The 115,343-nt window shown below is 64.4% G+C and carries 79 protein-coding genes and 3 tRNA genes (2 of these 82 cut by a window edge); 42 read left to right on the top strand and 40 right to left on the bottom strand.

Features of this window, described 5'->3' with window-relative positions; genetic code table 11:
* Window positions 1–317, top strand: the end of a protein-coding gene (locus tag B552_RS0107885; RefSeq protein ID WP_019448457.1) for a peptidylprolyl isomerase. 478 nt of this gene lie to the left of the window's left edge; 317 of the gene's 795 nt are visible here — the last part of the coding sequence; the start codon falls outside the window, past its left edge; the stop codon is at window positions 315–317.
* Window positions 318–515: 198 nt separating this feature from the next.
* Window positions 516–863 carry a hypothetical protein gene (locus B552_RS0107880; protein ID WP_019448456.1) on the top strand — a complete coding sequence of 116 codons (348 nt, stop codon included), beginning with the start codon at window positions 516–518 and terminating at the stop codon, window positions 861–863.
* Between the two features lie 86 nt (window positions 864–949).
* Here the strand turns inward: B552_RS0107880 and purL are convergent, their stop codons facing one another.
* Both purL and B552_RS0107870 read right to left on the bottom strand, forming a co-directional pair.
* The gene (purL, locus tag B552_RS0107875; protein ID WP_026035439.1) at window positions 950–4,996 is read right to left on the bottom strand and encodes a phosphoribosylformylglycinamidine synthase; all 4,047 of its coding nucleotides are present in this window, start codon (window positions 4,994–4,996) and stop codon (window positions 950–952) included.
* Between the two features lie 228 nt (window positions 4,997–5,224).
* The gene (locus tag B552_RS0107870) at window positions 5,225–5,812 is read right to left on the bottom strand and encodes a winged helix DNA-binding protein (RefSeq protein ID WP_019448454.1); all 588 of its coding nucleotides are present in this window, start codon (window positions 5,810–5,812) and stop codon (window positions 5,225–5,227) included.
* 231 nt (window positions 5,813–6,043) lie between these two features.
* Between B552_RS0107870 and B552_RS0107865 the strand changes: the two genes are divergently transcribed.
* Window positions 6,044–6,886 carry a class I SAM-dependent methyltransferase gene (locus B552_RS0107865; protein ID WP_019448453.1) on the top strand — a complete coding sequence of 281 codons (843 nt, stop codon included), beginning with the start codon at window positions 6,044–6,046 and terminating at the stop codon, window positions 6,884–6,886.
* A gap of 41 nt (window positions 6,887–6,927) precedes the next feature.
* Here B552_RS0107865 and B552_RS28100 read toward each other — a convergent pair whose 3' ends face one another.
* The gene (locus B552_RS28100; RefSeq protein WP_083860253.1) at window positions 6,928–7,929 is read right to left on the bottom strand and encodes an AraC family transcriptional regulator; all 1,002 of its coding nucleotides are present in this window, start codon (window positions 7,927–7,929) and stop codon (window positions 6,928–6,930) included.
* A 101-nt stretch (window positions 7,930–8,030) separates the two neighbouring features.
* Between B552_RS28100 and B552_RS27295 the strand changes: the two genes are divergently transcribed.
* The 9 genes from B552_RS27295 to B552_RS0107815 all read left to right on the top strand — a co-directional run bounded on the left by B552_RS27295 (window position 8,031) and on the right by B552_RS0107815 (window position 35,676).
* On the top strand, window positions 8,031–10,082 hold the full coding sequence (locus B552_RS27295; RefSeq protein ID WP_083860252.1) for a TonB-dependent siderophore receptor: 2,052 nt from the start codon (window positions 8,031–8,033) through the stop codon (window positions 10,080–10,082).
* 68 nt (window positions 10,083–10,150) lie between these two features.
* Window positions 10,151–11,851 (top strand): ABC transporter ATP-binding protein, encoded by a 1,701-nt coding sequence (locus B552_RS0107850; protein WP_083860254.1) that lies wholly within the window; start codon window positions 10,151–10,153, stop codon window positions 11,849–11,851.
* Window positions 11,848–13,665 carry an ABC transporter ATP-binding protein gene (locus B552_RS27290; protein WP_051003540.1) on the top strand — a complete coding sequence of 606 codons (1,818 nt, stop codon included), beginning with the start codon at window positions 11,848–11,850 and terminating at the stop codon, window positions 13,663–13,665. The genes B552_RS0107850 and B552_RS27290 overlap by 4 nt, the downstream gene beginning before the upstream one ends.
* A complete protein-coding gene (locus B552_RS27285) occupies window positions 13,662–19,802 on the top strand; it encodes a non-ribosomal peptide synthetase (protein ID WP_157160206.1) in 6,141 nt (2,046 codons plus the stop codon). The genes B552_RS27290 and B552_RS27285 overlap by 4 nt, the downstream gene beginning before the upstream one ends.
* Window positions 19,799–21,040, top strand: coding sequence for a hypothetical protein (locus tag B552_RS0107835; RefSeq protein WP_019448447.1), 1,242 nt, complete (start codon window positions 19,799–19,801; stop codon window positions 21,038–21,040). Before B552_RS27285 ends, B552_RS0107835 begins: the two co-directional genes overlap by 4 nt.
* A 57-nt stretch (window positions 21,041–21,097) precedes the next feature.
* Complete coding sequence (locus tag B552_RS0107830; protein ID WP_019448446.1) at window positions 21,098–30,811, top strand: type I polyketide synthase; 9,714 nt, start codon at window positions 21,098–21,100, stop codon at window positions 30,809–30,811.
* Window positions 30,808–31,959 carry a Gfo/Idh/MocA family oxidoreductase gene (locus tag B552_RS0107825; RefSeq protein WP_019448445.1) on the top strand — a complete coding sequence of 384 codons (1,152 nt, stop codon included), beginning with the start codon at window positions 30,808–30,810 and terminating at the stop codon, window positions 31,957–31,959. Before B552_RS0107830 ends, B552_RS0107825 begins: the two co-directional genes overlap by 4 nt.
* The gene (locus tag B552_RS0107820; protein WP_019448444.1) at window positions 31,953–32,735 is read left to right on the top strand and encodes an alpha/beta fold hydrolase; all 783 of its coding nucleotides are present in this window, start codon (window positions 31,953–31,955) and stop codon (window positions 32,733–32,735) included. The genes B552_RS0107825 and B552_RS0107820 overlap by 7 nt, the downstream gene beginning before the upstream one ends.
* A 7-nt stretch (window positions 32,736–32,742) precedes the next feature.
* On the top strand, window positions 32,743–35,676 hold the full coding sequence (locus B552_RS0107815; protein WP_019448443.1) for a salicylate synthase: 2,934 nt from the start codon (window positions 32,743–32,745) through the stop codon (window positions 35,674–35,676).
* A gap of 24 nt (window positions 35,677–35,700) precedes the next feature.
* On the opposite strand, the gene B552_RS28095 is transcribed toward B552_RS0107815, so the two are convergent.
* Entirely contained in the window at window positions 35,701–36,408 is a 708-nt protein-coding gene (locus tag B552_RS28095; RefSeq protein WP_019448442.1) for a 4'-phosphopantetheinyl transferase superfamily protein, read from the bottom strand.
* Window positions 36,409–36,689: 281 nt separating this feature from the next.
* Here B552_RS28095 and B552_RS0107805 point away from each other — a divergent pair, with 281 nt between their 5' ends.
* The 4 genes from B552_RS0107805 (at window position 36,690) to pgi (ending at window position 42,798) form a co-directional block, all read left to right on the top strand.
* Entirely contained in the window at window positions 36,690–38,042 is a 1,353-nt protein-coding gene (locus tag B552_RS0107805; protein WP_019448441.1) for an amidase, read from the top strand.
* Between the two features lie 128 nt (window positions 38,043–38,170).
* Entirely contained in the window at window positions 38,171–39,160 is a 990-nt protein-coding gene (locus tag B552_RS0107800) for a TRAP transporter substrate-binding protein (protein WP_019448440.1), read from the top strand.
* A gap of 144 nt (window positions 39,161–39,304) precedes the next feature.
* On the top strand, window positions 39,305–40,912 hold the full coding sequence (locus B552_RS0107795) for a bifunctional ADP-dependent NAD(P)H-hydrate dehydratase/NAD(P)H-hydrate epimerase (protein WP_026035438.1): 1,608 nt from the start codon (window positions 39,305–39,307) through the stop codon (window positions 40,910–40,912).
* Window positions 40,913–41,169: 257 nt separating this feature from the next.
* Complete coding sequence (gene pgi, locus B552_RS0107790; RefSeq protein ID WP_019448438.1) at window positions 41,170–42,798, top strand: glucose-6-phosphate isomerase; 1,629 nt, start codon at window positions 41,170–41,172, stop codon at window positions 42,796–42,798.
* Window positions 42,799–42,836: 38 nt separating this feature from the next.
* Here the strand turns inward: pgi and B552_RS0107785 are convergent, their stop codons facing one another.
* The gene (locus B552_RS0107785; protein WP_026035437.1) at window positions 42,837–43,535 is read right to left on the bottom strand and encodes an ABC transporter ATP-binding protein; all 699 of its coding nucleotides are present in this window, start codon (window positions 43,533–43,535) and stop codon (window positions 42,837–42,839) included.
* Window positions 43,536–43,587: 52 nt separating this feature from the next.
* Here B552_RS0107785 and B552_RS0107775 point away from each other — a divergent pair, with 52 nt between their 5' ends.
* Entirely contained in the window at window positions 43,588–44,193 is a 606-nt protein-coding gene (locus B552_RS0107775; RefSeq protein ID WP_019448436.1) for an arylesterase, read from the top strand.
* A 105-nt stretch (window positions 44,194–44,298) separates the two neighbouring features.
* Here B552_RS0107775 and B552_RS0107770 read toward each other — a convergent pair whose 3' ends face one another.
* The 8 genes from B552_RS0107770 to mnmC all read right to left on the bottom strand — a co-directional run bounded on the left by B552_RS0107770 (window position 44,299) and on the right by mnmC (window position 55,393).
* Window positions 44,299–46,245 (bottom strand): SurA N-terminal domain-containing protein, encoded by a 1,947-nt coding sequence (locus B552_RS0107770; RefSeq protein ID WP_019448435.1) that lies wholly within the window; start codon window positions 46,243–46,245, stop codon window positions 44,299–44,301.
* A 226-nt stretch (window positions 46,246–46,471) separates the two neighbouring features.
* Window positions 46,472–46,548 (bottom strand) — tRNA-Asp (locus B552_RS0107765).
* Between the two features lie 39 nt (window positions 46,549–46,587).
* Window positions 46,588–46,663 (bottom strand) — tRNA-Val (locus tag B552_RS0107760).
* Window positions 46,664–46,906: 243 nt separating this feature from the next.
* Complete coding sequence (gene lon / locus B552_RS0107755; protein ID WP_026035435.1) at window positions 46,907–49,318, bottom strand: endopeptidase La; 2,412 nt, start codon at window positions 49,316–49,318, stop codon at window positions 46,907–46,909.
* A 247-nt stretch (window positions 49,319–49,565) separates the two neighbouring features.
* Window positions 49,566–50,843: an ATP-dependent Clp protease ATP-binding subunit ClpX gene (clpX, locus tag B552_RS0107750; RefSeq protein ID WP_019448433.1), complete on the bottom strand. Its 1,278-nt coding sequence runs from the start codon at window positions 50,841–50,843 to the stop codon at window positions 49,566–49,568.
* A 280-nt stretch (window positions 50,844–51,123) separates the two neighbouring features.
* On the bottom strand, window positions 51,124–51,774 hold the full coding sequence (clpP, locus tag B552_RS0107745; protein ID WP_019448432.1) for an ATP-dependent Clp endopeptidase proteolytic subunit ClpP: 651 nt from the start codon (window positions 51,772–51,774) through the stop codon (window positions 51,124–51,126).
* 107 nt (window positions 51,775–51,881) lie between these two features.
* Window positions 51,882–53,231 carry a trigger factor gene (gene tig / locus B552_RS0107740; protein WP_019448431.1) on the bottom strand — a complete coding sequence of 450 codons (1,350 nt, stop codon included), beginning with the start codon at window positions 53,229–53,231 and terminating at the stop codon, window positions 51,882–51,884.
* 149 nt (window positions 53,232–53,380) lie between these two features.
* Window positions 53,381–55,393, bottom strand: a complete 2,013-nt coding sequence (gene mnmC, locus B552_RS0107735) for a bifunctional tRNA (5-methylaminomethyl-2-thiouridine)(34)-methyltransferase MnmD/FAD-dependent 5-carboxymethylaminomethyl-2-thiouridine(34) oxidoreductase MnmC (RefSeq protein ID WP_019448430.1) — start codon at window positions 55,391–55,393, stop codon at window positions 53,381–53,383.
* Window positions 55,394–55,505: 112 nt separating this feature from the next.
* On the opposite strand from mnmC, the gene B552_RS0107730 reads away from it, so the two are divergent.
* Window positions 55,506–56,363, top strand: coding sequence for a 23S rRNA (adenine(2030)-N(6))-methyltransferase RlmJ (locus tag B552_RS0107730; protein WP_019448429.1), 858 nt, complete (start codon window positions 55,506–55,508; stop codon window positions 56,361–56,363).
* Window positions 56,364–56,402: 39 nt separating this feature from the next.
* On the opposite strand, the gene B552_RS0107725 is transcribed toward B552_RS0107730, so the two are convergent.
* The 3 genes from B552_RS0107725 to pedF all read right to left on the bottom strand — a co-directional run bounded on the left by B552_RS0107725 (window position 56,403) and on the right by pedF (window position 60,750).
* A complete protein-coding gene (locus B552_RS0107725; protein ID WP_019448428.1) occupies window positions 56,403–59,171 on the bottom strand; it encodes a UPF0182 family protein in 2,769 nt (922 codons plus the stop codon).
* 146 nt (window positions 59,172–59,317) lie between these two features.
* Entirely contained in the window at window positions 59,318–60,181 is an 864-nt protein-coding gene (locus B552_RS0107720; protein WP_019448427.1) for a transporter substrate-binding domain-containing protein, read from the bottom strand.
* 83 nt (window positions 60,182–60,264) lie between these two features.
* Window positions 60,265–60,750: a cytochrome c-550 PedF gene (gene pedF, locus B552_RS0107715; RefSeq protein WP_026035434.1), complete on the bottom strand. Its 486-nt coding sequence runs from the start codon at window positions 60,748–60,750 to the stop codon at window positions 60,265–60,267.
* A 257-nt stretch (window positions 60,751–61,007) separates the two neighbouring features.
* On the opposite strand from pedF, the gene B552_RS0107710 reads away from it, so the two are divergent.
* Window positions 61,008–63,035 carry a sigma-54-dependent Fis family transcriptional regulator gene (locus tag B552_RS0107710; protein WP_019448425.1) on the top strand — a complete coding sequence of 676 codons (2,028 nt, stop codon included), beginning with the start codon at window positions 61,008–61,010 and terminating at the stop codon, window positions 63,033–63,035.
* On the opposite strand, the gene B552_RS27275 is transcribed toward B552_RS0107710, so the two are convergent.
* Entirely contained in the window at window positions 62,973–63,965 is a 993-nt protein-coding gene (locus tag B552_RS27275; RefSeq protein ID WP_019448424.1) for an alpha/beta fold hydrolase, read from the bottom strand. The two genes, B552_RS0107710 and B552_RS27275, sit on opposite strands and share 63 nt — an antisense overlap.
* A gap of 103 nt (window positions 63,966–64,068) precedes the next feature.
* Between B552_RS27275 and pqqA the strand changes: the two genes are divergently transcribed.
* The 5 genes from pqqA to pqqE all read left to right on the top strand — a co-directional run bounded on the left by pqqA (window position 64,069) and on the right by pqqE (window position 67,309).
* Window positions 64,069–64,143, top strand: coding sequence for a pyrroloquinoline quinone precursor peptide PqqA (gene pqqA, locus B552_RS28325; RefSeq protein WP_009277446.1), 75 nt, complete (start codon window positions 64,069–64,071; stop codon window positions 64,141–64,143).
* 134 nt (window positions 64,144–64,277) lie between these two features.
* Window positions 64,278–65,195: a pyrroloquinoline quinone biosynthesis protein PqqB gene (gene pqqB / locus B552_RS0107700; protein ID WP_026035433.1), complete on the top strand. Its 918-nt coding sequence runs from the start codon at window positions 64,278–64,280 to the stop codon at window positions 65,193–65,195.
* Window positions 65,192–65,884 (top strand): pyrroloquinoline-quinone synthase PqqC, encoded by a 693-nt coding sequence (gene pqqC, locus B552_RS0107695; RefSeq protein ID WP_019448422.1) that lies wholly within the window; start codon window positions 65,192–65,194, stop codon window positions 65,882–65,884. The genes pqqB and pqqC overlap by 4 nt, the downstream gene beginning before the upstream one ends.
* Entirely contained in the window at window positions 65,881–66,153 is a 273-nt protein-coding gene (pqqD, locus tag B552_RS0107690; RefSeq protein WP_026035432.1) for a pyrroloquinoline quinone biosynthesis peptide chaperone PqqD, read from the top strand. The genes pqqC and pqqD overlap by 4 nt, the downstream gene beginning before the upstream one ends.
* On the top strand, window positions 66,110–67,309 hold the full coding sequence (gene pqqE, locus B552_RS0107685) for a pyrroloquinoline quinone biosynthesis protein PqqE (protein WP_157160205.1): 1,200 nt from the start codon (window positions 66,110–66,112) through the stop codon (window positions 67,307–67,309). Before pqqD ends, pqqE begins: the two co-directional genes overlap by 44 nt.
* Window positions 67,310–67,402: 93 nt before the next feature.
* Here pqqE and B552_RS0107680 read toward each other — a convergent pair whose 3' ends face one another.
* The 6 genes from B552_RS0107680 to yddG all read right to left on the bottom strand — a co-directional run bounded on the left by B552_RS0107680 (window position 67,403) and on the right by yddG (window position 75,604).
* Window positions 67,403–67,735 carry a c-type cytochrome gene (locus B552_RS0107680; protein ID WP_026035431.1) on the bottom strand — a complete coding sequence of 111 codons (333 nt, stop codon included), beginning with the start codon at window positions 67,733–67,735 and terminating at the stop codon, window positions 67,403–67,405.
* Window positions 67,736–67,810: 75 nt separating this feature from the next.
* On the bottom strand, window positions 67,811–69,574 hold the full coding sequence (locus B552_RS0107675; protein ID WP_026035430.1) for a PQQ-dependent methanol/ethanol family dehydrogenase: 1,764 nt from the start codon (window positions 69,572–69,574) through the stop codon (window positions 67,811–67,813).
* Between the two features lie 235 nt (window positions 69,575–69,809).
* Window positions 69,810–72,098, bottom strand: a complete 2,289-nt coding sequence (locus tag B552_RS0107665) for a TonB-dependent receptor (RefSeq protein WP_019448417.1) — start codon at window positions 72,096–72,098, stop codon at window positions 69,810–69,812.
* Window positions 72,099–72,212: 114 nt separating this feature from the next.
* Window positions 72,213–73,733, bottom strand: a complete 1,521-nt coding sequence (locus B552_RS0107660; RefSeq protein ID WP_019448416.1) for an aldehyde dehydrogenase family protein — start codon at window positions 73,731–73,733, stop codon at window positions 72,213–72,215.
* Window positions 73,734–74,079: 346 nt separating this feature from the next.
* Complete coding sequence (locus B552_RS0107655; protein WP_026035428.1) at window positions 74,080–74,424, bottom strand: hypothetical protein; 345 nt, start codon at window positions 74,422–74,424, stop codon at window positions 74,080–74,082.
* Window positions 74,425–74,689: 265 nt separating this feature from the next.
* Window positions 74,690–75,604: an aromatic amino acid DMT transporter YddG gene (gene yddG / locus B552_RS0107650; RefSeq protein ID WP_026035427.1), complete on the bottom strand. Its 915-nt coding sequence runs from the start codon at window positions 75,602–75,604 to the stop codon at window positions 74,690–74,692.
* Between the two features lie 181 nt (window positions 75,605–75,785).
* Between yddG and B552_RS0107645 the strand changes: the two genes are divergently transcribed.
* A complete protein-coding gene (locus tag B552_RS0107645) occupies window positions 75,786–76,658 on the top strand; it encodes a crotonase/enoyl-CoA hydratase family protein (RefSeq protein ID WP_026035426.1) in 873 nt (290 codons plus the stop codon).
* 103 nt (window positions 76,659–76,761) lie between these two features.
* Here the strand turns inward: B552_RS0107645 and B552_RS0107640 are convergent, their stop codons facing one another.
* Window positions 76,762–77,352 (bottom strand): 2-hydroxychromene-2-carboxylate isomerase, encoded by a 591-nt coding sequence (locus B552_RS0107640; protein WP_019448412.1) that lies wholly within the window; start codon window positions 77,350–77,352, stop codon window positions 76,762–76,764.
* Window positions 77,353–77,434: 82 nt separating this feature from the next.
* On the opposite strand from B552_RS0107640, the gene B552_RS0107635 reads away from it, so the two are divergent.
* The 3 genes from B552_RS0107635 (at window position 77,435) to B552_RS0107625 (ending at window position 79,594) form a co-directional block, all read left to right on the top strand.
* Window positions 77,435–78,010 carry a TetR/AcrR family transcriptional regulator gene (locus tag B552_RS0107635; RefSeq protein WP_019448411.1) on the top strand — a complete coding sequence of 192 codons (576 nt, stop codon included), beginning with the start codon at window positions 77,435–77,437 and terminating at the stop codon, window positions 78,008–78,010.
* An 87-nt stretch (window positions 78,011–78,097) separates the two neighbouring features.
* On the top strand, window positions 78,098–78,838 hold the full coding sequence (locus B552_RS0107630) for an SDR family oxidoreductase (protein WP_019448410.1): 741 nt from the start codon (window positions 78,098–78,100) through the stop codon (window positions 78,836–78,838).
* 213 nt (window positions 78,839–79,051) lie between these two features.
* On the top strand, window positions 79,052–79,594 hold the full coding sequence (locus B552_RS0107625) for a ProQ/FinO family protein (RefSeq protein WP_019448409.1): 543 nt from the start codon (window positions 79,052–79,054) through the stop codon (window positions 79,592–79,594).
* A gap of 51 nt (window positions 79,595–79,645) precedes the next feature.
* Here the strand turns inward: B552_RS0107625 and B552_RS0107620 are convergent, their stop codons facing one another.
* The 3 genes from B552_RS0107620 to B552_RS0107610 form a co-directional block, all read right to left on the bottom strand.
* The gene (locus B552_RS0107620; protein ID WP_019448408.1) at window positions 79,646–80,308 is read right to left on the bottom strand and encodes a dihydrofolate reductase family protein; all 663 of its coding nucleotides are present in this window, start codon (window positions 80,306–80,308) and stop codon (window positions 79,646–79,648) included.
* A gap of 350 nt (window positions 80,309–80,658) precedes the next feature.
* A tRNA-Leu gene (locus tag B552_RS0107615) sits at window positions 80,659–80,745 on the bottom strand.
* Window positions 80,746–80,920: 175 nt separating this feature from the next.
* Window positions 80,921–81,811, bottom strand: coding sequence for a LysR family transcriptional regulator (locus B552_RS0107610; RefSeq protein WP_019448407.1), 891 nt, complete (start codon window positions 81,809–81,811; stop codon window positions 80,921–80,923).
* Between the two features lie 203 nt (window positions 81,812–82,014).
* Between B552_RS0107610 and B552_RS0107605 the strand changes: the two genes are divergently transcribed.
* Both B552_RS0107605 and B552_RS0107600 read left to right on the top strand, forming a co-directional pair.
* A complete protein-coding gene (locus B552_RS0107605; protein ID WP_019448406.1) occupies window positions 82,015–82,776 on the top strand; it encodes a sulfite exporter TauE/SafE family protein in 762 nt (253 codons plus the stop codon).
* A gap of 61 nt (window positions 82,777–82,837) precedes the next feature.
* Window positions 82,838–83,074, top strand: coding sequence for a hypothetical protein (locus tag B552_RS0107600; RefSeq protein WP_019448405.1), 237 nt, complete (start codon window positions 82,838–82,840; stop codon window positions 83,072–83,074).
* A 42-nt stretch (window positions 83,075–83,116) separates the two neighbouring features.
* Here the strand turns inward: B552_RS0107600 and B552_RS0107595 are convergent, their stop codons facing one another.
* Window positions 83,117–86,233, bottom strand: a complete 3,117-nt coding sequence (locus B552_RS0107595; RefSeq protein ID WP_019448404.1) for an efflux RND transporter permease subunit — start codon at window positions 86,231–86,233, stop codon at window positions 83,117–83,119.
* Between the two features lie 9 nt (window positions 86,234–86,242).
* Window positions 86,243–87,499, bottom strand: coding sequence for an efflux RND transporter periplasmic adaptor subunit (locus tag B552_RS0107590; RefSeq protein ID WP_019448403.1), 1,257 nt, complete (start codon window positions 87,497–87,499; stop codon window positions 86,243–86,245).
* 340 nt (window positions 87,500–87,839) lie between these two features.
* Between B552_RS0107590 and hpnD the strand changes: the two genes are divergently transcribed.
* Together hpnD and B552_RS0107580 are read left to right on the top strand one after the other, a co-directional pair.
* Window positions 87,840–88,670, top strand: a complete 831-nt coding sequence (hpnD, locus tag B552_RS0107585) for a presqualene diphosphate synthase HpnD (RefSeq protein ID WP_019448402.1) — start codon at window positions 87,840–87,842, stop codon at window positions 88,668–88,670.
* Window positions 88,671–88,698: 28 nt separating this feature from the next.
* Entirely contained in the window at window positions 88,699–89,985 is a 1,287-nt protein-coding gene (locus tag B552_RS0107580) for a Zn-dependent hydrolase (RefSeq protein ID WP_019448401.1), read from the top strand.
* 43 nt (window positions 89,986–90,028) lie between these two features.
* Here the strand turns inward: B552_RS0107580 and B552_RS0107575 are convergent, their stop codons facing one another.
* Window positions 90,029–90,406 carry a hypothetical protein gene (locus B552_RS0107575; RefSeq protein ID WP_019448400.1) on the bottom strand — a complete coding sequence of 126 codons (378 nt, stop codon included), beginning with the start codon at window positions 90,404–90,406 and terminating at the stop codon, window positions 90,029–90,031.
* Window positions 90,407–90,675: 269 nt separating this feature from the next.
* Here B552_RS0107575 and ompR point away from each other — a divergent pair, with 269 nt between their 5' ends.
* From ompR to B552_RS0107545, 6 genes are all read left to right on the top strand, one after another.
* Window positions 90,676–91,398 (top strand): two-component system response regulator OmpR, encoded by a 723-nt coding sequence (gene ompR, locus B552_RS0107570; RefSeq protein WP_006576352.1) that lies wholly within the window; start codon window positions 90,676–90,678, stop codon window positions 91,396–91,398.
* Window positions 91,399–91,420: 22 nt separating this feature from the next.
* A complete protein-coding gene (locus B552_RS0107565) occupies window positions 91,421–92,770 on the top strand; it encodes an ATP-binding protein (RefSeq protein ID WP_035879537.1) in 1,350 nt (449 codons plus the stop codon).
* A gap of 259 nt (window positions 92,771–93,029) precedes the next feature.
* Complete coding sequence (locus B552_RS0107560; protein ID WP_026035423.1) at window positions 93,030–94,322, top strand: MFS transporter; 1,293 nt, start codon at window positions 93,030–93,032, stop codon at window positions 94,320–94,322.
* A 342-nt stretch (window positions 94,323–94,664) separates the two neighbouring features.
* Window positions 94,665–95,213 carry a peroxiredoxin gene (locus tag B552_RS0107555; protein WP_019448397.1) on the top strand — a complete coding sequence of 183 codons (549 nt, stop codon included), beginning with the start codon at window positions 94,665–94,667 and terminating at the stop codon, window positions 95,211–95,213.
* 122 nt (window positions 95,214–95,335) lie between these two features.
* Window positions 95,336–95,857 (top strand): carboxymuconolactone decarboxylase family protein, encoded by a 522-nt coding sequence (locus tag B552_RS0107550; protein WP_019448396.1) that lies wholly within the window; start codon window positions 95,336–95,338, stop codon window positions 95,855–95,857.
* 173 nt (window positions 95,858–96,030) lie between these two features.
* Window positions 96,031–96,612, top strand: coding sequence for a GNAT family N-acetyltransferase (locus tag B552_RS0107545; protein WP_026035422.1), 582 nt, complete (start codon window positions 96,031–96,033; stop codon window positions 96,610–96,612).
* A 38-nt stretch (window positions 96,613–96,650) separates the two neighbouring features.
* Here B552_RS0107545 and ispF read toward each other — a convergent pair whose 3' ends face one another.
* Window positions 96,651–97,157, bottom strand: a complete 507-nt coding sequence (ispF, locus tag B552_RS0107540; protein WP_019448394.1) for a 2-C-methyl-D-erythritol 2,4-cyclodiphosphate synthase — start codon at window positions 97,155–97,157, stop codon at window positions 96,651–96,653.
* A gap of 40 nt (window positions 97,158–97,197) precedes the next feature.
* On the bottom strand, window positions 97,198–98,049 hold the full coding sequence (gene ispD, locus B552_RS0107535) for a 2-C-methyl-D-erythritol 4-phosphate cytidylyltransferase (RefSeq protein WP_237718174.1): 852 nt from the start codon (window positions 98,047–98,049) through the stop codon (window positions 97,198–97,200).
* A 74-nt stretch (window positions 98,050–98,123) separates the two neighbouring features.
* Here ispD and mfd point away from each other — a divergent pair, with 74 nt between their 5' ends.
* Window positions 98,124–101,576 carry a transcription-repair coupling factor gene (mfd, locus tag B552_RS0107530; protein WP_019448392.1) on the top strand — a complete coding sequence of 1,151 codons (3,453 nt, stop codon included), beginning with the start codon at window positions 98,124–98,126 and terminating at the stop codon, window positions 101,574–101,576.
* Between the two features lie 54 nt (window positions 101,577–101,630).
* Entirely contained in the window at window positions 101,631–102,842 is a 1,212-nt protein-coding gene (gene argE / locus B552_RS0107525) for an acetylornithine deacetylase (RefSeq protein ID WP_019448391.1), read from the top strand.
* A 278-nt stretch (window positions 102,843–103,120) separates the two neighbouring features.
* On the opposite strand, the gene B552_RS0107520 is transcribed toward argE, so the two are convergent.
* Window positions 103,121–103,591, bottom strand: a complete 471-nt coding sequence (locus tag B552_RS0107520) for an OsmC family protein (protein ID WP_019448390.1) — start codon at window positions 103,589–103,591, stop codon at window positions 103,121–103,123.
* Between the two features lie 156 nt (window positions 103,592–103,747).
* Window positions 103,748–104,809, bottom strand: coding sequence for a calcium/proton exchanger (gene cax / locus B552_RS0107515; protein WP_019448389.1), 1,062 nt, complete (start codon window positions 104,807–104,809; stop codon window positions 103,748–103,750).
* Between the two features lie 418 nt (window positions 104,810–105,227).
* On the opposite strand from cax, the gene B552_RS0107510 reads away from it, so the two are divergent.
* On the top strand, window positions 105,228–106,175 hold the full coding sequence (locus B552_RS0107510) for a lactate dehydrogenase (protein WP_019448388.1): 948 nt from the start codon (window positions 105,228–105,230) through the stop codon (window positions 106,173–106,175).
* Between the two features lie 58 nt (window positions 106,176–106,233).
* The gene (locus tag B552_RS0107505) at window positions 106,234–107,706 is read left to right on the top strand and encodes a DASS family sodium-coupled anion symporter (RefSeq protein WP_035879535.1); all 1,473 of its coding nucleotides are present in this window, start codon (window positions 106,234–106,236) and stop codon (window positions 107,704–107,706) included.
* A gap of 144 nt (window positions 107,707–107,850) precedes the next feature.
* Here the strand turns inward: B552_RS0107505 and clpB are convergent, their stop codons facing one another.
* The 6 genes from clpB to glp all read right to left on the bottom strand — a co-directional run.
* On the bottom strand, window positions 107,851–110,439 hold the full coding sequence (gene clpB / locus B552_RS0107500) for an ATP-dependent chaperone ClpB (RefSeq protein ID WP_019448386.1): 2,589 nt from the start codon (window positions 110,437–110,439) through the stop codon (window positions 107,851–107,853).
* A 260-nt stretch (window positions 110,440–110,699) separates the two neighbouring features.
* Complete coding sequence (locus tag B552_RS0107495; protein ID WP_237718176.1) at window positions 110,700–112,778, bottom strand: D-(-)-3-hydroxybutyrate oligomer hydrolase; 2,079 nt, start codon at window positions 112,776–112,778, stop codon at window positions 110,700–110,702.
* Between the two features lie 396 nt (window positions 112,779–113,174).
* A complete protein-coding gene (gene crcB / locus B552_RS0107490; protein ID WP_019448384.1) occupies window positions 113,175–113,555 on the bottom strand; it encodes a fluoride efflux transporter CrcB in 381 nt (126 codons plus the stop codon).
* Entirely contained in the window at window positions 113,556–114,047 is a 492-nt protein-coding gene (gene moaE / locus B552_RS0107485; protein WP_019448383.1) for a molybdopterin synthase catalytic subunit MoaE, read from the bottom strand.
* A gap of 1 nt (window position 114,048) precedes the next feature.
* Window positions 114,049–114,306, bottom strand: a complete 258-nt coding sequence (moaD, locus tag B552_RS0107480) for a molybdopterin converting factor subunit 1 (RefSeq protein WP_019448382.1) — start codon at window positions 114,304–114,306, stop codon at window positions 114,049–114,051.
* Window positions 114,307–114,308: 2 nt separating this feature from the next.
* A protein-coding gene (glp, locus tag B552_RS0107475; protein ID WP_019448381.1) for a gephyrin-like molybdotransferase Glp crosses the window boundary here: on the bottom strand, window positions 114,309–115,343 show its 3' portion. It continues 201 nt past the right edge of the window; only the last 1,035 of its 1,236 coding nucleotides appear in the window; the start codon falls outside the window, past its right edge; its stop codon occupies window positions 114,309–114,311.

Genomic DNA, 115,343 nt, shown 5'->3' with positions numbered 1-115,343 from the left:
TGGCCAAGGCTTCGTCGAAGGACACCGGCTCCGCAGCCAATGGCGGCGACCTCGATTGGGCCAACAGCAGCAGCTATGTGCCCGAGTTCTCGGCCGCGATGGTCAACCTGAAAAAGGGCCAGATGACCGATACGCCGGTCAAGACCCAATTCGGCTGGCACATCATCGAACTGGTTGACACGCGCGACGCCAAGATCCCGTCGTTCGAGGAAGTGAAGCCTCAGCTTCAGCAAATGCTGATGGGCGACCAGGGCTGGCAGCGTGAGCAGTTCCAGGCGATGATGAAGTCGCTCAAGGACAAGGCAAAGATCCAGTAATTTGCTGGTAGTCCGCTGTCTGCAACAAAAAACCGGCGCCTGTGCGCCGGTTTTTTTATCTGGTGTGCGTGGATAGGCGCGCTGGCACATCTTGATACGATCTGCCGGTTCCCACACGCCGCTGCCCTCAGTAATATCTGAACCAATGCGTTGCGCCCTCGCGCAACCAAGACTCAGGATTCAAAGGGTATCTAGACAATGGGTGTGACCAGCGGTTACTGGCACATGTGGCATCTTTTCTCCAGCGGCGTCGTGTATTGCGCGCTGGGGATGCCCAATATCGAATGCACTGGCGGGCGGTGGCGCAGTTTGCATCCTCACCTCCCCGTGCGTGACCGTTACGCGCAATCCAAGCTGCTTCAGGCAACCATCGCCTACATGGAGATCCGCGGCGAAATCGCCGTGCCGCCTGGGTCGGATCGCATGCGCCTGCTCTATTCGCGCTACCTGCCATGGAGTGCTCGCCTGCAGACGGCCCAGCCCGCCGAGCCTGCCGAACCTGCAGCGGAGCCATCGGCCACAGCTACCAATCCGGTCGTGGCCTGAGACGTCTGGCCGTTCGCAATCGTCAACACCAGTCGTCAATAAAAAAGCGCCCAAAACGGGCGCCTTTCTTTTTGAAGTGAGCCGTATCAGCCCACCCACTTGCGTGCATTGCGGAACATGCGCATCCACGGGCTGCCGCCATCGGCGATCTGCTTCCACGCGTCCGGCGCCCAGCTCATCGTCGCGGTGCGGAACACGCGCTCCGGGTGCGGCATCAGCACGGTGAAGCGGCCATCAACGGTGGTCACCGACGTAATGCCTTGCGGCGAACCGTTCGGATTCAGCGGATACGTCTGCGTTGCCGCGCCATGGTTGTCGACGAAGCGCAGCGCCACGTTGGTCTTGGCGATATCGCCTTGCTGCGAGAAGTCCGCAAAGCCTTCGCCGTGGGCGACGACGATCGGGATGCGGCTGCCTTCCATGCCGGCGAAGAAGATCGACGGCGACTGCTGCACCTCAACGGTCACGAAGCGCGCTTCGTACTGTTCCGACTGGTTGCGCGTGAACTTCGGCCAGGCACCGGCACCCGGAATGATCGGGGCCAGGTTGCTCATCATCTGGCAACCGTTGCACACGCCCAGCGCGAACGTGTCCTGGCGATTGAAGAACGCCGCGAACTGCTCGGCCATCTGGCCGTTGAACAGGATCGTCTTGGCCCAGCCTTCACCGGCGCCCAGCACGTCGCCATAGCTGAAGCCACCGCACGCGACGAAACCCTTGAAGTCGGCCAGGTTGGCGCGGCCGGCGATCAGGTCGCTCATGTGGACGTCGTGCGTATCGAAGCCAGCCAGATCCATGCTGTAGGCCATTTCGATCTGCGAGTTCACGCCTTGCTCGCGCAGGATCGCCACACGCGGACGCTTGCCCGTGACGACGAACGGCGCGGCGATGTCCTCGGCCGGATCGAACGTCAGCACCGGGCTGATACCCGGGTCCTGAGCGTCCAGCACGCGGTCGTATTCGCTATCGGCACACGCCGGGTTGTCGCGCAGACGCGCGATGCGCCAGCTGACTTCGCTCCAGGTACGTTGCAGATCCGAGCGAGCCGCGCCGAACACCTTCTTGGCATCGCGATAGACCTCGATCTGGTCATTCGCGTTCGGCTTGCCGATCACGTGGCTGCATGCCGACAGGCCCGCCTCACGCAGCACGCCAAACACGGCGTCGCGCTCGTCCAGGCGTACCTGGATCACCGCACCGAGTTCTTCCGAGAACAGTGCGCGCAGCGTCTGGTCATTGCGGCGTTCCGCAATCTGCTGCGCCCAGTTCTTGGCGTCGCCGTAGTCCTGCTCCTGGTTCGGATCAAGCGCGAGCATATCCACGTTCAGCGAGACGCCGCAGTGGCCCGCAAACGCCATTTCCGCCACGGTGGCCATGAAGCCGCCGTCCGAACGGTCGTGGTAGGCCAGCAGCTTGCCGTCACGGTTCAGGCGCTGGATCACGTTGAAGAAGTTCTTGAGGTCCTCGGCGCTATCGACGTCAGGCGCGCTGTCGCCCACCTGCTGGGTCACTTGCGCGAGGATGCTGCCGCCCATGCGGTTCTTCGCACGACCCAGGTCGACTGCGATCAGCACACTTTCACCAAGGTCCGTGCGCAGCTGGGGCGTCAGCGTCTGGTTCACGTCATCGACAGCAGCAAAGGCCGAGATGATCAGCGACACCGGCGCCACGACTTCCTTGTCGCCATCCGCGTCGGACCACTTGGTGCGCATCGACAGCGAATCCTTGCCGACCGGGATGCTGATACCAAGCGCCGGGCACAGTTCCATGCCAACGGCATGCACGGTGTCATAGAGCTTGGCGTCTTCGCCGGCCACGCCGCAGGCCGCCATCCAGTTGGCCGACAGCTTGACCTTGCCCAGATCCTTGACCGGCGCGGCGGCCAGATTGGTCAGAGCCTCGCCGATTGCCATGCGGCCCGATGCAGGCGCATCGATTACGGCCAGCGGGGTGCGCTCGCCCATCGTCATCGCCTCACCTGCCACGCCCTTGTAGTCGAGCGTGGTCACGGCCACGTCGGCCACCGGCACCTGCCACGGGCCAACCATCTGGTCGCGCGCATTCATGCCGCCCACGGTACGGTCGCCGATCGAGATCAGGAACGACTTGTTCGCGACGGTCGGGTGACGCAGCACATCGCGTACGACCTGCTCCAGCGCGATGCCGGTCACATCGACGGCCGGCAGATCCTGCTCCACGCGCTTTACATCGCGATGCATGCGCGGCGGCTTGCCCAGCAGCACGTCCATCGGCATGTTCACCGCATGGTGTTCCTTCAGCGCGGCATCCACATCGGCGTCGACGAGCTGGAGTTGCTTCTCTTCCGTGGCGATACCCACCACGGCAAACGGCGAACGCTCGCGCTCGCACATCGCCTGGAAGCGCGGCAGTTCGTTCGGCGCGATTGCCAGTACATAGCGCTCCTGCGACTCATTGCACCAGATCTCGGCGGGCGACAGGCCCGACTCTTCCAGGTGCACCTGGCGCAGGTCGAAACGCGCGCCACGGTCGGCGCCATCGACGAGTTCCGGGAACGCATTCGAAATACCGCCCGCGCCAACGTCGTGAATCGACAGGATTGGGTTATCGTCGCCAAGCTGCCAGCAGGCGTTGATGACTTCCTGCGCGCGGCGCTCCATTTCGGGGTTGCCACGTTGCACCGAATCGAAATCGAGATCGGCGGTGTTCGTGCCGGTCGCCATCGAGCTGGCCGCACCGCCGCCCATGCCGATACGCATGCCCGGGCCACCAAGCTGGATCAGCAGCGTGCCAGCCGGCAGCGGGTCCTTGTGCGTGTGCGAGCCGTCGATGTTGCCGATGCCGCCGGCGATCATGATCGGCTTGTGATAGCCGCGCACGGTACCGCCCACGTTCTGCTCGTAGACGCGGAAGTAGCCGCCCAGGTTGGCACGGCCGAATTCGTTGTTGAACGCAGCGCCGCCGAGCGGGCCGTCGATCATGATCTGCAGCGGCGACGCAATGCGGTCGGGCTTGCCGGTCACGCCGGGCTTGTCATCCGGATTGCGATGGTCCACCGGCTGGGCCGCGTCACGCGCGTTTTCCCACGCTTCGATCGCGTCGGGCAGCATCAGGTTTGACACCGTGAAGCCGGTCAGGCCTGCCTTCGGCTTGGCGCCGCGGCCGGTTGCGCCTTCGTCGCGGATTTCACCGCCGGCGCCCGTCGAGGCACCCGCGAACGGCGAGATCGCGGTCGGGTGGTTGTGCGTCTCCACCTTCATCAGCGTGTGGGTCAGCGCCTCGTGGCGGCCGTATTTCTCATCAGCGCCACGCGGGAACCAGCGCTCGGCCACATCACCTTCCATGACGGCCGAGTTGTCCGAGTACGCGACGATCGAACCCTGCGGGTTCAGCTGGTGCGTATTGCGGATCATCGCGAACAGCGACTTGTCCTGCGCCACGCCATCGATCGTCCACGTGGCGTTGAAGATCTTGTGGCGGCAGTGCTCGCTGTTGGCCTGGGCGAACATCATCAGTTCGACGTCGGTCGGGTTACGGCCGAGCTTGCCATACGCTTCCAGCAGGTAATCGATCTCGTCCTCGGACAGCGCCAGGCCCATCGCCGTATTGGCGTCCACCAGCGCGCTGCGGCCCGCCGAGATATCGATGAACAGCAGCGGCTTGGCCGGCAGTTCCTGGAACAGCCCGGCAGCCTCTTCGCGCGTGCCGATCACCGTTTCGGTCATGCGGTCGAACAGGTGCGCCGCCACGGCGGCACGGGTGCCGGCATCCAGCGACTTGCGGCCGCGCAGCAGGCCCTTCTTGCAGATCACGGTGATCTCGATGCCACGCTCGATGCGGTGCACGTGGGTCAGGCCGCAATTGTGGGCGATGTCGGTAGCCTTGCTGGCCCACGGCGAAATGGTGCCGAAGCGCGGAATCACCACGAAGCGGTCGCCCTCGGTCTGGGCCGCGAACGGCGCACCGTAGGTCAGCAGCGCAGCAATGCGGGTCTGGTCCTCGGCCGACAGCGGCGTGTTCGAATCGACAAAATGCACGAACTGGCCGTGCACCGATTCAATATCGGCGTCGATTTGTTGAAGAGCGGCAAGCAGACGCTGTTGGCGGAAGGCGGAAAGCGCCAAAGCGCCGGGGAAGCACGAGAAATGCGCCATGATCGTTACGGTCGGGAGGCGTAGGAGGGTCGGGGCAGGCGGCCGCCGACACTGCTGAATGGAATGCCGGCTGGCGGAAAGCCGCTATTGTACCTTGTCGGCGACCGCTTTTTGCATTGCGCAATGCGGCTCCGACAGACATTGCCGAAGGGAAGCCGACAACAATGGCGTCCAGCACATCGCCATTGTCACACCCGACCCCAAAATAGCGCTTAATGAATCACATATTTAAAGTGACGTGGCGGAGCGCGCAGCTTGTTCGTAGAGGCCGGTCAGCACGCGCAGCAGGCGGGCCAGCTCGCCAATTTCCACGTTTTCGTCGCTGCCCTCGGTGAAGTTGCTCGTCAGGCATTGCTCGCGGATTTCGCGATACCGCGCGCAAGCCTCGGCGCCAGACGGCGTAGTGGCATAAGTGGCCTCCTTGCCGACGCGCTCCCCCTCCACCAGCCCCAGGCCCACCAGTTTCTTGAGCGAGTACGTGACCAGGTGGGTGTCCTCGACATTGAGCACGAAGCAGATATCGGCCAGCCGCTTGGCGCGCCCGCGATGATTGACGTGGTGCAGCACCAGCACATCGAGGAACGTCAGGTCGCGCACGCCAGCCGCGCCCATGCAGCGGACCACCCAGCGGCTGTATGCGTTGTAGGCCGTGTTCAGTCCGAACTCGAACTCCGACAGCTCCGGGCTGCGCACCGATACCAGGTGCGACGACGACACGATATTGACCCCGGCAGCCCGCGCAAGCGGCGCCACGCGCGGGGCACCAGCCTCGGGTGCTGCGTCGGCCGGGCGATCCGGAACGGGCTTGCGTGTCATGGGAAGTGTCTCCTTTCTCTGGAATTTCGATGCGAATTGCGGCCGCGAATCGTGAATTCACGGACTCCTACACTCGCAATCGGCGCACAGTTTATCGTCAGTTTGCGCGGAAACCCTGCATATTTCTGCTCACCGAACACCGACGATTACCCCTTCGCCCTGCCACGGATCAACGCAATTGCGAACGCTTCTCGTTTATGATGGCCGCCGCACTGCGAAAGGAACCTCGTCATGACGAAGAATCTGGCTGGCGCAATTCCCGAATCAACGCTGTCCGCGATCCCATCCACGCTGCGCATTCCGTTGGCAGCGCGCGCCCTGGGAGACGCGTTGTTCCCGCGCGTGGCCGTTGGCGACATTCACGCCGGACGCATCCTCGCAGCGATTGGGGACGACGGCCTGCGCTGGATCGCCGACCGGCACAGCACCTTTGGCGTGTTGGCGCGCACGCGCAGATTTCGCGCGCTGGCCTCGGAGTACCTGGAGCGGTGGCCTGACGGGCATGTCGCCAACCTCGGGGCAGGGTTAAGCCACTACTTGCAATGGCTCGACAATGGGCAAGTCCACATGACCGACGCCGACCTGCCCGAAGTGCTGACTTTACGGCGACGACTGGTGCCGGACATTCACTCACGCCATGTCACTCGCCCTCTGAATCTGGAACACGCTGGCTGGTGGGATGCACTGGCCCTGCCGCAGACGCGCGCCGGCCAGCCCGTATTCCTGTTCAGCGAAGGCGTATTCATGTACCTGCGGCCGGAAACGGTGCGGCAAATCCTGACCACGTTCGGCGACCGCGCTCCCGCCGGATCGGTGCTGGCATTCGATGTCATGTGCTGGCTTGCCGCAGGGCGGGCGCGCCATCATCCATCGGTGAGTCAAACCGGCGCGCAATTCCATTGGGGCCCGCGCAAGCCAGCCGAACTGGTGGCGGCCCACCCCCGACTGAAGCTCGCTGGCGCCCACCGCGTGATGGAGGACTATGGCTTGCCTTACTCGATACTGGGCCCGCTCTCCCGCCTGATACTCGGCGTGCCGTTCTATGCGCTATACGCGTTGGAGACGGTGGACTGAAGGTACACCAGCTACAACCTGCCTTCACTGCCTGGCGCCGACTAGCGCCGCCTGTAGTCGCCTGGCGACATCCCATATCGACGGCGAAAATGACGCGCGAGATGGCTGGCATGGGAAAAGCCACTGCGCCATGCCACGTCGCCAATCGACAGCATGCTTTCACGCAACAGCCTCTCGGCTTCGGCCAGGCGCCGTTCAAGCACGTAGTCATAAACCGTTGAGCCGAACAAGGCCCGAAAGCCGGTCTGCAACGCGGACTCACCGATCCCGACGGCCTTGGCCACCCCCAGTACACTGATCGTTTCCAGGCAATGCGCCTGGATATAGCTACGGGCCATGCACAAACGACGGCGTTCGCGACCCGTCAGCGCGGAGCCCTCATCTTGGGCAGTGGGCTGCAACGCATCCCCACTCACGGCGTCTGCCAGGCTTCCCTTGGTGAGAGACTCCGCCATCGTCACCAGCGCCGCCAGCGCGCGGCTTTCCACCTTCAAACGAGCCAGCGGCGCCTCTGGAATGCCATGTGCGAGCAGTTCGTCCGCAAGCTGACACAAAACCCGCGGCATGGGCATGCGCACGACCCATGCCGCCCTGTTCGGGTGGCAATGGAACTCGCCGCCTGACGGCTCGGGATACCCGCCCCGCTCGAACAAGCTGAGGCAGTCGGCCTGATATTGCAGCAGCACGATCTTGCGCTGGTTATAGGCGGGAAACACATCGTCGCCACGCGCGGATTCCCACGCGCAGCTCAGATAGCACGACCCGGGCCGATACACGCAGGGCAGGCTCGCGCCTTCCATCTGGTAGTGCCCGGTCCCCTGCACCATCAGCGCCAGCGCCACATGCCTGTCGAACCTTGCCACGCGGCGCTCCTGCCGTGCCAGCACGCCGTCGATCACGGCCACCCGCAGCCCGCCACTCAGCGCGCAGTGCGCGACGTCGGCCGGCAGGTCTTCAACGCGCCCCGAGTAGGGAACAGCCGCGAATGCGTTCGATGTCGTGTCCACGTTTTCGCTCACACCATCAATACGAGTGATTCTCATTAACAGGATCGTGCTGCATCTTGCCCGATCGTGCTCCTGTAGCGCAAGCCCCGAACGTACCTTGTTCCGACTCGAACAAAAGTCATCAAGACAGGGGTTACATGAAGAAGAAATACGTTTTGCATTTCTCGCGACTGGGGATATCAGGTGCCGCGATGCTGGTCCAGCAGGCGATGGCAAGCGGCGCACTGGCGGAAACACTCTCGGACACCGAAACCCGACCGCTGCCACCCGTGGTGGTCAGTGCGGACAAGCGGGGCGAGCCGCTGGGCCACCTGAACGCCGCCGCCACCGTCGTCACGGACATGGAGCTCGACGCCCATCAGGTCAGGGACACTACGGATCTGGATCGTGTCCTGCCCGGCGTGACGCTGTCGCAGGGCGGCAGTCTGCTCTATCCAAGGATTTCCCTGCGGGGGATCACCTCTCAAGACTTCTACAATCCGACCCTCTCGATCTACATCGACGGCGTGCCGCAACTGCCGGTGTCAACGTATCAGGCACTGATCGACCCGGCCCAGGTAGAACTGCTCAAGGGTCCGCAAGGCACCCTTTACGGAAAGAGCGCGCAGGGTGGCGTCCTGAACATCGTCAGTCTGGTGCCCGATGCCGTGCCATCAGCCACCTTGAGCGGTGGCATATCGAGCCACTCGGGCTATAACGCCAAGGCATCGGCCAGCGGGAAGCTCGCCGATGGATTGTTTGCGAGCGTGACCGCGCTTACCCAGGATCAGCCGGGAAATCTGCGCAACCCGTCGACCGGCACCGACAATCTTGGCGGCAGCCGCAGTGAAGCCGGTGCCGCCCGGTTGCGGCTCGCGCCTCAGGGCGCTCCATGGGAAGTCCGGCTCGCGCTGACAGGCGACTGCACGACCGCCTATCAGGATGTCTATGTTCCATTCGATGCCACGCGAGAGCGAACCATCGTGGCGGCGCCTGGCACCCCTGACCCCAGGATTCGCCGCTGCGGCAACAGCGAATCGATTGGCGCCACGTATAGCGGCACCGACTGGACCCTCACTGCGAACGCCGCATGGCAGAACGTCCATTTCTCGCGCATGTTCGCATATGGTCCGGGCGTCGTTGAATCACCTGAACGATGGAAGCAGGACGTTCAGGAAATCCGGTTGGCCACACAGGGCGAGGCGCGGAAATGGGACGGCGTGTTTGGCCTCTACCGCCAGCACGTGACACTCGCACGCGCTTCGTCCTATAGCATGTATCCGGGCACCACGGCATCCGATGCCACGCAGGACGCGCTGGCCGCCTACGCCGACGGCACCTGGCACATCACATCGGCCGTCGACGTAGGCGCGGGCATTCGCGTATCGCACGACAAGGCCGATACGCTCGTCACGCCCCCCGGCTCGCCGACCGCGACCGGAAGTGACAGCCGCACCAATGTGCTCGGCCAGGTCTCCGCCGGCTATCTGCCATCTCGTGACTGGCGCATTTACGCGCGTGCGGCCCAGGGCTACAAGCCTGGAGGCTTCAACCTGGCCCCGGCTGGCGCCCAGGACACCAGCGCCTTCGATCCCGAGCGGTCAATCAGCTATGAACTCGGCACGCGCTATCAACGCGGCCGTCTGAGTGCAAGCGGCGCGTTGTACGACACCGAAACACGCGACATGCAACTGTACGCAGGGCCAGTCGGCATGCAGACGCTGCGCAACGCGGGGAAGGCCCGCGCCTATGGCGCCGAGTTCGACGTACGTGCCGAACTCCGCCGCAACCTGTCCGTTGGCATTGCTGGCTTCGTCAACCGATCGGTGTTCCGCGATTCCGGCGCCACCGTCGATGGCGCGCCCGTGTCAGGCAACCTGGTGCCCAACGTGCCGCGCTTCGGCTTGAGTCTCGACATGCAAGGGACCTTCGCCACCGCCCTTGGTACCGTCACGCCGGGGATGGCCGTGCGTCTGACCGGGCCGCAGTACCTGGATGTGGCAAACACGCTGGAGCAACCGAGCTACACGATCGTCGACCTTCGTGTCGGCTGGCGCCCGCACAAACATCTGGAAATCGGCGTCTACGCGCTCAACGTCTTCGATCGCATCTATCGGACCCAGGCGTACCATGCCGGCCCCAACAACGCGCTGGCGGCCATCAACACCGGGCGCATCGTGGGGCTGGACATGCGCTGGAGCGTGCTGTGAGCCAGTTGCCCGCGCCGACCGTGCCAAACGAGCCGCATGCACCGTTAGAATTCGCGGATCTCGTGCGGATGGCTCCCTGGCCGCTAGGTGGTGCCATTGCCGCAGCAGTGGCCTCTGCAATCCTGAGTCTCGTGCCTCTCTGGTGTCTGCACCGCATGGCCCTCTCGCTGCTCGCCCCACGGCCGGACGCCAGCGGCCTGATGTCGCTCGGCTGGCTGGCACTGGGCGCCATCGCGCTACGCTGGGCCCTGACGGCCTCCAGCCATGCGGCCGCACACGCTGGCGCGATGATCGCCACGCGCCAGCTACGACTCCGCCTGGCCATGCACATCGGGAGCTTGCCGCTCGATGCTGTGGAGCGGCACTCTCCAAGCGGACTGCGTCGAACCGTCGCGGACGATGTCGGCGCGCTGGAAGGCTTCATGGCGCATCTGCTGCCGGACACGGCCGCGGCAATCGTGTTGCCGCCGGTCGCACTGGCATGGCTGCTCGCCATCGATGCGCCACTGGCGCTGGCGGCGTTGGCCCCGTTACCGCTCGCACTGGCGGCACAGACGGCACTGTTTCATCGCTCGGGGCAGCGGCTGGCGCACTGGAGCGTCCTTCAGCGGCGCATTGCCGAAGAGACCGGCACTTTCGTCCGGGGCATCCATGTCGCGCGTTGCTTCGGCCTATCGGCGCAAACGTTCGGCTCACTACGCAACACGGTGCATGAGGCGGCGGAATGGGTGGCGGGCATCGCGCGCGCAAGCGGCTGGGCCTGGCAAGGCTTCTGCGTGCCGTTGTCGAGCAGCCTGCTGGTCGTGGCTGTTGTCGGCAGTTGGCGTGCAACGCAAGGCACGCTCGACCCGGCCACGTTCATCCTGTTCCTGCTGGTCGCACCCGCGGTGCTGATGCCGCTGGTGCGATTGACCTTCGCCATTGGCGAACAACGCCACCGCATGGCCGCGCTCGCGCGTATCAATGCACTGCTGAAAGAACCGCCTCTGGCGGAATCCATCGATGCGGAAATACCTGCCGCGCCGCTCGATATCGTGTTCCGCAACGTCTCGCATGCCTATGGGCCGAGGCGTGCCCTGGATAGCGCCAGTTTCATCTGCCCGGCCGGCACTATTACCGCGATCGTCGGGGCCAGCGGCGCGGGAAAGACCACCGTTGCAAGGCTCGCAGCGCGCGAGTTCGACCCCGACGATGGCGACGTGCTACTGGGCAATCGCTCGCTACGTGCATGGCCGATCGACGCACTGCTGGACCGGGTCGCCGTGGTCGGGCAGGACGTGCAACTGATGCACGGCACCGTGCTGGACAACCTGCTGCCCGCCCGCCCGGGTGCCTCGCACGCGGAGATCATCGATGCATTGCACGCGGCTCAGGCATACGCGTTCGTATCACGCCTGCCACAGGGCCTCGATACGACGATCGGCGAGCGTGGCGCCCGATTTTCGGCAGGCGAGCGCCAGCAGCTATCCATTGCACGGGCACTGCTAAAGAATGCGCCGGTCCTGATTCTCGACGAAGCCACCGCGTTCGCCGACGCGGAGAACGACGCGCTGATTCATGAGGCCCTGGCCAGATTGCGTACCAACCGCACGGTGCTCGTCATCGCGCATCGGCTGCATAGGATCGCCGATGCCGACCAGATCGTGGTGCTCGACCAGGGACGCGTGGTCGGCACAGGCAGGCACGAGTCCCTGCTTCGCTCTTGCGACTGCTATCGAGCCCTCTGGCAGTGCCATGCAGAGTCGGCCCAACCGAGGGCCGGCCAATGATCGGGCTTTTCTTTCGCTCGGGATACCGGCTCGCCCCCCGGCGCGACCCCCGCGTGGCGATCGGCCTGCTGCTGTCAGTTCTGGAAGGCTTTCTGGTCGCCCTGCCGATTCCCCTGATCTACAAGCTGCTGTCCGATGTCATCCACGACACCTCGTCCCTCCACACGATTTCGTTTATCGGAGCCGCGTTCGTAATGATCGCGCTGGCGCGCATCTTCGTTGGCGCCAAGGCGATGCAGGCCACCTTTGCAGGAACTTATGCAATGATGGCAGCCGCCCGGCTGCGCCTCGCCAACCACCTTCTGCGATTACCGCTCGGCTGGTTCCATGATTCGCGCGAAGGCGATCTCGGCGCTCGACTGAACGCCGACATGGAGACCGTGGAACATATCTGGTCGCATTGTCTCGGGATGTTCGCCAGCAGTGTGGCCGCCATCGGATTCATGCTGTCCTTCCTGGCCTGGATCGACATGCGACTCGCTGCAGCGGCCATGCTGGTGCTCCCGCTTTCACTGCTGGCGTTGTGGCACGGCCAACGGACTGTTGCGCGAGCGGGCGCACGAGCGCTCGATTCAGCAGCCGAGATGCAAGCGGAACTGCATGGCTATCTGGCAACCTTGCGCGTGCATCGCTACAACGGCCGCTTCGGCTACGGCTGGCATCGACTGACACAGGCGCTGGACAAGCAATTACAACACGCACTGGCGCTGGAACTGCGGCCCGCCGCATGGATTGCCGCGTTCGGCGCGACCACCGAAGGCTGCTTCGTACTGATCACCTTACTGGCCGTGTGGTGGGTCACCGCAGGCGACCTGCCGGGTGCAACGCTACTGTTGTTCGCCGTACTCTCCCTGCCGATGTACCGCCAGCTCTATGACATCGGCGTGGCGGCGACGCTGCTGCGCTTCGGGCAACACGCCATGAATCGCATTGAAGCGCTCTTGATGGTGCCGCCATTGCCCGAGCCCGCAACGCCAGTCCAGCCCGGACGCTTTGATATCGTCGCCGATCATATCGACTTCATTCATGCCGGCGCGAACGCCGATGGCATGGATGAGGTACCGAAGGCACTGAACGACGTCTCGTGCCGCATTCCCGAGGGCAGTCTGACGGCCATCGTCGGAGCAAACGGAGCGGGCAAGACCACGCTGCTGCATCTGCTGGCGCGCTTCCAGGACGTTGACAGCGGCGCCATCCGTATCGGCGGATCCGACGTTCGCCAGATCGGCAGCGCCAATTTTCACAAGGTTGTCTCGGTGGTCCTTCAGGACGTTGTCCTTTTCCCGGGGACGATCCTCGACAACCTGCGACTTGGCGCGCCACACGCCACGCGCGAACACGTAATGGCGGCCGCACGGCTTGCGCAGGCCCATGCGTTCATCGAAAAACTGCCGATGGGCTACGACACCGAACTCGGCGATCAAGGCGTGGCGCTTTCCGGCGGCGAGCGTCAACGCGTATCACTCGCACGTGCGTTGCTGACCGACGCGCCGATTCTGCTGCTCGACGAGCCGACGGCCAGCGTTGACCCCGTGACCGATGCCGCTGTCGCACGCAGCCTTGCCACGCTACGTGACCGCACTGTGGTGATGGTCGGTCACCGGCTGCACAGCCTGTGCCATGCCGACCAGATCCTCGTACTCCACGACGGCCGATTAGTCGAACAGGGCACGCATGACGACCTGCTGGCCGCCGGAGGCCGCTACGCGCGACTCTGGCAGCGCCAGCAGGCGCCTGAATCGTGCCCTGCGCCCTGCCCTGCATCGCCGCCCGCCACGCACGATTCGTCCACATCAACCCAACTTCAGCCATGACTTCGTCCTCCTTCGACTCCATGCCCGGAAGCACGTCAGAAAGCACGTCAGAATGGTTGCACCGTACGGTTGCCACCGAGCTACGCCTGGACCCTGCCCGCCTCGGCGCTAACGACAACCTGCTGCGGCTGGGCATGGATTCCATGCTATTGATGGCATGGGTGAACAGGCTGCGCAAGCACGGACACCAGGTCAGACTTCGCGATCTGTACGCCGCCCCAACATTGACCGGCTGGTTGTCGATCCTGGCCGAACCCGGAACTGCAACGCACCCGGCCCGGGCCGGGGCCGAGGGTATGCCGCCGGTCACGCTGCCTCGCATGACAGATGGCGAACCGTTCGCCCTGACGCCGGTGCAGCACGCATATCTCGTGGGCCGCGATCCTGCTCAGCCGCTCGGCGGAGTCGGCTGCCACCTCTACCAGGAGTTTCTCGGCGACAGCGGCCTGACGCCGCACGCGCTGGAACGCGCCATCGCCGCCCTGCTGGCCCGCCACCCGATGCTAAGCGTGAGATTCCTGCCCGACGGGCTGCAACGCTGGGAGCCGCAACCCGCATGGCAGCGGCTGACAGTCCATGACCTGCGCGATGCCGACGACGCGGAGATCGTGCAGCATCTCGAAGCGCTACGTAACAGGCTTGGTCATCGCGTGCTGGATGTCGAACGCGGTGAAACCTTTGACTGTCAATTCACGTTGCTGCCGGACGGGCGGCACAGGCTGCACGTGAATCTTGACCTGTTGGTGGCTGATGCCGCGAGCTTTTCACGGATATTCACGGAACTGGCGGCGCTGGCTGCAGGCCGTGCGCTTCCATCGGCACTGGCCGAGTATGACTTCCGAAGTTATCTCGATCAATGGCAGGCCACGCAGGCCGCCGCGCGCAAGGCCGCGCAAGACTGGTGGGAAGCACGTCTGCCCGATCTGCCTCCCGCACCCGCACTGCCGCTGGCCACGGACACCAGTCGCGCAAGCCCTGTGCGGATGTCGCGACGCCAATTCACCCTTGACGCCACCGCATGGAGAAGATTTCGCACCAGGGCCGCCGCATGCGGCGTCACACCGACGATGGCGCTGGCAACACTCTTCGCGGCCACGCTTTCGCGCTGGAGCGCCGCCTCTCGCGCCTTGGTCAACCTGACCCTGTTCGATCGCGAACCGCTACACCCGGCCGTTGACACAATGGTGGCCGATTTCACGAACATTCTGCTTCTGGCCCTCGAGGGCGGTTCCGATCCGTTCGATGTCATGGCCCGCGCCAACCAGGCCGCGTTCACCGACGCCTGGGAGCATCGGCAATGGTCTGGCGTGGAGGTGCTACGCGCCTTGCGCCGCGGAGACCAGCATCCGCACGGCGCTCCCATTGTCTTCACAAGCCACCTCGGCCGCCCGCTCTTCGGCCATGATCCGGACGGCATTCTTGGCACCCCCGACTGGGGCATTTCCCAGACCCCACAGGTTTGGCTCGACCATCTTGCCTACGAGCACGGAGACGCAGCCATATTGCAATGGGATGCCAACGACGCACTGTTTCCGGCGGGCCTGGTGGATGCGATGTTCGAGGGGTATACGTCACTGGTGCGGACACTGGCGGATGGCAATGCGGCCGCATGGCAGCGGCAACTGGCCGACCCGATGCCCGCCAGGCAGCACGACGTCCGCAGACGCGCCAACCAGACCCATGCGCCAATCCCCGGCGGCTGCCTGCATACCCCCTTCTTTGCACGTGCGACCCAATCTCCGGACGCGATCGCGCTGATCCATGGTGACGACATCATCCGTTATGGACACCTCGCAAGCATGGCGATGCGGCTCGCGGGCAGCCTTCGCGCCCGCGGCGTACGCCCCGGCGATCATGTGGCGATCTGCATGGAAAAGGGAATCGGGCAGGTGGTGTCCGCGCTCGGCATTCTGCATGCGGGGGCAGTCTACGTTCCAGTGGCCGCGGACCAGCCCCGCGCACGGCGCGACACCATCTGCAACGGCGCCGACGTCACGCTCGTACTGACTTGCGCGAACGCCGGCGACGCCGACGAGAGCAGCGCACTCACATGGCAAGCCGCCATACGCGGAGAACCGCTGCAACCGCGCGACGCACACGGCCTGCGCGATCCGTCATCCCCGGCCTACATCATCTACACGAGTGGATCCACCGGCACGCCGAAAGGCGTCGTGATCTCGCACACCGGCGCGCTCAATACCTGCGCCGACATCAACCAGCGCTATGGCGTCGGCCCGGATGACCGCGTCCTGGGGCTGTCTGCATTGCATTTCGATCTGTCGGTCTATGACATCTTCGGCGTGCTCGGCGCCGGGGGCGCGCTGGTGCTCGTGGACGAATGCCAGCGCCGCGATCCCGGAGCCTGGTGCGATGCCATGGCACGCCACGGCGTCACGTTGTGGAATACGGTCCCTGCGCTATTCGACATGCTGCTGACCTATGCCGAAGGCATGGGCCGCAATGAGCCCGCCGGGCTGCGTGCCGTGATGTTGTCGGGAGACTGGATCGGCCTGGATCTGCCCGGCCGATACCGCCACTTCCGGGCGGATGGCCTGCTGGTGGCCATGGGTGGTGCTACGGAGGCCTCGATCTGGTCCAACGTGCAGGAAGTGCGGGACCTGCCTCCACACTGGCGTTCGATTCCCTATGGGTATCCGCTCGCCAACCAGTGCTACCGCGTGGTGGCCCCCGATGGCCGTGACTGCCCGGACTGGGTGCCTGGAGAGCTTTGGATTGGTGGCACCGGCGTGGCCCTCGGCTACTACAACGACACGGCGCGCACAGCCACGCAGTTCGTCGAATCCGCCGACTCGCGCTGGTACCGCACCGGAGACCTGGGATGCTATTGGCCGGACGGCACGCTTGAGTTCCTGGGCCGGCGCGATCGCCAGGTAAAAGTCGGCGGCCATCGCGTGGAACTCGGAGAGATCGATGCGGCGTTGCTGGCCATCCCCGGCGTACGCAATGCCATCACCTTCGCCGTTGGCGATCGCGACAAGCGCCTGGCCGCCTGCGTCGTGGCCGACGCCTCACAGCTAGGCCGCATCCTTGCCCGCGATCCCGCATTGCCTGGCAACTTCGCGCCCGGCATTTCGCGATCCGACTCCGACCCCGCGCCCGCACAGGCCACACCCGACGATAACGCATGCGTGGCCGGATTTCTGCGCACCTACCTCGGGCGCCGGCCCGCGCCAACGGTTGACACACGCTATATCCCGTTGATGGCCCGCTGGAACGCATGGCTGCGAGATCGCGCCCAACCGTCGAATTCTCATGACGGCGCGCGCCGAACCGACCTGACTGACGCGCTCAACGGCTTTCATGACATGTTCGAGACCATCCTCTCAGGACGAATGCCGCCACAGGCCCTGCTCGACCATGACCAACTGGCCCCGGAGGCACAGCTGGCGCGCAACCCGGACATGCAGGCCGCCCTGGCCACGCTGGCCACCGCCATCGCCGATCTGTCCCGGCAACTTGGCCGTCCAGTGCGACTCGTGGAGCCATACGGCCGCTCGGGCCTGCTGGCCGCGAAGCTGCTGGAGCGCCTGACGCCGGCCCAACTGACCTACACGATCTCGGACCCTTCATCTGACTACATGCTTCGCTTGCGAGCCGGACTCGCGGCGTTCCCTCACGCCCACGTGTTCACCGCCAGCAAGCTGACAAGCACGGAACACCGGCACCATGCAGACCTCGTACTGCTCAACAACGTATTGCATCGGCGTGCCGTGCCGCGTGAAATCATGCTGGAGGCGGCTCGGCTCGCGGCACCGGGGGCATGGATTCATGTATTGGAATTGACAACCATGCCTGCCGTGGCACTGGTCACGGCCGCTCTGCTCGAAGATACCGAGGTGCAATCCGCACAGGCATGGCTGACGCTGTTCGCGGACACGGCCCTGCCGTGCTCGCACAAGTGGCATCACGGCAACCTCTCCTCGTTCACGCTTCGCGCCCCGGAGCACGCTTACATCCCTGACGCGGAAACCCTGAGAGAGCGCTTGCGCCATGCATTGCCCGCCTACATGGTGCCGCACCGGCTGCTCTGGCTCGATGCACTACCGCTGACCGCGAACGGCAAGATCGACCACCAGGCGCTGGCAGCGCTGACCAACGACGGCAACGCACCTGTTGCCGCGCCCACTCAGCCGCCCACGAGCGACACCGAACGGCTGCTGGCCTCGCTTTGGTCCGAATGGCTCGATGTTGCCGCCCCGCATCGGGACAGTCATTTCTTCGAGGCCGGTGGCGACAGCCTGCTGGCCACACGCCTGATCGGCGAACTGGCCCGTCGCGGCTATCGAGGCAGGCTATCCGACCTGTTTGCGGCCCCCACTTTGGCCGCGTTCGCCGCCACGCTGGTTCCCGCCGACGCTGCTCCACCAGATGTCACGCGCGCCACACCGGCGGCTGGCGACCGCCATCTGCCAGTGCCGCTGACCGACGTCCAGCAAGCGTACCTTGCCGGCCGGCAGCCCGGGTTCCCGCTTGGCGGCGTCGGCGCACATTTCTTTGTCGAATTCGACGTGGCCGATCTCGACGAGGCCCGTATGCAACGGGCCTGGGAGACACTGATTCTGCGGCACGACATGCTGCGCGCCGTGATCCGCGACGGACAGCTGCAGGTACTGCGCGAGGTGCCGCCGTTGCGGATCGCGCGACACGTCGTCCCGGATCTCGACGGGCAGGACGCGCTGTCGCTGCGTACGCGGGCATCGCGCCAGACTCTCGATCCCGCGCGCTGGCCCACGTTCGACATCCAGCTCGTGACCACGCCGGAGCGCGCCCATACCCGCGTCTACCTGATGCTCGACAATCTGCTGCTCGACGGCCTGAGCATGCAGATTCTGCTTGCGGAACTGGAGCAGCTTTACGTCGATCCGGCCGCGCCCTTGCCACCGATCGAGACAAGCTATCGCGACTGTCGGCTGGCCATCGACGCGACCCGGAATTCCTGCACCGAAAGCCAACGCTACTGGCGCGCGCGCATCGCGACGCTGCCAAAGGCGCCGGGCCTTCGGCTGGCCGCAGACCCGGCGAGCATCGGCCCTCCCCGCTTCATACGCCTGGCAGCACGGATGGCAGCCGCGGACTGGCAACGATTGAAGGCACGTGCCGCACCATTGCGGATGACCCCCTCAGCCGTGTTGCTATGCGCATTCGGCACGGTGCTGGCGGCCTGGAGCACCCGGCCGGCGATGACCCTGAACCTGACGTTGTTCGACCGTCCCCCCGTGCATCCGCATGTCGAGCGCCTGCTTGGCGACTTCACATCGCTATTGCTGCTGGCCTGGACACCGGGCGCCAATTGGCTGGACACCGCCCAGCGACTGCAGCAGCAGCTTTGGGACGACCTTCCGCAGCGCGACTACTCCGCCATTCGTGTCATGCGGGACATGGCACGCGAAACCGGCAATGCCGCCACGACGATGCCGGTCGTGTTCACAAGCGCGCTGGGCTTCGACGGCGGACGCTTCCTGCATCACGGAAGCTGGCTGCGCCCGAACTGGGGCATTTCACAGACGCCGCAGGTTTGGCTCGATCATCAAGTCTACGAATCCGACGGTGACCTGTGCTTCAACTGGGACGCCGTCGAAGCGCTGTTCCCGCCTGGGGAACTCGCGGCAATGTTCGATCAATACGAAGCGCTGTTGCGCCAGCTTGCCAGCAGCGATGCCGCATGGCACCTGCCGCTCGACACGTTGGTGACACGCGCCGTGCCGCTCACCCCGGAGTCCGCCGAGTCGGCGGATCCATGGCTGCCCGACCCCGCGTCTTCGTCGTCCTCGGCGCCGGCCATCGTTTCCGATACGCTGCTGCGCGACCTGCGCGTCATGTTCCGCGAAATCGTTGGCCAACCGATCGAGCCTGACACCAATTTCTTCGATGCCGGCGCCAGTTCCCTGCAGCTCGTGCAATGGCATGCACGGCTGCGGCAGGCAGGGCGCACGCTGGCGGTGACCGATCTGTTCGCCCATCCGTCGCCGCGCGCGCTTGCCACACACTTGTCAGCCCAATCCGGTGCATCCACGCCCGACGGTCCCGGCTCGGACCAGCGTCAACCGAGGACGCAACCGAGGCTGCGTCGCGAACGGCGGCGGCAAGGCAACTCGGCCGACGGAGCGCCGCAATGAAGCCAGCCTCGCGCCAACTGATGCCCTTCTGGTGCTTCTACGTGCATCAGGGCATGATCACCGCGCTCATCGCGCGCGGAGCCAGTGCCTATTTCCGCCAGCAGGGCTGGAGCCTGGCCACGCTCAGCTATCTTTCTCTGGCCATGCTGCCGTGGGTGTTCAAGGGTCTCTGGGCGGGGTGGGCGGAGCGGCATGCGCTGACGTTGCGCGGCAATCGATACCTGGGCAGCCTGGCATTGCTGCAGGCGGCAATGGCGCTGACGCTTTTCGCCACCGGATGGCTGACGCCGGGCGATGCCCCGCTCATGGTGGTAATCGCGCTGCTATGGCTCGCCACGCTATCGGCCACGCATGACATCTACGCCGATGGCATCGTCATCGGGACCACCACCACCGCCAGCCGCCCGGCCGCCAGTATTGCGCAGGTCGGAGGCAGCTACATCGGCATACTGGCCTGTCCGCCGCTGTTCCTGGCAGTCGCACAGTGGGGAGGATGGACCGTCGCGCTCAGTACGCTCGGTGTGGTGTCGCTGTTGCTGCTCTATCCGGCGCTGCGGCTATGTCAGCCGTTGCCGCGGAGCGCAGCAAGCCTCATGAAGGCTCCTGCGGCAGCCGCCATGTCACCACGTGCGCGATGGCGTGAGACCTGGCGTTCCCTGTGGCCCGGGTTATGTCTTGCGGCGGTTGCCTTTCCGTCCATGCGGGCGATGATGGCCATCGAGGCACCGATACTGATCGACCTTGGCATGACGATGTCTGAAGCCGGTGCCGCGCTGGCACTCTATGCAACCGGCGGCAGCGCACTCGGCATCGTCGCTGGCGGCTGGATTGCCAGGCGCGTACGACTCGCCACCGGTCTCCAATGCCTGCTGGCCGCACACATCGCCATTCCTGCCGCCGGATGCCTGGGCTATCCAGTGCTTGGCCTGCCGGGCTGGATAACGCTGATCACGCTGTCCAACGTCGCCGCGGCAGCAGCGTTCGTCTTCGTCTATCGGCTGCTGATGGACCAGGTACGCCCTGCGCGGCCGGCCGCCGACTACGCGCTGTTCCAGTCGGTGGATGCCGCAGTGGCCATCGTCATGTCGATCGGCATCCTGCAGTTGATCCATCACACCGGCTACCGCATTGCGCTCGGGCTGCTGGCCGTGCTGGCATGCGCAAGCCTGCTGGCCGCGCGACGTCTTGTCCAGCCCCTTGGCCAGCCCCCTTGGCTGGCTCCTTGGCTGGCCCCATAACCAGCCTCTCGCCGACGAATCCGCGCCAACCTCCCCCATCGTTTCGGAGACCCATCCATGAGCGTTCCGGAGTATGAATCATCGGCCCTGGCCGAGAGTATCGCGGTGGTGGGTCTCGCCTGCCGCTTTCCCGCCTCCCCCAATGCCGACGCCTACTGGCGCAATCTTCTCGACGGCCGTGACTGCAGCCGGAGGATCGACCGCGCAACGCTGTGCGCGGCCGGCGTCAGCCCGGCGCTGGCAGACGACCCCGACTACGTGCCCGTGGCAGCCACGATCGAAGCCGCCGACCAGTTCGATGCCCCGCTATTTGGCTACTCGCGCGCCGATGCCGAATCCCTCGATCCGCAACAGCGACTATTCCTGCAAGCCGCCTGGCACGCACTCGAACATGCAGGGTACGCGCCGCGCCATGTGCCCCATCGCACCGGCGTGTTCGCCGCGTGCCGTATGAGCACCTATCCGGCACTACAGGCATTTCGCGACGCGGGGCCCTCGCAGGTCCGTGGCATTCAGTCACTGCTTGGCAACGACAAGGACTATCTGGCCACGCGTACCGCATACAAGCTGGGGCTGACAGGCCCAGCGCTGACGGTCCAGACCGCATGCTCCAGTTCCCTGGTAGCCGTGCACCTGGCATGCGAGAGCCTGCGCTCGGGCGAATGCGACATGGCACTGGCAGGCGGCGTGGCGGTCTCCTTCCCAATGGAAGCCGGCTATCTGTATCAACCGGGGATGATTTTCTCGCCAGACGGCACGTGCCGGCCATTCGATGCCGCCGCACAGGGCACCTATGCAGGCCATGGGCTTGGCATCGTTGTTCTGCGACGCCTGGAGGACGCCATGCGCGACGGCGACACCGTGATGGCCGTGTTGCGCGGTAGCGCCATCAACAACGACGGCGAACGCAAGGTCGGATATACGGCCCCTTCTGTGGCGGGTCAGCACGAAGTCATCCGTGAAGCCATGTCCGTGGCGGGTATCGCCGCAGACGACGTCGATCTGATCGAGGCACATGGCACTGCCACGCCCCTCGGCGATCCAATCGAAATCGAGGCACTGCGCGGTGCGCTGGCCGCGCGAGACCCGTCCGCACCGCGCTGCCGCATCGGCTCGGTCAAGGGTAATCTGGGCCATCTGGATACCGCAGCGGGAATTGCAAGCCTGATCAAGACCGTGCTGGCCGTGCACCACGGCACGATGCCGCCAGGCCTGCACGCCGAAACGCCAAATCCGGCGCTCCGCCTCGATGAATCGCCGCTGGCCCTGATCTACGCACCGGAGCCGTGGCCCCGTGCAGTTCGCACGGCCGGTGTGTCGTCGTTCGGCATTGGCGGCACCAACTGCCACGTGATCGTGCAATCGGCACCTCCCGCCGCCCCGCGCAGTGTGTCGATCGATGATGCCGAAACGCCCGCGCTGCTGCTCAGCGCAGCCAGTCCGTCGGCATTACGACGAATGGCCGCGGCCTATGCCGAGGCATGGGATGCGGGAGCCCCCCCGGCGGGTCTGGCCGCGGCGGCGCTGCAAGGCCGGGCGCTGGACCTCAACTGCCGCCTGGCCATGCCATTGATCGACGAAGCACGCCCGGCACTGGCCGCATTTGCCGAAAACGTGAGCGATGTCGTGTTGCACGTCGGCCAGGGACAAGGGCAACATCTTTGGCTGTTTGGCGGCCAAGGCACGCAGTGGCCCGGAATGAGTATGGCCATGTCGAGGCAAAGCGCCGCCTTCGACGGCATGATCGAGCGATGCTGCGCCATCTGCGACCCGCTGCTGCCCTTGCCGCTGCGGGCGGTCATGGACGGCACCCATCCCTCCGCCGACGCCGCGCTTGCCGATATGACATTCGCGCAGCCCGCCATCGTCGCGTTCGAACTCGCGATGGCCGCGCACTGGCAATCCATCGGCCTCCGTCCCGACGCCGTCATCGGTCATTCCGTCGGCGAGTACGCTGCAGCGGTCGTGGCCGGACACTACACTCCCGAAGCGATTCTGCCGCTGGTGGTAACGCGCGGCCGGATGATGCAGGCACATGCCGCAAGCGGTGCGATGCTGGCCGCATTCGCCGACGACGTCACGCTGCAGCCCTGCATCGCCAGATGCGATGTCGATATCGCGGCCTGGAACGGCGCGCGGCACGTGGTACTGAGCGGCGCCGCGGCTGCCATCGATACACTCGCCGCCGAACTCGATGCCGACGGTATCGCACATGCCCGGCTTGCGGTGTCCGGGGCAGCGCACTCGCGGCTGCTCGATCCCATGCTCGACGCCTATGCGCAGGCCGCTGCCACCGTGCGCGCCGAAACCGGCAATGGCGTGGTGTTGTGGTCAACATTGCTGGGTGAAGCAATCGATGCCGATACCTTGAACCGTCCGGACTACTGGCGGCGCCACGTACGTGACCCGGTGCGGTATCACCAGGCACTGGGCCGTGCCGTCGCCGAAGGCGTGAGCGTCTGCCTGGAACTGAGTCCCGACGCACCCCTCACCGGAATGGGATCACGCGCGGATATCCTGGCAACGACTGACGGCCCGGGTAACGATCACGAACTCCCCGCGCGCCAATGGATCGCAAGCGCGCGACGCGGACAAGGCGTCACAGAAACACAGCAGGATGCGTTGCTGAGCCTGTTTGCGGGCGGCGCGGCGCTGTCCTGGCCGCAACTGCTGCCCTGCCGCGCACCGCGCGCCGCGGCGCCGCTTTATCCATTCGATACCACTCGCTACTGGTACGACGACGGTTGCGACGAAAATTCCGCGTCGGGCCCGTCTAATCCTGCCAATCCGTCCAGTGCCGGCACGCCAACTGACACCGACAAGGCCATCAACTCGGGACGGCCAGTCGCCATTTCCGCTGCCGCCACGCTCGACCTGCCGCGCCTGGCCTTGCTCAATCGCTGTGCCACGGCGCTGCACGGGATCTACGTCGACACGATGGTAAGGCAATGCGTGGGCGACGCCATCGATGAACGGGTGACACTACCCGACATCATGCGTGGCGGCCGGCTGCAGCCACGGCACCGGCAACTGCTGGCCCGCCTGCTGAGAAGCTGCGTGGAGGACGGCTACTACCGCTGCGATGACAGCGGGCGCTACACGGCAACGGGCACCGTACCTTACGCCGAGCATCAGACGCTTCTGCAAACACTGCGTGATTGCTGCGAGGGTCTCGACGTCATCGCCGACACCATCGCGCGTGGCGGCAGCCAACTGCACGCCATGATGCGCGGCGACGTGGACCCTGTAGCCGTGATCTTTCCCGATTCGGCCGAGACCGGCGTCGAGGTGCTGTACCGTGACTTCAGTTTCGGCCACTACTTCAACCAGATCGCCGCGGCCGTGGCCGACGGACTGGTGCACGCAAGGGAAAATGGGCAGCCGTTTCGCGTGCTGGAGGTTGGTGGCGGCACCGGTGGCACCACCACGCTGCTGCTCGATGCCCTCGCGCCACACGTGGACGTCCACTACACGTTTACGGACATTTCCGCCGTCTTCACGCGCCGCGCGCAAGCCAGGTTCGGCCACTACGACTTCGTCGAGTATCGCGAGTTCGATCTCGAGAAGGCCCCCGCCATCCAGGGGTTCGCCGCTGGCGAGTACGACCTGATCGTGGCCGCCAACGTCATCCATGCCACGCGGCACGCAGGGCATGCGCTGGCCATGCTGCATACGCTGCTCCAGCCCGGCGGGCACCTGATGATGCGCGAGATCACGCAGCCGATGCGGCTGTTCGATTTCGTATTCGGACCACTGGTAGCACCGCTGCAGGATGAGGCGGCTCGCGGCGGCGAACTGTTTCTGTCTACGGATCGGTGGGCCGAGCATTGCCGCGAAGCCGGCTTCGTGCAGACGAGATGGCTCCCCGAGAACGGCACCCCCACGGCTACGATGAGCGAGCATATCCTGCTGGCCCGCGCATCGGATCCCCCGCAGCACGCGGCGGCGTTTGATCGCGCCACATCCGGCGTGACCGACACCGGCAATCCCGTGCTCGGCTACCAGACCGATGCCAACACATATGTTGCCGACTGGTCATCCTGTGCCGCCGATTCCGCCCGTTGGCACGCACAGCTCGATGCGGCCGCGCAGGCGTTGCGAAATCGCGCAGGTCACCGGAAGGCAATGATCTGGCAAGCGCCGGACGCCACGCCAAACGACCTTGCGAGCGTGCGATTGCGGTGGCATGACGGCCCGTTTGGCGCAGCCACGATTACGCTGGATACGCGCGATGGCAAGGCGCAATGGCAGCCTGTAGCCGCCGCGCACACTGCGTCAGACGCAGCACCGAGCGGCCTGCCGATTGCGCGGCCTGCTCCGGACACCCGGTTCGAGCAGACATGGCAACCATTCCCGTGCGAGCCAACAGACGCGGTCCATGCGTCCGTGGTCGAGATTGCCACGCACGATGCTCCAGCCTCGACGCTGGCCGCGCTGGCCGAGCCGTTGCGCCACGCGCTTGCCAACGCCGCTCAGGACGCACTGATCGTGGTGACACGCAACGCCTGCGCGCCACCAGGTCACGGCCCAGTCTGGCCGGCGCACCACGCGATCTGGGGATTGATGCGTGTCGCCGCCGCCGAGCAGCCCAACCGCGCGTTGGCCGTGATCGATATCCCTGACGACGACGACGGCAGCGCGTTGGCGGTCGGACAAGGCGCGGTGGCCGCGGGAGCGCGATGGATCGCGGTACGCAACGGAACGGTGTTCGTCCCGTCACTGATGCCCGTCACGGAAAGCGCCTCGCCGGTGCCGCCCGGCTGGCTGCGCGGCACCGGGTGGCACGTGGTCACCGGAGGCTTTGGAGGCCTGGGAAGAATGGCATGCGCGTGGCTGGCGGCGCATGGCGCGTCACGCATCGCACTGCTGGCGCCGCGCGGTCCCGATCCAAAGCAGTGCAACGATACGTGGCGAGAAGAACTGTCGGCCCGGTCTGGCTGCACGGTGCTCTGGCTGCCGTGCAATACAGCGGACACGACCCAGGTATCGCGCTGTATTGCCACGCTGTATGCAGACGGTGGCATTGGCGGCGCGATCCATGCGGCGGGCGTACTTGACGACGCGCCGTTGACCCAGTTGACGGCAGCACGTATTTCGGCGGTCACTGGCGTCAAGGCCGCCGGCGCTGAAGCACTGCGCGAGGCGCTGCACGCGCACGGCGCCCGTTATCTGCTCCTGTACTCTTCCGCCGCTGCTACGCTGGGTACGCCGGGTCAGGGCGCCCATGCGCTGGCGAGTGGCTATCTCGACGGCATGGCGCTACGCGAAACATCGGGCAGCATGGCAGTCATCTCGCTGGTCTGGGGCGCCTGGGGCGAGATCGGGCGCGCGGCCAATGCCGCCCTGCGAGAACGGCTTGCCGAGGCCGGCATGGAAACGATCAGTACGGCCGAAGGGCGCTGGCATCTTGACCAGGCCATCATGCGCGGCGCTCCGGTCCATATCGCGATGCGGCTCGCTTTGTCCCATCCACTGGCGTCTCGCGTCGGGATCGAAGCCGGACCGATCGGCGCAGGCTCGCACGGCAAAGCCAGCGCAGAACCACGCGGCAGCGATCGCGCCGCAGACAGCACCGTGCCTGCGCTGCATGTGTCCGGCCAGCACACCACAGACCTGACCGCCATCGAGGCTTGGCTGCGCGCGCGGATCGCCCTTCAACTGCGCATGAATGATCCCGGCCAGCTTCGGCCACGACAGGACCTGCTGCAACAGGGGCTTGACTCGCTGCAGTTCCTCGAACTGAACAGCGCAATCCGCCGCGCCACCGGCATACGACTGGACCCGGCGCAGGCGTACCGCGACATGACACTCGATGGCCTGGGCAAACTGATCGCCACGGCTGTGTACGTGAAGAAACCAGATCATGCCGACACGGCCCCAACGCTGACACCCGACCCCGTCAACCGGCATGCGCCGTTCCCGCTCACGCCGATCCAGCACGCCTACTGGCTCGGCCGCACGGAGTTGATCCTGCAAGGCGGAATGGCCTGTCACGTGCTGTTCGAATGGGATCTGGATAGCTCGGCACACGGCCTGCAAAGTCGGCAAAGCCCCGACGGCTTCGATATCGCGCGCTTCGAGCAGGCATGGAACGCGTTGATCGCACGACACGACATGCTGCGGATGGTTGTCGAGGACAACGGCATGCAGCGCATACTGCCGGAGGTTCCGACCTATCGCATGGAGATCGACGCGCTCGACGCCCTTTCCACCCATGCACGCGAACGCCACCTGCTCGACACGCGCGAGCGCATGGCCGGCGCCGTGCCGAGCGCCGGTGAATGGCCGCTGTTCGAGGTACGGGTGTCGCAGCTTGGCGAAGGACGCCTGAGGCTGCACATGAACCTCGATCTGCTGCAGTTCGACGTGCAGAGCTTCAAGGTGATGATGGACGACCTGTCCGCCGCATACGCGGGGCAGCGCCTGCCGCCGCCGAGCCTGTCGTTCCGCGACTATGTACTCGCGGTCCAGGCCCAACGCGAGACAACTGAATGGCAGGCGTCGTGGCGCTACTGGCAAGCTGCGCTTCATACGCTTCCGCCCGCGCCACAATTGCCGATGGCGGCAAACGCCGCGGAAGGCCCGCCGCGCATCACGACGCGCCAGGGGCAGCTCCCCGCGCAGACATGGACCCGGTTGGCCACTCTGTGGAAGGGTTGGGGCGTGACCCCATCGGCCGGGCTGCTGACCGTGTTTGCCTGCGTGCTGGCACGCGCGTGCCGCAGGCCGGACTTCACGCTGAACCTGACGTTCTTCGACCGCCAGCCCCTGCACGCGGAAGTCAATCAGCTGATCGGCGATTTCACATCAGTCCTGTTGATGGATTTCGACATCGACCGCAGCGCCCCGCTACGCGCCATGATCGAGCAGACACAGGCGAGGTTATGGGAACGGCTGGCGCATAGCCGCGTCAACGGCGTGGAGGTGCTGCGGAGCTACACACGCATGCATGGTGGTCACGGCTCTCACGACAGCACCCACCGCTTGCCCGCAATGCCGGTGGTCTTTACGAGCATGCTGGGCATGACGCTTGATGGGCAACCGATCGAGCGCGCACTCACGCATCTTCTGGGCGAGCCGATACACGTGTTCACGCAAACGCCGCAGGTCTGGCTCGACCATCAGGTCATGGAGATCGACGGCGATCTGGTCTACCACTGGTATTGCATGGACGACGTCCTTGGCCCCGGCGTGGCAGAGCGCCTCTTCGCGGAGTACACCGAGGCACTGGCCACCATCGCAGCGCAGCCGGAAGACCTCGTCGCGCCGGGCGGAACTCCAACACCGGCAAGGATTCCCCATCCCGCGGCCAGGCCTCCGGGTGACTGGCCTGGCGCAATCGACCTGCGTGACGTAGAGGCGCATCTGCGTTGCCACCCAATGGTTCGCGCCGCCGAGATCCGACTCGCACCTGACGGCTCCGGGCCGTGCGCGTGGGTCGTGGCCGCCGATGCCACCGATATCGCCGGTTCCCCAGCATCGCCGGACGTGGCGATCGATACCCGTGCATTGCCGCGCATCGAAGGTCCGATCCTGACCGAGTTCGGCGAGGCTTGGCGCGCTCTCGAACAACGCGCACGCGAAGGCATCCACGCCACGCTGCGCCGCCACGGACTGTTCGCCAATCCAGTTGACGGATACACGGTCCAGGCTGTCGTCGATCGGCTCGGGGCCACCGCCACAACAGCCCGAATCGTTCGGCAGTGGCTGAGCCTGCTCTGCGCCAGCGGCGGCCTCACATTCGACGGCCTCCACTACCGTGCGGCGGAAGCGCCTGCGCCATCGGCATCTCAATCGCTGCCGGCACCGGCGCCAGCGTGGCTTGCCACCATCGCACAGTACCTCGATCGCTGCCTTGCAGCGCATGACGGGCTGCTACAGGGCAATACGTCGGCGCGGCACCTGCTGCTCGGCGACGATGATGCCATTGCGCACGCGTTCTATCGGGACAACCCAGTGGCCGCTGCGTTGAATGACGCAGTCAGCGCGATGGTTGCGCAACTGAGCGATGGACGCGGCGATTTCCGTGTCCTGGAGGTCGGCGCCGGAACCGGCGCCACCACGCGCCGAATCATGCCGGCACTGGCCGACCGGCTGGAGATCTATCACTTCACGGACATTTCGCGCCTGTTCTTCGACCACGCTCGCATCCAGTTCGGTAATGCACCACCGATGCGTTACAGCATGCTGGACCTGAACCGTGCGACAGACTTCACCGCGCATCCGGCGCAGGGCTACGATGCGATCATCGCGGTCAACGTGCTCCATGACGTCGCCGACGTCACGCGCAGTCTGCAGCGCCTGCGGAGGCTGTTGCGACCCGGCGGGCACCTTCTGCTGGTCGAGGCCACCGAGCGCGACAGCGCCCTGCAGCGCGCCAGCATCGGGTTCATGGAGTCACTGAACGGCCTCGACGATGCGCGTGCCATCGACGGAAATCCGATGCTCGACCTGTCCGGATGGACGTTGGCGCTGCGCGACGCAGGCCTGACGCCAACCCTGACATGGCCTCGGCCAGCCGATGGCGACTGGCGTCAGCACCTGATCGTGGCGCAAGCCACGCGATCGGAACGGTTCGATCCTGAAGCATTGTCAGCCCATCTCCGCACCTCCTATCCGGATCTGTCGCCGCCACGCTGGCAGCAGTGCGAAAGACTGCCCGAGCCCGCACCGCCAATGCCGTTGATATTGCCAACCGGCACCAAGGACATCGGAAAAGCTCCGGCCGTCGTCGAGCCGACCGTGGTCGACCCGAAAGCACTGCAAGCCGTCAGCGCGGTATGGGAGGCGCTGCTGGCACGGCCTGTCGGCCCGGATACCGACTTCTTCCGTAGCGACGGAGACAGCCTGATCGCCACACGCATGGTTGCGCAGGTCAATCGCCTGGGCATCGGCCCCGCGAGCCTGCGGCAGGTGTTCGAACATCCACGCCTGGCGGACTTCTGCGCGGCAATGATGGCTGTTGCGCAGGCCGAAATCCCCGGTATTCATGTGCTGGCGCGTGGCAACGAACCGCGCCCCGTGTTCGCCTGTCATGCATCCGACGGTGGCGTGGCGGCCTATCATCAACTCGCGGGCGCACTTGGCTGCACGGTAAGCGGGCTCGATGCCGAAGGTGCACTGTCAGTGGCCACGCTTGGCGCGCTCGCGCAGCGCCATGTCGATTCGATTCGCCACGCACAGCCGCGAGGCCCGTACACCTTGCTGGGCTGGTCCTATGGAACGTTCCTGGCCGCCGAAGCCGCGCAGCGGCTGCACGATGCAGGCGAAGCCGTCCGCGTGGTGTTGCTCGATCCCGTCAGCCGCGCCGACTTTCACTGCTCCAACCACGCGGCCTTGCTGCGACTGCTTTGCCAGGGACCCGCGGCGATCGAGTTGCCCTCCGCCTTCGAACAATGGCAGCCAGCCGCCCAGACCGACTGGTTCCTGGCGCAAATGCATGCCGCGCGGCGATGGCCGGACGGCAAGGACGGCAAGGCCCGACTCGATCTGGTGGCGCACCTGTTGGGCCTGTTGACGCAGGCGCCCGCGCCCACAGCACCGCTGGTGCCGTGCCTGCGGATCGACGCCCGCCGGCGGCCCGCGCACTGGCGAGCGGCTGACGACGACTGGCATGCATGGACTGCAGGCCCGGCGAACGCGCAGTTCGACCAGCATTGGGTCGATGCCGGCCATTGGGATTTGCTATTGGATGTCGACGTAGTGGCTCGCGTCGCCGCGTTGTGGCGCGAATGGGATGCCGCCACCGCGTACAAGGGGGACACACCGTGACTCGTCCACTTCGTGTTCTGGTCGTAGGGGCGCGTTTTGGCGAGGTATACCTCAACGCGTTCCAGCAGGACCCGGTCGGCGGCGCATTGCCCGAGCCTGTGCTGGCAGGCATGCTGGCCCGCGGCAGTTCGCGCGCGCGCCGCCTGGCACACGCGCACGGCGTGCCGCTTTACACCGAACTGGCCGAATTGCCACTGGACCTCGATCTTGCATGTGTCGTGGTCCGGGGAGGTGCGATGGGCGGAGATGGCTGTGTGCTTGCCGAAAACCTGCTGCGGCGCGGCCTGCATGTGATCATCGAACACCCGCTCCATCCCGTTGAAGTCGAGCGGCTCCAGACCGTGGCGGCACTAGCCGGCCGCCTGTGCTGGATCAACTCGCACTATCCCCATACCCCGGCTGGCCGCGCCTGGATAGCGCAAGCGCGCCGGGTACTGGACAGCGCGGGCGGCGCGATGCCTGAATTCGCGCACCTGGCCACCAGCAGGCAGTTGCTGTATTCAAGCCTGGACCTTCTGGCACAGGCCATAAACGTATCGCCCGACGAGATCGAGGTGACGCAATGCTGTGCAAGCGACGACGAAGAGCACCCGTTCCGGACCATACGGCTGCGATTGATGCAATCGATGCAACGGCCGGGCTCCGAGGCGCTATTGCAGTTGCAGAACTATCTTGATCCCACGGACCCCGACATGCATAGCCTGGTCATGCACCGCATCACGCTTGGATGGCCAGCAGGTTACCTGTCGCTGGACGCCACGCACGGGCCTGTCACGTGGACGCCAACGCTGGCCTTGCCCGGCCACCATGACACCAGCAGCCCGTGGCTGGCGAACGCGCCGGCCGACCACGGACTGATGCAACCCACATCGGTGACGCTGCACGCACCACCGGCAACCTGGCAGGCCGCACTGGAGATCGATGCGCCGCGCGGGGTGGCGCTGTTGCTGGCCGACACGGCTGCGGCCATTGCGGATGGCGCACTGTCACAAGCACTGACGCCGGCGTGGCAGTTGGCACTTGCGCGCCTATGGCAACGTGTGCAGCGTGCCGCGGGCCCGGCGCGCGAAGTCGCGCTGCCCGCCCCGCCAAGGCTGGAAATCACGCGCCTGCCAGAACCCTTGGATAAAGGCAGACCCGGATGCTGACGCCAATGCTCAAGCCGTGGCTGACGCCGCCCGATGCCTCGACGTTACCGTGGCTGGCGGTATGCCCCTTCGCCGGTGCCAGCGGCGGCGCATTCCGCCACTGGCAAAACCTCGATGACTCCGGCATGGCAATCTCCCTGGCCGTGTATCCAGGCCGCGACCAGCGCATGCGCGAGTCACCCCATGTATCGATCGATGCGCTCGCGGCGGAACTGGCCGACGATATCGCCCAACGGCACGCCCACGACTGCCATCGTCTGCTGCTGTTGGGACACAGCATGGGCGCGCAGGTCGCCTTCGAGACCTGCCGGCGACTGGAAACGCGCGGCGTCGCCCCGGCCGGGCTGGTGCTGTCCGGTTGCCACGCACCGCAACTGAGCGGTCGCCGGCGACTCTGCCATCTGGCGGACCAGCCCTTTATCGATGCCCTTGTCGATATTGGCGGATGCGACGCCGCGCTGCGCGATGATCCCGCCCTGCTGGCCCAGTTCCTGCCGCTCTTGCGCGCCGACTTTCTGGCCACGGAGAGCTACGCGCTATTCAACACCCAGGCCGACACGCAAGCGCCCCCGCGAATAATCCAGACCCGCACGCTGCTGATTCATGGCACGCATGACACGGAAGCCAGCCCCGATGAAGTACGGGCGTGGCTGCCATGGCTCGCGCGGCCGCTTGGGGTGGCGGCCATGGCTGGAGACCACTTCTACATTCCCCGGCGCCCTCGCGCGCTGCTGAAGCTGCTACGGCAGACGTTCCACCTGCCCATACCCTGCTGAACGCACCATGACAACCAACCTCGACGCCCTTATCGCTTCCGATGACACGCTCGATATGCACCTGCGGGCATGGGTGGCGCAACATCGCCACCGTACCGCGCTGGTGGCTGGCAATCAGCGCCTGAGCTATCTTGAACTCGAAGACCGTGTGCGGCAGCTTGCCGGCGGCCTGGCCACACTGGGCATCACGGCAGGCGATCACGTGCTGCTGCAGTTGCCCAATGGCATCGGCTTCCCAATTGCCCTGCTGGCCCTGATCCGGCTTGGTGCATACCCCATCCTGGCACTGCCGGCCCAGCGCCGTCAGGACCTCGCTTCGCTCTGCGCAACCGCGGCGCCCGTGGCATGGATCGTAGCGCCCGGGGATCCTCAGATGCTTGCCATCGAGATCCGCGCGCAGCAGCCCGGCCTCCGTCACGTGATCGTCGATGGTGACGCCGCCAACGCCGCCGACGCGGATACCGCCTGCCTCACGCTCGATCAGGTTGCGGCGGCTGGCGGAGACATCGACATCGGTAACGTCAGGCGCGCGAATGATATCGCTCTGCTTCTGCTGTCCGGCGGCAGTACCGGCACGCCAAAGCTGATTCCCCGTACGCATCGGGACTATCTCTACAACTTCACCGCCTCGGCATCGCTATGTGGCTTCGATGCGAACACCATCTACCTTGCCGTGCTGCCGGCCGCCCACAACTTCGTGCTCGGATGCCCCGGCATCCTGGGTACGCTGGCGTCAGGCGGCACCGTGGTCATGAGTCCGTACGCACAATGCGACGAGGCAATGCCGCTGATCGAGCGCGAACGCGTCACCCACGTGGCACTGGTGCCACCGCTTGCGCGCTTGTGGGCGGAATCGCGCGAGTGGGAGACCAGCAACCTCTCCTCGCTGCGGATGGTGCAGGTAGGCGGCGCGCGGATCGATGCGGCAGCGGCGCGCACGATTTCCGACCGCCTCGGGTGCGCGCTGCAGCAGGTCTACGGCATGGCAGAGGGCCTGCTCTGCTATACGCGGCCCGGCGATCCGCCCGACGTCCTATTCGAGACCCAGGGCCGCCCGTTGTCGTCGGAGGACTTGCTTCGTATCGTCGACTCCGAGGACCAGCAGGTTCCCGACGGTAACAGCGGCGAACTTCTCACGCGTGGGCCATACACGATTGGCGGCTACTACCGCGCACCCGCACACAACGCACGCGCCTTCACGGCCGACGGTTTCTTCCGCACGGGCGATCTCGTGCTGCGGCGTCCCGACGGCAACGTCGTGGTGGTGGGCCGCGTGAAGGAACAGATACAGCGGGCAGGAGAGAAGATTCCAGCCGCAGTCGTCGAAACAGCCTTGTGCGCATGCACGGGCATACGCGACGCCGTCGTCGTGCCCGTGCCGGACGCACTGCTGGGCGAACGCATCGGTGCCTGCCTGCAGGCCGGCAACGAGGAAGACATCCGGCCCGATGCGGCCGCGTTGCGCGCGGCGCTGCTTGCATACGGTCTGGCCGCACATCAGTTGCCGGACCAGATCCTGTGGCTCGATGCCTGGCCGCTGACCGCCGCCGGGAAGATCGACCGGCGGCGCCTGACCGAGATCGCGCTCGCCGACGATACCCTGACCGATGACGCCACGCCGAACAGGCACTATCACAGCGCCACGGTGCCGATCTCCAGCGACCCGCTCGAGCTGGCCGTACGGATTGCCGAATCGGAAGCCGCTTCGGTGCTTGCCGTCTACGAGCGCGACGGGGAATGGAGCATCGGACTCGATGCCGCGTTGACGGTACGCTGCGACGCGACGGGCACGGTGACCGGTCACGACGGCAGGACGATCTCGGGGGGCTCGCCCTGCTCCGCCATGCACCAGGCGCTGAGCGCGATGCCGATCAAGGATTGGCGCGCCTATGGCCGAGCGAGCTTCGAGTTCGCACGGCTTCTGCAAGGCAAGGCGAGTGACGTGGGCGACCCGTTGATAGAGTTGATCATTCCAGCACGCGAGATTCGGCTGCGGCACGGACAAGCCATCGTCCGCTGCATCGACGACGGCGCGCTCGCTCCGCTGGCTGCCTGGATATCGAGGCTCGATGCCGAGCCCGCCCTGCCGGACACTGCGCCAATCACCGTGCCCCCGGCCTCGGGCGATGCCGACGCCTATCAGGCCGCAGTAGCCAGTGCCATCGTCGAAATCCGCGCCGGTCGCTACGACAAGGTCATCCTGTCACGCCGCCTGCCCGTGCCCGGCGATCTGAGCCTACCGCTCAGCTACCGCGCCGGGAGACTCGCCAACACCCCTGCCCGGTCGTTCCTCTGGCGTGACTCGACTGTGCAAGCCTATGGCTTCAGCCCGGAAACCGTGGTTGAGGTCGAGGCGGACGGCAGCGTAACCACGCAACCGCTGGCAGGCACACGAGCGCGTACCGGCGATGCCGATGTCGACGCCCGGCTACGCCGCGATCTCCTGTCGGACGCCAAGGAAATCTCCGAGCATGCGGTGTCCGTTGCACTGGCACTGGATGAGCTCAGAACCATCTGTGGCGTCAACCCACTGGTCGTTGACGAATTCATGGCGGTGCGTTCGCGCGGCACCGTCCAGCATCTTGCATCGCGCCTGCGGGGGCGCCTGGCGGCGGGCGCCAACGCCTGGGATGCGCTGGCGGCGCTATTTCCGGCGGTGACGGCATCCGGCATTCCGAAAAGCGCGGCGATCGACAGCATCGGCCGCCACGAAGCAGCCGCGCGGGGCCTGTATAGCGGCTGCGTCATGACGATCGACGCCAATGGCGCGATGGATGCAGCGCTGGTTCTGCGTGCGGCCTTCCGCCAGGGCCGGCATTGCTGGCTGCAGGCCGGCGCCGGGATCGTGCGCGACTCCCGCCCCGCGCGCGAATGGGAGGAAACCTGCGAAAAGCTGGCCAGCGTGGCACTGCACCTGCGGCAGGAGCGCGCCCCAGGGTGATTCCCTAATGCTCCCAATCGTTCCCTAATGCCGATTCACAGGCAGATGCAGCGCGGTGACGACCCACGTTGACCCAGTGGCGAACGTCAGGCGAAACTCGGTGCCCCTGGGCCACCGCGCGTGCCAGTCACATGCAAGAGCCAGGTCGATATAGTCCGACCCGCACGCCGCCAACCGCGCCGCGTCGAAATCAAAGAACCGGCGCACGGTGGGGTACAGCGCCTTGTACAACGACTCCTTGGCCGAGAACAGCAGCGTCACGGAGCTGGCCATGGAAAGGCGGGCTCTGGCCGAGACAGCCTCGATATCCTGCGGGCGGGCCACTGAACTGGCGATCTCCGCGGCCCGATCCGGCCGCTGCCAGCACTCGACATCGACACCCAATGCAACGGCGTGGCTGGTAGCGGAAGCCAGTGCCACCGCCTTGCCCCGGGTATGGCTGATGGAGCCGATCCAGTCTTTGGGCCAGACCGGCAGGCCATCGCTGCCCATTGGCGGCGCGTCGTTGCCCGCGCCGGCCCGTGCCAACGCATGACGCGCACAATGCCGGCCGGCGCGGTACTGACCTTGCCGGCCAGGCGCGGCATCGCGTAGCGAGTCGGGTAGTCGCTCCGCGGCGAAAGGGGGCGCGTCAACGCCTTGCCAATCCAGTTTGTGCAACGCAATCACGGGCGGCAGACGCAACGCCGCATGCAGTGCGGCCCAATCCGATTGCCGCGTTTTTTGGTCCATGACGCTCCTGGAAATGAAGTGAGGCCTGCAGGCCAGCCCGCCAGGCTACCGGCCTTCCAGCGGCCATCTAGCTGCCATCTGGCGGCGATCGGGAGAGTATCGCCTGCGCCAGCGACATCGGCCATCCCCCGGCGCATCCTTGCTCACATGGCATAGCGTCCATCCCTATGTTCGTGCGAAGCGCTTCTTGCTACCCTTGCGTTTCTTGATACTCACAGGCAACGCGTGAAAGCGGTCCTGCTCCGCGACGCCTTTATCCAGTCACGCCCTCGCAAACCGTCATGCTGCCTGACATTACCTCGCTCCACGCCGCCTTTCGCGCCGGTACCACCAGCCGTGCCGACCTGATTGCCGATGCCGCCGCCAGGGCCGCCAGCGCCGCCGGTCAGGCCGTTTACCTGCACACCACGTTCGATGCCGCCATCGAGGTAGCCCGGGCCGCCGACGCCGCCGATCGCGCCGGCAAGCCGCTCCATCCGCTGGCCGGCCTGCCGGTCTCGGTCAAGGATCTCTATGACATCGCCGGCGAGGTTACTCGCGCCGCGTCGGCGGCGCGTCAAGATGCGGCCCCGGCACGCGCCGATGCCACCGTGGTGGCCCGGCTGCGCGAGGCCGGCGCGGCGCTGGTCGGCCGCACCAACATGACCGAGTTCGCTTTCTCGGGCGTCGGCATCAATCCCCATTTCGGCACACCGGTCAATCCGTGCGACGCCACGGTTGCACGGATTCCGGGCGGGTCCTCGTCCGGTGCGGCGGTCTCCGTTGCGCTCGGGACGGCGGTGGCCGGACTCGGCAGCGACACCGGCGGTTCGATCCGCATTCCCGCCGCCCTGTGCGGCATCACCGGTTTCAAGCCCACCTCGCGCCGCGTGCCGCTGACCGGCGCGTTCCCGCTCTCCTACACGCTGGACACAGCCTGCGCGATGGCGCGCACGCTGGCCGACTGCATCGTCGTGGATAGCGTAATTGCCGATGCGCCGGTCATTCCGCGCATGACGGCCGCCAATGCCATCCGCCTGGCAATTCCGCGCCAGCTTGTGCTGGACGACCTCGATGATGCGGTGTCGCGCTCATTCGACCGGGCCATTGGCCGGCTTTCCGCAGCAGGCGTGCGCGTCGAACACATCGACATGCCCGAGCTTTCCGAGCTGGCCGGCCTCAATGCCTCGGGCGGTTTCTCCGCGCCGGAGGCCTACGCGCACCATCGCGCGCTGCTGGCCACCCACCGCGACCTTTACGACCCGCGCGTGCTGACGCGCATCGAACGCGGTGCATCGATCAGCGCGGCCGACTACATCGCCCTGCACCGCGCGCGGCTTGACTGGATCGTACGCATGGAGGCACGCATGGCGCCGTTCGATGCCGTGGTTTGCCCCACCGTGCCAATGGTGGCCCCGCCGATCGCCCCGCTGGTTGGCGACGATGCCCTCTTCTACCGCACCAACGGCCTGTTGTTGCGCAATACCTCCGCTTTCAACTTCCTCGACGGCTGCTCGGTGTCCCTGCCCTGTCACGCACCGGATGAACTGCCGGTGGGCCTGATGCTGTCCCACGGCCCGATGCGCGACGCGCAACTGCTGGGCACGGCGCTTGCATTGGAATTGATCGTCTATCCGTCGCGGCGCGAGGGCTGATCCATCGCCAAGCCGTGATCGCATTACCGCCCATGTCCCAATGTGTGAGACATGGACGCCGGTAGTTCCAGGAGTCAAACCCGCGCAGTCGGGCAGGCGCCCACGCGCAACACCAGGGAGAGATCGTGATGCGAGTCAAGGCATTGGCATTTGGGGCAGTTGCGGCGGTTGCGGCGACGGGCCTTTTGCTGGTCTCCACGGCGGCAAGGGCGGATACGGAATGGGATCTGCCGACCGGCTACCCGGCGACCAACCTGCACACGGAAAACCTGCAGCAGATGGCCAATGACGTGGAAAAAGCCACCGGCGGCAAGCTGAAGATCGTGCTGCACCCGAACGGCTCGCTGCTCAAGGCCAACGAGATCAAACGCGGCGTGCAGACCGGCCAGGTGCAGATGGGCGAGATCCTGATGTCGACACTCGCCAACGAGAACCCGGTCTTCGGCGTCGACGCCGTGCCGTTCCTGGCCACGAGTTATGGGGATTCCTACAAGCTCTGGCAAGCCTCGAAGGCCGTCACCGACAAGGTGCTCGATCGCCAGGGCATGAAGCTGCTCTACGCGGTGGCCTGGCCGCCCCAGGGTATCTACGCGAACAAGCCACTGAACAGCGCCGCTGACATGAAGGGCCTGAAATGGCGCGCCTACAACCCGGCCACGGCGAAGATCGCCGAACTGGTCAGCGCCCAATCTGTGACCATCCAGGCCGCTGACCTCGCACAGGCGCTTGCCACGGGCACTGTCAACTCGTTCATGTCGTCGGGCGCCACTGGCGTTGACACCAAGGTATGGGAGTCGGTCAAGTACTTCTATACGGTCGATGCCTGGCTGCCCAAGAACATGCTGGTGGTCAGCAAAAAGGCCTTCAACGCTCTGGACAAGCCCACCCAGGATGCGCTGCTGAAGGCCGTGGCCGATGCCGAAAAACGCGGCTGGCAGGCATCGGAACAGAAGACGCGCGAGTACCTGGGCACGCTGTCGAAGAACGGCATGACGGTGGCGCCGCCGTCGCCGCAACTCAAGGCCGACATGCAGAAGGTGGGCGACATGATGATTGCCGACTGGGCGAGGAACGCCGGCGACGACGGCAAGGCCATCCTCGACGCCTACCGCAGGTAGGAAGTCGCCCCCGGTTCACCGCATCGGCACCGCCGCCAGCGCGCACGCCTTCGGGGTCCTCAACCTCGGCAACGTGCGGGCTGGGCATTGACATGGATGGGCTGATCCCCGCACGCTACCGGCTGGCCCTTGCCTGATACCGCCATGAGCCCTGCCGTTCCACCTTCGACATCCCCAGACCCCGACGCAACGCCGGAACTGATAGCGTTGGACGCTGCCGGCACGGACGTCACGCCGCTGTACGACATGGCGACGATCCGCCGTGTGGAGCACGCAGGACTTGCCGCAACCGCGCCATTCACGCTGATGTCACGCGCGGGCGCCGCAGCGGCTGCCTGGCTCCAGACATGGGTGCCGAACGGGCGCATCCTGTGCCTGGCGGGCCCGGGCAACAATGGCGGGGACGCACTGGTGGCCGCTACCCGCCTGCATCGGGCCGGGCGCCTGGTGGAGGCCTGGCTGATCGGCGAGGCCGACCGCCTGCCTGCCGATGCGGCACGCGCATGGCTGGAAGCCCGCGCCGCCGGGGTGCCGCTGCTGGTGCTTCCCGATGATTCCGACACCGCGCTGCCGCCGTGGCCAACCGGCTGCGTGGCGATCGTCGACGGCCTGCTTGGTATCGGCCTCAACCGCCCGGCCAGCGGCAATCTGGCGCGCTGGATCGACCATCTCAATGCGTCGCACCTGCCGGTGTTCGCGCTCGACATCCCGAGCGGACTTTTCGCCGACACCGGCGCCGGACAGCCGGCCGTACGTGCGCGGCGCACGCTGACGTTCCTGGCGGCCAAGCCGGGCCTCCTGACGCTGGACGGCCGCGATTGCGCGGGCGACATCGACATCTCACCGCTCGGACTCGAATACCCGCCCGCCGAACACCCGATGGCAGTGGTCAACCAGCCGCCCGGCTTCGCCCACTCGCTGCCCCGGCGCGAGCACTCGGACAACAAGGGCAGCTTCGGCAGCCTGGCCGTGATCGGCGGCAACCATGGCATGACGGGAGCGCCGCTGCTTGGCGCGCGTGCAGCGCTGCATCTGGGGGCAGGACGTGTCCATGTGGGCTTTCTCGCACAACCGGCACCTGTCATCGATCCGGTTCAGCCGGAACTGATGCTGCACGCGCTGGCCGAGCTTGCGATCGACAGCATGTCCGCAATCGTGGTGGGCCCCGGGATGGGCAACGGCGCCCCCGCCCGCAAGCACCTGGCGCATTTGATCGATATCTGCGCCAACGCGACGCCCGCGATACCGCTGGTGCTCGATGCCGACGCGCTCAACCTGCTGGCCGCCGACAGTACCCTCGCGCAGCAGCTTGTCGACAGTGGCATCGACCACGTGATGACCCCGCATCCGCTGGAAGCCGCACGCCTGCTGGGGAGCGGCGTGGCAGACGTCCAGCGCAACCGGCTTGAAGCGGCCGCCACACTCGCAGCCCGCTGGCAGGCCACGGTTGTGCTCAAGGGATCGGGGACGATCATCGCCTCGGCCGATGACGCGCCGCCGGCGATCAATCCCACCGGCAATGCGGCGTTGTCGACCGCAGGCACCGGCGACGTGCTGGCCGGCATGATCGGCGCACTGCTCGCGCAAGGCATGCCGATCGTCTCTGCCACACGTGCGGCGGTGTGGATCCACGGCCGTGCGGCGGACCGCCTCGTTGCATCGGGCACGGGCCCGGCCGGCATGACGGCAAGCGAACTTTGTCTGCCCGCCCGAGCGATCTTCAATTCACTGCTGCAAGGCGGCGCGACCTGAGTCTGGCCTGAATCTGGTCCTCTGCCAGGCGCCGCCGCGTGACCCGCCAGACGCCAGATTCGTCGGACAATCTCCGATAGGGCAGGCAGCCACGGCCTGCTAAGGTAATGACATTGCCGCAGACCGGAAATCGCCGATACCGCAAGTGTCGTTACTTTTTGCTGCCAGTTCCGGCATTTGCGATCACATTGTGGCGATATACTTGCCATCGCCGGCTCCGAACGCCAGCTTTTCGCCCCCGATTTTCTGAAGAACGCATGCCGACTGAACTCCACGCCTGGAACGCCCTTCGTCAACACTACGAATCCATCCGCGAAACGCCGATGCAGCAGTGGTTTGCCGAAGCCGGGGCCGCCCGGCGGGTCGAGGCGTTTTCGCTGGAAGCCGCCGGCCTGTTCCTGGACTACTCCAAGAATCGCATAACGCCGGAAACCTTTGCGCTGCTGATGAAGCTGGCCGAGGAAGCTGGCGTGCCCCAGCGCCGCGACGCGATGTTCGCGGGCGAGCATATCAACGCCACCGAAGACCGCGCCGCGCTGCATGTGGCGCTGCGCGCGCTGCCTGACGCCCCATTTAAGGTCGATGACGTCTCGGTGATGCCCGCCATCCACGACGTGCTGCGCCGCATGCGCGATTTTGCGGAGCGTGTGCGCAGCGGCGCGTGGACCGGCTCCACGGGCCAGTCGATTACGGATATCGTCAACATCGGCATTGGCGGATCCGACCTGGGCCCACGCATGGTGTGCCGGGCGCTGGCCCACCTTGCCGATCCGCGCGGGCCGCGCATGCATTTTGTTTCGAATGTCGACGGCACCGAACTGGCGGAGACGCTCGTGCGGCTGGATCCGGCGCGCACGCTTGTCATTGTCTGTTCGAAGACGTTCACCACGCTGGAAACCATGGCCAACGCCTGCAGCATGCGCGAATGGTTCCTGCAGCATGGCGTGACGCAGAGCCAGCTTGCGCGGCATTTCGTCGCGGTGTCCACGAATCGCGAGGCGGTGGTCAGGTTCGGCATCGACCCTGCCAACATGTTCGAGTTCTGGGACTGGATCGGCGGGCGATTCTCGCTGTGGTCGTCGGTTGGACTGTCGATCGCACTGGCCATCGGCTTCGACGTGTTCGAGGATCTGCTGCTCGGTGCCCGTGCCATGGACGATCACTTCCGCACCGCGCCGCTGGCCAGCAACATGCCCGTGGTGATGGCGATGCTGGGCGTCTGGTACCGCAACTTCTTCGGCATGCCAACGAGCTGCATGGCGCCCTATTCGACATCGCTCGAACTGTTTCCGGCGTTCCTGCAGCAACTCGAAATGGAGAGCAACGGCAAGTCAGTGCAACTGGATGGCAGCAAGATCGATACCGACACCGCTCCGGTGGTCTGGGGCTCGGCCGGCACCAACGGCCAGCACGCCTATTTCCAGATGATTCATCAGGGCTCGCAGATCGTACCGGTCGATTTCGTGGCGCCGCTGGTGCCGCCGCGCGAACTGCCCGGACATCACACCAAACTGCTCGCCAACTGCTTCGCCCAGGCCGAGGCGCTGATGCGCGGCCGCAGCGCCGATGAACTGCGCGCGGCGGGCGTGACGGACGAATCGCGCATTCCGCACATGGTGTTCGAGGGCAACCGTCCAAGCAATACGCTGCTGATGGAGAACCTGACGCCTCATGTGCTTGGCGCCCTGATTGCACTGTACGAGCATCGGACGTTCGTGCAGGGCGTGGTATGGAATATCAACTCGTTCGACCAATGGGGCGTGGAGCTTGGCAAGATCCTGGCGCGCCCGATCGAGGCCGAGCTCAGCGGCAGCGAAACGGCACCCCACGATGCATCGACTACGGCGCTGATTGCCCGCGCGCGTCGTTCGCTGGCGCGCAACTGACCGCCACCTGGCGCACAGCCCGACGCGAAACCCGCCGCTCAGACCCCTGCGTCCATGAACTCGTCGCTGGCCACGCGGCCGGCGTCGATCGTCAGGATGCGCCCGCATCGCGCTGCCACCGAGCGGTCGTGGGTGACCAGCACCAGCGTCGAACCGGCGTCGCGGTTCAACTCGAACATCAACGCGATAACGGCCTCGCCTGTTGCGGTGTCAAGGCTGCCGGTCGGTTCGTCGGCAAACAGGATGTCTGGCCGTGCCACGAATGCGCGCGCCAATGCCACGCGCTGCTGCTCGCCACCCGACAGCGTGCGCGGATAGTGAGACAACCGCTGGCCCAGGCCCACGCGCTCCAGCATGTCGATGGCCCGTTCGCGTACGCGATCCGTTTCGCCGCGCAGTTCAAGCGGCAGCATGACGTTCTCCAGCGCGGTGAGATGGCCGACGAGCTGGAACGACTGGAATACGAATCCGACATGGCGCCCGCGCAATGCGGCGCGCTGGTCTTCGTCGAGCTGGAACAGATCCTGGCCCTGCAGCCTCACCGATCCCGTACTCGGCAGGTCAAGGCCGGCCAGCAGACCCAGCAGCGTGGATTTGCCGGAGCCCGAAGCCCCGACGATGGCCAGCGTTTCGCCCGCCGTGACGGAAAACGATACGTCGTGCAAAATCGTCAGCGAACCGGTCGTATCGGCTACGGTCTTTCCCAGTGACTCGACAGCAAGAATGGATGAGGACATGCGCGAGAGGATGACAAACGGTAGGCGCCGGCAGGTGCTGGCGGCGTTGAGCATGGTACTTGTGACGGCGGCGCTGCCAGCACGCGCCCTGCCCGATGGCAAGCGCGCATTGCTGGTGCTCGGCGACAGCCTGTCCGCGGAATACGGTATCGCACGCGGCACCGGCTGGGTCAGCCTGCTAGAGGCCAGGCTGAGCACGGAGCGGTTCGATTATAGCGTCGTCAATGCAAGCATCAGCGGAGAGACGACCGTCGGCGGCAAGACACGCCTGCCCGACCTGCTCAAGCGGTACCAGCCCGCCGTGGTGATTGTCGAACTCGGCGCCAACGATGCGTTGCGCGGCTTCCCGCTGCAATCCACCGAGGCGAACCTGCGGACCATCGTCACCGATGCGCAGAAGGCAGGAGCCATCGTACTGCTCGTGGGGATGCGTATCCCGCCAAACTATGGCCAGGACTACGCCGAACGCTTTTTCGCGCTGTATGCCAAGGTGGCAAAGGAAAACCGTACCGCGCTGGTGCCCTTCTTTCTGGACAACGTGATCTCGCGACCGGAGTGGTTCCAGAGTGACCGCCTCCACCCGACTTCCGCCGCACAGCCGACGCTGCTGGATAATGTGTGGCCACGGCTGAAGCCCCTGCTGAAGAAGGAGACCTAGCGAATCGCCGGCCACCGCGCCAGCATCGCCCGAACGCAAAAACAAAAAACCCCTGGGGTCGTGGACCCGCAGGGGTTTTTTCTTGGCGAGAGAGCCGGAACCGCTTCAGTTTGCCGCCGGCGCGCTGGCCGGAGCGGCGTCCTCTGCCTTCACCGGATGCAGGATCTTCACCTTTGCACCGGCCTTGAGGGCGTCATAGTAGGCCGCCAGTTCCGTCTGGCCGGCAAGCTGGGCCAGTTGTTGTGCATCGGCTTCACGCTGGCCCGGATTGGCCTGCGGCGGCGTGCCGACCTTGGCAATGCGATAGATCGCATAGCCACCGGCTCCGAGGTCCACACCCACCAGCGACGGCAACTTCGTAGCATCGGCACGCATGATCGCGTCCACTGCCTTCGGGGTCAGACCGTCAGCCTTGGCACGCGACACAGTCATCATCGGACCAAAACCGTCGGCGCTGCCGCTCTTCTTCAGCGCATCGAGACGCGCTTCGCCGTCCTTGCGGGCGAGTTCTGCAGCCTGCTGGGCAATGTAGGCCTGGCGCACCTGCGCTTCGACGTCCTCGAACTTGCGTGCTGCGGCCGGGCGATAGTCGACGATGCGGGCCGCGACCAGCGTGGTCGGGCCAACCTGAACCGCTTCGGTATTGCGCTTGTTCTTGATGGCGTCGTCGCTGAACAGCGCCTTGAGCACCTTCTCGTTGTTGAGCGGATTGTCCTTGCCCAGTGCCGGGTTCGGTTGGCGGGTGACGTTGTCCGCGGTCTGGATCGTCAGCTTGAACTTGTCGGCGGCCGGCTTGAGGCTGTCAGACTGCTCGTAGACCATATTGCCGAATGCATCGGCCTGTTCGGCATACTTCTTCGACGCCAGTTGCTTCTTCAGTTCGGCCTCAAGCTCCGGACGCACGGCCTCGAGCGGTTGCGTCTTGGCTGGCTCGATGCCTGTCAGCTTGATGATGTGGTAGCCGTAGTCCGTCTCCACGACATCACTGATCTGGCCTTCCTTGAGGGCAAACATCGCGTCCTCGAACGGCTTGACCAGCGCGCCACGCCCCATGAAGCCGAGGTCGCCACCCTTCTCTGCCGATCCCGGATCCTGCGAATTCTTCTTCGCGACTTCGGCGAACGTCTCGGGATGCTTGCGCAGGTCTTCAAGCAGCTTCTCGGCCTTTTCCTTGGCTGCCTTCCGATCGGCTTCCTTGGCATCCTTCGGTGCGGCAATCAGGATGTGGCTGGCACGGCGTTGCTCTTCCGTGCGGAAGCGCTGGATGTTGCTGTCGTAGAACGACTTCAGCTCATCGGGCGTTACCGCCTGGCTGGCGGCCAGAGCGTCGCCCGACAGCACGACGTACTCGACCTTGGCCTGCTCGGGCGTCGTGTAGGAGGACTGATGCGATTCGTAGTACGCCTTGAGCGCGGCTGCGTCAGGCGTCACCTTGGCCGTGAAATCGGCCGGCTTAATGACGATGGCCTGCACGTCGCGCTGCTGGTCGCGGATGGCGATCAGGCGGTCGAGCAGAGACTTGGGCACGAAGGCCGTCGTTCCAACCGCGCCACCAAGCTGCTGCGTGGCCAGTTCAAAGCGCATGCGCGCATCGAGCTGGTCCGGCGTCATGCCCTGGGCGGCCAGCAGCTGCACGTAGGCCTTCTCGTCGAACTTGCCGTCGGCGGTGCGCAGCTGAGCAATCGCGGGAATGCTCTGGATGGCGGCCAGGACCTGCGCATCCGAAACCGTCAGATGCTTCTTTTGCGTGGCCTCGGAAATGACGCGCTGCTGAATCAGTTGGTCCAGCACGGCCTGGCGCGCGGAAGCGCCTTCGAACATGCGCGGGTCATAGTTGTTGCCCAACATCTGACGCATGCGCTCGCTCTGGTCACGCACCACGTTGTCGACTTCCTGCACGGTGATGGCGCGGCCATCAACCTTGGCGGCATCGTGCGAGCTGTCCATGAAGCGCGAGTAACTCTCGACACCAAAGAACACGAACGACGGGAAGACAAGCACCAGCAGCAGAAGAAGCATCAGGCGCCGGTTATTGCGTACGAAATCAAGCATGCTGATTCGGGAAAAGGGGTGGCTCGAAGGACAAACTCCGCGATTCTAGCAGGAGCCGAGGGTTGTACTGGTCTGAAAGTGCGCCCGAAGGGATCAGGTAGCGCTCTCGCATCAACAATCAGGAACATCCACAGGGCAGTTTTACCTGCCTGGGAACTCGCCAATGTTCATCATGGCGGCGGAAATTCCAGGCACAAAAAAACCCGCTTGCGCGGGCTCTTCTTGTTGGCGGAGTGGACGGGACTCGAACCCGCGACCCCCGGCGTGACAGGCCGGTATTCTAACCGACTGAACTACCACTCCGTGTCGGCCCCTTGATGGCGACGCATTGCAATGGTGAAGTGGTGGGTGCTGAGGGGCTCGAACCCCCGACCTACGCCTTGTAAGGGCGCCGCTCTACCAACTGAGCTAAGCACCCACTAGACCATCGCAAGCCTGTGGCCTGCAGGGTAATCTCGCTTCGCACGACTCGGCGGTTGCTGCTTCGTTGCCGCTGTTTGCGTTGCGAGGCCGCGATTGTAATACGAGAGTTTTCGATTTGCCAAGCGTTGATTGCAATAATCTTCTCATCACACGATTGATCGTCTCGCCAACTGCGCTTCCGCAAACAAAAACGCCGCAGGTTTGACCCTGCGGCGCTCTTGTCTACAACGTCCATCGATCAGTGATGGATGCGCTCCACCTGGGCTGCTGCCTTGTCCGCCACCTCTGCAGGCTTGGCCACTTCCTCGACCAGCGGCTCGGGCTTGCGCTCGAGTGCCAGCTCCAGCACCCTGTCGATCCAACGCACCGGCATGATCTCGATCGCGTTCTTGACGTTATCGGGAATGTCCGCCAGGTCCTTCACGTTCTCTTCGGGGATCAGCACCAGCTTGATACCGCCACGGTGGGCCGCCAGCAGCTTCTCCTTGAGTCCGCCAATCGGCAGGACCTCGCCGCGCAGGGTAATCTCGCCCGTCATCGCCACATCGGCACGCACCGGGATGCCGGTCAGCACCGACACCAGCGCGGTCGTCATGGCGATACCGGCCGACGGACCATCCTTCGGCGTGGCACCCTCAGGCACGTGGATGTGGATGTCCCGCTTCTCGAACATCTCATCCGCGATACCCAGGCGACGCGCCCGCGAACGCACCACCGAGCGAGCGGCCTCGACCGACTCCTTCATCACGTCGCCCAGCGAACCCGTGCGCGTGATGTTGCCCTTGCCCGGCATGATCGCCGCTTCGATCGTCAGCAGGTCTCCGCCGACTTCCGTCCACGCCAGACCAGTGACCTGACCAACCTGGTTTTCCTTGCCAGCCAGACCGAAGTCGTACTTGCGCACGCCGAGGAATTTGTCCAGGTTCTCGGAATCCACCTTCACCGAACCCGACTCCTTCTTCAGGAGCAGCATCTTGACCACCTTGCGAGCGATCTTCGACACTTCGCGCTCAAGCGAACGCACACCGGCTTCACGCGTGTAGTAGCGGATGATGTCGCGAATCGCTGATTCGTCGACCTCGATCTCGCCCTGCTTCAGTCCGTTGTTGCGGATCTGCTTGGGCAGCAGGTAGCGCGTGGCGATGTTGATCTTTTCCTCCTCGGTGTAACCCGAGAGGCGAATCACCTCCATGCGGTCCAGCAGCGGCGGCGGAATGTTCAGCGAGTTTGACGTCGCCACGAACATCACGTCCGACAGATCGAAATCCACTTCGATGTAGTGGTCCTGGAACGTGTGATTCTGTTCCGGGTCCAGCACCTCGAGCAGCGCGGACGACGGGTCGCCACGGAAGTCCATGCCCATCTTGTCGATTTCATCGAGCAGGAAGAGCGGATTGCGGACGCCCACCTTCGACAGGCTCTGCAGGATCTTGCCCGGCATCGAACCGATGTACGTGCGACGATGGCCGCGAATCTCGGCTTCGTCACGCACGCCACCCAGTGCCATGCGCACGAACTTGCGGTTCGTGGCGCGCGCCACCGACTGGCCGAGCGAGGTCTTGCCAACGCCCGGAGGACCAACCAGGCACAGGATCGGCGCCTTCACCTTGTCTACGCGCTGTTGCACGGCAAGATACTCGAGAATGCGTTCCTTGACCTTCTCCAGGCCATAGTGATCTTCGTCGAGTACGCGTTCGGCGTTGGAAAGGTCGTTGTTGACCTTGCTCTTCTTGCGCCACGGCAGATTGACCAGCGTGTCGATGTAGTTCCGCACGACAGTCGCTTCGGCCGACATCGGCGACATCAGCTTGAGCTTCTTGAACTCGGCATCGGCCTTCTTCTTGGCCTCCTTGGGCATGCGGGCAGCCTTGATGCGCTTGTCCAGCTCTTCCAGGTCAGCGCCCTCTTCACCCTCGCCCAATTCCTTCTGGATCGCCTTGACCTGTTCGTTCAGGTAGTACTCGCGCTGGCTCTTCTCCATCTGGCGCTTGACGCGGCCACGGATGCGCTTTTCCACCTGCAGGATGTCGATCTCGCCTTCAAGCTGCGACAGCAGGCTTTCCAAGCGCTCGGTCACCTTGACCATCTCAAGGATCTTCTGCTTCTGCTCGAGCTTGATCGGCAGATGCGCAGCGATCGTGTCGGCCAGGCGACCGGCCTCGTCGATACCCGACAACGACGTCAGGATCTCGGGAGGAATCTTCTTGTTCAGCTTCACGTACTGGTCGAACTGCGACACGATCGCGCGGCGCAGGGCCTCGGTCTCGGCGGATTCGACCGGGGCTGGCGGCACGGGCACGGCTTCGCACATGAAGTGCGAATCGTCCTCGCTCACCTCGGTAATGTTCGCGCGCTGCGTACCTTCCACCAGCACCTTCACGGTGCCGTCGGGCAGCTTCAGCATTTGCAGGATATTGGCGATGCAGCCGACCTCGTACAGGTCATCGGCGGTGGGCTCATCCTTGGCCGCCGTCTTCTGGGCCACGAGCATGATGCTCTTGCCCGACTCCATCGCAGTCTCAAGCGCCTTGATGGACTTCGGGCGACCCACGAACAGCGGGATCACCATGTGCGGAAACACCACCACGTCGCGCAGCGGCAACAGTGGGAGGCGAATCGGCTCAGCCGGGAGGAGTTGTGTTCCGGACATCATTTTCCCCAGTCAGTCATTTAAGGCGTAAATAGGGTCACGGGAATCGATTGCAAGATACCCATCATCAATTCCGTACGCAGATAAACGTGCTGCAAACTGCACTTGCGACCCACTGTGAAACAGCATACCCGCGTTTGCTCCCGTTCGTTTGTTGAATTGATGAAAAAAGCCGTTCGCTTCCCTGCGAACGGCCGCTTGAAATTTCCGCCGGTATGGTAACCACCACGTGAGTCCGGCGCGGTCGTCAGTTAGAGCCGGCCACCTTTGGTTGCTGCTCCTCGTACATCAGCAGCGGTGGGGCGTCGCCAGTAATGGTGTTCTCGTCGATCACCACCTTCTGCACGCCTTTGTAGTTTGGCAGGTCGTACATGACGTCCATCAGAGATTGTTCGAGAATCGAACGCAGGCCGCGGGCACCCGTCTTGCGGCGGATGGCCTTGCGCGCAATCGCGGACAGCGCGGCCGGACGGATCTCCAGTTCCACGCCTTCCATGGCCAGCAGCTTCTGGTACTGCTTGACCAGCGCGTTCTTCGGCTCGATCAGGATCTGCACCAGGGCTTCCTCATCAAGCTTGGCGAGCGTAGCCACCACCGGCAGACGACCGATCAGCTCGGGAATCAGGCCGAACTTGATCAGATCCTCAGGCTCGGTCTGCGGCAGCACTTCGCTGACCTCGCGCTCTTCCTTGCTCTGCACCTGCGCGGCAAAACCGATACCGGTCTTGTCCGAACGCTGCATGATGACCTTCTCAAGGCCATCAAACGCGCCGCCGCAGATGAACAGGATGTTGGTGGTATCCACCTGCAGGAAGTCCTGGTTCGGATGCTTGCGGCCACCTTGCGGCGGCACAGAGGCCATCGTGCCTTCGATCAGCTTGAGCAGTGCCTGCTGCACGCCCTCACCCGACACGTCACGCGTGATCGACGGGTTATCGGACTTGCGCGAGATCTTGTCGATCTCGTCGATGTAGACGATGCCACGCTGGGCCTTCTCTACCTCGTAGTTGCAATTCTGCAGCAGCTTCTGGATGATGTTCTCGACATCTTCACCCACGTACCCCGCTTCGGTCAGCGTGGTCGCGTCCGCGATCACGAACGGCACGTTGAGCAGGCGCGCCAGCGTCTGGGCGAGCAGCGTCTTGCCCGAGCCGGTCGGCCCGATCAGCAGGATGTTGCTCTTGGACAGCTCGACATCGTCCTTCTTGCCGAGGTGCTTGAGGCGCTTGTAGTGGTTGTAGACGGCGACGGCAAGAATCTTCTTTGCCTGTTCCTGCCCGATCACGTATTGATCAAGGCTTTCGCGGATCTCGTGTGGCGTGGGCAGGTCCGAGCGCGCGGCGGCCGTGGCGTCCTTGTCGGTCGCGGCGGCCTCGTCACGGATGATCTCATTGCAGAGGTCGATGCATTCGTCGCAAATGAACACCGACGGGCCGGCGATGAGCTTCTTCACCTCGTGCTGGCTCTTGCCGCAGAACGAGCAATAAAGAAGCTTCTCGCCAGATGAACCTTTTTTATCCGCCATAGGAATCAGTCACATTAGCAGTGTGTTCCCGCAGGGCGGGAGGCCTAGCGGGAAACGCATTAAACGCATCATACGCCAAATCAATTGGCACAGTCGGCGGCATCCCCTTTGTGTGGGGCAAAACGCAAAAACGAGGCGCACGGCCTCGTTCCGGTGTAGCCTTCGCCATTTACGGCTAACAGCCCTGCAGCATTTACCCGGCATTGCCGGGCACCAGCCGGTGGCCGAATCCATCTGGATTGCGACCGGGCTGGCATGCCGACACACCGGCTGCTCGGCCTCAACCGCGGCGGCTAATCACCTTGTCGATCAGGCCGTAATCCACCGCCTGGTCGCCGCTCATGAAGTTGTCGCGGTCAGTATCTCGCGCGATCTTTTCCACGGGCTGACCCGTGACTTCAGACAGGATGCTGTTCAGGCGTTCGCGCAGATACAGGATCTCGCGTGCCTGGATTTCGATGTCCGAAGCCTGGCCACGCGCACCGCCCAGCGGCTGGTGAATCATGATGCGCGAATTCGGCAGTGCGCTGCGCTTGCCCTTGGCACCGGCCGCAAGCAGGAAGGCGCCCATGCTGGCCGCCATACCCATGCACAGCGTCTGCACATCGGGCTTGATGAACTGCATCGTGTCGTAGATCGCCAGGCCGGCAGATACCGATCCGCCAGGCGAGTTGATATACAGCGACACGTCCTTGTCGGGATTCTCGCTTTCGAGGAACAGAAGCTGGGCCACTACCAGGTTGGCAGTCTGGTCGTTCACTTCGCCGACCATGAAGACGACACGTTCCTTGAGCAGGCGCGAGTAGATGTCGTACGCGCGCTCGCCCCGGCCGGACTGCTCGACGACCATCGGCACCAGTCCCAGACCCTGGGTCTCCAGGGCAGAAGCCTGCGTGGTGGCGAGACGATCAAGCAAATCATTGCGGGTCATGCAGGTTCTCCAGAAATTCAGGAATGGCGCCAATCGGCCAGCGCGCGAGGCCGATTGGCGGAAGCCGGCGCCGCAAGGATCTTGCGGCTTCCGGCCATGCCCCGACCTCAGGCTTGTGCGGGCGCGGCGGTGAGTTCTTCGAACGACACCGACTTGTCCGAAACCTTGGCCTTGTCGCACACGAAATTTACCACGTTGTTTTCGAGCACGTAGGCTTCCATTTCTGCCAGGCGCTGCTGGTCGCCGTAGTACCAGCGCATGACTTCCTTCGGGTCTTCGTAGCTCTTGGCGAAGTCCTCGATTTCGGCCTTGATCTGGTCCGGCTTGGCTTCCAGGCCGTTGGCCTTGACGATCTCGGCCAGGATCAGACCCAGCTTCACGCGGCGCTCGGCCTGTTGCGTGAACATCTCGGCCGGGATCGGCATGTCCTTGGCGTTGGGCATGCCACGTTGCTCGAGGTCACGGCGGGCCATTTCCACCAGGCGCTGCTGATCCTGCTCGATCAGCGCCTTCGGCACGTCCAGTTCGCTCACCTTCAGCAGCGCTTCCATGACCTGGTCCTTCAGCATGGAGTGCGTGCGGCGCTTGACTTCGCGCTCAAGGTTTTCACGGATGTCGGCGCGCATCTTCTCCACGCTGCCGTCGGCGATGCCGAGCGACTTGGCAAACGCATCGTCCACTTCCGGCATGTGCGCCCACTCGACCTTCTTCAGCGTCACGGTGAATTCGGCGGTCTTGCCGGCCACTTCCTTGCCGTGGTAGTCCTCGGGGAACGTCAGCGGGAACGCCTTGCTCTCGCCGACCTTCAGGCCCAGCGCAGCCTGCTCGAACTCGGGCAGCATGCGGCCTTCGCCCAGCACGAACACGAAGTCCTCGGCCTTGCCGCCGGCGAATTCGACGCCGTCGATCTTGCCGACGAAGTCCAGCGTCACGCGGTCGCCATTCTGGGCGGCCACGTCGGCACCGCCGTCACCGTGGGTGCCGGCCTCGCCGCGGGCGTGGAAGTGCACGCGCTGCTTGCGCAGGATGTCGACGGTCTTGTCGATTTCCGCGTCGCTGATGTCGGTCTTGGTGCGGGTCACTTCGGCCGACGCCAGGTCGCCGATCTTGACTTCCGGATACACCTCGAACGTGGCTTCGAAGGCCAGTTCGTCTTCGGACACGCCGTCGGTCTTGATGTCGAACTTCGGCTGACCGGCCACCTTCACGTCCTGGGCCTGGGTGATGTCGAAGAACTTGCGGGCGGCCTTGTCGAAGCGGACTTCGAACTCCACCTGCTGGCCGTATTGCTTCTCGACCATCTTCATCGGCACCTTGCCCGGGCGGAAGCCGGACATCTTCACGGTCTTCGACAGACGTACCAGGCGTTCCTGGGTTTCCTTCTGCACTTCGGCCTTGGGAATAGCCAGGGTCACCTTGCGGTCCAGCTTGCCGAGGTTTTCAATGACGTTCGACATGGTCGTTAATCCAATCCAGAAATGTTGTAGTCAGCGCAACCGCCTGCACACCGTCCTGCCCGCGACAAGTGATCGCGAGCGGGGGTCTCCGTGCAAACGGAAAACGCGGATTATCGCACGGTTTTCATTCGCTTCCGGCAGTTTTTACCCTAGTCAGCGGTATCCAGTCCGGGATCCGCGATTTGGGGATCAAGTGCGCGGCCGTGCCGGAGCGCGCGCAGCAGCAGTCTGGCGGGGTCGATTGCGTCCGCCAGATCGGTCTCCAGCGGTAGCGGCTCTCCCTCTACCTGGCAGGCGATCAGTTCTGCGCACAAGGCTGCCCATGTGAGGCCGCGCGACGCATATGCAAGTGCCGCATACAAGCCCGGCAAGCGCGGCAGATCGCGCAGATGCGCGCCGCGCAAGGCGCCGGTATGGGCCAGGGCCTGCGCTTCGTCGGCCATCCGGCCAACCAGCGGCAGGCGATTGTGCGTCACGGTCCTCACGCCGACGTACCCGTGCAGGGCCGACGGGTCGATCCGGGCGATGCGCGCGGCTCGATCCTGCAGCATCGACGCCAGCCGGGAGAGATTGGCGGCATGCACCTCCGGGCGCTCGACAAGCGGACCGTCGTCTGGCTCATAACTCGACCCCATGCGCGCCCCGCCCGCTTCCGCACGCGGCAGCAGATAGCCGCTGCCAGTAACCACGCAATCGGGCCAGCCGCCAAGCGCGTCGAGTTGCTCTGGGGACAGATCGGTCAATTGCCCGCGTACCCTGCGCAACGCCAGGAATTGCCCCGACACCAGCCGCTCTGCCTCGTATGCATTGGCCAGCACGAGAACTGGCGCACTGGCCAGTACTGTGCCGTCCCCGGACAGCGCCTGCCAGCCATCGTCGATCTGGCGCAGTGCCGCCACACGGCAATTAAACCGGGCATTCAGCGCGCCGCCAGCCTTCGCCAGTTGCGCGCGACAAATATCAGGCGGGGCCACCCAGCCGCCCTGCGGAAACCATAGTCCGCCACGCGGGACCGTCGCGCCATGACGCTCGGCAGCCTCTTCCGGCGACATCCAGCGCACAAACGACTCCGGGAACCCAAGCGCCTCCAGCGCAGCATGCTGCGCCGCGTTCTCGGCATCGTCCTCGCCAATCTGCAGCACACCACAGCCGTGCCAGTCGACGGGATACCCAGCATGCTCCAGCGCCGCCCACGCGCGCAGCGCATGGAGGTTTCCCGCGCGCGACAGCCGGGATAGCAGGGTATCGTCGGACGAAACATGCGCATGCATCGCGGCTGCCCGATGGCTGGACGTCTGCTTCGCCGGCGCGTCATGTGCATCAAAGAGCGTGATACGCCAGCCACGCGCGGCCAGGCGCTCGGTCACGGCGCATCCCGCGAGCCCTGCGCCGATCACAATTGCATGCCGATCGGCCCACTGGCCCGCCGCTGGCGGCGCGTGGCGACGGTTCTTCCAGGGCGGCGCGAAACGCGCCACGGTCATGTGCAGCTTGCCGCCGAATCCCGGCGCCTTGTTTACGTCGAATCCCGCAGCCCTGAGTCCACGCCGTACAAAGCCGGCCGCTGTATAGGTTGCCAGTGTCGCGCCGATGCGGGCCAGCCGCGCCACACCCCAGAACACGCCATCGGACCACATGTCCGCATTGCGTGATGGCGAGAAGCCGTCGAGGTAGAAGGCATCCGCTCCAAGCGCAAGCTTCGGCAGCATCGACTCGGCATCGCCCAGCGCCAGCGTCAGCGTGACGGCTCCGTCCTCGAAGGAAAGACGGTGCAGCCCGGGCAGCGCGTCGGGCCATTGCTGCTGCAATTGGTCCGCAAGCGGCAGCAGGCCGCCGAGACCGGCATGCAGTTGCGCCAGGCCATTGCGCGTAAACGGGTGCTTTTCTATGGAAACAAAGTGCAGGCGCCGACAGCGCTGCGGATCGTCGCGCCATGCCTGCCACGTGGCCAGGAAGTTGAGCCCCTGGCCAAAGCCGGTTTCCACGATGACAAACTGCTCGCGGCCCGCCCAGTTGCCGGGCAAGCCATTCCCGCCGAGGAACACGTGCTGCGCATGCGCCAACCCGCCGCGCGTGCTGTGGTAGACATCGTCATAGCGCGGCGAATATGGGGTTCCGTCTTCGGACAGGATGGGCTCGGCGGGCTCAAGAGCACGAGGCATGGCAAGGATTTGTACGGCCGGAAATGGCGGCGGATGGTAGCATAGCGCCCTTCCTGCGCACTCCCCGCTAAGCCATATCTGCCCGAAGTTTGCGCGCCGTCATACCTCCGCCATGCTCAGTTATCGTCACGCCTTCCATGCCGGCAATCACGCCGATGTCCTCAAGCACGCCGTTGTCGTCCAGTTGCTGGACTACCTGACGCAGAAGGACAAGGCATTCTGGTACATCGACACGCACGCGGGCGCAGGCCTTTACGCGCTCGATCACGCCTACGCCCAGAAGAAGTCCGAGTTCGAGACCGGCATCGGCCCGCTCTGGCGCGCATCCGCCGGTGGCCAGCCGCTGCCCGAATTGCTCGAGGCGTACCTGGACCAGGTGCGCACGCTAAACGAGGACGGCAGCCTCAAGCACTATCCGGGATCGCCCTGGCTGGCATGGCAGATGTTGCGCGATGCGGACCGCATGCGCCTGTTCGAACTGCACAGCACCGAGATCCAGGTCCTGCGCGACAACTTCCGCGGCGCCGGCCGCAAGGTCATGCTGTATGACGGCGACGGCTTCAACGGCATCAAGGCGATCCTGCCTCCCCCGCCACGCCGCGCGCTGGTGCTGATCGACCCATCCTACGAGGACAAGCAGGACTACGCGCACACGCTGGACACACTGAAGGCCGGCCTGGAACGCTTTGCAACCGGCGTCTACGCGATCTGGTACCCGGAAGTGCAGCGCCGGGAGTCCACGCAATTGCCGGCCCAGCTGAAGCGCCTGCCGCTCAAGAGCTGGCTGCACGTGACTCTGACGGTCAAGCACCCAGTTGAGGGCGGCCTGGGGCTGCATGGCAGCGGCATGTTCATCGTCAACCCGCCCTGGACGCTGAAGGCGGCACTGCAGGACGCCATGCCGAAGCTGGTGGAGCTTCTCGGGCAGGATGGCGGCGCGAGCTTTACGCTCGAATCGCTCGATAGCTGAGCAGCCGGCAAGCCGGTTCACACGCATACCTGGCGCCGCTTATTTCCGTCCATCGGCGCCTTCCTTGCCGAGCGCTTCCAGCAGCGGCCGCAGGGCATCGAGTTCGGCGCCAAAGCCGCTCCAGTCCCCGGCCTTTAATCGGTCGATAGCGCGGTTGTAGTGGGCCAGTGCATCGCGGGCGCGCTTATCCACGGCTTCCGCGCCACCGCCGGACGGCAGCCCGGCTGGAGCGGTCTCCTGGAAGAGCGCCGCCAGGGCCTCGCCCAGGGTTTCCTTCATGACCACACGGTCTCCATAGGCGGCGATTACCCGCTTCAACTCGGGCAATTGCCCGGATTCCGCACGCAGATAGAGCGGCGAAATGTAAAGCATCGAGCCTTCGATCGGCACGACCTGGAGGTGGCCGCGGATGACGCGCGACCCCATCTGGTTCCACAGCGAAATCTGCTGCGAGATTTCCGTGTTCTGCTGGATGCGTGCTTCGATCTGGAACGGGCCGTAGACCAGCTTGTCCTTGGGGAACGTGAAGACGACAAGTTTGCCGTACTCCGGGCCATCGCAACGCGCGGCCAGCCAGGCAATCATGTTCTCTCGCCGGCTGGGCACCATCGGCAGCATCAGGACGAACTCGGCACGTGGCTCGGCGGGAAGGCGCGCGATCATGTAGTACGGCATCATCGGCGTGGCGGGAGCCTTGGCTGAGTCAATATCGGCCAGTTTGCTCGGGAACTGCCAGAGGTCCTCGCGGTTGTAAAAGACTTCCGGTGCCTCCATGTGGTACGCGCGATAGACCTGCGCCTGAACCAGGAACAGGTCCTCCGGGTAGCGAATATGCTGCCGCAGTGTCTCGGGCATCGCGCCCAGCGGCTTGAACAGGCCCGGAAAGATACGCTGGTAGGTTTGCACGATCGGGTCGGCAGGATCGCTGACGTAGAAATCGGCCGTGCCATTGTAGGCATCGATCACCACCTTCACCGCATTGCGCAGATAGTTGTCGCCATCGCCCGAACCCGGCGCCGAGTATGGGAACCACCGGCTGGTGGTGTACGCATCCTGAATCCAGAAAAGGCGCCCGTCGCTCACGACGATATAGGGATCGTGGTCCAGGGCAAGGAACGGCGCGATCATGCGCACCCGATCCTGAATATTGCGATGGAGCAGGATTCGGCTTTCCGGCGCAACGTACTCGCTCACGAGGATGTTGGGGTCGTTGAACTGCCAGGCGAAGAGCGCCTGTAGCGCCAGGCTGCCTATGGCGATGCCGTCTCGCCCTTTGTACGTCGTGTAGACGTTCTCCGCGGCCTTGGGATAGTCGAACTCCGGCGTACTGCCATTGACGATGACATAGTCCTTGCGGCCTTCGCCGAAATACAGCCGCGGCTGCTGGATGGCCGGCCCGCCCGTGGCGGCAGGCGGAATATTCTGCAGATAGAGGGTCGGCAGCCCTTCCGGCGATTTCTCCGTGACCGGCGACATGACGACACCATTGCCGTGGGTGAACAGCACATGCAGGTTCACCCAGGTCTGCGCGTTGGCCGGAAGCAGCGACAGCTCCAGTTCCCGCGCCGACAGCATCACCTGCTGGTAGCCGGCACTGAGCCAGTATCGGTCGATGTCCGTCGAAACGAACTGGTAATAGGTCCTGATCTCTTGCAGCTGCGCATAGGTATCGCGCAACGGCTGCTGGTCCCACAACCGGATGTTGTCGATGGTTGCCCGATTGGCCTCGATCGCGGCGAGATTCAGGTTCTGTTCGGCCGGAAACGGCTTGACCGCGATCTTCGTCAGGCCATAGGCCTCCCGCGTCAGCGCGATATTGTTCCTGAGATACGGCGTCTCGAACTGCAGTTCGTTTGGCTTGACGTAGAACCGCTGGAACAGCGCCGGGTAGATCAGTGTGAGTACGATTGCGCCGCCGAATATCGTCAGCGCCGCAACGGCGGGAACGCGATAGTCGAGCCAGCGCATATTGGCCCATGTCGCGATTGCGGCAGCGGTAGCAAGTCCTACAAGTAACCACAGCACGGGCAACTGCACGTGGATATCGGTATAGCCGGCGCCCACCACGACACCGTTGTCGCCATAGAGCAGCAGAAAGCGATCGAGCCAGTAAGACCAGGCCTGCAGCAGGAAGAACAGGCCCAGGAGTATCGAGCCATGCCGTGCGGCGGCTGGCGACAACCTGCGCGGCGGCAGCATGATCGCGATATCGCCGCGCAACCCGTACACCACGGCGGCAATGCCCGCGCATCCAACCAGCAGCAGTTGCAGCCAGTTTCTGACCGCCACATAGGCAGGCAGCGAGAACAGGTAGAAGCCGATGTCCCTGCCGAATATTGGATCGGCCTTGCCATACGGTACCTGCCTGAGGAAGCGCAGCGCGATGTCCCAGTCCGTGGCATCGACGGTTGTGGTGATGAGCAGGCCCAACACGACGGCCGCGCCAGCGATGGCGGTGCGCCAGCGCAGATGCTGCGTGACTTCGGCGACCAGTTCGCTCAGGACTTCCGGCACCCCTGGAGGCAAACCCGCTTCCGCACCGCGCGCGCCCAGACGCCTTGCATGGCGGTGCGCCAGCCATCCTGACATCCACAGCGCATACGATGAGACGGCGAAGACGGTACCGAACAGGACTGCGCGGGTGACAAGGATCGTCCAGAAAACGTCACCGTAGCCGACAGAGGAAAACCACAGCCAGTCGATCAGCAAGCCGGTGACGCGCCCGATCACGATCAGACTGGCTATGACGACCCCGGCCGTGATGGCGATGCCTGGCAGTCGCGCGCCGGGTGTCCCGGGCAAGCGCATGGATCACGCTCCTTTCTCCCACGTGAACCATTGTAGGTGTTGGGGCAGCAAGTAATGCGTTCGCCACCGGACATTCCCCACCGGCCAGCGCACACGCGCAGCCATTCAAATGTGCGCCAGACATCGCCTATCTTCAGGCGGGCGTCTCACGGCGCCACAAGCGACACCCCGTACTGCGCAAAGATCTGCTGCAGTTCGCCACTGGCGCGCAGTGCTTCGAGTGCGCTTTCCAACGCTTCCGCCAGTGCACGCTGATCCGCCTTGACCGCCATGCCAACAGCCCAGCCGCGCACGGGCAGCACTGGCGACTGGATTTCGGCTACCGCAAAGCGGTCGTCGGAGTGTCCCCGCGCCTTCAACGCGCTTTCATACTGCGCGCGCGTCACCATCGCAGCGGCGATCTCGCCGGCAAACAGCGCGTGCAGTGCATCGTCGGCTTCCGGGTAGATCTTCACCTTGCTGCTCAGCGCCCCCTGCGCGCTCGAGAGCAACGCATTGGCGCCAGCGGAGCCGCGCTCCGCTCCGGTCGGCTGCCCGGTCAGATCCTCGAAGCGGCTGACCTCATGAACACGTTCGCGGTCATAGGCCAGCACAAAATTTTCCCGCAGGTATGGCGCGAAGATCAGGACCTCGCCGTTCTGGCGCATAAAGACCGGATCGACCGGCACATGCAGCATCACATCCGCCGGCCCATACCCGAGGTAATGGCCCTTCCAGACCATGTTGCGCAGATCGTCCGACATGCTGTCATCGTCGGCGTCGAACGGCAGCAGCGAAGGCGACAGCCCCATCTGCTTGCAAAGCGCGTTTGCCAGCGCCACATCGATCCCGGTGAACTGACCGCCATCGTTACCGGAGAACGGCAGCATGTCCTTGTACAGCGCGACCTTCAACGTGCCTGTCTCGCGGATTTTCGCCATGTCGGCATGCGCGGGGGCGGCGGTGAGCGCGGCGAGGGCGGCGGTCACGGCAAGCCTACGTAGCGAGTCCAGCCAAGGACGGGGGTTCATGAAAGTTCTCCTGGCGAATGGGTATCCGTTGGGGCCCGGTTGGCGGTGCGGCCACGGTGGTCGGGCCGCACTGCTCCGCGGCCTCACTCCTGTACGCGGCGGGACTCGAGATAGGTCTTGATCGCCCAGACGGCTTCCTGGCTCAGCACCCCATCGAACGGAGGCATGTAGACCCGGCCGTCGCGCGTGCGGCCTTTGCGTACCGTGGTGGTGAAATACTGGGAGATCTCGCCGAAGCAGGCTTCCTTCTTCTTCGGATCGGCCAGCGACATGCAGTCGATGTCGAGTTTGCGCAGATCGGGCGCGATGCCGCCGGAGATCGCCTCCAGACCGTGGCAACGCGCGCAATTCTGGTTGAACGCCGACGATCCGATGCGCAGTGCCTCGTCATGGGCTTCACCCGTCCGGTATGGATTATCCGGACGCCATTCGGCCCCCAATTGGGGTAATGTGTGCGTGTCCACGGCCTGCGGCGTTACGTCGCCGTGTGCGGTTGCGGTTGCGGGCAATCCCCCGGCCAGAAGCGCGCAGAGGGAAAGTAGCGCGAACATGTTTCGTGGTGTGTTCAAGAGTGTCTCCTGTTTGTCGTTGAAATGCGTTATGGAGACATTTCCGCAAGAGCCATACCAAGTACGAACCTGGCCCCAAACCGAAGGCACAGGCTCGAAGGGAGCCAGGGAATCGAAAAATGGATGGCACAGTTGCTCAGGAATGGAACACCCTGGCATGTGTCTTGCGTCATGACGCAACACTTCCGGATCGCGCAACTTCCAGGACGATCCGGGCGACCCGCGCATAGATCGCGGGCGACGTAAAGGAGACATCCATGATTCCCCACGCGGCAGCCCCCCAGCGGGCTACCGACGGCCCCACAATCGGTGAGGCCCCGGAAAGCGATCAGCCTGAACTGATCGCGCAATCGCACGAGCGCTCGAAATCGTATGGCCTGCGGTCATATGAATCGCCCGATTTCTGCCCGGTGCAGCAAAGCGAACTGAAAACGCAGATCGAGCGCAGCCAATCGCTGTTCACGCATGCGCTGCCGGTCATGGAGACGCTCTACAGCCAGATCGTCAACACCCAGAGCATGGTGATCCTGACCGACACGGGCGGACTGATCCTGCATTCGCTGGGCGACGATGACTTCCTGGCCAAGGCCACCAAGGTGGCCTTGCAGCCGGGCGCGCTATGGTCGGAGGAAAGCCGGGGCACCAACGCCATCGGCACGGCGCTGGCCGATGGCAAGCCCACGCTGGTCCACGGCTCCGAACACTACCTGGAAGCCAACCGGTTCCTCACCTGCTCGTGCGCACCGATCCTCGATCCGTATGGCAAGACGGTTGGCGCGCTCGATGTGACGGGCGATCATCGCGGCTTTCACAAGCACACCATGGCGCTGGTGCGCATGTCGGCGCAGATGATCGAAAACCAGTTGTTCGCCAACACGTTCCAGGACGTGGTGTGCATCCATTTCCACTCGCGCCCGGAATTCATTGGCACGCTGGTCGAAGGCATTGCCGCCTTCACGCCCGCCGGGCGCTTCCTGTCGGCCAATCGCAGTGGCGTGTTCCAGCTGGGGCTTTCGATCGGGGCGCTGCACGCGCACACGTTCTCGTCGCTGTTCGGCTTGTCGATGTCGCAACTGATCGATATGGAGCGTGGAGCACCTGCCGGCATCGTCCAGCTGCAGCTTCCGAGCGGCGTCAAGGTGAATGGGCGCGTTGAATGGAAGCGCCCCGCCAGCCAGATCGCGGCTGGCGCCCTTGGCGGCAATATGACCGGCGAACGCAATACGGCGCCGGTGCGCCAGCCCTGTGGCGAACTGGCAAGACAGCCTGCCGGCCTGGATGCGCTCGATACCGGCGACGCTCAGATCAAGAGCGTGATCGGCAAGCTGCGCAAGGTCATCGGCAAGGACATCACGATCATGGTGCTGGGCGAGACCGGCACGGGCAAGGAACTGCTGGCCCGCGCGATTCACGCCGACAGCCCGCGTCGCGCCGGCCCGTTCGTTGCCGTCAATTGCGCATCGATTCCCGAAGCACTGATCGAGTCCGAGCTGTTCGGCTACGAAGAGGGAGCATTTACGGGCGCCCGGAAGAAAGGCGGCATCGGCAAGATGGTGCTGGCCAACGGCGGCACGCTGTTCCTGGACGAGATCGGCGACATGCCGCTGCACCTGCAGGCGCGCCTGCTGCGCGCGCTGCAGGAACGCGCGGTATCGCCACTGGGCAGCAACAAGCTGATCCAGGTGGACGTTGCGGTGGTCTGCGCCACCCACCGCAATATGCGCGAGATGGTGGCCAGCGGCCAGTTCCGGGAAGACCTCTACTACCGCCTCAATGGTCTGGTTGTGCGCCTGCCGGCGCTGCGCGAACGTGGCGACCTGGATGCCGTAGCGGAAAAGCTGCTGCAGCAGGAACAGGGGGACGGCGCGCTGCCGATCAGCGAATCCGTCATGCAACTGTTCCGTAGTTACCACTGGCCGGGCAACATCCGCCAACTCTGCAACCTGCTGCGCACGGCGCAACTGATGGCGGAGGGAGCACCGGAAATCACGGAAGACCACCTGCCGGACGACTTTCTCGAAGACTGGCACGCACGGCATGGCGCGGAACCAATCGAACCAGCCCAGCCAACCGCCAGCAGTGCGACCTCGGCTGCGCCGCCTGCCGCCGCAGCCGGCGGCACCCAGCCCAAGCGGCTTGCCGACATCGAAAGCATGACCATCATCGAAGCGGTGAAGGCGCATAACGGCAATATCTCGGCCGCAGCCAAGGCGCTCGGCATTTCACGCAATACCGTCTACCGCAGGATCGACGAGGCCGAAGGCCAGCCGCCGCGCGGCAACTGACCAGCCAGACGCGCGAATGGCCGCGCCAAGCGCCTGAGCCATCTCCCCCGCAGCCAGATGCCCGCCCGGCACCCACACCAGGCGGGCTTGCGGCATGGCCGCTTGCAGGCGCAGTGCATTGCCCGGCCGGCAAACGCGGTCTGCCCTGCCGTGCAGCAACGTGACCGGCACGCCCTGCCGGCCGATACGCGCGGCAGCCATCAATAGCGTGGACTTCCCAAGCCCTGCGCGCCGATACAGGTAGTGCGCCTGCAACTGGTATTTGCGCAGCATGGCGGTCCGTTGTTGCCATCCTTGACGCTCCCCGCGCCCCGCCAGACCCAGCAGATGGCGTTCGGCAGCCTGCCATCGCATGGCAGTGTTCATTTTTTGAACAGTTGTACCGCCCTGCAACACGCGTGACACGGCAAGAAGCCGTCCGCGCGCCGCGGGAAGCCCCTCCCGCCGCCGATCAATCCCACGCAGCAGGTCGCGGCCCGCGCCGCGCGCGTTGAACATCGCCTGCACGTCATCGAATCCCGTCAGGAAAGCCCCGCGCAGTACCAGTGCCGCCACGGCGCCGGGGAAGCGATCCGCATAGGCCAGCGCCAACGCCGCCCCCCAGGACCCGCCAACCACGCCCCAGCGTTCGATGCCAAGCGCGGTACGCAACTGCTCCAGGTCGGCCAGCAGCGCCGTGACCGTATTGCGGCGCCGCGTGCCTGCAGGCCGCGAGAGACCCGCGCCGCGCTGATCAGGCAGCACCACGCGATGCCGGAGCGGATCGAACCACGCGGCCATCGAAGGCTGGCAACCGCTACCCGGCCCGCCATGCAGCACCAGCCACGGCTGGCCGCCATCCACCCCGCATTGCCGAACGTGAATGCAATGGCCATCCGGCGTGCGCAGTTCGAAGGACGCCAACAACGCGGACGGAGCGGGAACGGGCATGGATGTTGCCTCCTGAGAGTACGGTTGCTTTCGGCGAGTCGCCGGGGCAACCGTGGAATGACCCACTGCAATCACTAACTATGCCAACCCTCGAGGAGGAGACATGAACTGGACAACGCCTGCCTATACCGAACTGCGACTGGGGTTCGAGATCACGATGTACATCGCCAACCGCTGAAGTCGAGCAACTGATCACGCAGCGCTCCCGCAAGCCCGCTAGTTCTTCATGGCGGGCTTTTTTGTTCGACTCCGCTTGCACCATCACCTGGCCGGCTTCTTGCACGGTTCGGCCAAAACCATCGATCTGGCGTCATGACGATACTCAGGGTTCTAGGTTCGGCCGCTGGCGGCGGCTTCCCGCAGTGGAACTGCAATTGCCGCAATTGCGACGGCGTGCGGCGTGGCACGGTGCGCGCCACGCCGCGCACGCAGTCCTCGATCGCGCTTGGTGATGGCGACCAGAACTGGATCGTCGTCAATGCATCCCCCGACATCCTGGCCCAGTTGCGCAGCGCCCCGGCGTTGCAGCCGGCGCGTTACCCACGCGATACCGGCATTGCCGGTGTTGTGCTGATCGACGCGCAGATCGACCACGTGACGGGCCTGCTGATGCTGCGCGAGCACCGGCAAGCATTGCCGGTCTATGCCTCGACGGCTGTGCTTGACGATCTCTCCACGGCGTTCCCGCTCACGCGCATGCTGTCGTATTACTGCGGGCTAGATACCCACACGCTTCCGCTCGATGGCACGGCCTTCGCGGTGCCGCCGCTGGAAAATGTGGCACTGACCGCAGTGCCTCTGGAAAGCAAGGCGCCGCCCTACTCCCCGAGCCGCAACGCACACCGCCTGGGTGACAACATCGGCCTGCGCATTGTCAATCGGCAGAGCGGCCGGCACGCGTTCTACGCACCGGGGCTCGCCCGTATCGAACCGCACGTATTCAAGGAACTGGCAGAAGCCGACGTGGTGCTTGTGGACGGCACGTGCTGGCATGACGACGAACTGATAGCGCTCGGCTTTTCCACCAAGACTGCCGCCGACATGGGGCACCTGTCCCAGTCCGGACCGGGCGGCATGATCGAGACGCTCGACCGCCTGCCTGCGGTGCGCAAAGTGCTCATCCACATCAACAACACCAACCCGATCCTCGATGAGGAATCGCCGCAACGCCGGGAACTGGAGGCACACGGCATCGAGGTTGCCTACGACGGAATGGAAATTTCGCTATGACACATCCTGTTGCCCGGACCGCCCAAGAATTCGAGGCGCAACTGCGCGCGAAGCAGGCGGGCTATCACATTCATCACCCGTTCAACCTGCGCATGGCCGCCGGCGAGTGCACGCCGGAGCAGATCCGCACGTGGGTTGCCAACCGCTTCTACTACCAGGTCAACATTCCGCTCAAGGATGCGGCCATCCTCTCCAACTGCCCTGACCGCGACACGCGCCGCGAGTGGATCGTCCGCATTCATGACCACGACGGCAACGAGTCCCAGCCGGGCGGCATCGAAAGCTGGGTACGTCTGGGCGAGGCCGTGGGGCTCACGCGGGACGCGCTCTGGTCTCACCGGCACCTGCTGCCGGGCGTGCGCTTTGCCGTGGACGCCTACGTCAATTTCGCACGGCGTGCGCCGTGGCAAGAGGCGGTGTGCTCGTCGCTGACGGAGATGTTCGCGCCGGACATCCACAAGGAACGGCTTGCCGGCTGGCCCGAGCACTATCCGTGGGTGCAGCCGGAAGGGCTGGCATATTTCCGATCACGCATCCCGCTTGCCTCGCGCGATGTCGAACACGGTCTGCGCGTGACGCTGGATTATTTCCGCACACCGGAGCAGCAGCAACGCGCGCTGGAGATTCTGCAGTTCAAACTCGACATCCTCTGGTCGATGCTCGACGCGATCCAACAGGCCCGCCCATGACTCCATCCGTATCCGACCCGGCCAGACCCACACTGCAACGGACCTTCCGGCTGCAATGGGAAGAGATGCAGCAGAGTTGGGTCCTGCTGTACCCAGAGGGAATGGTCACGCTCAATGACAGCGCCGCCGCGATTCTTCAGCGCTGCGACGGTGCTCACACGCTCGACATGCTGATCGACGACCTGCAGTCGGAATACGGCGTGCAGGGCATTGCTCCGGAGGTACATGCCTTTGTCAAACATGCAACCGAACGCGGCTGGCTCGCCTGAGGGCAAGCCGTTGCCGCTCCCGGGCCCGCCGCTATGGCTGCTGGCCGAACTGACCTATCGCTGTCCGCTGCATTGCCCGTTCTGCTCCAACCCGGTGGACTACACCCGGCACGACCAGGAACTCGACACTGACCAGTGGTGCGATGTATTCACCCAGGCGCGCGCGCTCGGGGCCGTACAGCTTGGTCTTTCCGGCGGTGAGCCGCTATTGCGCAAGGATCTGGAAGCACTGGTCGCGCACGCGCATGGGCTCGGGTTCTACGTCAACCTCGTGACGTCCGGCGTTGGCCTGACCGACGTCCGGCTCGGCGCATTACGTGCCGCCGGGCTCGACCATATCCAGCTATCGTTCCAGGATTCCACGCGCGAACTCAACGATTTTCTTTCGAGTACACGCACGTTCGACCTGAAACGCCGTGTGGCGGACATGATCAAGGCGCACGGCTACCCGATGGTGATGAATTGCGTGATGCACCGGCACAACCTGCCGCACGTGGGGGCCATCATCGACATGGCGCTGGAGATTGGCGCCGAGTACCTGGAACTTGCCAACACGCAGTACTACGGCTGGGCGTGGGAGAACCGGTTGGCGTTGATGCCGACGCAGGAACAACTTCGGGAGGCCGAGGCAGTGGTGAACAACTACCGCGCGCGCATCGGCAACCGCTGCAAGGTGCTGTATGTGGTGCCCGACTATTTCGAGCAACGCCCCAAGAAGTGCATGAACGGCTGGGGAACAACGTTCCTGGGCGTGGCGCCAGACGGTGTCGCGTTGCCATGCCACTCGGCGCGCATGCTGCCGGGACTGGACCTGCCCAATGTTCTCCAGCAACCGTTGCACGAGATCTGGCAGTCAAGCCCTGCGTTCCAGCGCTTCCGCGGTACGCACTGGATGCCCGAGCCCTGCCGCTCGTGCTCATCACGCGAGGACGATTACGGCGGCTGCCGCTGCCAGGCCTACCTGCTGACCGGCGACGCCGCACGGACCGATCCGGTTTGCGGACATTCGCCCGATCACGCGGTGCTGCAGGCCACGGTGCTGCAAGGCCGTACCGCCGCAATGAACGCTTGCGGGCATCAGTCCGATCTTCGCGCTCCCGAAGTGCCCATCGTGTTCCGCACGGATGTCAATTCGCGCCGCCTGGCGCAGCCATAGCCGCCGTTTTAGCCGCAGCTTTATCCGCAGTCATGACAAAAGCCGCTCGCGCCCGATCAACGATCGGGACGCGAGCGGCCCAATCACGGAGCGTCACGATCCCGCGCTCAACACCCAGTTCACCAGTTGCAGGGCTTCGTCTTCCTTGAGATTGGGATGCGGCGGCATGGGAATGCGGCCCCACGCGCCCTTGCCGCCCTCGCGCACCTTCTGCGCCAGCCGGGCCGGTGCTTCCGCATCGCCCTTGTACTTGGCAGCCACGTCGACAAACGCCGGCCCCACTACCTTGGTCTGCATGCTGTGGCACGAAAAGCAGCCGCTCTTTTCGGCAAGAGCCTGCATGTCTGGCGCCGCATGCGCTGATGTCGCGCATATTGCCGTCGACGCCAGCGCCAACAACGAGAAGTATCCATTGAACATCTTCACTTTCCGAGACTCCATGAAACCGTGAATCGGCCGATGCCATGCGCCGCACGGGCGCATGGCTGCCATCGATACGTATCAGCCCTTGTGCAGCTTGAACACCCAGACCGATCCACCCTGCTCCAGGAAATTCACACGCTTGGCTACTTCGCCGCCCCACAGCGGCACAGCACCACCCCAGCCAGAGACCACGGCCACGAACTGCTCGCCGCCCTCTTCCCAGGTGACCGGCGGCGCCACGATGCCGCTGCCGGTCTGGAATTTCCACAGCTCCTTGCCAGTCTTCGCATCGGCGGCCTTCAGGTAGCCTTCCGGCGTGCCCCAGAACACTAGACCGCCCGCGGTCGTCATCACACCACCCCACAACGGCGCGTAGTTCTTGATCTCCCATTCGATCTTGCCGGTCTTGGGATTGACTGCGCGCAGCGCGCCGATGTAGTCGCTATTGAGCGGCTTGATGGTGAAGCCGGCACCGAGGTAGGCCGCGCCCTTCTTGTAGCCAACCGGCTCGTTCCAGATGTCCATGCCCCATTCATTGGCAGGCACGTAGAACAGGCCAGTTTGCGGGCTGTACGCCATCGGCATCTGGTTCTTGCCGCCAAGGAAACCCGGCGCGGCAAAGACGGACTGCCCCTTCTTGTCCTCGCCACTGGCGGCGGCCGGGTCACCGGGGCGGCTTTCCGGGTTGTAGTTCGGGCGGCCGGTCTTGAGGTCGATGCTGGTTGCCCACGTGATCTTCTTCACGAACGGGAAGGCGTTGAGCAGCTTGCCGGTCTTTGCGTCATTGATATAGAAGAAGCCGTTGCGGTCGGCCTTGCCGCCCACGCGCCTGCCATCCATGTCAAACGTCACGAACTCGTTGACGCCGTCGAAATCCCAGCCGTCATTTGGCGTGTTCTGGTAGTGCCAGACAATCTTGCCCGTGTCCGGGTCGATGGCCAGTGTCGAGGACGAATACAGGTTGTCGCCCTTGCGGATGTGGCTGTTCCACGGTCCCGGGTTGCCGGTGCCAAAATAGACCAGGCCAGTCTGCGGGTCGTAGGTACCGCCGAGCCAGGTCGACGCGCCGCCGGTTTTCCACGTCTCGCCGGGCCAGCTGGCATTCAGCGTTCCGGAAATACCGTTCTCGGTCTTGTTGCCGTCCTTGTCGTACTTGTAGCCCATGTGACCTTCAACCGTGGGGCGGGTCCAGATCAGTTGCCCGGTCTTGGCATCGCGCGCTTCCACGCGGCCCACCACGCCGAACTCGCCGCCCGATACGCCGGTCAGCACCATGCCCTTCACGATCAGCGGCGCCGCCGTGTACGAGTAACCAGCGGCGTAATCGTCGATCTTCTCCTTCCAGACCACCTTGCCGGTGTCCTGGTTCAACGCAACCAGCTGCGCGTCAAGCGTGCCGAATATGACCAGGTTGTCGTAGAGCGCCGCCCCGCGGTTGACGACGTCACAGCACGGCATGATGCCCTCCGGCAGGCGGTGCTCGTACTTCCAGAGCTTGGCGCCGGTCTTCAGGTCGATCGCATAGATGCGCGAGTATGACGCCGTGACAAACATCTTGCCGTTGTAGACCAGCGGCTGCGCCTCCTGCCCGCGCTGCTTCTCGCCGCCAAACGAGAACGACCACGCCGGCACCAGCTGGCTGACGTTCTTCGTATTGATTTTGGTTAGCGCGGAGTAGCGCTGGCCTTGCGGCCCCATACCCCAGCTCAGTACGTCGCCGGGCGATTTCGCGTCGGCATCGATCATTGCGTCGGTTACGGGGGGCGTTGCTGCGTAAGCGGTGTAAGCGGCGAGGCATGCTGTCAAGCTTGCCGCCAACGCGATCACTCGTACTGTCCTCATCGTTGTCTCCTTTGTCTCTCTCGTCGTTGTCAAAATCGGTTGATGCGACCGTCGCACCTGACGGCTCATGGCAAATCCCATGCCACCGGGTAAGCACCGCGAAAAGCGCGATTTCAGGTGCGCCAATGCGTGTTGATGTGCGCCATGCGGGGACACAACACCTGTTCTGCTTCGAAATGGAACAGGTGGCGCGCCTCCTTCCGGCCCACTACTTCCACTACTTCCACTACTTCCACTACTTCCACGCGTACCGCAGACCGATCCACACGCTGCGCGGCGCGCCCGGTGCAACAAACTGCTCGTTGACCGGGTTCGCGGCGTCGAAGGTATGGTTCGGCCCCGTGAACACATTGGTGCCAAGCACGCCGAAGCTCTGATAGCGGCGGTTGAACAGGTTCGTGACAGTGGCGAAGATCTGCAGTTGCCTGGTCACCTGGAACGTGGTGTCCAGATCCGCCAGGAAGTAGCCGGAGAGCTTGCCGTTTGCGTCCGAGTTGTTCTCGTCTCCGCGCGCATAGATGCTGCCGCGCCAGATCAGGTTGGTTCCGATCTTCCACCTGGGCGTGGCGCTGTAGTCGACCCTGAGCTTGATCGTGCTCTCGGGGATGCCGGGAATGTGGTCGCCGGGCTTGATGTTGATATTGCCGTTGGCATCGGCACTGGAATTGCTCGGGCTATGTTCCGTCCAGGCCGAGCGATAAGTGGCATCGACATAGCTGTAGCTGGCGCCAATGCCGAACTGTCCGATCACCGTGTGCCCGGCCAGCTCGAACCCCTGGCGCTGCGTGCGGCCCACGTTCTGAAAGAACCCCAGCGTGCTTGCCGCGCCCGCGCTGACAAACTGGATGTCGTCGTCGAGCGTGGTGCGGTATGCGGCGGCGCTCCACGTCGTGGCTTCGCCCACGCGGCCACGCATGCCGACTTCGAACGTCCTGGATACCACCGGCTTGAGCGGCGGATCGGCGATGAAGTTGTTCGGCAACGAGCACGGCGCGGCCGGGTCGGCACAGGCCAGTTCGATGGCGGTCGGCGCACGCATGCCCTCGTTGTAGGTCGCGTAGGCGGTCAGGTTCGATGTCGGATTCCAGTTGATGCCGACAGCCGGATTGAAGCGCGAGAACGTGTGATTGGCGTCGAGCAGCGGCTGCGCGCCGCTTTCGTCGTTGATTGCGGCCCGTGACCAGTTGTAGCGTCCGGAAAGGGTGAGCGTCCATTGCTTGCTCAGCGACAGCGTGTCGCTCAGATATATGCCGAGATTCGCGTTGCGCGTGCTCGCGTTGGTGGTTTGCGTGAAGCCGCCAATGCCGACCGACGCGCGCGCATCGGTGAAGTACGCGTCTTGCGAGGCCTGCGTGAAGCCGGAGTTCGCGAAGTCCGCCGCCGCGCCCACCACAAGCTGGTTCTCCATCCCGGCAACGGTGCCAAGCCGGGTCAGTTGCAGGCTGGCGCCATAGCTGTCCGTGGCGATGACCGACTGGGTGTTGTTGGACTGCACCTGGTCGACGTTGCCGTTCGCATCAACGCTGCCGAAGTCGCTGTTGACGTTGCTGCTGAAATTGGTATTCCGGAAATGGCGGTAGTAGAGGTTGCCGCTCAGTTGCAGCGAATCGTTGAAGAAATGGTCGCCGGACAGCGTGACATACGCCGTACTGTTCTTGTTCTGGTCGGGGAACGTGTAGGCCTGGGCCGGGTTATCGAGAAACGAACGGGGGATCGTCTGCGACCCCTGCAGCGTGTTGTCGGCGCCTCCCATGGCAAGCGACAGCGTGGTATCGGCGCCCGTATAGCGAAGCTTGCCAAACGCCTGACGGATGCGGCTGGCGTTGTGATCGGCCCATCCGTTGTCGTTCAACGCGGTGGCGGCCACGTAGTAGTCGAGGTTGGAGCCGATCGTCCCGCCCTGTTCCGCCTGGAACATCTTGCGGCCCCAGGAGCCACCGGCCACCTCTGCGGAGCCGCCCGGGTTCTCCCTGCCGTTCTTGGTGGCAATCGTGATCGCGCCGCCGAGTGTGTTCAGGCCGTAGGTAGGATTCGATCCCGGAATCAGCTGGATCGTGTCGATCGCCATGCGCGGGATCAGGTCCCAGTTCACCACGTCGCCAAAAGCCTCGTTGGCGCGCACGCCATCGACGAATACCGACAGTCCCTGCGGTGTGCCCAGCACCGGCGATGCGGTAAAGCCGCGATAGTGCAGATCGGTCTGGTACGGGTTGCCCTGCACTTCGTTGATATCGACACTGGGCAGGTTCTTGTCGAAGTCGTCCGTCAGGACGGTTCGGTGCTGGCGCAGCAGATCGCTGCCGCGTACCGTCTGCACGTTGGCCGATACCTGCGGCAGCGGCGTGCCTACGCCGAGCAGCGGCGTGGTACCGACGACCGTTACCGTCGCCAGCGTAATGACCGCGTCGTCATTTTGGGGGGTCTGCGCGGACGCCAGGGTGGGTCCACATGCCACGGCGCCTGCGTAACACAGCCGCAGGACGGCATGAGGTGGCCAACGCCGCTGCACACAGGGGCGGCCCATAGCCTTGTCTCCGAATATCGTTCTAGTGTCTGCCCGGGCAGGTCCGTTGGCCTGCGCCGGTGGCGACAGGTGCGCGTGTCGATGGCCGCGCGCCTGTCGCGTCCTGCTACGCCATCAGAAGAAGCCCAGCGGCTGGGTGTCGTAGCTCACCAGCAGGTTCTTGGTCTGCTGGTAGTGGTCGAGCATCATCTTGTGGGTCTCGCGGCCCACGCCCGACTTCTTGTAGCCACCAAACGCCGCATGCGCCGGATACAGGTGATAGCAGTTGGTCCACACGCGCCCCGCCTTGATGGCGCGGCCCACGCGGTAGGCGCGGTTGATATCGCGCGTCCACAGGCCGGCACCCAGGCCGTACTCGGTGTCATTGGCGATCTGGACAGCCTGCGCCTCGTCCTTGAAGGTAGTGACGGCGATGACCGGGCCGAAGATCTCCTCCTGGAACACGCGCATGCTGTTGTTGCCCTTGAGCAGCGTCGGCTTGATGTAGTAGCCCTTGGACAGGTTGCCGGGCATCACCTCGACATCGCCGCCCACCAGGCATTCGGCGCCCTCTTCCTGCGCAATCTCCAGATAGCTGCGAATCTTGTAGAACTGCTGCTCGGAGGCCTGCGCACCGACCATGGTTTCGGTGTCCAGCGGGTCGCCGCGCTTGATGGCGGCCACCTTTGCCATCACCGCATCCATGAAGCGGCTGTAGATCGATTCCTGCACCAGCGCGCGCGACGGGCACGTGCACACCTCGCCCTGGTTGAAGAAGCCCAGCACCAGGCCTTCGGCCGCCTTCTCGATAAAGCTCGGCTCGGCCTGCATGATGTCTTCGAAGTAGATGTTGGGCGACTTGCCGCCCAGTTCCACCGTCGACGGGATGATGTTCTCGGCCGCGCACTTGAGAATGTGCGAGCCCACGGGGGTCGATCCCGTAAAGGCGATCTTGGCAATGCGCTTGCTGGTGGCCAGCGCCTCGCCGGCTTCCTTGCCGAAGCCGTGCACCACGTTCAGCACGCCCGGCGGCAGCAGGTCGCCGATCACTTCCATCAGCACGTTGATACCCAGCGGCGTTTGCTCGGCCGGCTTGAGCACGATGCAGTTGCCGGCAGCCAGCGCAGGGGCCACCTTCCACGCCGCCATCAGCAGCGGGAAATTCCACGGGATGATCTGCCCGACCACGCCCAGCGGCTCATGGATGTGGTACGCCACGGTGTGCTCGTTCAACTCCGCCGCCGAGCCTTCCTGCGCGCGGATGCAGCCGGCGAAGTAGCGGAAGTGGTCCACCGCCAGCGGGATGTCCGCGTTGAGCGTTTCCCGCACCGGCTTGCCGTTGTCCCACGTTTCGGTCACGGCCAGCAGTTCCAGGTTCTGCTCGATGCGGTCGGCAATCCTGAGCAGGATCAGCGAACGGTCCTGCACCGAGGTACGGCCCCAGGCGTCTGCGGCAGCGTGAGCGGCGTCGAGTGCAAGGTTCACGTCCTCGGCCGTCGAGCGCGGGAATTCGGCAATCACCTCACCGGTCACCGGCGTGGTGTTGGTGAAGTACTGGCCCTTGACCGGCGGCACGAACTCGCCGCCAATGAAGTTGCCGTAACGCGGTTTGAACGAAACGATGGCGCCGGCAGTGCCGGGATGGGCGTAACGCATGGACTGTCTCCTGATGGTGAGTGACGACCCCAGCGTTCTGGTCTGATCTGCGCTGGGTCCATGCGTCATCTGCAAAACCCGGGCCACCCCTTGCCGGTAACGGGTTCAGCGGGAATCAGGAAGGTACATCGCGCATTGCGGCCCGATGCGCCATGCCCATGGCGGCCCAAATGAGCACCCAAGGTGTTCCAGAATGGAACACAGGCTGTTGCAACGCTCAACGTCGGGAAACAGACTGGTTTGGGCCCGATACGTCCTTGCCCCGGGCTGAGTCCCGTATTGCGCGGGCTCAGCCCAATTTGTTTGCGGCGCCCAAGATCAAGGTTCGGCCGCAACTATCCGTGGATCAGTGCATTTCGCCCTTTAGGTGCATTTCGCCCTTCAGTTCGGCAAGCTCCAGATGCATGGAGCTGACTGCGTCCTTGACCCGATTGTTGAGGCTGTCGGCCTCACGGCAAGCGCGTTCCGCGCGATCACCAATCCGTTCGAGATCATCAACGCACTGACGGATTCTCCCCTCGTTCCGGGACGACATGACCTTCTTCGCGGACTTGCATTCCTTGTCGAGTTCGTCCATGCAGCTCATCAAGTCCTTCGGGATCGTTGAATCGGCGTGGACGGCCTTCGATGTTTCGCTGACCGTGTGTTGCAGATGAGTAAAGCGCTTCTGGATTTCACTGGCTTGTAACATGGTGCCCCCTTCTTGAGCATCCTTGCGGATGAGTTCAGGTTGCAGGTAATGGAGTGTGATCCGCTCCATTTCCAGTCTAGTCAGGATTGCCCGGTAACTGAAAAAGCCGCACTCGCATCCCGGGCGAAAATCGCGCAGGGTGATTTATCGGTCGTGCCAGGTCCCTTCACACGTGCATGCGGCGCTACGTTCCACCGGTTCTCAGCACATTCCCACAAGTCGCCACCGCGATACACAGGACGCGCCCCGTCCACTTACCGGGGCTTCACGATGACGCTACACGCTCACCTTTGCCACGCGTTGCCAGCCAGCAGAGTATGGAGCCCGCGCACACCATCGCCGCGCCCTTCCAGAATGCGAACGACAGCGGCGCATGCAGTAACGCGGCGGCCAGCGCGGCCGATACCACCGGGATGAAGTACGACGCGCCAGCCAGCACGGTCATGTTGCCTTGCAGGATGCCGACGTTCCACGCCGCGTAGCCGAAGCCCATGGCGCATGCGGCGAGCACCAGATAGATGACGCCCGTCAGGCTGAAGGCCATCGCCTCACCGCCCGTGAACAGGTACTTCCCCCAGAGCGCCAGCGCCGTAAGCATGAAGAACAGCGTGACGGCATTCTTGCCCTGGGCGAACCGGCTTGTCACCGTGCAGTAGCCCGCCCAGATCACGGCGCCAGCAAAGGCCAGGCCATAGCTCAGTGGGTTGTCCTGGATATTGCGGCCCATGCTCGGCATGTCCAGACCCTGATCGCCACCAAGCACCGAGGAGATTCCCAGGATGCCAACCATGCCCCCCGGCACGATCAGCCAGTTGGCTCGCTGCCTGTTGAACGCGATGGCGGCCAGCATCGTGAAGGTCGGCCAGAGATAGTTGACCATGCCCACCTCGATGGCCTGCCTGCCACTATTGGCGTAACCGATGGACAGCGACAGGCACAGCTCGTAGGAAACGAACAGCAGGCTTCCCCAGACCAGGTAAGGCCGCGGCAGCACCCGCGTACGCGGCGGGCCAACGGTCAGCCAGAGCAGGACGGACGCGACCGTGTAGATCAGGGCGGCCCCACCCGTAGCGCCGAAACTCTGACTGACGCCGCGGATCAGGCCGACAATCGAGCTCCACAAAAGGACCGCGACAAGCCCGATCAGGGTTGCCTGTTTTCTGCTTCGCGTGACTGCCATTTGCCTGGAACCGTCTGTATGAACTGGAGAGACGGGATTCTACTAGGCCTGCCCGCTTCCAATCCGCCAAGATCGCCATGGCGTGTTTCGGGTCTTCCACGTATTCCGCGCCGCGGAAGCCCCGTGCCATGATGACGGCGCAGATGCTAGGCTGCACGCACCCTTCAACATGGACGTGACCATGACCACCACGACGCCCCCGACCTTCGAGACGCTCCAGTACGCCGTGCACGACGGCATCGCCACGATCACGTTGCACCGGCCCGAGAAGATGAACGCATTCACGCACCAGATGTGTGAAGACCTGATCGCCGCGTTCGATGCGACCGACGCCGACGACAATGTTCGCGCTGTGGTTGTGACGGGCAGCGGCCGCGCCTTCTGCGCCGGGGCCGACCTTTCCAGCGGCGGTTCCACTTTCGACTACGAGAAGCGCTACGGTTCCACCGGCGTGAAGCGCGACGGCGGCGGTCGCGTCGTGCTACGCATCTTCCGCAGCCTCAAGCCGGTCATCGGCGCCGTGAACGGCGCGGCAGTTGGCGTCGGTGTCACCATGCAGTTGCCAATGGACATCCGTATCGCTTCGACCGACGCCAAGTTTGGCCTTGTGTTTGCGCGGCGCGGCATCACGCCGGAGGCCGCTTCGTCATGGTTCCTGTCGCGCGTCGTGGGCATTTCAACAGCCCTTGAGTGGTGTTTTTCGGGTCGCGTGTTCAGCGCGCAGGAAGCGCACGAGCGTGGACTCGTGCGCTCGCTCCATGCGCCCGAGGATCTGCTCCCGGCGGCCTATGCCATCGCCAGGGAGATTGCCGATAACGCTGCCCCCGTATCGGTCGCCATGGCGCGCCAGATGATCTGGCGCATGGCAGGTGCGGCTCATCCCATGGACGCGCACAAGCTGGACAGCCGCGCGATCCAGTCGCGCGGCCAGTCGGACGATGCCAGGGAAGGCATCGCAAGTTTCCTTGAAAAGCGTCCCGCGCATTTCCCGAATCGCGTATCAGACCAGATGCCGGACTTCTTCGATTGGCAAGGGGAGCCGGATTTCGAGTAGGCAAGCCCATGATCGCTACAGGACAGCGGCAGAGCTTGCCTACGGGCTGTTCAAGACGATGCGAGGCGGTTCTGGCCAGACGCGGGCCAGTTTCTGCCTGGCGTCAGCCGAGTGCTTCGCGGACAAAATCCAGCCGGTCCTGGCCGAAGAACATCTCGTGCCCGACAAACATCGTCGGCGCACCGAACACACCGCGTTGCAGCGCTTCGTCGGTATTGGCCTTCAGCGCTGCCTTGATCTCCGGGTCGCTCACCCACTGCTCCACCTGCGCCGGATCAAAGCCGCCACGTTCGAGTGTCCGCGCAACAAGGTCCGCGTCATTGAGATTGAGCGATTCCACCCAAAGCGCCTGGAATACCGCCGACAGGTAGTTGTCCAGCCGCTCCGGCTGGCGCACCTGCACGCCGACCGCCGCACGCATCAGCGTCAACGTCAGGATCGGAAAATGCGGGTTCGAAGCGAATGGCACACCATAGCGGCGCGCGAATCGCGCCAGGTCGTGCGACACATAGCGGCCCTTCGCCGGGATTGTCGCGGGAGAAGCATTGCCAGTGGCCTGAAACACACCACCAAGCAACATGGGCTTGTAGACCAGACTGGCTCCCGCCTGTTCGCATATCCCCGGGAGCTGCGTCCACGCCAGATAGGATGCCGGACTTCCCACATCGAAAAAGAACTCCACCGCCTTCGTCATGCCTCCTCCTTTTACTTAACGATCGTTTGGTTAACGGACACTATGCTATGGTTGGTTCAATGTCAACTGCCCGCTCAATGCCATGCGCTATACCCGTACCCACAAGGAGGAAACCCGCAAGAAGCTTCTTGACGCTAGCAGTGCGATCGCCAAGAAGGGAGGCTTCTCATCGACCGGCGTGGATGCATTGATGTCGTCCATCGGCCTGACCGGCGGCGCCTTCTACAGCCACTTCCAGTCCAAGCAGGAGTTGTTCGGGGCCATCGTCGAACAGGAAATGCAGAAGAGCTGCGACATGATGGCCGGGCATCGAGAGTCCCCCGAAAACCACGTGGCGAAGTGCGTGCGTGACTATCTGAGTACTTTCCATGCGGTGACGCCAGAGGTTGGCTGCATTCTGCCGACCCTGGGCGCGGAGATCGCACGTGCCGTGCCAGCAGTACGGCAGGCGGTGGAGCAAGCCCTGAAGCAGACCCAGCAAAGCTGGAGCGCGCGAACCGGAGACGCCGACGCCGCGTGGGCACTGATCGCGCAGCTGGTTGGCGCGCTGGTGGTGGCCCGCACTGTCGAAAGCGAAAAGACCCGCAAGGAAATCCTGGCCGCCAGCCGCCGCTTTCTCGCCAAGACCATACCGCTGGCCGCCAGCGGCAAGGACTGATCGACCCTCCACGTGCGGCTGCTTGACACCTTCCCACTGCTGGCTTAACGTTCGTTTACCAAACGATCGTTAATTAATGGAGACAGCATGACCTCAACTTCCGCGCAACCCAAAGTGGCCCTGGTTATTGGTGCCGGCGACTCCACCGGCGGTGCCATCGCAAGACGATTCGCCAGAGAGGGCTATATTGCCTGCGTCACCCGCCGCACCGCAGACAAGCTCCAGCCGCTTGTCGACAGCATCCGCAGCGAAGGCGGACAGGCTTACGGCTACAGTAGCGATGCGCGCAAGGAAGAAGCCGTGGCGGACCTGTTCGAACAGATCGAATCGGAGCACGGCCCGATCGAAGTACTTGTCTTCAACATCGGCGCCAACGTTCCATGCAGCGTTCTGGAAGAAACGCCGCGCAAGTACTTCAAGATCTGGGAGATGGCCTGCTTCAGCGGCTTTCTCAATGCGCAGGCCGCGGCAAGGCGGATGGTGGCGCGCGGTCGCGGCACCATCCTGTTCACAGGCGCAACTGCAGCGCTACGGGGCGCCGCCAACTTTGCCGCGTTCGCCGGGGCCAAGCATGCCCTGCGCGCACTGGCGCAAAGCATGGCGCGCGAACTAGGGCCGCAGAACATCCACGTCGCTCATGTGGTGGTGGACGGCGCCATCGATACCGCGTTCATCCGCGACACATTCCCGGAACGCTACGCGCTCAAGGCGCAAGACGGCATCCTGAATCCCGACCACATCGCCAACAACTACTGGTACCTGCATACGCAGCCACGCGATGCCTGGACGTTCGAACTCGATCTGCGTCCTTACATGGAACGGTGGTAATCAGCGCGTTGGGCGAACGTGGAATAGCGATCAGTCATGGCCGTCGGGCTCAAAGAAAGTGACCTCGGCGGGCTGTCCATGAGACGCTCAGGACACTCGACCCTGTCGAGGTTCTGCCCGTGACCGGGACCTGGACATGGAGGTTCTCGCTGCAGGTGCTCGGGGTTGTATCAGCTCCCGTATAATCCGCCGTTCATCACGAGGCTGGACACAATGGGCTTTGAACAACTGGCAGCATTGAAGGCAAAACTGACCGAACAGGCAAAGAGCGAGGCACGGGCAAAGACACCCCGCCCCCGCAAGGCGCCTGCCGAACAGGCAAAGAGCGAGTCGCGGGCAAAGACGCCCCGCCCCCGCCAGGCGCCTGCATCCAATCCGGCGACGCGTGTCGACCCGGTCGTTCACACGATTGGCAAGCTGCAAAAGCAATTTCCGAAAGCTTTTCCAAAGAATCCTGCGCCCAAGGTGCCGCTAAAGATCGGCATCTTCGAGGATCTGCTGACTCACGCCAAGTCACTCTCCCTGACCGAGGCCGAGCTGCGCGACGCAATCCGGACCTGGTGCCGTGGCGCACGTTACTGGGCGTGCCTGACCGAGGGTGCCCAGCGCGTGGACCTTGCCGGCCAGGAAGTCGGATCTGTCACAGAGGCCGATGCACGGCGAGGTCAACAGCTCCGCGCTGGCCGGGCAAAACCTGCGGCCGCGCCATCCAAGGACACGGCGCCCGACACCAAGGACGCGGCGCCCGACGCATAGGCAACCTGCGACACGTTTAGCAAGGCGCCGCGCGAAGCGCGCGGCGCTGCGTCATGCGTCCGCGTGCCCCTGGCGCCGCAGGACGACATGCGTGGCCTTCTCCGACGCCACGGATTCGACGCATTCGTACCCCAGAGCCCGCAGGTCAACACCTTCGAACAGCGATTCTCCCCGGCCAAGCAGCACCGGCGCGATAGCAATGTGCAGTTCATCGATGAGGCCCTCTCGAAGATACTGCCGGATTGTGTTCGCCCCGCCGCCGATCCGCACGTCCATACCGGCAGCGGCCTCGCGTGCGCGATCAAGCGCCTCGCGAATGCCACCTGTTACGAAGTGGAACGTCGTGCCGCCCTCCATCTCGATTGAGGGACGAGCATGATGGGTCAGGACGAAGGCTGGAACGTGATACGGTGGACTATCTCCCCACCAGCCTTTCCAGTTCATGTCCGGCCACTCCCCACGAATGGGCCCGAACATGTTCCGCCCAAGAATCCAGGCTCCAACATTCTGAAAGCCACGGGCGGCGAAATCATCGTCAACCCCGGTCGTACCGCCGTCCTTGCCAAACAAGGTCCGCTGGAACGTGCGTGTTGGGACTAGCCACTGGTGCAGTTCCGTCCCGCCAACGCCGAGCGGATTGTCGATGTCCTGATTCGGACCAGCTCCATATCCGTCGAGCGAGATGGTGAAGCCATTAACGCGAACTCGTGCCATCGTTTGCCTCCATGAAGACGCGTGACCCGGTGCCCATCTTCTGCATGACGTTGCAGGGTATGGATGTGGACAGGGACTCGGACGCTGGTTGCATGCCATCGCGATCAACACGAGCAGCCCAACGCGCTCACGAACGTCCGGTGCGCGATATTGTGCGCCTCCACCTGAGACGCTAAAACGATGTCGCGGGGGCTCCGTGGGGGATTTTTGGGGGCGACGGCGGAATTATATGTGATTCTTTGTGCGCGAATGCGCGATCGAATCAGAGACACGAATACCCGTCAGGCCTTGTGGGGCAAGCGTTTGTGGGTGATTGTGGGGTGATGCGGGGAAGTGCTTGAAAGGTAACTTGGTGCGAGGGAGGGGACTCGAACCCCTACACCATTGCTGGCGTCAGGACCTAAACCTGGTGCGTCTACCAATTTCGCCACCCTCGCGGTCCCTGGTCGGTGTTCGACAAAGCAAAAAAGGCGGCTGGAACTGCCCGCCTTTTATTGCTTGTGGCGACTGAGCGCCGGAACACCGTTCGTGCCGCTGGCGCAACTTCTGCCTGCGGCGCAATGAGGAAGCGGATTGTAACGCAAGGCGGCAGCCAATGGAAGCGCCCGAGGGTCAGTGCTCCGCTGTGGCCAGCGCCCGCAGCCCTGCCACCGCCGGGGGCGCGTCACGGCGAGACAGCACAACCGCCCGCGTTGTCGCGCCCGCGTCGGACAGCGGGATAAAGCGAATCCCTTCTGGTGCAAACCACTGCATCGATTCGGGGACCACGGCCACGCCGAACCCTGCCGCGACCAGCGACAGCTGTGAAAGCTTGCGAGAGACCGCACCGGCCGCGATCGGGTAGAAGCCGCTTGTCTGGCAGAGTTGCGCCACGCGGTAGCTGAGCCCGCCGCGCTCCGGGTGCGGCAGTGATACGAAAGGGACATCACGCAGCGCATGCAGCGCCAACGATTGCTGCCGCGCCAGCGGATGATTCATGCCGATGGCGACAACCAGCCGTTCCTCATGCAGGGGGTCGATCCGGATATTCGGGTAGCGCCGCAGGACCGGCTCGCGGGCCAGCCCAAGGTCCGCACGGCCCTCCTCGATATCGACCGACTGCTGCTCCGACGAAGCCTGCGCAATTTCGAAGCGCACGGCCGGATGCTGCGTCTGCCAGTGCTGCAGCCACGCGCAAAGCTGCGGGGTCAGCACCACCGAACTTGAATGCAGCAGGCGCAGCCCGCCTTCTCCTCCGCGTTGCACGTTGCGGGCCTGTGTAGCCGCATCCGCCAGCTCTGAAAGAATGCGCCGCGCCGAATCGTAGAACGCCTGGCCGGCGGCCGTGGGCTCCACGTGTCGGGGCTTGCGCAGCAGCAGTTCAACCTGCAGCACGGCTTCCAAGTCCCGAATCTGCCGGCTCAGCGCGGACTGGGCGATGAACAGCCGTTCGGCGGCCAGGCTGAAACTGCCCGAATCGACGATTTCGACAAAGTAGCGCAACTGCTTCAGGGATGGCGTCATGGGCGTGAGTGTGCCACGAGCCCTAGCGTCGAGATACGTCGAGATGCTGGAGCGCGCCTGCGGCTGCCATGCCGATTTGCGATGGCAACGCGCTGCAATTGCGATCGATTGGCAGGCCCGTGGGCGCTAGGCTGATCGTTCCTCCAATCGCCGTTCCACCCGCCTGACTGATAGACCCTTGATGGACCTTTGATGGACCTTTGATGGACCTTTCCACCCTGCTTCCCGCCACCACGCTGCCGGCCTACGCAGCCATGAGCGCCGCGCTGGTCGTTGCCTATGTGATCTTTGGCATCGCCGGATTCGGCACTGCGCTGGTGGCCGCCCCGGTGCTGGCCTACGTGATGCCGGTGACACAGATCGTGCCGCTGCTGGCGCTGATGGACTGCTCGGCCGCGCTGCTGAATCTCGCGCGGGACGGTCACGCCGCAGATCGCGCCGAGTTGCGGCGGCTCGTGCCATGTCTGCTGGCAGGTAGCCTGATCGGCGCCGCGCTGTTGCTGCGCCTGCGTGCAGACTTGCTGCCGCCCGTGCTGGGCGCCTTTGTCACTGCGTACGCGTTCTGGTCGCTGCTTGGCAGGCGACCTGCCGCGCAACTCGCCCCGGCTGCCGCCGTGCCGTTCGGGCTTGTCGGCGGCATCTGTTCGGCGATGTTCGGCAGCGGCGGCTTTCTGTATGCGATCTACCTGTCGAGCCGGCTCGACAAGGACGCCATGCGCGTCACGCAGTCCACGCTGATTGGATTGTCTACGCTGACCCGGCTGGTGCTGTTTCTGCTGGCGGGCGTCTACGCGGGCGCCGCGCTGCCGAAGCTGGCCGTGGCGCTGGCGCCGGCCATGATGCTCGGCCTGTGGGCCGGGCGCAGGATCACGCTGCGCATGTCGCGCGAGCAGTTCCTGCGGGCAGTCAATGTGATCGTGCTGTTCTCGGGCGCCGCGCTGGTCTTGCGCGCGTGGCTGGCCTGACCGGGATACCATGCTGGCGTCGCGGGCCACGGCAGGGCCCGCGTCACATGGAGATTCCCGTATGTACATGATCTACTGGACCGAGGCCACCGCCGATGGTCTGTCCCCACACGCGCAGTCGTTCCAGGGCGATTCCCTCAAGGACGCGCTGCAGTTTGCCGAAGCACTGCGCCGACGGCAGTTTGCGGGCGAGCCGGTGAGCTTCGTGACGCTGTGCTCGGAAAACCCGAACGCGGTGGGCAAGCCGGGAGCCGCAGACCCACCGCCGGACTACGAGTGGAAGAAGCGCAGGCCGTAGATACCCAGTAGTTGCCCGCCGCACGCGCGATGGCGCGCGAGTTCATCCAGCCAGCACGCCCGGCCCGCCCTCTGGCGGCCTGACGCGGAACCACGCCGCGTACAGCGCGGGCAGGAACAGCAACGTCAGCACCGTGGCAATGATCAGCCCGCCCATGATGGCCACTGCCATCGGCCCCCAGAAGGTCGAGCGGGACAACGGAATCATGGCGAGTACCGCAGTGGCAGCCGTCAGCAGGATCGGCCGGCAGCGGCGCACGGCCGATTCGACGATGGCGTGCCACGCCGGCATGCCGGCCTTGATGTCCTGTTCGATCTGATCGACCAGGATCACCGAGTTGCGGATGATCATGCCAAGCAGCGCCGTGATGCCAAGCTGCGCGACGAAGCCCATTGGCGCATGCAACAGCAGCAGCGTGGCGGCCGCGCCAATCAGGCCAAGCGGCCCGGTCAGGAACACCATCACGGTGCGCGAGAAGCTGTGGAGTTGCAGCATCAGCAGCGTGAAGATCAGGAAAATGCACAGCGGCAGCTGCGCGGCGATGGACGCGCCGGCCTTGCCGCTTTCCTCCTGCGCACCAGAAATCATGATGCGGTACCCCGGGGGCAGGCTCGCGCGGATCGGTTCGAGCTTCGGATCGATTTGCGCGGTCACGGTAGGCCCCTGAATGCCATCGACGATATCGGATTGCACCGTGATGCCGAAGTCGCGGTTCTCGCGCCAGATCACGCCGGGCTCCGATTTCAGGGTCACGCGCGCCACCTGCGTCAGCGGCACGGCACGGCCAGTGCTGGTTGGCACAAGCACGTTGTTCAGGTCCGACATCGTGTCGCGCTCGGTCTTCGGCGTGCGCATGACGATGTCGATCAGTTTGTCCGCATCGCGATACTGGCCCACCGGCACGCCAGTCAGCACGGCCTGGGTGGCGCGGGCGATCGCGTTGGTGGTTACGCCAAGCGCGCGCGCCTTGTCCTGGTCGAGTTCGAGCCGCAGCATCTTCACGTTCTCGTTCCAGTTGTCGTTGACGCCGACCGTGTTCGGATTGGCCGTCATGATGGCGCGCACCTGATCGGCCGCACGGCGCACCCCGGCCGCATCGGGACCGATTACGCGGAACTGCACCGGATAGGGCACAGGAGGCCCGTTCGGCAGCAGCTTCACGCGGCCACGCAACTGCGGAAACTCGGATGCCAGTACCTGCTCGACGCGCTTGCGCAGCGCATCGCGCGCCCTCACCTCTCCCCCGACCGGCATCACGATGACCTGGGCCACGTTGGACTGCGGAAAGATCTGGTCCAGCGGCAGATAGAAGCGCGGGGCGCCGGTGCCGACGAACGTGGTCAGGCTTTCCACTTCCTTGTCACGCCGCATCGCCGCCTCAAAGCGCTTCGCCTCGGCTTCCGTCTGCGCGAAGCTCGTGCCTTCCGGCATCCAGAGCTCCACCATCAGTTCCGGGCGGCTCGAATCGGGGAAGAACTGCTTCTCGACGAACTTGAAGGCAAACAGGCCCAGCGCAAACGCCGCCAGCGTGATGGCGATGACCGTCTTGCGCCACGTCACGCACCAGTTCACCAGCGCACGGAATCGCGCATAGAACGGCGTATCGAAAACCTCGTGGTGCCCCCCGTCGCTCGCTCGGGTCTTGAGCAGCAGATAGCCCAGATAGGGCGTGAAATAGACCGCGGCCAGCCAGGACAGCACCAGCGCCAGTGCGGTGACGGCGAAGATCGCAAACGTGTACTCGCCAACGGTCGACCTCGCCAGCCCTACGGGCAGGAAACCCGCCGCAGTGATCAGCGTGCCGGTCAGCATCGGCATCGCCGTGGACGTGTACGCAAAGGTGGCCGCTTCCATCTTCGAGAGGCCTTCTTCGAGCTTGCGCACCATCATCTCGACGGCGATGATCGCGTCGTCCACCAGCAGGCCCAGCGCAATGATCAGCGCACCGAGCGATATCTTGTGCAGGCCGATGCCGAAGATGTTCATGAACAGGAACGTCACGGCCAGCACCAACGGAATCGTCAGCGCCACAACCAGCCCGGGCCTCACATCCAGGCGCAGTGGCCGGGTATGCAGGCCGAGCGAGACAAAGCTCACGCCCAGCACGATCACCACGGCCTCGATCAGCACGCGCACGAATTCGCCCACCGAGCGCTTCACGGCTTGCGGCTGATCCTGGACCTGATCCAGTTCAATGCCCACCGGCAACTGGTTGCGCAGGCCGCCAGTCACGCGGCGCAGTTCCTGGCCAAGCGCGATGATGTCGCCGCCCTTCTCCATTGAAATGCCAAGGCCGATCACGTCCTTGCCATTGAAGCGCATGCGGCTCACCGGCGGATCGACGTAGCCGCGATATACATGCGCGATATTGCCAAGGCGGATATTGGCGATGCCGTTCGGCCCCCGCAGCACCAGGTTCTGCAGATCCCCCACGCCGCCAAGCTGCCCGGTGATGCGCACCTGCAGGTTGTCGGTCGGCGTCACCAGCACGCCACTGCCCGTGGGGTTGTTCTGCTCGGCGATCTGGTTGGCAATCGCGTTGATATCCAGGCCAAGCTGCGCAAAGCGCGCCTGGTTGAACTCGATGTAAAGCTTCTCGTCCTGCAGTCCGAGCAGCGTGACCTTGGCCACGGCGGGGATGCGCAGCAGTTCCTGCCGCACAAGGTCCGCGTACTCGCGCAGTTCCTTGTAGGTAAAGCCGTCGGCTGACAGCGCGTATATGGATCCGTAGACGTCGCCGAACTCGTCATTGAAGAATGGCCCACGCACGCCCTGCGGCAGCGTTTGCTGGATGTCGGCGATCTTCTTGCGCACCGTGTACCAGATCTGGGCGGTGTCCTTTGCTGGCGCATTGTCGGCAAGCTGGAAGATCACCGTGGTTTCGCCGGGTTTCGAGAAGCTGCGGATCTTGTCCGCGTATGGCACTTCCTGAAGCTGCCGCTCGATCTTGTCGGTGACCTGCACGGCGATCTGTTCGGCTGTTGCGCCAGGCCACAGGGCCTGCACCACCATCACGCGAAACGTGAACGGCGGATCTTCATCCTGCCCAAGCCGGAAAAACGCCAGCAGGCCGCCGATCAGCAGCACGACCAGCAGATAGCGCGTCAGCGGCTGGTGCTCGAGCGCCCAGCGCGACAAATTGAACCGGGAATGTTCCATGCGCCGCCCTCAGCCCAGGCGGCTTTCCAGGGCGGCCAGCGGCGCACCCGGATTCGACGCCGGCTGGGCTGGCGCAACGCTCTGCATCGGTTTGACCTTCTGGCCCGGCTTGAGCAGGTGCACGCCCGCGGTAACGATGGTCTGGCCCGGCGTCAGCCCCTGCCGGACTTCGATCAGATTGCCGTCGGCCTGGCCAAGCGTGACCGGCACCGGCTTGACCGTACCTCCACCACCTTTTCCGCCCGGCTCTGCCTGATAGACCCAGACCTGGTTGTTGCCGCGATCCTGCAGCAGGGCCGTCAGCGGGATGCGAATTGCCGCGCTGTCGCCGTTGCGCATGAACGTGACCACGGCGGTCTGGCCCAGGCGCAGGTCGGCGGGCGGATTCGGCACGGATACGCGCGTCGGATAGGTCCGCGTAACCGGATCGGCAGCCGCAGAAATCTCGCGCACGCGCCCTGGCAGTGCACGGTCCGGCTCCGACCACGTGCGGATCGACACTTCGGACACGCCGCGCAACATGTCTACCTGATCCTCCGGCAGGCCGATCGCCACCTCCTTCTCGGCGGTTTGCGCCACACGGATCACGGGCTGGCCGGGTGTGACGACCTGACCGACCTCGGTATCGATGGCCGTCACCACGCCGTCGGCATCAGCGGTCAGCACGGCATAGGCGGTCTGGTTCGACTGGTTGCGCAGATTGGCCTGCGCCTGCTCCAGCTTCGATGCGGCGGAATCGTAGGTAGCCTGGCGGCGACGCTGCTCGGCCGCGCTGATGAAGCCCTTGGCCGCAAGCTCGTTGTAGCGCTTGAGGTCCGACAGGGCGAGATCCCGGTCGGTCTTGGCCGCATCAAACAGGGCACGCGCGCCGGTTTCGGCCAGCGCCAGATCGGTTGGGTCGAGCCGCGCGAGTGGCTGCCCCTTGCGCACCGTGGCGCCTACATCCACCAGCCGGGCGGCAATCTTGCCGCCCACACGGAACCCAAGGCGCGATTCCACACGCGGCCGCACCTCGCCCGAGAACTCGAACGCCGTCTTGCCAGCCGCGGGGCTCAACTGCATCAGTCTTACGGGCCGCACGTATTCCGCAGGCTCGGCCTGCTTGCCGCAGCCTGCCAGCGTCACCAACGCGGACAGCGCGAGCACCACCAGCGCTGCCGCGGCTGGCTTCCTGCGGCAATCGCGCCGCTGCCCGGACTTCGGCAGCGGCGGAAGGACTTCAATGTCTACGGCCGCAACTTCCGGCCTGGCGTAAGGCACTGGCATGGACAAGCGAGTTCGAATCGGTGGAACGGATGCAGCCGGCAGCCACCTGCCCGCCGGGCAAGCAACTATCTGGAATGCGACTTCGGGATAACTTTCGAGTGCTTCGGCGAGCACCCGAGGAGCTAAGAGGGAAATAAATAACTAGCCGGTCAGTAATATAGCGATCGACCTTGAGTGCGTCAAACGCCGGATGACGAATGGACATATCTCGCGACGAATACCGCACCAGCGGGCGCCACATGCCGCCACATCGCACCCGACGGCGCCGGCAAAATGCGTCCGATGTTACAATTCGCGGCTTTGGCGCCGCCCCCGCCGCCCCACATTCAAAGAGATTGGCGTGACGCCCGATCAGTATTGCCAGGACAAGGCCGCCCAAAGCGGCTCCAGCTTCTACTACAGCAGCCTGCTCCTTTCCCCCGAACGCCGCCGCGCCCTGACCGCCCTGCAAGCATGGCGCCTGGAACTCGACGCCATCATCGATGACAGTCATGACGCCGGGCTGGCCCACCAGCGCCTGGACTGGTGGCGCGCCGAGTTGCGGCGCCTCTATGACGGCAGCGCATCGCACCCCGTCTGTCAGGCGCTGCAACCGCACCTTGGCCAACTACCGCAGACCGAAATGGCCGAAGTGCTCGATGGCACGGAGATGGATCTGGCGCAATCGCGCTACCTCGACGAGATCGGGCTGGCCCGCTATTGCCGCGCCACGGGCGGCACGCTTGCCAAGCTGGCGGCGCGCGTGCTTGGCTTCTCCGATCCGCGCACGCTCGAATCCGCCGAGAAGCTTGGGCTGTCCATGCAGCGGGTTCGAATCCTGCGCGAAGTTGGCAAGGACGCGCGCAACGGACGCATCTATATTCCCGTCGATACGCTGCAGCGCTTCGAGGTGCCCGCCGCAGACATCCTGCAATCACGCCATTCGGAGCGATTCGTCGCCCTGATGCGCGAGCAGGCCGCACAGGCGCGGGATCTGTACCGCGAGGCGCTGGCCCTGCTGCCCCGACCGGACCGACGCCCCCAGCGTGCCAGCCTCGCGTTCGCGGCGATCCAGCACGCGCTGCTTGACGAAATCGAGGCCAGCGAATTCCAGGTCCTGAGCCAGCGCATTGCGCTGACGCCGATGCGCAAGCTCTGGATCGCCTGGAAGACCTGGCTGAAGAACGGTTGAACCTCACTGCTTTCCTGTCGCTAAAGCCATGACCACCGCTGCATCATCCCTCGGCCAGTTGATCCTCGATCGTGCCGATGCGCTTGCCCGTTTCTCGGACATGGAGGGCGGCCTGACCTGCGCCTTCCTGACACCGGCCCATCGCCAGGCGCAGGCCCAACTGGCGCGATGGATGGAAGACGCCGGCATGACGGTGCGCATCGACGCCATCGGCAACGTGATTGGCCGCTACGCCGCCGATCCGGCGGTGGCCGATCCCCGGGTGCTGATGACGGGATCGCACTTCGACACGGTGCGCAACGGCGGCCGATATGACGGCCGTCTAGGCATCCTGTTGCCGATCGCCGTGGTCGGCGCCTTGCGCGATGCCGGCATCCGCCTGCCCTATCACTTCGACGTGGTCGGTTTTGCCGAGGAGGAAGGCCTGCGTTTCAAGACCAGCTTCCTGGCCAGCAGCGTGCTGGCGGGCCGCTTCGACCCCGCCTTGCTCGACCGCTCGGACGCCGACGGCGTGACGATGCGTGCGGCATTGGCCGAATCCGGCCTGCCGGGCTCGGGCAGCCTGGACGCACTGCGCGCGGCGGCCGTCGATCCATCGGCACTGGCCGGATTTGTCGAAGTCCATATCGAACAGGGCCCGGTGCTGCTGCACCGCGAACTGCCGCTCGGCATCGTGACGCAGATTGCCGGCAGCAGCCGCTTCCAGGTGCAGGTGGAAGGACTTGCCAGCCACGCCGGCACCACGCCGATGGGCATGCGCCGCGATGCCGCGACCGGCGCTGCGGAGATGATCCTGCTGGTGGAATCGCGTTGCGCGCAGGTACCGACACTGGTCGGCACGGTCGGCCAACTGCAGGTGCCGAACGGGTCGAGCAACGTCATTCCGGCCGCGTGTACGTTCTCGATGGACATCCGCGCGGGCGAGGACGGCATTCGTGAAGCCGCAATCGCAGATATCCTCACCGGCATCGAGCAGATCGCCGCGAAGCGCGGCCTGCAAGCCACTGTGGAGCGCGTGACGCCGGTCAACAATGCGCCGTGCGCCCGCTGGCTGATGGATCAGTTCGGCGCGGTGCTGAAGAAGCGCGGACAGGAAGTGTTCGAACTGCCGTCAGGCGCAGGCCATGACGCGATGATGATGCAGCGGATCACCGACGTGGCCATGCTGTTCGTGCGCTGCGGCAACGGCGGCATCAGCCACAATCCGCTGGAGACCATCACCGAGGAAGACGCCCAGCAGGCCGCCGAAGTCTTTGTCGACTTCCTGCGGCATTTCCGGGTGAAGGACTGGAGTACTGAAGTACTGAAGTACTGAAGCAGCAACGTACGGCAACGCCAGAATCAACCGAAGCGGCTTCCTAGCCGCCCTGGTACATCTCGCGGCTGAGATCGTAGAGATTCTTGCGCAGTGTCTTGCGTTCGTCGGGAGACAGCTTGGGATTGCCGCCTCGCTGGCCCTGACGCGTGGCGCGTTCGGCCATGTCCCGTTCGGACTCGGCCTTGTCGCCACGGCGGGCAGACGAACGGCCGCGTTCCGCCGACGGGGTGCTGCCGCCCTGGCCAGCCGCGGATGGCTGGGCCTTCGAAGAGTGAAGCAGATGCGCCATTCCCGCCGACTGGGCTTGCGCCGCGCAGGGCGCGACCGAGAGCAGCAGGGTCAGCCCGGCCAGACAGACTGCTCGCGCGTACGCCGCGTGATGCAGGGTATGCCCGTGCCGGTTTAGCTTCACTTTCATTGGATAATGGCAGTTTCGACGGTCATCCACCTGCCGGCCACCCGCCTCGCCTTATGCTGGAGACGGGAAGGCTGTGGTGCCAGTGCCGTCGACAAGGATCGTGGAATGCCCGTGGTGTCCGTTTCCGGATAGCGCCGAAAATCGGTATCAGGAATACGGTTTGCGGAGTGTAAATGCACAAAAGGTGCACGCCGCCATACCACGGGGTAAAGTATGTAACGTTTTGTTAAGCCATTTTGAGCGAAAGCGATAATCGCTAAGATACCGCCATGGAAAATACCAGCCACAAGATTCTCGTCGTGGACGACGACCCGCGCCTGCGCGACCTGCTGCGCCGCTATCTAGGCGAGCAGGGCTTCACGGTCCTCGTGGCGGAGAACGCCACAGCCATGAACAAGCTCTGGCTGCGCGAACGCTTCGACCTGCTCGTGCTGGACCTGATGATGCCGGGCGAAGACGGCCTTTCCATCTGCCGTCGCCTGCGCGGGGCCAACGACCAGACGCCGATCATCATGCTCACCGCCAAGGGTGAGGATGTGGACCGCATCGTCGGCCTGGAAATGGGTGCCGACGACTATCTGCCCAAGCCTTTCAACCCGCGCGAGCTGATTGCGCGGATTCACGCCGTGCTGCGCCGCAAGGGCCCTGCCGAAGTACCGGGCGCCCCGTCGGAAACGCCGGAAACGTTCGCGTTTGGCGACTTCGTTCTCAACCTGGCCACCCGCACGCTGACCAAGAACGACGAGGAAATCACGCTCACCACGGGCGAGTTCTCGGTGCTCAAGGTTTTTGCGCGCCATCCGCGCCAGCCGCTGTCGCGCGAGAAGCTCATGGAAATGGCACGCGGCCGCGAATACGAAGTCTTCGACCGCAGCCTGGACGTGCAGATCTCTCGCCTGCGCAAGCTGATCGAGCCCGATCCGGGCAACCCGCGCTTCATCCAGACGGTCTGGGGCCTGGGTTATGTCTTCATCCCTGATGGCGTGAAGTAATCCCGGTCGGCACAGCAGCATCGTGGCGACCGCTCTCGGCCGTACCGCAACGCGGTTCTTTGGTTCGCTGTTCTGGCGAACCTTCATGCTTATCGCCCTGTTGCTGGCGATCTCGCTGGGCATCTGGTTCCAGAGCTACCGGCTCTTCGAACGCGCACCGCGCGCCCAGCAGATCGCCATGCAGGTCGTCAGCGTGGTCAAGCTCACCCGCGCTGCCCTGCTCTATTCTGACCCGGCACGCCGCCGGTTCCTGCTGCTCGACCTCGTCCAGAACGAAGGCATCAAGGTTTATCCGCGCGAGAAGGACGACGATTTCGCTGCGCCAACCGCCAACCCGTTCCTGACGCAACTGGTTCAGCAGGAAATCCGCAGCCGGCTGGGCGAGGACACCGTTATCGCCACCACCGTCAACGATATTCCCGGCGTGTGGGTCAGCTTCGAGATCGAAGGCGATGACTACTGGGTGGCCATCAGTCCGGAACGTTTCGAACGCGTGCCCGGCATCCAGTGGCTGTGGTGGAGTATTGCCGCGCTGCTGCTGTCGATCATTGGCGCGGCCTTCATCACCGCGCGCGTCAACTATCCGCTCAAGCGGCTGGCCAATGCCGCCCGCCAGATCGGCACCGGGGGCGATCCGCCGCCGCTGCGCGAACAGGGTGCCAGCGAAGTGGCACAGGCCAACCGCAGCTTCAACCAGATGGTGCGCGACCTGCGCCAGCTTGACGACGATCGCGTGGTCATGCTGGCCGGCATTTCTCACGACCTGCGCACACCGCTCACACGCCTGCGGCTGGAGACCGAGATGTCGCCGGTGGACAACACCACGCGCGACGCCATGATCACCGACATCGAGCAGATGGACGCGATCATCGGCCAGTTCCTGAACTACGCGCGCCCCGGGCAGGAAGTGGTGGAACCGGTAGACCTGTCGGCACTCGTGCAGGAGTCCGTCGGCGTCTACGCGGCGCATGACGACGTGCGCGTGCACGTGCGGTCCAACGGCCCGGTGATGGCCGTGGCCAACCGCATGGAGATCCAGCGCATTCTGGATAACCTCGTCGAAAACGCGCGACGCTATGCCAAGGACGAGGAGACCGGCATGGCCGACGTGGAGATTTCCACGCGCGTGGATGACAAGGAAGCCGTTCTGACCGTGGCCGACAACGGTGCGGGCGTACCGAACGAGGAATTGTCGCTGTTGACACGGCCGTTCTACCGCCTCGACGTCGCGCGCAGCGAGGCCAAGGGTGCCGGCCTTGGCATGTCCATCGTCAATCGCATCTTGCAGCGCAACGGCGGCCGGCTAGTCCTGGCCAATCGCCCTCCCCCCCGGTCCGGACTGGTTGTCAGCGCCTTCTTCAGGCGAGCCTGAGCCCCCCTGTCACGAGAAATGGCGGCGAATGTCTTCGATGCGCCGCATTGACAGGTTTTCGACAGCATTTGATAGGGTTTTGTAAGCTCGTTGACAGGCGTTTGACAGCGACTCGGCGCACACTGCGGCCCATTGACAGGTTCCGATGCATACCGTTGCATCCCCAGCCATGGCGCACCTGCCGCAGTCCCCAATCGCCCTGGCTGATCAAACCGAAAAACATGCCGCCGGCCCCACCGGCGGTGATCGAGAGACAGCCATGCCCAGCAGCACTACCCACTCACAGCACGGATTCCGGACCGTGTTCCGCGTTGTCAGCGGCAACTTCCTGGAAATGTATGACTTCATGGTGTACGGCTTCTACGCCGCCGCCATCGCGCATGCATTCTTTCCTTCGGACAATGAATTTGCATCGCTGATGCTGTCGCTGGCCACGTTTGGGGCCGGCTTCCTGATGCGGCCGCTTGGCGCGATCGTCCTCGGTGCGTATATCGACCACCACGGCCGACGCAAGGGCCTGATCGTGACGCTGCTGCTGATGGCGCTCGGCACGCTGCTGATCGCACTGGTGCCCGGTTACGCCACGATAGGCGTAGCCGCTCCGCTGCTGGTGCTGTTCGGGCGCCTGCTGCAAGGCTTCTCCGCCGGCGTGGAACTGGGCGGTGTCTCGGTCTATCTGTCCGAGATCGCCAAGCCCGGCAAGAAAGGCTTCTACGTGGCGTGGCAATCGGCCAGCCAGCAGGTTGCCGTGATCTTTGCGGGCCTGCTCGGCGTGATCCTTCACGCAACGCTGGCACCGGCACAGATGGATAGCTGGGGCTGGCGCGTGCCATTCCTGATCGGCTGCCTGATCGTGCCGTTCCTGTTCCTGATCCGCCGTTCGCTCGAGGAAACCGAGGAATTCCGTGCGCGCAAGCATCGCCCAAGCGTCAACGAGATCTACCGCTCGATGCTGGACAACTGGGGCATCATCATCGCCGGCTGCCTGATGGTGGTGATGACCACGGTGTCGTTCTACATGATCACGGCCTACACGCCGACCTTCGGCAAGACCGTGCTCAAGCTCGATGACGTGGACAACCTGATTGTCACGATGTGCGTGGGCCTGTCGAACTTCATCTGGCTGCCGCTGATGGGCGCCTTGTCCGACCGCATCGGCCGCAAGCCGCTGCTGGTGTTCTTCACGCTGGCCACGCTGCTGACCGCCTACCCGGCCGTATCCTGGCTGGTGGCCGCACCGTCGTTCGAACGCCTGTTGATGGTGGAACTGTGGCTGTCGTTCCTGTATGGCAGCTATAACGGCGCGATGGTCGTCACGCTGACCGAAGTCATGCCGCCCGCCGTGCGCACCGCCGGCTTCTCGCTGGCCTACAGCCTAGCGACGGCACTGTTCGGCGGCTTCACGCCGGCGATCTCGACCTACCTGATCCACGCAACCGGCAACAAGGCCGCGCCCGGTCTGTGGCTGATGTTCGCCGCCGCCTGCGGACTGGTGGCCACGCTGATCATCTTCCGCACCCGCCGCGAGCAGTCCGCCCTCACGCCTGCCTGATCGCGCAGCGCCGACGTTGCACGCCGCCTTCATGCGCCTGCTGCCCCGCGTAGCAGCCATGCGTGAAGGCGGCGTGATCAATTTCAGATTCCTCTGAAAATTTCCCTTTCCGGCCGTCATGCGCGGTCGTGCATGGCATACTTCCCCGCTGCCTCGTCTCGCCCCAGCCAAAGGCTGGTGCTACCTATCGGCCCGTTTGAGAATATCAATTGGCCGCCACGCCTCTGACGACGCATAATCGGCACTTTGTTGCATTTGCGCCAGTGGCGTTTCCATTGCATCAAGGAAATGCACTGTGCACAAAGCGCACCCCACTCTGCTCAACCGCATCAGGAGAAGTTCATGAAGACCGTTGGTGACAAGCTCGAAGCCTTCCACATCGTTGGTGTCAAGCCTGGTTTCAACAACCACGAAGAGAACGGCCAGTCGGCTTTCGAAGACATCACCGAGAAGTCGTTCGAAGGCAAGTGGAAGGTCATCTACTTCTACCCGAAGGATTTCACGTTCGTGTGCCCGACCGAAATCGTGGCCTTCGCCAAGCTGAATGGCGATTTCGCCGATCGTGACGCGATCGTGCTGGGCGGCTCGACCGACAACGAGTTCGTGAAGCTGGCATGGCGTCGTGAACACAAGGACCTGAACAAGCTGAACCAATGGCAATTCGCCGATGTGACCGGTTCGCTGATGGACCAGCTGGGCGTGCGTGACAAGGCCGCTGGCGTGGCCCTGCGCGCCACGTTCATCGTCGATCCGGACAACACGATCCAGCACGTGTCGGTGAACAACCTGAACGTTGGCCGTAACCCGGAAGAAGTCCTGCGTATCCTGGACGGTCTGCAAACGGACGAACTGTGCCCGTGCAACCGCGCTGTCGGCGGCGCCACGCTGTAATTGGCCCCTGCCTGCCAGAACGCCTCAAGCGATCCGGCACTACACGTGGAAGGGCCCGCGCTCTTCCACGCCGAAACCCGCTATGTGCGGGTTTTTTGAGCCCCGTTCGATAGGAGAAATAAATGGAATTCCTCAGCACGATTAAAGGCCTCATCCCCGACTACGCCAAGGACATCCGCCTGAACGTGGACGGCACGATTGCGCGCTCGTCGCTGGAAGGCAATGACGCCGTTGGCGTGGCACTGGCCGCAGCCTTCGCCGCCAAGAGCAAGGTGATCGTCGACACCATTCGCAACGCGAACGTGCTGTCGCCCGAGGAAGTGAATGGCGCGCTGACGGCCGCGGCCCTGATGGGCATGAACAACATCTGGTATCCGTATGTCGAGATGGCAGAGGACCCGGACCTGGCCAGCCAGCCCGCGGGGCTGCGCATGAACGCGTACGCCACACATGGTGGCGTGGACAAGCGCCGGTTCGAGATGTACGCGCTGGCCGCATCGATCGTCGGCAAGTGCCACTTCTGCGTGAAGTCCCACTATGAATTGCTCAAGAACGAGCAAGGCATGAGCGCACAGCAATTGCGTGACGTGGGCCGCATTGCCGCAGTGATCGGCGCCGCCGCGAATGTGATCGCCGCAGAATAAGAGAAGTACGAAACTGAGCATGCCGGCCGCGCCTTTCGGCGTTGCGCCGGCCGTGCGCATGGCACGCATGCGATACGCGCGGCCTTCACGAGGATGTCATGGTCCCCACCGATGCATTTGTGCATCGGACGGCCTACAATCCACTTCAAGGTCCCGTAACTTTCATTGCTGCCATGAGCACCTTGCCTTCACATACTTCGCCCCGCTTCCGCTTTCGTCTGGCCGCGGCGTACGACTGGGGCGATATCGCAGCCGTCACCCAGCAGGCCTACGGGCAATATGAGCTCGAAATCATGGAAGACTGTCGCGCGTCATTCCAGCGCGGCATGCAGTCCGTGCTTGCTGCCAAGGACAATCCCGACATGGAATGGTGGGTGGCGGAGACTGATCACGGCATCAGCGGTGCCGTGCTGTTCTGCCATCCCGGCGCAACCGTGCCGGCACTAGACGGAAGCACGGTGGTGCTGTCACAGCCGGAAGCGCGACTGCTGTCGGTCAGCCCGCAGGCGCGCGGACTGGGCCTCGGTCATCGACTGATGCAGATCTGCATTCAGCGTGCCCGTGATATTGGGTCGAAATCGCTGGTCTGCCGCACGATGCCGGAAATGGATTCGGCCAACAAGCTCTGCCAGCAGATGGGCTTCGACAAACACACCGAAGCCGGCGCGCGGCATGGCGCCATGGCGCGGCTGGTCGACTACGTCTATCCCATCCCCGCTGAAGACCCGCCCGCGCCAGCGGCGCCAGCAGTCTGACAATGCCGGCGTCGCCAGACTCTTTCTGAAGCGGCCTCCTAGTCTTGAGCGTCGCCAGTGCGGCGGTAGATCAGCACCGCCGCTTGCGCAACGATCCCCTCCTCACGCCCTTCAAAACCAAGCTTCTCGTTGGTCTTGGCCTTCACGTTGCAACGCGTGGCGGGCAGACCCAGGTCTTCCGCCAGGTTGGCGACCATGCCGCCGATATGCGGCGCGAGCTTGGGCTTCTGCGCGATCACTGTCGCGTCAACGTTGCCGATCTCGTACCCGGCTTCGCGCACGCGGCGTGCGGCTTCACGCAGCAGCACACGGCTGTCGGCGCCTGAAAACTTCGGGTCGGTATCGGGAAAATGGCGGCCGATGTCGCCCAGAGCGGCGGCACCGAACAGCGCATCGGTTATGGCGTGCAGCAGCGCGTCGGCATCGGAATGGCCCAGCAGCCCGCGGTCATGCGGAATATCCACGCCGCCAAGGATCAGCTTGCGGCCCGGCACCAGGGCGTGCACGTCGTAGCCCTGGCCAATGCGGAAATCGAACGGATTCAATGCAACTCCTTGTCTGGATGGATCTCGTGGCCCACGTGGCTCACGCGTCGGGTGGGGTTGTGCCGGGTTGCAACAGGATTTCCGCCAGCGCGAAATCCTCGGGATACGTCACCTTGAAGTTTCGCAGCGACCCGTTGACCAGGCGCGGATGCAGACCCAGGCGCTCGATTGCGCTTGCCTCGTCGGTCACCACGGCACCCGCGGCCAGTGCATCTTCCAATGCCTGCCGCAGTACGCCAATGCGGAACATCTGCGGCGTCTGTGCCTGCCACAGCCCCTCGCGCGGCACCGTCGACCCGATGCGGGCCGAGCCATCGGCGCGTTTGAGCGTATCCGGCACCGGCACGGCGAGTATGCCGCCGATCGGCTCGCTCGCGGCATCGTCGGACTCCACGGCACGCACGAGCGTATCGATCATGGCCGGCGTCAGGCCCGGGCGCGCGGCGTCATGCACGAGCACCCAGTCGGTATCGGCCGCACCGATGTGCTTCAGGTGATGCAGGCCAGCCAGCACTGACGCGTGGCGGGAATCGCCGCCGACGAACGCGGTATCGAAGCGCAGTCCGGCAAACGTGGCGGCGCCGAAACGGGACTCCAGCGGCATGTCGTCGGGCGCAAGGACCAGCGCCGTGGCGTTGATGGCCTCGCATGCGGAGAAAGCGGCCAGTGCGTACCAGATCATCGGCCTTCCGGCCACGGTCTGGTACTGCTTCTGGACGGCGCCGCCGGCACGGCTGCCGGTACCGGCACAGGGAATCAGGGCAAAGCGGCGATCGGACACAAGTAGGTGGCGTTTGGAATATCGGAAACCGGCCTGCAGGCCAGCCGGTGCGCATTCTATAATACGGCCCTTGCCCGCCGCCACGCGAACCTCGCAGCAGCGGACGGACATGACCGTGCCCCCACCCGTGACTTGCATTTACAAGCGCCGGCGGGGTGTTGTCGTTTCAAGCGTCTCTGCTGCCAATGCCTGACAACCAAGCCGCCTTTCCGTTTGCCCCCCTGCCGCTGATCAAACCGGGCTTGCGCCACACCGTGACCGGCCTGACCGGTTCCGCCGACGCGCTCGTGGTCGCCGCCTATGCGCGCCAGCATCGCGGCAGTGTGCCGATGGTGGCCGTGGTCTGCGCCAATGCCGTCGACGCGCAGCGTCTGGCCGAGGAGATTCCATGGTTCGCGCCTGAGCTGCGCGTGCGCCTGCTGCCGGACTGGGAAACGCTGCCTTACGACAGCTTCTCGCCGCACCAGGACCTTGTCTCCGAACGTCTGGCCACGCTGCACGATATCCAGGGCGGCCAGTGCGATGTCATGCTCGTACCGGCGTCGACTGCGCTCTACCGCCTGGCGCCACCCTCGTTCCTGGCGGCCTACACGTTCTTCTTCAAGCAGGGCGCCAGGCTTGACGAAGCCGCGCTGAAGGCGCAGTTCACGCTGGCCGGCTACGAGCATGTGAGCGCCGTGATGCGGCCCGGCGAATACAGCGTGCGCGGCGGCCTGATCGACCTCTATCCGATGGGTTCGGCGCTGCCGTACCGGATCGACCTGTTCGGCGACGAAATCGAGACCATCCGCGCATTCGATCCCGATTCGCAGCGCAGCCTGTATCCGGTCAAGGAAGTCCGCCTGCTGCCCGGCCGCGAGTTTCCGCTCGACGAAGCTGCCCGCACGGCATTCCGTGGCCGCTGGCGCGAAGTGTTCGAAGGCGATCCGACCAAGTCGCCAATCTACAAGGACATCGGCAACGGCGTGCCGTCGGCCGGCATCGAGTACTACCTGCCGCTGTTCTTCGAGCAGAACGCCACGGTGTTCGACTACCTGCCAGCCGGCACCCAGCTTGCTTTCGCAGGCAATGTCGACGAGGCGATTCGCCGCTTCTGGGCCGACACTACCCAGCGCTACAACTTCATGCGGCATGACCGCGAACGGCCGCTGCTGCCCCCGGCGGACCTGTTCCTGTCTGAAGAACAGTTCTTCGTCGGCGCCAAGCCGCTGGCCCGGTTGATCCTGCAAGGCGAAGCGGGGACCGTCGACGCGCCAGGTTTCGCCGCGCACCTGCCGGACGTGTCCGTCAATCGCCGCGCCGAAGACCCGCTGGTCAACCTGGAATCCCTGCTGCTGAACAAGGCCACGCGCGTGCTGATGTGCGCGGACTCGGCGGGCCGCCGCGAAACGCTGATGCAGCTTTTCGCCGAAAGCGGCCTGCGCCCGGTTGTCGTCGACGACTTCGCCGCGTTCCTGGCGGGCGACTCGCATTTCTCGATCGTCGTGGCGCCGCTGCAGAGCGGCTTTGCGTTGCAGGCAGCGCGGTTGGCGTTCGTGACCGAGGCCGAACTCTACGCGGGCACCGCGCGGCGCGCGGGGCGGCGCAAGCAGGAACAGGCCAGCACCGTGGACGCCATGGTGCGCGATCTGGCCGAACTCAAGATCGGCGACCCGGTAGTACACAGCGAGCACGGTATCGGCCGCTACCAGGGCCTGGTCACGCTCGACATGGGCCAGGGCGATGAAGAGTTCCTGCACCTCGACTATGACAAGGGCAGCAAGCTCTATGTCCCCGTGCACCAGTTGCACGTGATCTCGCGCTATTCCGGGGCCGATCCGGAAACGGCGCCGCTGCATTCGCTCGGCACGGGCCAGTGGGACAAGGCCAAGCGCCGCGCCGCGCAGCAGATCCGCGATACGGCTGCCGAACTGCTGAACCTGTACGCCCGCCGTGCGTCGCGCGAGGGCTTCGCGTTCCCGTTGCAGCCCAAGGACTATGAAGCGTTTGCGGAGAGCTTTGGCTTCGAGGAAACGCCTGACCAGGCAGCGGCCATCGCCGCCGTGATCGCCGACATGACGTCGGGCAAGCCGATGGACCGGCTGGTCTGTGGCGACGTCGGCTTCGGCAAGACCGAGGTCGCGCTGCGCGCGGCGTTTGTGGCCGTGCTTGGCGGCAAGCAGGTGGCGATGCTCGCGCCCACCACGCTGTTGGCCGAGCAGCATTTCCAGACACTCACCGACCGCTTTGCCGAATGGCCGGTACGCATCGTCGAGTTGTCGCGCTTCAAGACGAAGAAGGAAGTCGACGCGGCGATCAAGCAGATCAATGAAGGTACCGTCGATATCGTGATCGGCACGCACAAGCTGCTGTCCGACGAGGTGAAGTTCCAGCGCCTGGGGCTGGTGATCATCGACGAGGAACACCGCTTTGGCGTGCGCCAGAAGGAGGCCCTGAAGACGCTGCGCGCCGAGGTTGACATACTGACGCTGACCGCGACCCCGATCCCGCGCACGCTGGGCATGGCGCTGGAAGGCCTGCGCGATTTCTCGGTTATCGCCACGGCGCCGCAGAAGCGGCTGGCGATCAAGACGTTCGTGCGGCGCGAGGAAGACGGCATCATTCGGGAAGCCATCCTGCGCGAGCTCAAGCGCGGCGGACAGGTCTACTTCCTGCACAACGAGGTGGAGACGATCGAGAACAAGCGTGCCAAGCTGGCCGAGCTGGTGCCAGAGGCCCGCATTGCCGTGGCGCATGGCCAGATGCACGAGCGCGAACTCGAACGCGTGATGCGCGACTTCGTTGCCCGCCGCGACAATATCCTGCTCTGCACGACGATCATCGAAACCGGCATCGACGTACCGACCGCCAACACGATCCTGATCCACCGCTCCGACAAGTTCGGCCTGGCCCAGCTCCACCAGTTGCGTGGCCGCGTGGGCCGGTCGCACCACCAGGCCTATGCCTACCTGCTCGTGCATGACGTCGAAGGCCTGACCAAGCAGGCGCAGCGCCGGCTTGAGGCCATTCAGCAGATGGAGGAGCTTGGCTCCGGCTTCTATCTGGCGATGCACGACCTTGAAATTCGCGGCGCGGGCGAGGTGCTTGGCGACAAGCAGTCCGGGGACATCCACGAGATCGGGTTCCAGCTCTACACGGACATGCTCAACGCCGCCGTGAAGTCGCTGAAGGCTGGCAAGGAGCCTGACCTGATGGCGCCGCTGGCCGCCACCACCGAGATCAACCTCGGCACGCCTGCCCTGCTGCCGAGCGACTATTGCGCCGATGTGCACGAGCGCCTGTCGCTCTACAAGCGTCTGGCCAACTGCGAATCGGGCGAGCGCGTGGACGATATCCAGGAGGAACTGATCGACCGTTTTGGCCGGCTGCCCGCGCAGGCGCAGGCGCTGATCGAGACGCACCGGCTACGCATTGCCGCCGCGCCGCTTGGCGTGCGCAAGATCGATGCGGGCGAAGCCACGGTCAGCATGCAGTTCGTGCCAAACCCGCCGATCGACGCGATCCGCATCATCGACCTCGTGCAGAAGAACCGCCATATCAAGCTGGCTGGCCAGGACAAGCTGCGCATCGAGGCAAAGATGCCCGATGTGGCCGCGCGCGCGCAGACCATCAAGCACACGCTGCGGCAGTTGGCCTGACGCTTGTCGCAGGTGTACGATCGGACCCTTGAAGAATCAACCGTTTCCAGCCCCATGCAAGCCCAAGCCGACAACCGATCCCCTGCCACAGACGCGCTAAAACGTGGCAGCGCGCTCGAATGGACCCAGCGCCTCGTATCGTTCGACACCACGTCGCGCCATTCGAACCTGGGCCTGATCGAATCCGTCCGCGACCACTTCCTGACGAAGGGTCTGCGTCCGCACCTGAGCTACAACCCGCAGGGCGACAAGGCCAACCTGTTCGTGACGATTCCCGCGGCCAATGGCGCCACCGACGGCGGCATCGTGCTGTCGGGGCACACCGATGTGGTGCCCGTCGACGGCCAGAGCTGGACATCCGATCCCTTCAAGCCCGTGATTCGTGACGGCAAGCTCTACGGCCGTGGCACCTGCGACATGAAGGGCTTCATCGGCACAAGCCTGTCACTGCTGCCGTCGATCCTGGATGCCAAACTGCGTGAGCCTGTGCACTATGCGCTGTCGTTCGACGAGGAAATCGGCTGCATGGGCGCGCCGTACATGCTGGCCGAACTGCGCGACCGTGGCGTGCGCCCGGCGGGCTGTATCGTCGGCGAGCCAACCAGCATGCGAGTGATCGTGGCGCACAAGGGCATCAACGCGTACCGCTGCTGCGTCAAGGGCCAGGCCGCACACTCGTCGCTGACGCCAAAGGGGGTCAATGCAATCGAGTATGCCGCGCGCCTGATCTGCTTCATCCGCGACATTGCCGACGAGTTCAAGGCCAACGGCCCGTATGACCAGGCCTTCGACGTGCCGTTTACCACGGCGTCGACGGGCACGATCCAGGGCGGCATTGCGCTGAACACGATCCCCGCCGAATGCGAGTTCGTGTTCGAGTTCCGCAACCTGCCGGGCGTGGACCCGGAAGCGATCCTGGCAAGAATCCAGGCCTACGCCAACGACGTGCTGCTGCCAAAGATGCGCAACGAGCACCCTGACGCGGGCATGGCAATCAGCAAGATCGCTGCCGCGCCGTCGCTCGATGCCGCGGAAACCGATGCCATCACGCAGCTTGTACGCGCGCTGACGGCCGATCGCGATACCAGCAAGGTGGCATACGGCACCGAGGCTGGCCTGTTCCAGCGCGCTGGCATCCCTGCGGTGGTCTGCGGCCCTGGCGATATCCAGCAGGCCCACAAGCCTGACGAGTTTGTCTCGCTCGACCAGCTTGCCGCCTGCGAGGCATTCCTGCGCAAGGTGGTGGATAGTCTGCGCGTCGCCTGACCGGGCTGCGCAAAAAGACACGCACAAAAGAAAAAACCCGCAGCACTGGAGAAGTGCTGCGGGTCAAGTTTCCATTCCGGAAACGGGTAGACAAGTCATGAAGAGCGCCCCCGCATCTCCATGACGGTTCGAATATTAGCGACCCGCCCCCGTTCTAGAGTTGACACAAGTCAACCCCCAGGCATTGGCGAGCGATCTGCCACACATTCGTACAAGTTGCCTGCCGTTATGGCCTGATGGTGTCGTCGTAGGTCAAGCCGGCAGGCTGTCCGGCAGTGTCAGGCTGTGACGATGGTCGGCTCGCACAGGATCGGGAAGTTGACCGAATTGGCGATGTAGCACTTCTCGTGCGCCACATGGTGCAGGTGGTACGCCTTTTCCTGATCGTCGCCGGCCCGGATGGTCACCTGAGGGCGCAGCACGATCTCGGTAAACCTGCCGGGACCGGCCCTGTCGATCATCGTCCCTTCCGCATCGTCGACGTAAGCCAGCACTGCAATGCCCGCCTCGGAGCACAGATGCAGGTACCAGAGCTTGTGGCAGGCCGACACCGACGCCAGCAACAACTCTTCCGGGTTCCAGCGCACGGGGTCTCCCAGGAATGAGGGGTCGGACGAGCCGGGGATCTCGGGCTTCTGGCCCGAGCGGATCACGTGGTCGCGCCCGTAATCTCGATATGCCGACGTTCCCGTGCCGCGATTGCCGGTCCATTCGACCGTGGTCTGGTACTTGTGCTCGCCGTGAGCCATGGGATTGCTCCAGGGTGGGGAAATGCGAGAAGCGATTATTGTGCCGAAAAACAGGCCGCAGAAGCCTGACCATGGCACATGCCATCGCCCCGCTCATGGGTATTTCGCTGACACCGGAGGCCGGCCAGCGAGTCCGCCGTTTTGAAAACCTGCCTGTCAGGCTGGCAAATAGAAAAACGTCAGCGCCAGCGTGAAATAGACGACCAGCAACTGCACCCCCTTGAACCAGTCCGCGTACCCATCGCTTGCCATCTGGGCAGTGACAACCACCGCAAGGATTACGATCAGGACAAGGGCCGGACGGAACGCCAGGTCCATCGGCATCGGGCCAAGGAACAAGCTAGCCAGTACCAGCACCGGCGCGACGAATAGCGCAACCTGCACGCTGGAGCCAACGGCGATGGAGAACGAAAGATCCATGCGGTTGTTCAGCGCGGCGGTAATGGCGGTGGCATGCTCGGCAGCATTGCCAAGGATGGCCACCACAAAGGCGCCGACGAAGATATTGCTGAGCCCGTACCGTTGCATCATCGGCGATATCGATCCGACCAGGATCTCGCTCATCCAGGCGGTGCCAGCAGTTGCGATCAGCAGCGTCACAAGGGCCCGTCCGATCGACGAACGAGACTCTGCAGCTTCATCCTGATCCCCCGACGCGTGGGCGCCCCGGAACAGCTCCGGGTGCGTGATCAGCGAGAACATCAGGTACAGCGCGTAGACGACAAGCAGCGCAATCGAGATCCACACGCTGAGTTGACCCAAAGTCGAGGAGTTGCCTTCTACCGCTTCGAAAGAAGCGGGCAGGATCAGCGCAATGGTCGACAGGATAAGCATGGTCGCCTGGGACCGCGCACCGCGTGGATTGAACTGCTGCTCGTGAAAGCGGCTGCCTCCGGCCAGCATGGCGGCGCCGAAGACCAGAAGCAGGTTGCCGACGATGGAGCCGACTATGGAGGCTTCCACTACCTCGTGGAGCCCGGCATGCAACGCAACCAGCGCAATGATCAACTCGGCCGCATTGCCGAACGTCGCATTGAGGAGCCCGCCAATGCTCTCTCCCATATGTTCCGCCAGTTGTTCGGTCGCGTGCCCCATCTTCTGCGCGAGGGGCAGGATCGCCACAGCCGAAACGATGAAGATGAGCAGATGCTGGCTGGCCGCGAAGACCTCGAGCGCGACCGCTATTGGCACGAAAAGCAGGAGAACATTCAGCAGCATGGATGGCACCCCTCGCGCCTGAGATCTGCGCGTGCCTGAGCGCGTGCCTGAGCCCGCTCATGAGTCCGCGTATTGACGAACCCGATCATGATCTTCCCTCGGTGCTATCCGATCCCGTGTTTCAGACCGCTCGCGACGAGTTCTCACTCTTCTCTTCTTCGGCTTCGTCGACTTGTTGGTCAGTTCGCAGAAGCGTCGTATGCGCCTCTGTCCACACTATTTCCCAGTAATCAACGTAGTTCGTCTTGGCGTGGTACTCAATTGGCCAAAAGAGCTAATGAAGACCCCTTGCTCCGATGCTGCGGTGCGATGCGCACAACGTCCAAGGCCGTGTGCAGCGCAGCAGGAACTGCCCAACAGTTTGGGGAATTGACTGTGGGTCACTAATATCTATCAGGGAATACTGCAGAGGTACGCTATGCGGCAACCCAAGATTGTCCTCGTTGGCGCCGGGCTGGTCGGCGGATCCGCGGCGTTGTTTTCCGCTGCGGCGATTCCCAGTGCGGAAATCATCATCATTGATGTCGCACGAATTCGGGCCGAAGGGCAGGTTCTCGACCTCGCTCATGCCGCCGCATTCTGGGGGCACAATCGCTTCTATCCCGGCGATTATGAGGACGCACGCGACGCCGACATTATCGTGATCACCGCTGGCGCAGGCGTGAAACCCGGACAGACGCGACTGGACCTGGCCAGGACCAATGCGGAGATCATGCTTGGTATCGTGGATCGGACGGCAGTTCTGGCGCCCGATGCGATATATGTGATCGCCTCCAATCCATGCGATGTGCTGGCGGGCGTTGTGCATGACCGCCTGCAGTGTGCGCGGGAACGGGTTATCAGTACCGGCACCTCGCTCGACACTGGACGGCTGCGATCACTTCTATCCGAGCGACTCGGCATCGTGGCGCCGGCAATCCACGCCTACGTTCTTGGCGAGCACGGGGAATCTGCCGTGATCGCCTGGTCCGGCGCCACCGTCTCCGGCATGCCCCTCGAAACGTTCCTTGCGAGAAGCGGGAAGGAACTGGGGCCCGCCAGCCGCGACCTGATCCTGCGCTCCGTCCATGAGGCCGCCAAGCTCATCAAGGAAGGAAAAGGCGCCACCCACTACGGAATTGCCAGTGCGATTGGCCGGATTTGCCAGGCACTCGTGCACAACACCGATCTCATTCTGACAGTTGGTACCGTGCATGCCGAAGTCGAAGGCGTGCCAGACGTGTGTCTGTCATTGCCGATGGTCGTTAATGGCGCCGGCGCCAGGTTACTGGCCTACCCGGAGCTCGATGCCGCCGAACACGAGGCCCTGCAGCGCAGCGCGCACATCGTCAAGGAGGCAACCGACAGCGTACTCCCTGGACGGTAGGGGCATTTCGTGCGCTTCGGACAGGAGGAACCGCCGCACCAGCGGCAGGAGGTTGATCATGGCTGGATTACACGTCAAGGCTTCATCGTCTCCACATACATCAACGTCGACACCGCCGATCGGGCATCTCGGCAATCTCTGGAAGTACCTCGTCCCGGTGGGGATTGGCATCATCCTTTGGTTCCTGCCGCCGCCGGACGGCCTCGACGCGAAAGCCTGGCACATGTTCGCGGTGTTTGTCGCCACCATTGCCGGCATCATGACAGCCCCGCTGCCGATGTCGGCGGTGGCAATCATTGGGTCCACGGTGGGTGTACTGGTTGGCGTGTTGTCGTTTGCGGACGTGACCAAGTCTACGGGCACGGATCTCGTCTGGCTGGTCATGCTCGCCTTCTTCATCTCCCGCGGCGTGATCAAGACGGGACTGGGGCGCCGCATCGCGCTGCTGTTCATGCGCCTGTTGGGCAAGCGAACCGTGGGTCTGGGCTATGGCCTCGCCCTCACTGAACTCATTATCTCGCCCGCCATGCCCAGCATCACTGCCCGCGCCGGTGGCGTGATGCTGCCGATTACCAAGGCAATATCCGAAGTCCTCGGCAGTCATGCGGATGACCCGGAATCCCGCGGCAAGGTGGGGCGCTACCTGATCCTGTGCGCCTTCCATGCAAATATCATCTCTGCGGGCATGTTCATCACGGCGATGGCAGGCAACCCCCTTACGGTGAAACTGGCGGCGGACCAGGGCGTCTCGATTAGCTGGCTCGATTGGGCGGTGGCAGCGTCGGTCCCTGGCTTGCTGTGCCTTGCCATCATTCCGATAGCCATGCTCTGGATCGCCCCGCCGCAGGTCCGCGAGACCCCCGATGCGACGGCCCTTGCTCAGCGAGAACTCACGGCCCTGGGACCCATTTCCGCCAAGGAAATCATCATGGCGGTCATCTTCGTCGGCTTGCTGGTGCTCTGGATTTTCGGCGAGGACCTGAAGATCAGTGCGACGCTGGCGGCCGCACTCGGCGTGTCGCTGCTGTTCATTACCGGCGTGCTGACCTGGCAGGACGCCCTGAACGAGAAAGCGGCATGGGACACCATGATCTGGATCGGCCTGCTGATCATGCTGGCGTCCAAGCTCAATGAATACGGGATGGTTTCCTGGTTCGGCAAGGAATTCGGGGTCCACCTCCAGGGCTACCACAGGTTGGGCGTCTACATGATGGTGGCAGCGATCTACTGCTACATCCATTACTTCTTCGCAAGCGCAACGGCGCATATCAGCGCGCTCTTCCCCCTCTCCATGGCGCTGATGGTCGCTGCTGGCATTCCGCCGTTCACCGCGGCGGTCGCGCTCGGCATCCTGAGCAATATCAACGGTTGCCTGACCCAGTATGGCATCGGCTCCGGTCCGGTCATGTATGGTGCGGGCTACGTTACTCAGGGAGAGTGGTGGAAGGCGGGCTTCGTGATGAGCCTCATATACATGGTCGTCTGGCTGGTTGTCGGCCCGCTCTGGTGGAAATTGCTGGGGCATGTCTGAACCACGCCCGGTATGGAGCATCACGAAACGGCAAAAAAACACCCCTCATCAAGGGGTGTTGGGGGACAGCGCCCCCCAACCATGTATCAATAGTTGGGGGGATCGCCGCAGAGGTCCTTCAATCGTGCAAGGCAACAACCGCCCTTAACGCACCATCCGGCCGAACGTGAACTCGCCGTCCTCGTAGTCCACGGGCACCACGTCCTTCGCGGCAAACCTGCCTTCCAGAATGGCCTTGGCCACCGGATTCTCGATCTGCTGCTGGATCGCGCGCTTCAGCGGGCGGGCGCCGAACACCGGGTCGTAGCCTGCGCTGGCAATCTTCTCCAGCGCGCGGTCGGTCACGTCCAGCGTCATGTCCATGCGCGCCAGACGCGTCTGCAGGCGCTTGAGCTGGATGCGGGCGATCGACTCGATGTTCTTCTGGTCAAGCGCGTGGAACACCACCACCTCGTCGATCCGGTTCAGGAACTCGGGCCGGAAATGCGATCGCACCTCCTGCCAGACTGCGCCCTTCACCGCTTCCTGCGGCTCGCCGGCCATCGCCTGGATGATGTGTGAACCGAGGTTCGACGTCATCACGATCACCGTGTTCTTGAAGTCCACGGTACGGCCCTGGCCATCGGTCAGGCGGCCATCGTCAAGCACCTGCAGCAGCACGTTGAACACGTCCGGGTGCGCCTTCTCGACTTCGTCGAACAGGATCACCGCGTACGGCTTGCGGCGCACCGCTTCGGTCAGGTAACCGCCTTCGTCATAACCCACGTACCCCGGGGGCGCGCCGATCAGCCGGCTCACGCTGTGCTTCTCCATGAATTCGCTCATGTCGATGCGGATCAGATGCTCCTCCGAATCGAACAGGAACTCGGACAGCGCCTTGCACAGCTCGGTCTTGCCCACGCCCGTCGGCCCAAGGAACAGGAACGAGCCATACGGCTTGTTCTCGTCCGACAGGCCGGCACGCGAGCGGCGGATCGCATCGGACACCAGCCGCACGGCCTCGTCCTGACCCACCACACGCTGGTGCAGGCGATCTTCCATCTTGAGCAGCTTCTCGCGCTCGCCCTGCATCATCTTGGCCACGGGGATGCCCGTGGCACGGCTGACAACCTCGGCGATTTCCTCGGCGCCAACCTGCGTGCGCAGCAGCTTGTTCTGGTGCTTCTGCTCGCTGGCCTCGGCCTTGGTTGCCGCCTGCAGCTTGCCTTCCAGTTCCGGCAGCTTGCCGTACTGGAGCTCGGCCACCTTGTCGAGCTTGCCTTCGCGTTGCAGGCGCGTGATTTCGAGCTTGATCTTCTCGATCTCTTCCTTCAGCGCGGCCGCACCCTGCGCGGCGCCCTTCTCGGCGCGCCAGATCTCGTCCAGGTCCGCGTATTCCTTCTCCAGCCGCGTGATTTCCTGCTCGATCAGTTCCAGACGCTTGCGCGATGCCTCGTCGGTCTCCTTCTTGACCGCCTCGCGCTCGATCTTGAGCTGGATCGTGCGGCGCTCGAGCTTGTCCATCGCCTCGGGCTTCGAGTCGATTTCCATCTTGATGCGCGCGGCGGCCTCGTCGATCAGGTCGATGGCCTTGTCCGGCAGGAAGCGGTCCGTGATGTAGCGGTGCGACAGCTCCGCCGCGGCCACGATGGCCGGATCGGTGATCTCCACCTTGTGGTGCAGTTCGTACTTCTCCTGCAGGCCACGCAGAATGGCGATGGTTGCCTCGACGGTCGGTTCGTCGACAAGCACCTTCTGGAAGCGGCGCTCCAGCGCGGCATCCTTCTCGATGTACTTGCGGTACTCGTTCAGCGTGGTCGCACCGATGCAGTGCAGCTCGCCGCGCGCCAGCGCCGGCTTGAGCATGTTGCCCGCGTCGATCGCGCCCTCGGCCTTGCCCGCGCCCACCATCGTGTGGATCTCATCGATAAAGACGATGGTCTGCCCTTCATCCTTGGCCACGTCGCTGAGCACGGCCTTCAGGCGCTCCTCGAACTCGCCGCGATACTTGGCACCGGCCAGCAGCCCGGCCATGTCAAGCACGAGCACACGCTTGTTCTTGAGCGTCTCCGGCACTTCGCCGTTGACGATGCGTTGCGCCAGCCCTTCGACGATGGCGGTCTTGCCCACGCCCGGTTCGCCAATCAGCACAGGGTTGTTCTTGGTGCGGCGCTGCAGGATCTGGATCGCCCGGCGGATTTCGTCGTCGCGGCCGATCACGGGGTCAAGCTTGCCGGCGCGCGCGCGCTCGGTCAGGTCGACCGTGTACTTCTTGAGCGCCTCGCGCTGTGACTCGGCGTCTGCGCTATTGACGGTGTCGCCGCCGCGCACGGCCGTGATCGCGGCCTCCAGCGACTTGCGGGACAGGCCGTTCTCGCGCGCGATGCGCCCGGTATCGCCCTTGTCGTCAGCCACGGCCAGCAGGAACAGTTCGCTGGCGATGAACTGGTCGTTGCGCTTGATGGCTTCCTTCTCGGTGGCGTTCAGCAGGTTGTTGAGGTCGCGGCCTACCTGGACCTCGTTCGTGCCCTGCACCTGCGGCAGGCGGTGAATCGCCGCGTCGAGCGCGTTCTGCAGGCCGGCCACGTTTACGCCGGCGCGCGACAGCAGCGTGCGGGCGGCGCCGTCGTCCTGCGCCAGCATTGCACGCAGCAGGTGCTGTGGTTCGATGTATTGATTGTCATTGCCCAACGCCAGGCTCTGGGCTTCTGCCAGCGCTTCCTGGAACCGGGTGGTCAGTTTGTCGATTCGCATTAGGATCCCTCTCTCTAGGAAAGTGTGTCCTGATGCGAGGGCTACGCCGGCAAGCTCTGTTGCCTTTCGCGTATGCCCTGCCGGACACGCTACTTCCGAAAGATAGGGCTTGAGAATGGCATTTCAAGACGTCGACCGGGTTGTCGAACAATGCGTCGACCAAGGTGTCGACCAAGGTGTCGACCAGGGCGTCGGCAATACGCCCGCCATGCGTGCCCGATGCGCATGGCGGGCAACCTCCACTGCCTGTTCCGGATGACTCAGTTCGGAACGTTCACGGTCGAACCGCTGACCGTGATCGCGTCGGCGGCGGCTGGCGTGGCGGCGATCGGCGGGACATTCGACGGCAGGATCTGCGGGCCGACGGTGGCGTTGTTGACCCCGCCGCGCGGCGTGGTGCGGACCACCTGGGACGCCGGCAGCGCCGTGCCATTGCGCAGGTTCGCGTAGACCGCATCGAGCGCCCGGTTCAGATAGACGTGCATCGGGATGTACCTTGCGGCATACCCGGGGAGCACATCAATGAACCCATCGAAATGCTGGCCATTCGTCACCTCGATATACGACAGCTTGCTGACGTTACCCTCGACACTCTTGTTCAGGCCGAGATACGGACGTGACGTATGGTTCACCGGCAGAAGCCCGTCGCTGCGACCCTGCACGATGATCGACGGCCTGCCGCCCAGGTTGCCCGTGCGGTAGGTCTGGCCGATGCCGGTCATCAGCGCCGGGTTCGTGTTGTCGAACAGATTGCGCAGGCACAGCGCGCCGTCGAGATTGGCGTCGGCCGTGTTATTCGACGGCGAATTCGACAAGAAATCGCGCATCGGGCCGGACGGATTGGCGTCGTTCATCAGCGTGACCGAGGTAGTCGGCGGAACGCCATTGCCAGTCGAGAACAGGCCCGCCAAGGAAGCCGCCGGGATCGCCACCGGGGTCGCCGTCGCACCACCCGGCGAGGCAAAGCTGTAGTTGCAGAGTCTGTCCGTCACGCTGGCGCGCGAATACGCATTGGCATAGGTCACCGAGATCGAGCTGGCCACTTCCAGGGCCGAGAGCGAGGCAAACAGCTCATCCGATTCGGACTCCCAGCCCGCGTTGTGCAGGGCGGCCAGGGCGGAAGCCGTCTGGGCGGAAGCCGTTCCGCCCGTCACCTTGCTATTTGGGGCCGTGACCAGCGATGCGCAGCGGGCAAGCCCCGGTCCTGTCGAACTGAACATCGGTGCGTTCGTCAGGCTCGTATCCTGGGCTGCGCAAAGCTGGTACAGGTTGGCAATGGTCGTGTAGTCGTACAGATGCTTGCCAGATGCAGCAACCTGCACCCCGCCGCGCTTGACGATGACGCCCGCCGTCGGCGGCAGGTTCACGTTTGGCTCCCCGACGGCCACCCCGTCGATCAGGCCCGTGGTGTCCTGCTCGGCGGCAGCAATGGCCGCGCCGCCGCCGTTGGAGACTGCCGAGGCAATCACCAGCACGTTGGCGGGCGTAAACGTCGCCTGCCGCGTGCCGTCCGTGTTCGTCTGGCCAAACTTGTCGTTGATGGCCCACATCGTGAACTGGATCGCCTGCAGCGTGTTGGCGCCCCAGCTTGCCTCCGGGTTCTGCTGCGAGTGCGCGTGCTTGAAGGCCAGCCGGTGCGGGAAGGTGCCGGTGAAGCCCGCCAGCGTCTGGCCGCCGCCCGGCTGCGCGGTGAACTGGGCCAGTTTGCCTGCGGCCGAACGGCTCTGGCGCGTGCCGTCGATCAGCGGCACGGTATCGGTATCCAGATCATGTGGCGCGGCGCCGGTACCCTTGTCCGTATAGGCCACGGCACAGTTGCGCTTGAGCCCCCATTCGCCAACCGCGATCCCGCCATAGATGCCGCGGGAGCCCGATGAAGTGGCGGAAATGATGCAGGGGTTCCTGATATCGAACGAATCCGGCACCTGGGCCATAACCGTCACGTTCTGCTGGCCGGTACCGTCGTCGGCGAATGCGATGTATTCGGTACCCGGGATCTTGCCCTGACCGCCCGTCACATTGCCAAGGGCATCGACATTCGGGCCATAGAGCGACCCATAGCCGCCCGCCGCCTGAACGTCCACGATGGCGCGGTAGTTGGTCCAGATCGCATTGCGGCGCAGTTCGGCGGCAGTTGGCGCGTTCGGATTGGCGAACGCCGGCGCAGCGGCGGATAGCCCGTCCTTGCCCAGCCCGGCGGTCAACAGGTCGTCGGAGTTGCCGTCAAAGGTCTTGACCCCGACCGTGCCGACGACAAATGCCGGCTTGATGTTTGGCGTGACGTTTCCGCCGCCACCACTGCTGTTGCCGGGCCCGCCACCGCCGCCACAGGCGGCCATCGTCAGGCTGGCCAGCGTAGCCACGGCGCCGGAAATTGCGGTCAGGCGCCTGGCGCGGCGAACCTTGCGATCGGTGGAACGATCGGACGGGTGTGACAGATTTGTAGGGTGGTTCTTGTGGCTCTGCTGCATTGATATGTCTCCTTCTTGTTTTCGACCAGACGGCACGAAGGCCGAGCGGGGCTCGGTTGGTGAGACAACTACAAACTGCCAGGGGAAAGCGGGATGAAATGCGGGGCTGCGGAGAGGCGCCGTTGATGCGGCAGCATGCGACGCCTCATGCACGTGGCTGCCCGGCTCGTGAATGTTAGCCGGTCTTGCGTCGCAAAACGATGGGTTGAGCGATACGTAGTGTTACCTAAGGTCTACCCCGAGGCCCGGGGGCAACACGTCACGTCACGACAGCACGCGATACGACCAGATGCCAAACGCGGTCAGCATCAGCGATCCGCCCAGATGCAGCACCACGTGGGCCAGCGCCCAGCGATAGTCGCCGGCCAGCAGATTGCCGATCACTTCGCTCGAAAACGTGGAGAACGTGGTCAGACCGCCAAGAAAGCCCGTAACCGCCAGCAGGCGCCATTCGGGCGGCAGCGACGGATGGGTGTCGAAAAATGCAACTGCCAGACCAATCAGATAACCGCCGACGAGGTTCGAGGCCAGCGTGCCATACGGCATCGCCGGATTCACGGCATTCCACATGAACGAGAAACCCCAGCGCAGCCAGGCGCCAACGGCGGCGCCAATGCCGACCGCCACAAAGCCCATCGGACCCATTTATTCGTCCTTGTTGTTGTCTGGATCTGCGTTGAACGATTCGATGCCCCAGCGGCGCAGCGCCGCGTCGTCGGAAACGCGCGCATCGACCCAGCGCGCGCCCCCGGGCGTTTCTTCCTTCTTCCAGAAAGGCGCCTCGGACTTCAGGTAGTCCATGATGAACTCGCACGCGGCAAACGCGGCGCCACGGTGCGCCGAGGCCACGGCCACCAGAACGATCTGATCGAGCGGTTGCAGCAGGCCCACGCGGTGCACGATCGTGACACCGAGCAGCGGCCAGCGCTCGCGTGCGGCGGCCTCGATCTTCTCGAGCGCGCGCTCGGTCATGCCCGGGTAATGCTCGAGTTCCATCGTGCTGACGCTCGTGCCATCGCTGACGTCACGCACGGTGCCAATAAAGCTGGCCACAGCCCCCACGCCGGGGTTATCGGCGCGCAGCGCTGCCACTTCAGCGCCCAGGTCGAAATCCTCGTGCTGAACACGCACCGCCATGTCAGCCTCCGGTCACGGGCGGGAAGAACGCCACCTCGCAGCCATCGGCAAGCGGGGTGTCGGCGCGGGCCACGGCGTGGTCGACAGCCATGCGCAACGCGCGGCCTTCGGCCAGCGTTTCGGCCCAGGCACCGCCACGGTTGCGCAGCCATGCGCGCAGGTCGCCAACGGTGCGCACTTCGGCGGGCACTTCGGCGCGCTCGGCGCCCTGCCCCACCTGTTCGCGCACGCTGGCGAAGTATCGAAGTTCAAGTTGCATGATCAGGCCAGCAGGCTGGCAAATGGAATGAACTGGACGATGTCGCCGCGCTGGATGGTCTGGTTCGGCGGATTGTCGATCAGGCCGTCGCCCCATACGGTGGAGGTCAGCACGCCCGAACTCTGGTTCGGGAACAGGTCCAGCCCGCCCGCATCGTTGATGCGCGCGCGCAGGAATTCGTTACGGCGGTCGCCGCGCGGCAGGTCGAAATCGGCCCGCAGCGGCAGGCGGCGCGGCGTCACGTCGGCCACGCCCTGCAGGCGCAGGATAAAGGGCCGCACGAACAGCAGGAACGTGACAAAGCTCGACACGGGGTTGCCGGGCAGCCCCAGAAAGAACGCCGGCAACGCCGTACCGTTGGCAACCTGCCCGAACGCCAGCGGCTTGCCAGGCTTGATCGCGATCTGCCACAGGTCCAGGCGCCCTTCGGCGGTGACGGCCGGACGGATATGGTCTTCCTCGCCCACGGAAACACCACCCGAGGTGATGATCAGGTCGTTGCCCTCCGCCGCGCGGCGCAGCGTGTCGCGCGTGGCCGCCAGCGTATCGGGAACGATGCCGAAGTCGGTTACCTCGCAGCCGAGGTTCTCCAGCAGGCCGCGCAGCGTGAAGCGGTTCGAGTTGTAGATCGCGCCGGGCTTGAGCGGTTCGCCGGGCATCGCCAGTTCGTCACCGGTGAAGAACACGGCCACGCGTACGCGGCGGATCACGTCGAGCCTTGCCTGCCCGACCGACGCAGCAAGGCCCAGCGCCTGCGGCGTCAGCCGCGTCCCGGCGGGCAGGATCTCGCTGCCCGCCTCGATATCCTCGCCGGCGCGGCGAATCCACTCGCCCGAGGCCGGTACATGATTGACAATCACTGCATCGCCATCCGCCTGACACTGCTCCTGCATCACCACGGCATCGGCGCCTGGCGGAATCAGCCCGCCGGTGAAGATGCGCGCGGCCGTACCGGGGGCCAGTTCGGTGCCGACATGACCGGCCGGAATCCGCTGCGAAACCGGCAGGCGCGTGCCCGCCCCCTGCACGTCGGCAGC

Origin of the sequence: Cupriavidus sp. BIS7 (assembly GCF_000292345.1) — a bacterium.
GTDB lineage: Bacteria > Pseudomonadota > Gammaproteobacteria > Burkholderiales > Burkholderiaceae > Cupriavidus.
This window is presented reverse-complemented; position numbering and strand designations above follow the sequence as displayed.

Bases quoted from the DNA above. Each gene is read 5' to 3' on its own strand.
- B552_RS0107880 (WP_019448456.1), top strand. From the start codon at position 516: ATGGGTGTGACCAGCGGTTACTGGCACATGTGGCATCTTTTCTCCAGC.
- purL (WP_026035439.1), bottom strand. From the start codon at position 4,996: ATGGCGCATTTCTCGTGCTTCCCCGGCGCTTTGGCGCTTTCCGCCTTC.
- B552_RS0107870 (WP_019448454.1), bottom strand. From the start codon at position 5,812: ATGACACGCAAGCCCGTTCCGGATCGCCCGGCCGACGCAGCACCCGAG.
- B552_RS0107865 (WP_019448453.1), top strand. From the start codon at position 6,044: ATGACGAAGAATCTGGCTGGCGCAATTCCCGAATCAACGCTGTCCGCG.
- B552_RS28100 (WP_083860253.1), bottom strand. From the start codon at position 7,929: ATGAGAATCACTCGTATTGATGGTGTGAGCGAAAACGTGGACACGACA.
- B552_RS27295 (WP_083860252.1), top strand. From the start codon at position 8,031: ATGAAGAAGAAATACGTTTTGCATTTCTCGCGACTGGGGATATCAGGT.
- B552_RS0107850 (WP_083860254.1), top strand. From the start codon at position 10,151: ATGGCTCCCTGGCCGCTAGGTGGTGCCATTGCCGCAGCAGTGGCCTCT.
- B552_RS27290 (WP_051003540.1), top strand. From the start codon at position 11,848: ATGATCGGGCTTTTCTTTCGCTCGGGATACCGGCTCGCCCCCCGGCGC.
- B552_RS27285 (WP_157160206.1), top strand. From the start codon at position 13,662: ATGACTTCGTCCTCCTTCGACTCCATGCCCGGAAGCACGTCAGAAAGC.
- B552_RS0107835 (WP_019448447.1), top strand. From the start codon at position 19,799: ATGAAGCCAGCCTCGCGCCAACTGATGCCCTTCTGGTGCTTCTACGTG.
- B552_RS0107830 (WP_019448446.1), top strand. From the start codon at position 21,098: ATGAGCGTTCCGGAGTATGAATCATCGGCCCTGGCCGAGAGTATCGCG.
- B552_RS0107820 (WP_019448444.1), top strand. From the start codon at position 31,953: ATGCTGACGCCAATGCTCAAGCCGTGGCTGACGCCGCCCGATGCCTCG.
- B552_RS0107815 (WP_019448443.1), top strand. From the start codon at position 32,743: ATGACAACCAACCTCGACGCCCTTATCGCTTCCGATGACACGCTCGAT.
- B552_RS28095 (WP_019448442.1), bottom strand. From the start codon at position 36,408: ATGGACCAAAAAACGCGGCAATCGGATTGGGCCGCACTGCATGCGGCG.
- B552_RS0107805 (WP_019448441.1), top strand. From the start codon at position 36,690: ATGCTGCCTGACATTACCTCGCTCCACGCCGCCTTTCGCGCCGGTACC.
- B552_RS0107800 (WP_019448440.1), top strand. From the start codon at position 38,171: ATGCGAGTCAAGGCATTGGCATTTGGGGCAGTTGCGGCGGTTGCGGCG.
- B552_RS0107795 (WP_026035438.1), top strand. From the start codon at position 39,305: ATGAGCCCTGCCGTTCCACCTTCGACATCCCCAGACCCCGACGCAACG.
- pgi (WP_019448438.1), top strand. From the start codon at position 41,170: ATGCCGACTGAACTCCACGCCTGGAACGCCCTTCGTCAACACTACGAA.
- B552_RS0107785 (WP_026035437.1), bottom strand. From the start codon at position 43,535: ATGTCCTCATCCATTCTTGCTGTCGAGTCACTGGGAAAGACCGTAGCC.
- B552_RS0107775 (WP_019448436.1), top strand. From the start codon at position 43,588: ATGGTACTTGTGACGGCGGCGCTGCCAGCACGCGCCCTGCCCGATGGC.
- B552_RS0107770 (WP_019448435.1), bottom strand. From the start codon at position 46,245: ATGCTTGATTTCGTACGCAATAACCGGCGCCTGATGCTTCTTCTGCTG.
- lon (WP_026035435.1), bottom strand. From the start codon at position 49,318: ATGTCCGGAACACAACTCCTCCCGGCTGAGCCGATTCGCCTCCCACTG.
- clpX (WP_019448433.1), bottom strand. From the start codon at position 50,843: ATGGCGGATAAAAAAGGTTCATCTGGCGAGAAGCTTCTTTATTGCTCG.
- clpP (WP_019448432.1), bottom strand. From the start codon at position 51,774: ATGACCCGCAATGATTTGCTTGATCGTCTCGCCACCACGCAGGCTTCT.
- tig (WP_019448431.1), bottom strand. From the start codon at position 53,231: ATGTCGAACGTCATTGAAAACCTCGGCAAGCTGGACCGCAAGGTGACC.
- mnmC (WP_019448430.1), bottom strand. From the start codon at position 55,393: ATGCCTCGTGCTCTTGAGCCCGCCGAGCCCATCCTGTCCGAAGACGGA.
- B552_RS0107730 (WP_019448429.1), top strand. From the start codon at position 55,506: ATGCTCAGTTATCGTCACGCCTTCCATGCCGGCAATCACGCCGATGTC.
- B552_RS0107725 (WP_019448428.1), bottom strand. From the start codon at position 59,171: ATGCGCTTGCCCGGGACACCCGGCGCGCGACTGCCAGGCATCGCCATC.
- B552_RS0107720 (WP_019448427.1), bottom strand. From the start codon at position 60,181: ATGAACCCCCGTCCTTGGCTGGACTCGCTACGTAGGCTTGCCGTGACC.
- B552_RS0107710 (WP_019448425.1), top strand. From the start codon at position 61,008: ATGATTCCCCACGCGGCAGCCCCCCAGCGGGCTACCGACGGCCCCACA.
- B552_RS27275 (WP_019448424.1), bottom strand. From the start codon at position 63,965: ATGCCCGTTCCCGCTCCGTCCGCGTTGTTGGCGTCCTTCGAACTGCGC.
- pqqB (WP_026035433.1), top strand. From the start codon at position 64,278: ATGACGATACTCAGGGTTCTAGGTTCGGCCGCTGGCGGCGGCTTCCCG.
- pqqC (WP_019448422.1), top strand. From the start codon at position 65,192: ATGACACATCCTGTTGCCCGGACCGCCCAAGAATTCGAGGCGCAACTG.
- pqqD (WP_026035432.1), top strand. From the start codon at position 65,881: ATGACTCCATCCGTATCCGACCCGGCCAGACCCACACTGCAACGGACC.
- pqqE (WP_157160205.1), top strand. From the start codon at position 66,110: ATGCCTTTGTCAAACATGCAACCGAACGCGGCTGGCTCGCCTGAGGGC.
- B552_RS0107675 (WP_026035430.1), bottom strand. From the start codon at position 69,574: ATGAGGACAGTACGAGTGATCGCGTTGGCGGCAAGCTTGACAGCATGC.
- B552_RS0107665 (WP_019448417.1), bottom strand. From the start codon at position 72,098: ATGGGCCGCCCCTGTGTGCAGCGGCGTTGGCCACCTCATGCCGTCCTG.
- B552_RS0107660 (WP_019448416.1), bottom strand. From the start codon at position 73,733: ATGCGTTACGCCCATCCCGGCACTGCCGGCGCCATCGTTTCGTTCAAA.
- B552_RS0107655 (WP_026035428.1), bottom strand. From the start codon at position 74,424: ATGTTACAAGCCAGTGAAATCCAGAAGCGCTTTACTCATCTGCAACAC.
- yddG (WP_026035427.1), bottom strand. From the start codon at position 75,604: ATGGCAGTCACGCGAAGCAGAAAACAGGCAACCCTGATCGGGCTTGTC.
- B552_RS0107645 (WP_026035426.1), top strand. From the start codon at position 75,786: ATGACCACCACGACGCCCCCGACCTTCGAGACGCTCCAGTACGCCGTG.
- B552_RS0107640 (WP_019448412.1), bottom strand. From the start codon at position 77,352: ATGACGAAGGCGGTGGAGTTCTTTTTCGATGTGGGAAGTCCGGCATCC.
- B552_RS0107635 (WP_019448411.1), top strand. From the start codon at position 77,435: ATGCGCTATACCCGTACCCACAAGGAGGAAACCCGCAAGAAGCTTCTT.
- B552_RS0107630 (WP_019448410.1), top strand. From the start codon at position 78,098: ATGACCTCAACTTCCGCGCAACCCAAAGTGGCCCTGGTTATTGGTGCC.
- B552_RS0107625 (WP_019448409.1), top strand. From the start codon at position 79,052: ATGGGCTTTGAACAACTGGCAGCATTGAAGGCAAAACTGACCGAACAG.
- B552_RS0107620 (WP_019448408.1), bottom strand. From the start codon at position 80,308: ATGGCACGAGTTCGCGTTAATGGCTTCACCATCTCGCTCGACGGATAT.
- B552_RS0107610 (WP_019448407.1), bottom strand. From the start codon at position 81,811: ATGACGCCATCCCTGAAGCAGTTGCGCTACTTTGTCGAAATCGTCGAT.
- B552_RS0107605 (WP_019448406.1), top strand. From the start codon at position 82,015: ATGGACCTTTCCACCCTGCTTCCCGCCACCACGCTGCCGGCCTACGCA.
- B552_RS0107600 (WP_019448405.1), top strand. From the start codon at position 82,838: ATGTACATGATCTACTGGACCGAGGCCACCGCCGATGGTCTGTCCCCA.
- B552_RS0107595 (WP_019448404.1), bottom strand. From the start codon at position 86,233: ATGGAACATTCCCGGTTCAATTTGTCGCGCTGGGCGCTCGAGCACCAG.
- B552_RS0107590 (WP_019448403.1), bottom strand. From the start codon at position 87,499: ATGCCAGTGCCTTACGCCAGGCCGGAAGTTGCGGCCGTAGACATTGAA.
- B552_RS0107580 (WP_019448401.1), top strand. From the start codon at position 88,699: ATGACCACCGCTGCATCATCCCTCGGCCAGTTGATCCTCGATCGTGCC.
- B552_RS0107575 (WP_019448400.1), bottom strand. From the start codon at position 90,406: ATGAAAGTGAAGCTAAACCGGCACGGGCATACCCTGCATCACGCGGCG.
- ompR (WP_006576352.1), top strand. From the start codon at position 90,676: ATGGAAAATACCAGCCACAAGATTCTCGTCGTGGACGACGACCCGCGC.
- B552_RS0107560 (WP_026035423.1), top strand. From the start codon at position 93,030: ATGCCCAGCAGCACTACCCACTCACAGCACGGATTCCGGACCGTGTTC.
- B552_RS0107555 (WP_019448397.1), top strand. From the start codon at position 94,665: ATGAAGACCGTTGGTGACAAGCTCGAAGCCTTCCACATCGTTGGTGTC.
- B552_RS0107550 (WP_019448396.1), top strand. From the start codon at position 95,336: ATGGAATTCCTCAGCACGATTAAAGGCCTCATCCCCGACTACGCCAAG.
- B552_RS0107545 (WP_026035422.1), top strand. From the start codon at position 96,031: ATGAGCACCTTGCCTTCACATACTTCGCCCCGCTTCCGCTTTCGTCTG.
- ispD (WP_237718174.1), bottom strand. From the start codon at position 98,049: ATGTCCGTCCGCTGCTGCGAGGTTCGCGTGGCGGCGGGCAAGGGCCGT.
- mfd (WP_019448392.1), top strand. From the start codon at position 98,124: ATGCCTGACAACCAAGCCGCCTTTCCGTTTGCCCCCCTGCCGCTGATC.
- argE (WP_019448391.1), top strand. From the start codon at position 101,631: ATGCAAGCCCAAGCCGACAACCGATCCCCTGCCACAGACGCGCTAAAA.
- B552_RS0107520 (WP_019448390.1), bottom strand. From the start codon at position 103,591: ATGGCTCACGGCGAGCACAAGTACCAGACCACGGTCGAATGGACCGGC.
- cax (WP_019448389.1), bottom strand. From the start codon at position 104,809: ATGCTGCTGAATGTTCTCCTGCTTTTCGTGCCAATAGCGGTCGCGCTC.
- B552_RS0107510 (WP_019448388.1), top strand. From the start codon at position 105,228: ATGCGGCAACCCAAGATTGTCCTCGTTGGCGCCGGGCTGGTCGGCGGA.
- B552_RS0107505 (WP_035879535.1), top strand. From the start codon at position 106,234: ATGGCTGGATTACACGTCAAGGCTTCATCGTCTCCACATACATCAACG.
- clpB (WP_019448386.1), bottom strand. From the start codon at position 110,439: ATGCGAATCGACAAACTGACCACCCGGTTCCAGGAAGCGCTGGCAGAA.
- B552_RS0107495 (WP_237718176.1), bottom strand. From the start codon at position 112,778: ATGGCCGCCTGTGGCGGCGGTGGCGGGCCCGGCAACAGCAGTGGTGGC.
- crcB (WP_019448384.1), bottom strand. From the start codon at position 113,555: ATGGGTCCGATGGGCTTTGTGGCGGTCGGCATTGGCGCCGCCGTTGGC.
- moaE (WP_019448383.1), bottom strand. From the start codon at position 114,047: ATGGCGGTGCGTGTTCAGCACGAGGATTTCGACCTGGGCGCTGAAGTG.
- moaD (WP_019448382.1), bottom strand. From the start codon at position 114,306: ATGCAACTTGAACTTCGATACTTCGCCAGCGTGCGCGAACAGGTGGGG.